Genomic DNA, 112,120 nt, shown 5'->3' on the forward strand with positions numbered 1-112,120 from the left:
GCCTGCCACCTCCGACGGACTTCAAGAAAAGTGTCGCGCACCTTAGCCGCACCCGTTCCCCCGAGCAAGAGCGCCCGGATGATCATCCGACATGCCACCCGTTCCGCCATTGCCGCCGCCCTGCTGGGGTTGATCGTGCTGGCCCAGCCCGCCGGGGCGGCCAGCCTGACGGCGCAGGACCTCGCCGTCTACCGGCAGGCCTTCAAGGCCGCCGACAACGACCGGCACGACGAGGCGCTGCGCATTGCCGGCCAGGCGTCCAACAAGCTGCCGGCCAAGGTGATCCGCTGGATGGCCCTGGCGGCTCCCGGCGGCGGCAGTTTCGACGAGATCGCCGCCTTCATCCGCGAGAACGGCGATTGGCCGAACCAGGCGCAGCTTCGCCGGCAGGCGGAGAAGGCGATGCCCATCGACCTGGACGAGGACCGGGTGCTCGCCTGGTTCAAGCAGTACCCTCCCCTGTCCAACGAAGGCTTCATGCGCCACGCCGACACGCTTCTGGCGACCGGCAACGCCGAGCGGGCCGTGCGGATGGTGCGCGACCGCTGGGTGGAGGCGAACTTCACCGCGGCGGACGAGGAGCAGTTCCTGGCCCGCTACCGCTCCCACCTGCGCCAGCAGGAGCACAAGGCGCGCATCGACCGGCTGCTGTGGGAACGGCAGGAAGCCGCGGTGCGCCGCATGCTGCCCTTCTTCGACGAGGCTTACGACCTGCTGATCGAGGCGCGGATCGCGCTGGACGGCGATGCCAAGAACGCCGACGCCGCCTTGGCCCGCGTTCCCGCCTCCTTGCGCAACGACCCCGGCCTGCTGTTCGACCGCGCCCGCTACCGCCGCCGCAAGGGGGACGACGCGGGCGCGCTGGAGATCATCGCACAGGCGCCCAAGGACATGGGCCGCCCGCAGGCCTGGTGGACGGAGCGCCACATCCTGGCCCGCCGCGCCATGGTGAACGGCGACCACAACCTGGCCTACCGGCTGGTGACAGCGCACGGCCAGACCGAGGGCAGCGGTGCGGCGGAGGCGGAGTTCCTGGCCGGTTTCCTGGCGCTGCGCTTCCTCGACGATCCGTCGAGCGCCTTCAACCATTTCCACAAGCTCTACCGCTCCGTCGGCGCGCCGATCAGCAAGGCGCGCGGCGCCTATTGGTGCGGGCGCGCGGCGGAGGCTCTGGGCCAGACGGCGCAGGCCAAGGATTGGTACGCCAAGGCCGCCCAGTACGGCACGACCTTCTACGGACAGCTCGCCGCTCGCCACGCCGGGAACGGGCGCATCGCCCTGCCCGTCGAGCCGCGCGTGTCCAACGCCGATGCCACCGCCTTCGAGCGGCGGGAGGTGGTGCGCGTGACGAAGCTGCTCGCGGAGATCGAGGGCAACACGGACGAGCGGGTCACCGCCTTCCTCCGCCGCCTCAGCCTGGACGCGAAGGAGCCGGCGGACTATGTGCTGGCCGCCAAGCTGGCGCGGGAGCTTGGGCGCCGCGACCTCGCCGTGGCCGCCGCGAAGGACGCCGCGCAGAACGACGTTTTCCTGGTCGAAGCCGGCTATCCGATGATCGAAAGCCGTCCCGCCACTCCGGAAATCGCCCTGGTGCACGCCATCATCCGGCAGGAGAGCACCTTCAACACCCGCGTCGTGTCCTCGGCCGGCGCGCGCGGCCTGATGCAGCTCATGCCCGGAACGGCGCAGCTCGTCGCCAACAAGCTCGGCGTCAAGCACGACAACGCGAAGCTGATCAGCGACCCGGATTACAATGTGCGGCTCGGCTCGACCTATCTGGCGGACATGATCGACCGGTTCAACGGCTCCTACATCATGGCCATCGCCGCCTACAACGCCGGCCCCACCCGCGTGCGGCAATGGATCGACACCTACGGCGACCCGCGCGGCGAGGCGATCGACGCGGTGGATTGGCTGGAGTTGATCCCGATCTACGAGACGCGCAATTACGTGCAGCGCGTCATGGAGGCCATGCTGGTCTACCGGGCGCGCATCCAGGGGGCCAAGGCCGAACTCAACCTGGACAAGGAAATCCGGCGATAAATGCTGAACGGCTCCCTCTTCCACCGCGGGAGAGGGAGCAAAGCGCATCTTTCAATGATGAATATTCGAAAGTCTCAAAAGCCGACTCATCTCCGTCACAACTCGCAATCAAAAACGTCCCAATTTCGCTCATTTCGTCTGAAGTGGTAACTCTTCTTCCTTCCGGGATGATGAATTGCATTTAATGCTCTATTAACCACAAGCCGAGAGAATTCCCACGCACGGACGGACCGTGTTTCTCTTTATTCCGTGATTGGGAGCCTACCATGCCAGCACCGATGGTCGCCGATGAAGTCCGCCAGGCGTGCCGCATCCACGCGCGCCTTCTGGACGCCTTCATCGCTTTGACGGAACAGGAACTGGCGCAGCTCGCCCCTGGCTTCGCCGAGGAAAGCCTGATGGAATCGCTGGAGAAGATGCGCGCCGCCCGCAAGAGCTATGGCGCGCTCGGCGGGGTCGTGGCGCTGGAGCTGATGACGTCGAACGCCGCTTGACCGCCGTCTGATCGCCGTGCCTTCCGACCGGGAACAGGGGACCGCTCACTCCTGCGGCGTGTCCCCGTTGCCCGTTTGCCGGCGCTGCACCTCGCGCCACTTGGCGACGTTCCGGTTGTGATCGGGCAAGGTCTTCGCAAAGACATGCCCGCCCCCGCCATCGGCGACGAAGTACAGGAAGTCGTGCTTCTCCGGATGCAAGGCCGCCTGGATGGAGGCTCGCCCCGGATTGGCGATCGGTCCCGGCGGTAGCCCCGCCGCGACATAGGTGTTGTAGGGCGATTCGAACTTCCAGTCGTTCCGGGTCAAGGCCCGCCCAAGTTCCCCACTGCCATCCGTCAAGGCGTAGATGACCGTCGGGTCGGACTGGAGCTTCATGCCGGATTCCAGCCGATTCACGAAGACGCCGGCCACCTTGGCGCGCTCCGCCGCGACTCCGGTTTCCTTCTCCACGATGGACGCCATGGTCAGCGCCTGCTGCGGATTTTCGTAAGGAAGATCCGGACCGCGGTTCTTCCAGGCGTCGTTCAGCGCCTGGGTCATGGCGTGCTGCATGCGCTCGACCAGAGCGGAGCGCGAATCGCCGTAGGAATAGTGATAGGTTTCCGGCAGCAGGCTTCCGTTCTTCGGAACCGCCTTCAACTCGCCGGTCAGCGCCGACTCGGCGTCGAGCAAGGCCACGACCTGGGCGGAGGTCAGCCCCTCCGGCACCGTGAAGCGGCGGACCACGGTCTTGCCCTGGTGCAGCATGTCCAGGACACCGTCGATGCTGATCCCCGCCGGGAACGCATATTCACCCGCCTTCAGCGGGCCTTCCAGCTTCGCGGCGACCAGGAAGAGGATCGGAGACTCGACGACCCCCGCATCCCCCAAGGTCAGCGCGATGGCTTCAAGCCCGCTGCCGCGCGGGATCACGACCGTTTCAGCATGCTCCAGTGGTCCGGGGGCCATCACGCGGAGGGCACCCCAGAACACCAAAGCGCTGCCCGCGGTGAGGACGGACAACGCCCCCGCCGCGATTCGGAGGCCCCAGCCCATCGGCGGTCTCCGCTATGCTTCGCCGCTCAGGCGAATTCCTTGAAGACCAGGGAGGCGTTGGTGCCGCCGAAGCCGAACGAGTTCGACAGAGCGGCCCGCACGCGGCGCTCCTGCGCAACCTTCGGAACGAGGTTGACGCCGAGGCAGCTTTCCGACGGGTTCTCAAGGTTCAGCGTTGGCGGGACGATGCCGTGGTTGATCGCCTTGATCGAGTAGATGGCCTCGACCGCGCCGGCAGCACCCAGCAGGTGACCGATGGCCGACTTGGTGGAGGACATGGCGACGTTGTCCATCGCGCTCCCGAACAGACGCTTCACAGCGCCCAGTTCGATCTCGTCGCCAAGGGGCGTCGAGGTGCCGTGGGCGTTGACGTAGTCGATGGCCGCCGGCTCCATCCCGGCCCGCTTCAGCGCGTTGCGCATGGAGCGGAAACCGCCGTTGCCGTCTTCCGCCGGAGCGGAGATGTGGTAGGCGTCGCCCGACATGCCGTAGCCAACCACCTCGGCGTAGATGTGGGCGCCGCGCTTCTTCGCGTGCTCCAGCTCTTCCAGGACGACGACACCCGACCCTTCACCGATGACGAAGCCGTCGCGGTCCTTGTCGTAGGGACGCGACGCCTTTTCCGGCGTGTCGTTGAAGGCGGTGGACAGGGCGCGCATGGCGGCGAAACCACCGACGCCAAGGCGGCTGACCGCCGCTTCCGTGCCGCCGGCGACCATCACGTCCGCGTCACCCAGCATGATCAGGCGCGAGGCATCGCCGATGGCGTGCGCGCCGGTCGAGCAGGCCGTCACCACCGCGTGGTTCGGACCCTTGAAGCCGTGCTGGATGGAGATGTGGCCGGACGCCAGATTGATCAGGCAGGCCGGAATGAAGAAGGGGGAGATGCGGCGCGGACCCTTTTCATGCAAGGTCACCGCACCTTCGGCGATTCCCGGCAGCCCGCCGATGCCCGAGCCCACCATGACGCCGGTGAGTTCGCGCTCCTCGTCGGTCTGGGGGACCCAGCCGGAATCCTTGATGGCTTCGTGGGCGGCGGCGATGGCGAAGATGATGAAATCATCCATCTTCCGCTGGTCCTTCGGCGGAATGAAGGCGTCGGGGTTGAACAACCCATCGCCATCCCCGCGCGGAACCTGCCCGGCAACCTTCGAGGCCAGATCGGAGGCGTCAAAACCCGTGATGGCGCGGATGCCCGATTGGCCGGCGATCAGACGCTCCCAGTTGAGCTTGTGGCCGACACCGAGCGGCGTGACCAGACCGAGGCCGGTAACGACGACACGTCTCATGGGGTATTCCTTGACCTTTCCTCGGAAAACTCAGCGACGGCCAGGCCACTTGGTAAAGCTGCCTGGCCCTCTCGCACCATCGCCTTATCAGGCGGCGGCGTTCGCCTTGATGAAGTCGATGGCGTCCTTCACCGTCAGGATCTTCTCGGCGGCGTCGTCCGGAATCTCGCAGCCGAACTCTTCCTCGAAAGCCATGACCAGCTCGACCGTGTCGAGGCTGTCGGCGCCGAGATCGTCGATGAAGGAGGCGTTCTCCGTCACCTTACCTTCCTCGACGCCCAGGTGGTCCACCACGATCTTCTTAACGCGCTCGGCGACATCGCTCATTTTTTCAGACCTTCCAATCCTTGAGACCGCTCGGGCGAATTCGGCCGGTTCAACACGCGGCTGCGTGCCTTCCTGCCACAAAAAGCCCCGTCCGATAACACATTTTAACAGCCTTGACCAGCGCCCGCGGGAGCCGGTCCGAACCTGTGGTTCAGGCAGCGAATCCGCCTCAGATCATGGCCATGCCGCCGTTGATGTGCAGCGTCTGGCCGGTGACATAGGCGGCCTCATCGCTCGCCAGGTACACGACTCCGGCGGCGATTTCCCCCGGCTCGCCCATGCGGCCGGAAGGAATGGCGGTGAGCAGCTTGTCCTTCTGCTCCGAATTTAGGGCGTCGGTCATCGCCGTGGTGATGAAACCCGGCGCGACGCAGTTCACGGTGATGCCGCGCGACGCGACCTCCGCGGCCAGCGACTTCGACATGCCGATCATGCCGGCCTTGGAGGCGGCGTAGTTGGCCTGACCGGGGTTGCCGGTGACGCCGACGATCGAGGTGATGCCGATGATGCGGCCCCAGCGGCGCTTCATCATGCCGCGCAGAACGGCGCGCGACAGACGGAATGCGGCCGTCAGGTTGACGTCCAGCACCGACTGCCAGTCGTCGTCCTTCATGCGCATGGCAAGCTGGTCGCGGGTCAAACCGGCGTTGTTGACCAGGATGTCGATCTGGCCGAGCGCGGCCTCCGCATCCTTGGCAAGCTGCTCGGTTCCGGCGGCGTCGGCCAGATTGCCGGGCACCACGACGGCGCGCTCGCCCAGCTCGGCGGCCAAGGCCTCCAGCGGGGCGACGCGGGTGCCGGACAGGGCGACGGTGGCGCCCTGCGCGTGCAGCGCGCGGGCGATCTGCGCCCCGATGCCACCCGACGCGCCGGTGACCAGCGCCTTCTTTCCGGTCAGGTCGAACATGGAATGCCTCACAGGGTCTTCAGGAACGATTCGACGTCGGCGGGCCCCTGGACGGAGGTGCCGGCCAATTCCTTGTCGATGCGCTTGGCGAGACCCGACAGCACCTTGCCAGAACCGAGCTCCACCAGCGTGTCGACGCCCTGCTCCTTCATATAGAGCACGCTCTCGCGCCAGCGGACCATCCCGGTCACCTGCTCCACCAGAAGGCGGCGGATCTCGTTGGGGTCCGAGACGGCAAAGGCCGTCACGTTGGCGACCACCGGAACCTCCGGGGCGCCGATCGTCACGGCGGCGAGCGCCTCGGCCATGGCGTCGGCGGCCGGCTGCATCAGCGGGCAATGGAAGGGCGCGCTGACCGGCAGACGCACGGTGCGCTTCAGCCCGCGTTCCGCCGCGATCAGTATCGCCCGGTCGATGGCCTCGGCGTGGCCGGAGATCACCACCTGACCCGACGAGTTGTCGTTGGCGACGGTGCAGACCTCGTTCTGGCCCGCAGGGTTTTGAGCGGCATCGGCCGCGATGGCCTGGGCCTGCTCCAGCTCGGCGCCCAGAAGGGCGGCCATGGCGCCCTGCCCGACCGGAACCGCCTTCTGCATGGCCTGACCGCGCAGCTTCAGCAGGCGCGCGGTGTCGGCCACGGTGAAGGCGCCGGCGGCGCAGAGGGCCGAATATTCGCCGAGCGAGTGGCCGGCGACGAAGGCGGCGTGCTTGGAGAGGTCGAGCCCGCCCTGGTCCTTCAGCACCCGCAGAACCGCGATGCTCACGGCCATCAGGGCCGGCTGGGCGTTCTCGGTCAGGGTCAGGTCGGCCTCGGGGCCTTCGAACATCAGGCGGGACAGGCGCTGGTTCAACGCGTCGTCCACCTCTTCGAAGGTGTGCCGCGCGACCTCGAACGCCTCGGCCAGCTCGCGGCCCATGCCGACGGCTTGGCTGCCCTGGCCCGGAAAGACGAACGCCCTGGTCATGCTGTCTGGAAACCCTAATAAATAGGCACGCCACCAGCGGCGCTGCCGTTGAATTCGGCGACAGTCATACCCTGCCGTTCGGGCAAGTCAAGCGATGCTCAACGTTGAAGGGCTGGAATTGGTGCCTTTCTGTTGCATTTCCGGCGCTTTTTCATTGCTGCGATGCAGCGGCGACAGGAAGGAAGGGGCACTCCGGGCCGCGGAAAGCGGAATCGCCGGGCGGCTCATGTTTCCGCTTGTCCGGGTAGGGCTTTTGTGCATACTGCGCCGCTTCATAACTCCTTGCCGGCGGCCCGCGTGCCACCGGCTAGGCCCGGGCGGCTGATCCTGTCCATAGGGGATGGGGCGCAGCGCCGGACCATGAACAGCCATGGGGAGTAAGATGGCTCTTTACGAGTGCGTGCTGATCGCGCGCCAGGACATCTCGGCCGCCCAGGCCGAGCAGCTCGGCGAGCAGTTCGCCCAGATCATCCGCGACAACGGCGGTCAGGTCGTCAAGACCGAATACTGGGGTCTGAAGACGCTCACCTACAAGATCAAGAAGAACCGCAAGGGTCACTACACCCTGTTCAACCTTGACGCCCCCGCCGCCGCCGTCCTGGAGATGGAGCGGAACATGGGCATCAACGAGGACGTGCTGCGCTTCATGACCGTCCGCGTCGACGCGCTGGACGCCAACCCGTCGGTGATGATGCAGAGCCGCGGCGAGCGTGGCGACCGCGGTGATCGCGGCGACCGCGGCCCGCGCCGCTTCGAGGATCGTGGCCCGCGCCCGCCGCGCCGCCAGGAACCCACCGTTGCCGAAGGGGAGAACGCTTAAATGTCCGACAAGCAGACCTCGGGCGCTCCGGCCCGTTCCGGTGGCGGTCCCCGCCGTCCGTTCTTCCGCCGCCGCAAGACCTGCCCGTTCTCGGGCGCGAACGCTCCGGCGATCGACTACAAGGACGTCAAGCTCCTGTCCCGCTTCATCTCCGAGCGTGGCAAGATCGTGCCGAGCCGCATCACCGCGGTTTCCGCGAAGAAGCAGCGCGAACTCGCCCGCGCCATCAAGCGCGCCCGTTTCCTGGCCCTGCTTCCCTACGTGGTGAAGTAAGGACCCGAAGCGGACACTAGGCAAAGGTGTTCCCATGGCCTCGCCCCTGGCCGCCCCTCTGGCGGCTGCCATCGGTGTCGGCGTGGTCAGCGCGTTCTTCTACCTCGCCGTCCTGTTCGGCGGGTTCGGGGCGCTGATCCTGGGCTATCTGGCGCCGCTGCCATTGTTCCTCGCGGGACTGTGGCTCGGCTCCACCGCCTCCCTTCTCGCCGGTGCGGCGGGGACGGTGGCGGTCCTGGCGGTGTCGTCCAGCCTTCTGGTGTCTCTCGCCTATCTGGTGACCGCGGCTGTCCCGGTCATGCTGGTGGTGCGGCAGGCGCTTCTGGCGCGGACGGCTTCCGACGGGAGTGTGGAATGGTATCCTCCGGGCCGGCTCCTGATGGCGCTGACCGGAATGGGACTGGCGGGCCTTCTGGGTGCCGCGGTTCTGACGCTCGATCAGCCCGGCGGGCTGGAGGGCGCGGTGCGGGAAACGCTGGGCCGCATGGCGGACCAGATGTTCTCCGCACAGGGCCAGCCGGCCCCGGACCCGCAGGACATCTGGATGGCCGAGGTGTTGCCGGGCTTCGCGGTGATCTCATGGCTCGTCATGACGATCGTCAACGGAGCCCTGGCGCAGGGCGCCCTGATGCGGTTCGGCCGCAACCGGCGCCCCGCCATGCGGCTGGACGACCTGGAACTGCCCCGGTGGCTCGCCACCGCGTTCCTGGCGGCCATGCTGGCGGCCTCCCTGGCGCCGGACCCGGTCGGGTTCCTCGCGGTCAACGCCGCGCTGATCCTGGCCCTGCCATTCGCCTTTGCCGGGCTTTCGGTGGTGCATGCATTCGCCCGAAGCCGGTCGGCCAAGCTGCCGATCCTCGTCGGGTTTTACATGTTCCTGTTTCTTTTCGGTTGGCCGATCGTGCTGATGGTCGGTCTGGGCATGATCGAGCAATGGATTGGGCTGCGTCGCCGTCTCCGGCCCGCCGGCCCCGATCAGGAGGACGAGTGATGGAAGTTATTCTGCTGGAGCGGGTCGAGAAGCTCGGCCAGATGGGCCAGGTCGTGAAGGTGCGCCCCGGCTTCGCCCGCAACTATCTGCTGCCGCAGAAGAAGGCCCTGCGCGCCACCAAGGCGAACATGGCGTTCTTCGAGAAGCAGAAGGCCCACCTGGAGGCCGTCAACCTGGAGCGCCGCAAGGACGCCGAGCAGGTTGCCGCCAAGATGAACGACGTGTCGGTCGTCGTGATCCGTCAGGCCGGTGAGACCGGTGTGCTGTACGGTTCGGTGACCCCGCGCGACGTCGCGGACGCCCTGGACGCCGCCGGCTACAAGGTCGACCGCAAGCAGGTGTCGATCGAGAACCCGATCAAGACGCTGGGCCTGTTCAAGCTGCGCGTCGTCCTGCACCCCGAGGTGAGCATCACCGTCACGGTGAACGTCGCCCGCTCGCAGGAAGAGGCCGAGTTGCAGCGCTCCCGCGGCGGCATGGTCACCGCGGCCGACCTGCGCGACGACGAGGAAGACGAGATCGAGGAGGCCCCCGAGGCCGCCGAGGCCGAGGTTTCCGAGGAGGGCTGACCGCCCGCTCAACGAGACCAGTCCGCTCGTCCGGAAGCCGCCCGCCCCTGAAAGGGGCGAGGCGGCTTTTCCGCGTTTGCACCCCCTTTTCCGTCCCGCTCCTCCTTCCGGCTCCCCCGGACGCCCCGCCCCCCTGCCCCGACCGGTGGGTTGCCCTCTCCCACCCCACCCTCCGACTCTCGTTCCGGGTGATTGGTGCGGCGATAATCCAGACCGAATCGTGGTCGACGGATGAGGAGATGCGCGATGCTGCTTGCCCGACTGCTCGGTCCGGCGATGACCGCAGGCGCGTTGGACATCGTGGGCGCCGATGGACGAAGGCACCGTTTGGGAGCCGGCACTCCGTCCCTGACGCTTCGCCTGCACGACAAGGCTTTGCACCGTGACCTCGTCGTGAACCCACGGCTGCGCTTCGGGGAAGCCTACATGGATGGCCGCCTGTCCATCGAGGGCGGGACGGTCTACGACTTCCTGGCGTTGTTGTGCGCCGGACCGGAGAATGTCCAGGGCGTGTTGGGCAACGTGCGGGAGGCCCTCGCACCGGCCCTTCGGCTCCTCCAGCAGAGCAATCCCCTGCGGCGGTCACGGCAGAACGTCGCCCACCATTACGACCTGTCGCGGGCTTTCTTCGAGCTGTTCCTCGACCGCGATCTCCAATATTCCTGCGCATACTTCGCTACGCCGGGCACTGGGTTGGACGAGGCTCAGGAGGCCAAAAAGCGGCATATCGCGGCGAAGCTGCTGCTTCAGCCGGGAATGCGGGTGCTCGACATCGGCTGCGGCTGGGGCGGCATGGCGCTGTACCTTGCCCGGACCACCGGCGCCCATGTCACTGGAATCACCCTGTCGGCCGAACAGCTCGCCGTCGCACGGAAACGGGCGGAGCAGGAGGGACTCGGCGACCGGGTGCGGTTCGAACTGCGCGATTACCGCCAGATGGATGGGTGTTTCGACCGCATCGTCTCGGTCGGTATGTTCGAGCATGTCGGGGTGCCGCACTACGGCACCTTCTTCGCCACGCTGCGCGACCGGCTGGCCAGAGATGGGGTGGCGCTGCTGCACGCCATCGGACGATCGGATGGTCCTGGCACGACGAATCCCTGGCTGCGCAAATACATCTTCCCCGGCGGCTATTCGCCGGCCCTGTCGGAGGTGATTCCGGCGGTGGAGAAGGCCGGTTTGTGGAGCACCGATGTGGAAATCCTGCGCCTCCATTACGCCGAGACGCTGCATCATTGGCGGGAACGCTTCCTGGCCCGGAGGGAGGAAGCTCGCGCCATGTATGACGAGCGCTTTTGCCGGATGTGGGAGTTCTATCTGGCTGGAGCAGAGATCAGCTTCCGCTACCAGGGGCACATGGTCTTTCAGATCCAGCTCGCCAGGTCGCTTGGCGCGGTTCCGCTGGTCCGCGATTACATGGTCCATACCGAAGCGGCGCTGAAAGACGCCGCTCCGGCGGTCATCCACAGGCAAGGTTCCTCTAGATAGCGTTGAAATATATTGCTTTTTCCCGTTTACCCCCAGAACTCATCAATTGTGGAAAAAAGTTATTCACAGGAATGTGGGTGGCCTTACCCCGATCGCACAGCTTTGCGCCCCGCCCTTTGCTAAAGTGCCGCCATGGATGACAAGACCACCCAGCTTTTCGAGCCGCGCCCCCTCGACGGCGGGCTGTCCCGTGCCGGTGCCGCGAAGCCCGCGGCGGAATACCGCACGCCGCCTCACAACGAGGAGGCGGAGCAGGCGCTGCTCGGCGCCATCCTGGTCAACAACAAGGCGTACGAGAAGGTCGGCGAGTTCCTGCGCGCCGAGCACTTCTACGACCCGGCGCACCAGCGCATCTTCTCGGCCATCGCCAAGATGGTGGAGCGCGGCCAGATCGCCAACCCGGTGACGCTGAAGGCCTATTTCGACAACGATCCGGAACTGGCGCCGGACGGCGGCGCCAGTTACCTGGCGCAGCTCGCGGCCAACGTCGTGACGGTCGTCAACGCGGGCGATTACGGCAAGACGATCCACGACCTGTTCCTGCGCCGTCAGTTGATCGAGGTCGGCACGGACATGGTGAACGAGGCGTACCAGCACGACCTCGACATCGACGCCATGGACCAGATCGAGACGGCGGAGAAGCAGCTTTTCGACCTCGCTTCCACGGGCGACGTGCGGGGAGGCTTCATCGCCTTCTCCGAGTCGCTGAAGGCGGCGATCGCCACGGCGGAGACGGCCTTCCGGCGGTCCAGCCACGTCACCGGCGTGACCACCGGCCTGCGCGACCTCGACCGCAAGCTGGGCGGCCTGCACCCGTCGGACCTCGTCATCCTGGCCGGGCGCCCCTCCATGGGCAAGACGGCGCTGGCCACCAACATCGCCTTCAACGCCGCCAAGGCGCACATGCGCACCAACGGTGGCGAGGGCGCGCCGGTCGGCTTCTTCTCGCTGGAAATGTCGGCGGAACAGCTCGCCACCCGTATCCTGGCCGGCGAGGCCGAGGTGTCGGGCGACAAGATCCGCCGCGGCGAGATCAAGGACAGCGACTTTCCCAAATTCGTGGCGGCCAGCCAGGAACTCAGCCGCGTCCCCTTCTTCGTCGACGACACGCCGGCCCTGACCATCGCCGCGGTGCGCACCCGCTGCCGCCGGCTGAAGCGCACGCACGGTCTGGGCATGGTGGTGGTGGACTATCTCCAGCTTCTGCGCGGCAGCTCCACCAAGGGCAACGAGAACCGCGTGCAGGAGATCTCGGAGATCACCCGCGGCCTGAAGGCCATCGCCAAGGAGCTGGAGGTGCCGGTGCTGGCCCTGTCGCAGCTCAGCCGCGCCGTGGAAATGCGCGAGGACAAGCGGCCCCAGCTTGCCGACCTGCGCGAATCGGGCTCCATCGAGCAGGACGCCGACGTCGTGATGTTCGTTTACCGCGAACAGTACTATCTTGAGCGCGCCGAGCCGGCCCGCCGGCCGGAGGAGACGGAGGACAAGTACAACGACCGCTACGCCAACTGGCAGAAGCGCTACGCCGAGGTGCACAACACCGCGGAGGCGATCATCGCCAAGCAGCGCCACGGCCCGATCGGCAATGTCCGCATGTTCTTCGATGGACAGTTCACGAAATTCGGCGACCTCGACACGACCCATGACTTCGGCCCTACTGAGTGATCCGCTGGCCCGCGCCGGCGCCGTTCTGACCATCGACCTTGGCGCCGTGGTCGCCAACTGGACGCAGCTCCGCGACCGGGTGGCGCCCGCGGAATGCGCCGCCGTGGTCAAGGCGAACGCCTACGGCCTGGGGGTGGAGCGCGTCGTCCCGGCTCTGGCCGCCGCCGGCTGCCGCACCTTCGTCGTCGCGCAGTTCGAGGAGGCACTGGCCGTCCGCGCCGTGGCGCCGCCCGACGCCCGCGTGCTGTCGCTGGGCGGCCTGCCCGCCGGCACCGCGCCGGACTTCACGGCGCACCGCATCCTGCCCGTGCTGAACCATCTGGGCGACATCGCCGCGTGGCAGGCCCACGCCAAGGCGCAAGACACACCCCTGCCCGCCGTCGTCCACATCGACACGGGCATGAACCGACTCGGGCTGGGTCCGGACGAGCTGGACACGCTCGTCGGCGACCTTTCCCGGATCGACGGGGTGGAAGTTCAGGTCTGGATGACCCACCTCGCTTGCGCCGACGAGGATTCGGCGATGAACAGCCAACAGCTCGGTCGTTTCCGCTCGGCGGTCGGGCGTCTTCCGGCGGCCAAGGCGAGTTTCGCCAATTCCTCCGGGATCTTCCACGGACCGGCCTTCCATTTCGACCTCGTGCGGCCCGGCTGCGCGCTCTACGGCGTCAACCCGACGCCGGGTTTCGCGAACCCGATGCGGGCCACCATCCGGCTGGACGCCCGGCTGCTTCAGGTGCGCAACGTTGACAGCCCTATGACCGTTGGCTACGGTGCCACGCACCGCGTTGCGGCGAGAGGCAAAATCGCAACCATCGCAGTGGGTTATGCCGACGGATATCTGCGCTCGCTCAGCGGGCGCGGCCATGTCTTCGTCAACGGCGTGGCCGCTCCGGTGGTTGGGCGTGTTTCGATGGATCTGGTCACGGTGGACGTCAGCCACCTTCCCGACGAGGCGGTGACGCCCGGCGGGCTGGTGGAGCTGATCGGCCCGAACCGCCCGGTGGACACCGTGGCGGACGAGGGCGGAACCATCGGCTACGAGATCCTGACCTCGCTGGGCGCGCGCTATCACAGGGTCTACCGCGACCCGCCGCCGCCTGAGGTCGCTTGATGGGTTTCCTTGCCGCCACCGGACGGGCCTTCCTGATCTTTCTGGAAGCCACCGGAAAGCTCGCGATGTTCACCGCCACCGCCCTGTCGCACTGCGTGCGTCCGCCGCTGTACCCGCGGCAGATCCTGCGCCAGATGATCGACATCGGCTACTACTCCCTGCCGGTGGTCGGGCTGACCGCGCTGTTCACCGGCATGGTGCTGGCGCTGCAAAGCTATTCCGGCTTCTCCCGCTTCCAGGCGGAGGGCGCCATCGCCACGGTGGTCGCCCTTTCGGTAACGCGGGAACTGGGGCCGGTGCTGGGCGGCCTTATGGTCGCTGGGCGCATCGGCGCCGCCATGGCCGCCGAGATCGGCACCATGCGCGTGACCGAGCAGATCGACGCCCTGTCCACCCTGTCCACCAACCCCTTCAAGTATCTGGTGGCGCCGCGCCTGATCGCCGGGCTGACCATGCTGCCGCTGCTTGTGCTGGTGGCCGACATCATCGGCGTGTTCGGCGGCTTTCTGGTCGGCGTCTACCGGCTGGACTTCAACCCGGCCTCCTACATCGGCCGCACCTGGGAGTTCCTGGAGCCGATCGACGTGATTTCCGGCCTCGTGAAGGCGGCGGTGTTCGGATTCATGGTGTCGCTGATGGGCTGCTACCACGGCTACCATTCCCGCGGCGGCGCCCAGGGCGTGGGTGCGGCGACGACGAACGCGGTGGTTTCGGCCTCCATCCTGATCCTGGTGTGGAACTACCTCATCACCGGCATCTTCTTCTCGACGAAATGAGCGCAGACCAATGAGCCGAGTCATGTCGCAGGTCCCCCCCGCTCATCCGCCGAAGATTTCGCTGAAGAACGTGCATAAGGCGTTCGGGCCGAAGGTCGTGCTGAACGGCATCGACCTGGAGGTCGGGCGCGGCGAATCGCTGGTCGTCATCGGCGGGTCGGGCACCGGCAAGTCGGTCATGCTGAAGTGCGTCCTCGGCCTGCTGTCGCCGGACAGCGGCTCCATCCGCGTGGACGGCGAGGAGACGACCAGGCTCCGCCCGCGTGAGCGGGAGAAGCTGCTGCACAAGTTCGGCATGCTGTTCCAGGGCGCGGCCCTGTTCGACAGCCTGAAGGTTTGGGAGAACGTCGCCTTCGGCCTGATCCAGGGCGAGCACATGCCGCGCGCCAAGGCGAAGGAGATCGCCATCGCCAAGATGGGCGCCGTCGGTCTCGGTCCGGAGGTGGGAGAGCTGTTCCCGTCGGAGTTGTCGGGCGGCATGCAGAAGCGCGTCGGCCTCGCCCGCGCCATCGCCGACGAGCCGGAGATCATCTTCTTCGACGAACCGACCACCGGCCTCGACCCGATCATGGCCGACGTGATCAACGAACTGATCGTGAAGTGCGTGAAGGATCTGGGCGCCACCGCCGTGACCATCACCCACGACATGGCCTCGGCCCGCAAGATCGCCGACCGGGTGGCGATGATCTATCAGGGCCGAATCGTCTGGACCGGCCACGCCAACGACATCGACAACTCCGGCAATCCCTATGTGGACCAGTTCGTCCATGGCCGGGGGGAAGGCCCGATCAAGATGCAGGTGCGGGCGCTGTAACGCCCCCTTCACTGCGGGTTCGTGCAAAATTAACCTGTCGCCCGGTAGGGTCGGCCACGAAGATCACCGGCTTCCTTCATGCCGGTTTCCCATCGGAGAGACGAGTATGGCGGACATCACCACGAACGGCCTGGCCTTCGCGAGCTTCATGCTGAGCGCCAAGATCCTGGAGACGCTCCAGGCCAAGGGTCTGCTGACCAACGAAGAGACGGTGCAGACGATCAAGAACGCCCACGAGCAGCTCATCAAGAACGACAATCCGCTGTCGCTCGAAGCCGCCGACGCGCTCGCCCACTTCTTCGCAGGCCCGACCGAAGCGAAGTGACGCTCACCCGCCGGCGCGCGCCGTCCCCTTGGCAAGGGTGTCGCGCAGTTCCGGCAGCAGGACGGCGCCGAGCATGGCGATGACGGGCAGCAGGGCGTAATCGCCCTCTGCCGCCGCCGCGATCAGCTCCTCGCGGGTCAGAAGCTCAAGCCGCATCTCCTCCAGGTCCCCCGAATCCGCCTCCGCCACCTTGCGGGCGGCGCGGGCGTGGAACATGTGGCAGACGCAGCCGCGCTGGTTGCCCTGCACCACGTAGGAACCGAGCGGCGTCCAGTCCTCGGCGGCGTAGCCCGTCTCCTCCAGCAACTCCCGCTTCGCCGCGGTCAGGGGTTCCTCTCCGGGGTCCAGCGCCCCGGCGGGAAAGGTCAGGCTGACGCGGCGCGGGCCGTGCTTGTAGGTGCGGAGCATCAGCGCCCGCCCGCCTTCGTCCTCCACGAACATGAGAACGAAGTCCGTCTGTTCGACCTGATGGAAATTCTCCACCCGCCGGCCGTCCGGCGTTTCGATGGTCTCGGCGTGCACCTGCAGGAACGGACCGGCGTCGAGCAGGGTCCGCCGCTCCAGCACCGTCCAGGGCTTCAATGCTTCGCTCATGCCGCGGCGGCCCCGGCGGCGCTCTCATAGGGCGGCTGGGTGAAGCCCGCCGGAGACAGGGTGAAGATTTCGCAGCCCGTCTCGGTGATGCCGACCTGATGCTCGAACTGGGCGGACAGGGAGCGGTCGCGGGTTACCGTGGTCCAGCCGTCCGACAGGATCTTCACATCCGGCTTTCCGGCGTTCAGCATCGGCTCGATGGTGAAGACCATGCCCGGCACCAGAAGCACGCCCGTGCCGCGCTTGCCGAAATGGTCCACATGGGGCGCGTCGTGGAAGACCCGCCCGATGCCGTGGCCGCCGAAGTCGCGGACGACGCCGTAGCGGTGGGATTCGGCCAGCGTCTGGATGGCGTGGCCGATGTCTCCCAGATGGTTGCCGGGCTTGGCCTGCGCGATTCCGGCCATCATCGCCTTGTAGGTGATGTCCACCAGCTTGCGCGCCTTCACCCCGATCTTCTCGCCGACGAAGAACATGCGGCTGGTGTCGCCATACCAGCCATCCAGGATCACCGTGACGTCGATGTTCACGATGTCGCCGTCCACAAGCTTCTTGTCGTCGGAGGGAATGCCGTGGTTCACCACATGGTTCGGCGAAATGCAGCTCGCCGCCGGGTAGCCGTTGTAGCCGATGGTCGCGGGGATCGCGCCGTTGTCCCGCATGTAGGCCTCGATCAGCCGGTCCAGTTGGCCCGTGCTGACCCCCGGCACCACATGGGGCGTGATGTAGTCCAGGGTCGCCGCGGCCAGCCGCCCGGCCTTGCGCATCGCCTCGAACTCCTCCGCCCCGTGCAGCGGGATCTTCCGCGCGTCCTTGTCCGCCACCGTGTCACCTCGTATCGGTCGTCATGATTCCGATGCAGAACCTACCACCGGAACGGCCCAAGAAAAGCCCCAGCTTTTTATCGCCTCGGCCATAGGATTTAGGACGTCCGCTTGCTATATGTGGGGCGCTTCCGCCCCAACCCATCGCTAGACCTTTGGCCAAGCCGACCTCCCGCTACGTCTGCCAATCCTGCGGCGCATCCTTCCCGAAATGGGCGGGTCGCTGCGACGCCTGCGGGGAATGGAACACCCTCGTCGAGGAAGCCGCTCCGGAGGCCGCGCCCAAGGGGTTGGGCGTGGCGCGCGGGCGCCGGCTGGACTTCGTCGGCCTCGCCGGCTCCAGCGAGGCGCCGCCCCGCCGCATGACCCGCATCGAGGAGTTCGACCGCGTCTGCGGCGGCGGCCTCGTTCCCGGATCGGCGATTCTGATCGGCGGCGATCCCGGCATCGGCAAATCCACCCTTCTCCTCCAGGCGATGGCCCGGCTGTCGCAGGAGCACCGTTGCGCCTACGTCTCCGGCGAGGAGGCGGTGGATCAGGTGCGGTTGCGCGCCCTGCGGCTCGGCTGCGCGGCGGCCCCGGTCCAGCTCGCCTCCGCGACCAGCGTGCGCGACATCGTGGCCTCGCTGGACGGAACCGACGGGCCGGAGGTGGTCGTCATCGACTCGATCCAGACCATGTATGTGGACAATCTGGACAGCGCCCCCGGCACCGTCGCCCAGGTCCGGGCGAGCGCGCAGGAGCTGATCCGCGTCGCCAAGCGGCGCGGCTGCGTCCTGCTTCTGGTCGGCCACGTCACCAAGGAAGGCACCATCGCCGGTCCCCGCGTGCTGGAGCACATGGTGGACACGGTTCTCTATTTCGAGGGCGAGCGCGGCCACCAGTTCCGCATCCTGCGCGCGGTGAAGAACCGCTTCGGCGCGACGGACGAGATCGGCGTGTTCGAGATGACCGACGGCGGTCTGGGCGAGGTCCACAACCCCTCGGCCCTGTTCCTGGCGGAGCGGCGCGGCGACGTGTCGGGCGCCGCGGTCTTCGCCGGGATGGAGGGCACCCGCCCGGTTCTGGTGGAGGTCCAGGCTCTGGTCGCCCCCTCCCCGCTCGGCACGCCGCGTCGCGCGGTGGTCGGCTGGGATTCGGCGCGGCTCGCCATGGTCCTGGCGGTGCTGGAGGCGCGCTGCGGCGTGCAGATCGGCGCCAACGACGTCTATCTGAACGTGGCCGGCGGTTTGCGGATCACCGAGCCGGCGGCGGACCTTGCGGTCGCCGCGGCGCTCGTCTCCTCGCTGACCGGGGAGCCGGTGCCCGCCGACGCCGTGGTCTTCGGCGAGATCGGCCTGTCGGGCGAGGTGCGCGCCGTGGGCCAAAGCGACGCCCGGCTGAAGGAAGCCGCAAAGCTGGGGTTTTCAACGGCGATCTTTCCGGCTAGACGGAACGGCAAGAAGCCGGGGCGCGGCGACAACGGCCTGAAGACGGTCGAGTTGCAGCAGCTCGGCGAGTTGCTGCCGTTGTTCCAAGCCGGATCGGGACCCCGTCCGCCGCGCGGCCGGGATTGACACAAGCGCTTTCAGGCGAGAGCACACGAGGCGAAGCGGAGTTATGGACACCTTCCCGATCAACCCGGCGGACCTGGCCGTCATCGTGGTGCTTCTGCTCTCGGCCCTGCTGGCCTTCACCCGCGGCATGGTGGCCGAGGTGCTGTCGGTCGCCGCCTGGGTGGGTGCCGCGCTGATCACGCTGAACGCCCTGCCCCACGTGCTGCCCATCGCGCAGAACTACATTCATGTCGAAATGGCCGCCTACGCCGCGTCGGCGGTGGCGCTGTTCGTCGTCAGCCTTGTGTTTCTCACAATCCTGGGCCGCGTCATCTCGCGCGGCGTACAGAATTCCGGCCTTTCGGCGCTCGACCGGTCGCTGGGTTTCGTCTTCGGCCTGCTGAAGGGTGCAATCCTCGCCTCGGTCGCCTATCTGTTCTTCGCCTGGCTGGTGCCGAACCCGGCGGAGCATCCGGCTTGGCTGCAAGGTGCCAAGACCCGCCCGATGCTGGTCTCCGGCGCCGCCATGATCTACGAGGTGATGCCGGAATCGCTGCGCAAGGACGGTCTGGGCCAGATGGACATGGCGCGGGAGCGCGCGCGGCAGGCGGTGGAAGCGAAGGAAGCGCTGGACCGGCTGTCCACGCCGGTGCCCGGCGCGCCCAAGACCGGTGGTGCTTCGCCGTCCGATACGGGCTATAAGGACCGGGACCGCGGCGACCTTGAGCGCCTGATCCAGAACGCACGTTGAGCGCCGCGCGGTGCAGAGTGCCTGTGTGTAACGCCCCGCTGGCAAGAGGCCGCCGGGGCAATGCCCTTTGGTGATGCTGTGTATGACGAGGATCTTCCGATGCTGACGACGCATCCGTTCGACGACGACAAGCTGCGCGAGGAGTGCGGCGTGTTCGGCATCCACAGCCATCCGCAGGCGGGGGCCATCACCGCGCTCGGCCTGCATGCGCTCCAGCATCGCGGCCAGGAAGCCTGCGGCATCGTCAGCCACGACGGCAACCGCTTCCATCTGGAGCATGCCCTGGGCCTCGTCGGCGATCACTTCTCGTCCGAAGCGATCATCGGCAAGCTGAAAGGCCCGCAGGCCATCGGCCATGTCCGCTACGCCACCACCGGCGACACGACGATCCGCAACGTCCAGCCGCTCTACGCCGACTTCGAGTTCGGCGGCTTCGCGCTGGCCCACAACGGCAACCTGACCAACGCGCACACGCTGCGCCGCCAGCTCGTCCGCCGCGGCTGCCTGTTCCAGTCCACCACCGACACCGAGACCATCGTCCATCTGATGGCCATCGCGCGGGGCGGTTCGCCGGTGGACCGGCTGATCGAGGCGGTGCGGCAGGTCGAAGGCGCCTTCTCCCTGGTGGCGCTGACCCCGAACGAGGTGATCGGCGTGCGCGACCCGCTGGGCGTGCGCCCGCTGGTCCTGGGCAAGCTGGGCGACACCCACATCGTGACCAGCGAGACCTGCGCGCTGGACATCGTCGGCGCCGAATATGTGCGCGACGTGGAGCCGGGCGAGATGGTCGTTCTGAACGACCAGGGCGTGCAGAGCCTGCGCCCCTTCCAGCCGCAGGGCCGCCGCTTCTGCATCTTCGAATACATCTACTTCGCGCGGCCCGACAGCGTGATGGAGGGCTCCTCCGTCTACAACGCGCGCCAGCGGATCGGGGCGGAGCTTGCCCGCGAATCGGGGATCGACGCTGACGTGGTGGTTCCGGTGCCGGACAGCGGCGTGCCCGCGGCCCTCGGCTACGCCATGCAAAGCGGCGTTCCGTTCGAACTGGGCATCATCCGCAACCACTATGTGGGCCGCACCTTCATCGAGCCGACCGACCAGATCCGGCATCTGGGGGTGAAGCTGAAGCACAATGCCAACCGCGCCATGATCGAGGGCAAGCGGGTGGTGCTGGTGGACGACAGCATCGTGCGCGGCACGACCTCCAAGAAGATCGTGGAGATGGTGCGCGCCGCCGGGGCGAAGGAGGTGCACATGCGCATCTCCAGCCCGCCGACCTCGCACCCCTGCTTCTACGGCATCGACACGCCGGAGCAGAGCAAGCTGCTCGCCCACCGCATGTCGGTGGAGGAGATGCGCGACTTCATCCAGGCCGACAGCCTCGCCTTCATCTCCCTGGACGGCCTCTACCGCGCCATGGGCGCGGAGCGGCGCGATCCGCAGAATCTGACCTTCTGCGACGCCTGCTTCACCGGCGACTACCCCATCGCGTTGACCGATGCGCTGGACCATCCGCCGGTCGAGGCGAACGTCCGCATCCGCGCGTAAGCGCCTGACCACCGCCGCGACGGGCCGGCCGCAACCCAGCGGACCGGCCCGTTTGCCGATCCCCCTCCCGAATCCCCCCTCTCAAATCACCGTCGAGTCGCCGCCATGTCCCGTCTTTCCGGCCGCACCGCCCTCATCACCGGCGCCTCGCGCGGCATCGGCGCCGCCGTCGCCAAACGCTTCGCCGCTGAAAGCGCCCACGTCATCCTGGCCGCCCGCACCGTCGGCGGGCTTGAGGAGACCGACGACGCGATCTTCCAGGCCACGGGCCGGAACGCCACGCTGGTCCCGCTGGACCTGCGGCAATTCGACAAGATCGACCAGCTCGGCTACTCGATCTTCGAGCGGTTCGGAAAGCTGGACATCCTGGTCAGCAACGCCGGCGTTCTGGAGGCGCTGGGGCCGGTTGCCCATTACGATCCGAAGCTGTGGCAGCGCGTGATGGACGTGAACGTCACGGCCAACTTCCGCCTGATCCGCTCCTTCGACCGCCTGCTGCGCACCTCCGATTCGGGGCGCGCCATCTTCGTGACGTCCGGGGCCGCGACCGCGCCCTACCCCTACTGGAGCCCGTACGGCGCCAGCAAGGCGGCGCTTGAGATGATGGTGAAGACCTACGCGATGGAGATCGCCGCGTCGAACCTGCGCGTCAATCTGATCGACCCCGGCATCGTGGCGACCAAGCTGCGCATGCAAGCCTTCCCCGGCGAGGACCAGACCAAGCTGGCCCAGCCTGACGACGTGACCGAAGCCTTCGTGGAACTGGCGGAAGCGTCCTGCACCCGCCATGGCGAGGTGGTGTCGGCGCAGGGGTGAAATGGCAGCCTTGCCCGCCAAAGCAAAAAGGCCGCGCAATTCGCGCGGCCTTTTGCTTTTCACCCCGAAACGCCGATCAATCGTCCGCGAACGGGTTCTTCTGCTTGCGCAGCAGCAACCGCACCGGCACGCCCGGCAGCTCGAACGTCTCGCGCAAGTGGGCGATCAGGTAGCGCTGGTAGCTCTCCGGCAGGTCGAGCGGCTTGTTCACGAACAGCGCCACGGTCGGCGGGCGGGTCTTCACCTGCGTCGCGTAGCGGATCTTGATGCGCCGGCCCTCGACCAGGGGCGGCGGGTGGTGATCCAGCACGCCTTCGATCCAGCGGTTGAGCTGGGCGGTCGGGATGCGCCGGTTCCACTGCCCGTAGGTCGACAGGATCGAGTCCAGCAGCGTGTCCAGCTTCCTGCCCTGAAGGGCGGAGATGGTCACGACCTCCACGCCCTTGATCTGGGCAAGAGCGGCCTGGAGTTTGTCCTCCACCTGACGCAGGGCCATGGCGCGGTCGTCCACCGCGTCCCACTTGTTCAGCGCGATGACCAGCGCACGGCCTTCCTCAACCACCATGCGGGCGATGGTCAGGTCCTGCTTGTCCAGGATTTGGTTGGCATCGACCACCAGAAGGACGACCTGGGCCATGCGGACGACGCGCAGGGCGTCGGCGACGGCCAACTTCTCCACCTTGGCATCGACGCGGGCGCGCCTGCGCATGCCGGCGGTGTCCACCAGACGAAACTTGCGGCCGCGCCATTCCCAATCGACGCTGATGGCGTCGCGCGTCATGCCGGCCTCGGGGCCGGTCAGCACGCGCTCCTCGCCGATCAGGGCGTTCAGCAGGGTGGACTTGCCGACGTTCGGGCGCCCGACGATGGCGATCTGGATGGGCCGGGCGCGCTCCTCGTCGGTTTCCGGCTGGTCGCCGACGGGAAGCTCCTCCCCGTCCTCTCCCTTCAAGGCGGAGGTGACGGTCCTCTCGACCTCTTCCGGTTCCGGCGGGGCGTAGGGCAGCAGGGCCTGGACCAGATCGGCCATGCCCTCCCCATGCTCCGCCGACAGCGGGATCGGCTCGCCGAGGCCAAGTTCGAAGGCTTCGTAAAGACCGGGCATGCCGGCTTTGCCCTCCGCCTTGTTGGCGACGAGGACGACCGGGGTCTTGCCCTTGCGCAGCAGGGCCGCGAAGTGACGGTCGAGCGGCGTGATGCCGGCGCGGGCGTCCACGATGAACAGCGCCACGTCGGCGCGTTCCAGGGCGCGTTCGGTCTGGCGGCGCATGCGCGCCTCCAGGCTGTCGTCGGTGACGTCCTCCAGGCCCGCGGTATCGACCACGGTGAAGGACAGACCGCCCACGCGGGCGGGTGCCGAGCGCCAGTCGCGCGTCACGCCGGGCGTGTCGTCGACCAACGCCAGCTTCTTGCCGGCCAAACGGTTGAACAGAGTCGATTTGCCGACATTCGGCCGACCGACGAGAGCGACGGTGAAAGACATCTGGCCGGGGGCCTCACAAAAGAACCAGGACCGGCGATCAGCGGTACGCCACCAGCGTACCGTTCTCGCCAAGAACATATAGGGTGTTGTTCGCCACCACCGGCGGCAAATAGGTGGGAGCCGGCAACGAATAACGGGTCAGCACCTGCCCGTCGCCGGGCGACAGGGCCAGCATCTGCCCGTTGGACCCGGTGACGTAGAGCTTGCCGCCCGCCAGGACCGGGCCGGACCAGGTGATCGGCCCCTTCTTGTCCTCCGGATCGGTGAAGCGCGCGAGCGGGGTGACCCAGCGGACATGGCCGGCCTGACGGGTCAGGGCGACGACTTCCGAGTCGTTGGTGACGACGAAGAGGTGGTCGCCGGCCAGCCAAGGGGTCTGGGTCCCGCCGATCTCCGTCTCCCAAAGGCGGATGCCGATGCGCTCGTCGATGGCGACCATGCGGCCCGAATGACCGATGGCGTAGACGACGCCGCGGTCGATCACCGGCAGGCCGCGGATGTCGGCAAGGCTGCTCAGGGCGCCGCTGCGGCGGATCGCCGCCAGGCTTTCCTGCCACGCCAGACGCCCGTTCTCCGGACGCAGGCCGTACAGTTCGCCCGAGGAATAGGGAGCGACGACCAGAGTCGGCGACGCCGCCGGGCTGACGGCGCCTAGAAGGCCCGCGGTTTCCAGGATGCCCTGGTGCGACCATTGGACCTCACCGTCGGACGCCGACAGGGCGGTCAACTGGTTGTCCAGAGTCAGGACCAGGACGCGCCCGCCCTCGACGGTCGGAGCGCCACGGACGGGACCCGGCACGCGCTTGCGCCAGACGATGGAACCGTTGGCGGGATCGAGCGCCACGACCTCGCCGAAACCGGTGGCCGCGAAGACCCGCCCGTCGGCGTAGGCGACGCCGCCGCCGCTGGCGCCGCCGCGCTCCCGCTCCGGCTTGGTGTCCACGCGCCAGATCTGGCGGCCGGTGCGCTCGTCCAGGGCGGCGACGTGGGAGTCGGCGTCCATGGCGAAGATGCGCCCGTCGGCGATCACCGGCGTGGACAACAGCGAGCGGGAGCTGCTGGCCCCGGCGCCGATGTCGCCCCGCCACGCCTCGCCGGGCGTGGCCGACAGGGCAAGATTGCCGCCGCCATGCTCCGGCGTGCCGCCGGCCTGCGCCCAAGCCGCGTTGACGGTGGCGGGCGGCAGTGCGACCGGCGTGCCGGCCAGCCGCTGATCGACTTCCACCTTGCGCTCGCGCGTCAGCACGGCGACGCGCTCGCCCGGCAGGGGCGGATCGGGGGTTTTGCCGAACCATCCGCTGACGGTGTCGCAGCCGCCGAGCAGGAGGGCCAGCAGCGGGGCGGAAATCAGCGCGGTGCGCGACAGGGAGCGGCGCTTCGCGGGTGTGTGCGCGGTCGGGACGGCGGCCATGGGAATGCGGGTCATCAGCTCTTGCCGTAGAGGGTGGCGAGATCGGCGGCGCGCGACCGGACGCCGGCCGGAGCCTGCGAGTCGTCGGCCAGTTGCTGGAACAGGCTGCGCGCCCGCTCCTTGTCTCCGGCGCGGGCGGCGAGCACCGCGGTCATTTCACGGGCGGAGAAGCGCCAGGGGTTGGCGTCCGCCGTCAGCGGCTGAAGCCGCGCCTGGAGTTGCGCCGCATCGCCGGTTTCGAGCTGGTGCATCACCGACAGCAGGGCCGCCAGCTCGCGGTAGACCGGAGCAGCGCCCGCATCGCCGGACAGCTTGTCGTAGACGGCCACCGACTCAGCCGTCTTGCCCTCGCGGGCCAACAGGGCGGCGGCGTTCAACTGGGCCAGAGCGGCCATGCCGGGGTCGGCCTTGGCGGCGAAGGCGGCCAGCGCCTCCACGCCCTTCTCCGGACCCTGGACGGCTTGGGACAAGGCGGCGGCCAACGCCGTCGTCTCGTGTTCCTTCTGCGACTGCTGCCAGTTGCGCCAAGCGACCGTGCCGCCCGTCGCAGCCACGACGGCCAGCGCAGCCGCCAGCATGATGCCGCCGTAGCGCTTGAAAACGCGCTCCATGCGGTCGCGGCGCAGATCCTCGTCGACTTCGCGGAAAATATCGCTCATGGCCCTACAGCGGCATCCTACGGCCCGCACCCTAAGGCCCGGCGACCGTTAAAGCGGGGATTGCGCCCGCGCGCGGCTGCGGCGGGCGGTTCTGATGGTTCAAAAGGCCGGATAGCATTGGGCGCCGCACGCGGTCAAGGCGCAACGGCGCCCTTACGGACATTAAAGCCACGCTTCGGACGGAATCAGGCGGGATTGCGCCATTTGATGGAGCAGCCCATGCTGGGGATCTGGTCGGTCGGCCCCTGCCCCGTCTGGGCGATGCGGACCATGGCGTGGAACAGTTCGCGCGGGGCGTCCGGGATCGCCTCGCGCTTGGAGGCGTCCAACCGCCCTCGGTACTGCAGGCACAGATCGGCGTTGAAACCGAAGAAGTCGGGCGTGCAGACCGCGCCGTAGGCCCGCGCGACCTCCTGCGTCTCGTCGATCAGATAGGGGAAGGTGAAGCCGTGCTCCGCCGCGAAGCGCTTCATGTTGTCGAAGCCGTCGTCGGGGTAGGCGTCGGTGTCGTTCGACATGATGGCGACGGCGCCGATGCCGTGGGGCTTCAGGGCGTTCACCTCTTCGACGATTCGCCCGATCACCGCCTTCACGTAAGGGCAATGATTGCAGATGAACATGACCAGCGTGCCGCTCGGCCCTTGGACGTCGGCCAGGCTGTAGGTCTTTCCATCGGTGCCCTTCAGGCTGAAATCCTCCGCCTTCCGGCCGAAGTCGCACACCGGGGTTTCCGCCGCCATCGCTTTCCTCCTTCTTCCGGGGTCCCATGGACACGCCGCGAACAGGCGGCGCGGGCTTGGGCGTGCCTATACCGAGCGTGACTCTATGAGGTGAGGCGAAACCTGGAATCGAAAAGGCCGCGGCGGCACCTTGTTCGTGCCCTCTCGCGGCCTTGTCGGTCTCCGACCCTACTCCCAGGTCCCTTGCGCCCCTAGGGCTCTCCTCACGAGGCCATCGCGGCGGCGGCGATCACCGCCTGGGTGCGGTTCTTGACGCCCAGCGACTTGAAGATCGCCGTGACGTGGATCTTCACCGTGCCCTCGGACAGGCCAAGTTCATAGGCGATCTGCTTGTTCGACTTGCCGGCGCGCAGGCAGTCCAGAACCTCGCGCTGGCGCTGGGTCAGGCCGTAGGCGCTGCGGTCGGCGCCGTCCAGGCCACGGCGGCGGCGGTGAGCGCGCCGGGGGGCACGTAGATGCCGCCGGAGAAGACGAGATTCAGCGCGCCCATCATCACCTTGACGCTGCTGGACTTCGGAATGTAGCCGGTGGCCCCGTGGTCGAGCGCGCCGCGGATGTCGCTGAGCGCTTCGGATGCGGAGATGACCACCACCGGCACGCCCGGCTGAAGGCTCTGCACCTCCCGAAGCCCGTCGAAGCCCGGCCAGTTCGGCATGTGGAGATCCATCAGCACCACGTCGTACGGCCCCCCGACCCGGCATTGCTGAAGAACCTCATCGAACGTTCCCGCCTCGACGAAAACCGCATCACCGTGAAGCTGCTCCAGAAGACGGCGCAGGCCTTCACGAAAAAGGAGATGGTCGTCACCGATCAGTATTTTCATCGCCCCGTCCGCCTTCGTTTACCCGTTGCTTCGGACCAGCCCCTTTCGGACTGACCGGGCCACCCCATTGGCGATCCACCCACCCTTTCGCCGCGTGACCTGAACGACTGCTACCACATTCGGAAGAGGGCCAATATCCGGACAAGCGCCATAGGTCATTTGCGGACGGAAGAAGCCCTTCGATACGGCGAAGGCCGACTGAACGAAACAAGAACTATTACTTTTTATCTAAGCATCCACCCGAAAGAAAGAAACATCGGGATTTCTGCGCTGTTTGGTTGTTTACAAAAAGGAAGGCGGACGCCACCGATCGCGCACAGCCTGTGCGCGAAAAGGAGCGCCAACGATGCCGGGAAACGTGAAAACCTACTCCAACGATGCAGCGCCCTGTGCGGAAGGCCGGTGTTTATCCGGGGCGAATGCCACACTCCGACGCACACGCCTATACTGTCCTTTCAGCGCATCCGGTCACGAAAGAGTTATCGCTTGGAGCGACCCAGTCGCCATTCAGATGCGCTTGACGATCTTGAGTGATCATCTATCGTTTGATTTACGTGTTACACGCCTAATTTATAAACTGTTTATCACAGTGTCAAGTTTTTTTCCAGGTTTGATGGATATATGACAGAAATTCGATGCAGTCTTTCGACGAAGCGACTTCAGCAAAGAGACAAAGCGCCAACGGATAGAGAGCACGAGACAAGCCTATCACACAGGCGGCGACAATGCCCGACAAGGGCCTGCCGTGGATGCCTCCTCCAAACAGAGCTGACCCATGCACATGAACCATGAGTACGCCCAAGAGAAAGCATCGCACTCGACCCGCAACGCGGTGACCCCCATGCACGTCTGCCTGATCCTCGACAACAATTCCCTGACCGACACCGTGGTGCAGGCGCTCGACCGGGCCGGCCGCCATCGTGTGACCGTCTTCCACGACATATCGGAACTGACGCAGAGCACGCTGACGCCCGATGCGATCCTGATCGGTCTTCAGCAGTTCACCGCACTGCGCGAGAACGAACCGATGGTGTATCTGCGGCTGTCGCGCCGGTCGCGGATCGTCGTGGTGCTGTCGTCGCGGGAGTTGCTGGACGCCGCACACATCCTGGCTTTCGCCGATGCGTGGGTGTTCGAGGACATCAACGTGGATCGCATCAACGAACTGCTGGATCTCGGGCTGGAGGGGCATTGTCTGATGCCCAAGCAGTTCCTGTCCCGTCTGGGCGTCGACGAGATCCGGCTGACTCTGCTGCCGCGGCTGTCGGAACCGGAGTTCGAGACCCTGCGCCTGCTCGGCCAGGGGCTGAACAACAGGACGATCGCCAACCAGCTCGACCTGTCCGAAGCGGTGATCAAGTCGATGGTGCGCAGCGTCCTGTCCAAGCTGCACTTCCGCAACAGAACGGAAGCCGGCGTCTTCGCCGCGCGTCAGCAAGGTGCGCTTCAGTCCGCCCGAGAGGGAATGGTCCCGCCGCACATGCACGCGGCCCCGGCCCATCGGACCGGCACATCCTGACGGTTCGACGGACGTCCTTCACCCGTCGAACGCAAGAATCCCGGCCTTTGCGCCGGGATATTTTTGTTTCGGGTTTCCGTCTCGCGGATTTCCGCACTCTGACCAAACGGCTCCAGCCCCGAACGGAAACGCCGGACCGGACGGCCACTCCCGTGGGAATGACCGTCCTGTCCGGCGCACGCATCGATGGTGGCGCTGATCGCGGGTGACTGCCTACTGGTGGGCCACCGCGGCGGTCACCGCTCCGGCACCGGCAAGCTCGCCGCCGATCCCGTTGTTCAACGCCCAAATGGCCGCCTGGGTGCGGTTGGAGGCGTTGATCTTGCGCAGCAGGCTCTTCAGGTGAACCTTCACCGTCGCTTCGGTGATGTTCAGATGATTGGCGATCATCTTGTTGCTGTCGCCGTTCAGAAGGCAGCGCAGGATCTGGACCTCGCGCTGGGACAGGCCCTTGCGGGACACCGGCATGTCGGTGCCGTTCCCGTTCACCCGTCCGGAGATCAGAAGGGCGGCGAGATGGGTGGGGAAAACCTTCTCGCCCATCATCACGAGGCGCAGCGACTGGGCCAGCGCGTCGGAGGACAGGTCCTTCATCAGATAGCCGTCCGCCCCCGCCTCCAGAGCGTTGGCGAGGCGGCGGGTGCACAGGTCGCTGGTCAGGATGACCATGCGCGCGTCGGGAAGCTGGGCGCGCAGGCGCCGCATGCCGTCGGCCTCCTCCTCGCCCCCGTTCACCAGATCGAGCAGGATGAGCTGCGGGCGCAGGCCGTTTTCGACGGAGTTCAGCGCCTCGCGCAGATTGCCGGCCTCGGCAACGATCTGAAAGGGTGAATCGTCGAGAAGCCTTTTCAGGCCTTCGCGGAACAGCTTATTGGAGTCGATCAGAAAAGCACGCACTGGTTCCATTGGTCAGCTCCCGCGATTTTCGGAAAATTGCTCTGACTCCCTGGGCAATCTTGTAGGTTACCAATCACCCGAGGTTTCCCCCACCCGTGCCCCACCGATGGCATTGACGTGCCGATATTTTGGATGACCTTACCCCTGTGTCGTGCATTACGGTACCACTCTGTGGGATTAAAAGAAGAACGCATTGGGCATATGCGCAAAGCTACTTTTAATCATGGGTTATTGCGTCCCTTTTAAAGTACTCGCACTCTCCAATCGAAAGTATATTTCTGGAGTTGTCTAACTCCTTTTTGCGAAACGCCGCACGTTTTGGATGCGCATGGGAGGGAGCCGGTTCATCGGAGTTGCCAAAAGTTCCGAACCCAAACGGAGAGGAGGCACTCATGCCAAGGAAGCGCACCCGCGCCCGGCGTTGTGCGTCCTATGATCGCTTCCGACCCACGGCCATAGGTCATAAAACCACATGGCGGAAACATGGCCTCTACGGATGCGGTGCGTGGTGCGATGGGAACGGTGATCGGCGTCGCGGCGATGGCCTACCTGCTTCTGCTGGCCCGCAGCGCCTGGAAGCAGGGGGAAATGCGCCAATTCCTGCGCAGCCTTGCCATCGTGGCCGCCCTGTGCACGCTGGTTGCCGGGGCGGTGCTCGTCGCCATGCTGCTCGACTCGCGCTGACGCGCCGAAAGCACGAAGGCCCCTTCCCGCCCGGAAGCGGAAAGGGGCCTCCCCGGACCAGTCTGCCGCGGATGGACCGTCAGATCTGGCCGCGCTCGTGGGCCTGCCGCATCAGCACATACTGGCGCATCATCTGGTTGCGGAAGCGGTAGCGGGTCCAACCCGGCTCGACCACCGGCGCCAGCACGCCGCCATACTCCTCCCGGCAGAGCCGTTCCAGGATGTCCAGAGCCTCCCTGGTCGGCGGGACGCCGCCCGGTCCGGCCAATTCCTTCGGGTCGAAGGTACCGTAGGAGTCCGCCGGGCACAGGGCGCAGGCGAGCAGCACGTCCTCCAGCTCGGCGCGGCGTTCGGCGGCCAGGGCGCGGGCGTAGGAGTCCACGATGCCGCGCTCCGCCTCCTGAAGGCAGCGGGTGACGGCGTAGGCGAGGTCTTCCCGCTCCACCACGGTCGAGCCGCGGCTGACCGCGCTGCGGGCCGCGTGCAGGCCGAGAAGCTGCGCGTAATAGGGAAGCCCGCGGACGAACTCGCCGATGCGGTCCACCGCTTCCGGCGCGAAGGCGATGCCGGCGTTCTCGGCGCCCGCGTTGATGAGGCGTCCGATCTCCACGTCGGTCATCAGCGGCAGATGCACCGGCACCAGCGAGCGCTGGATCGACGGGTGCTTGCCCAGAAGCTGGTCGAGGTTCTCCGCCACGCCGACGACCAGCAGGGTCACGGGGATCGAGCTGTCCGTCAGGTTCTTGAACAGCTCCGCCAGCTTGTTGCGGAAATCCTCATCGGTGATGCGGTCGTACTCGTCGAGGATCAGCAGCACATGCGTGGCGTGGATGCCCGCCAGCACCTCGTTCAGCTCCGTCACGCTGAAACCGCCTTCCGGCAGAAGCTCGTTGAAGCTGGTGAAGCTGCGGCGCGAGGCGAAGGGATTGTCGACCCCCGAGCGGTAATAGGTCGACGGGATCTTCTTCAGGAAATGACGGAAGATGTCCTCGAAGCTCAGCTCCGCGCTGCAGGTCAGCTTCAGCGAAAGGTAACCGGCCTGACCGGCGATCTTCTCGATGGCGTTGGCGACGGAGGTCTTGCCGCGACCCCGGTCGCCGAACAGGATGACGTGCGCCCGCTCCTCCTCGATGGCGGAGATGATGCGCTTCAGCGTGTCGGTCCGCCCGATGAACAGGGAGTTCAACTGCTGCTTCGGCCGCGTCGGCGTGAAGGCCTCGCGCAGGAGACCGTTCAACTCCGGCGTCAGCCCCTTCAGCATGGCCGGCGCGCCCACCGCCCCCGGCCCGCGCAGCCCGCCGTTCACCGTCATGGTGAAGCGGGGAAGCTCCGTGTCGGCGGACGGTTGGCCGCGCTGGGCGCCGAGACCGCCGCCCGGACCGCCACCAAGAGGGCTGTTCAGCGGGTCGTGCCGCAGGCCCGACGGGCCGCGCATGGTCTCGCCCAGACCGCCGCCCAGACCACCGCCGCCCAGACCACCTCCACCCAGACCACCTCCACCAAGCCCGCCTCCGATGGGACCGCCGACCGGCCGCAGGTGCGGTGCCGGACGGCCCGCGAGGGGGCTCTGGGATTGAGTCGGTGGGTGACCGTGAGCCGTGTTGCCGGTGGCAGAGCCCGGTCCGGCCGCTCCACCACCCGTGATGCCGCCGCCCATGGACATCCGGTCATCCGCATCGGCGGTCGCCCGCCGCTTCCGAAAGAAGTTTCGCATCCGTCCCGATCCCAGCAATCCGCGTTGTCGCCGCCCGCCGGCTTCGACCGGCGGGTTTCTCATCGTCGCGCCCCTGCCCTGCCCCGGCTGGAGGCGCCGGAGCGGTACGGGGAACGCTTTCCGGATGTAAGCGATGGAACGCCAAGGGTTGCCTGGGATTTCGGATGATCATCCAGAGGAGGATCATCCCTTATGGCGACTCCTTTCGGAGAACCCGCCCCATCAAAGTCCGGCGGCGTGGCCGAGCAACGTCCAGACGAACAGGGTGCCGAACAGGGCCGCCAGACCGGCGAGTTCACGCAGGAAAACCAGGATCGACATGGCAATCTCCTTCATCGATGGGCAGCGCCGCGACGGGCAAGCTGCGAAGGATGGCGACGGCTTCGATGAGGAGAGTCATACCAGAACGAAAAATGAACGCAAGCCTCGAAGTTCTTAATTTGTTCCATTCCGTTCCGGCCCCTCCCTCTTGGTGTGAAGCCTTCCACGCCCTGGCTGGCGGCGTTGCGGAACCGGAACCATATGGTGTTGTGGGGAAGGGTTGATGTAAGGAGAGGAATCGCGGCCGGGGCATTCCACCCGCAAGGCGGAATCACCGACACCGGACCGCGATCCGAACGAACGGACCATCATGGACAGCGGCAACCAGCAAACCGGTGACGGACCGAACGGCGCCGCTCCGGTCTCCGCCCCCGGTTCGGCCCCCACGGGCCATTCTTCTCAGTCCAACCGCATGCCGGCCCTCGTCCTGGGGGCGCTGGGCGTCGTCTACGGCGACATCGGGACCAGCCCGCTCTACACCATGCGGGAGTCCTTCACCCACACCGGCCTTCCCTTGGATGAGCCGACCATTCTCGGCATCCTGTCGCTGGCGACCTGGGCGCTGATCATCGTCGTCACCCTGAAATACGTGCTGCTGGTCATGCGGGCGGACAACCGCGGCGAAGGCGGCGTGCTGGCCCTGGGCACGCTGGCGCACCGGGGGCTGAGTTCCACCTTCGGCAACCGTGCCATCATGGCGCTGGCGATCCTGGGCATGGCGCTGTTCTACGGCGACAGCCTGATCACCCCGGCCATCTCCGTGCTGAGCGCGGTGGAAGGGCTGAAGGTCGTCACCCCCGCCCTGTCCCCCTACATCGTCCCGATCACGGTTGCGGTTCTGACCCTTCTGTTCCTCTTCCAGCGGCAGGGAACGGGCCGGGTGGGCATCTTCTTCGGGCCGATCATGGGCGTTTGGTTCACCACGCTGGCGGTGCTGGGCCTGATGCAGGTGATGCACTGGCCGGACGTGCTGCGCGCGTTCAACCCGCTCTACGGGGTGGCGCTGTTCTTCGACCATGGCTGGGTCGCGTTCCTGACGCTGGGCGCGGTCGTCCTGGCCGTCACGGGGGCGGAGGCGCTCTACGCCGACATGGGCCATTTCGGACGCGCGCCGATCCGTTTGGCGTGGCTCTACCTCGTTCTGCCGGCGCTGCTGCTGAACTATTTCGGGCAGGGCGCCATGCTGCTGCACGAACCGGCGACGCTGGAGAACCCCTTCTTCCATCTGGCGCCGGACTGGGCGCAGCTTCCGCTGGTGATCCTGTCCACGGCGGCGACGGTCATCGCCAGCCAGGCGGTGATCTCCGGCGCCTTTTCGCTGACCCGGCAGGCGGTGCAGCTCGGCTACCTGCCGCGGCGCGAGATCCGCCACACCTCGGAGCATGAGGTCGGGCAGGTCTACATCCCGCGCAACAACTGGCTGCTGCTGATCGGCGTGGTGATCCTGGTGATCGGCTTCGGGTCGAGCAGCAATCTGGCCGCCGCCTACGGCGTGTCGGTGACGGGCGCCATGGCCATCGACACGATCCTGGCCGCGGTGGTGGCGTGGCGGCTGTGGCGCTGGAACCCGCTGCTGGTCGTGGCCGCCTTCTCCATCCTGCTGGTGATCGACCTCGCGCTGTTCGGGGCGACCTTGCTGAAGGTGCCGGACGGCGGCTGGTTTCCGCTTCTGATCGCCGCGGCGGTCTACACGCTGATGACGACGTGGCGCCGGGGCCGCCGCATCCTGGCCGAACGGCTCTACGCCGACGCCCTGCCGATGGACCTGTTCCTTCAGCGCGTCTCGCCGCAATCGCCGCAGCGCGTCGCCGGGACGGCCATCTTCATGACCGGCAACCCCGACGTCGTTCCCCACGCCCTTCTGCACAACATCAAGCACAACCGGGTGCTGCACGAGCGGGTGGTGGTCATGACCGTCATCATCGAGGAGGTGCCCCGCGTCACCCCGGACCGCGCCGTGATGGTGGAGAAGCTTGGCAAGGGCTTCTTCCGCGTCGTCCTGCGCTTCGGCTATCTGGAGCAGCCGCACATTCCCCGCGCGCTGGAGCGGTGCCGCCGCTTCGGCCTGCATCTGGACATGATGGAGACGTCCTTCTTCCTGGGCCGCGAGACCCTGATCTCGTCCCGCTCCACCGGCCTGCCCGGCTGGCGCGAGCCCGCTTTCATCCTTCTGTCGAAGACGGCCCTGTCGGCGACGGAGTTCTTCTGCATCCCGCCGGGGCGGGTGGTCGAGCTGGGCACCCAGGTGGAAATCTGACGGGGGTCGAAATCTGAGGGGGTGAAATCTAATCCCGCGACACGATGGGGGTCAGGCGGAAGCGGGCGGCGGCGGCCTCCAGCCTCCCGTCGCCCTTGACCGCCTCGACGAACCGGTTCACCCGATCCAGCCAAGCGGGGTCCCCGGGCGCCACCGCATAGGCATAGGGCGTGGTCTGCACCGGGCGATCCGGCGCGATCAGATGCGCCCATTGGTGAAAGGCCAGCATCCGCTGCCCATAGGGATAATCGGTCAGAAAGGCGTCGGCGCGTCCGGACTGGACCTCCTCCTCCCGCTCCTGCGGTCCCGACACGATGTGGACGCTGGCCTTGCGAAAGGTCCGGTGCGCGAAATCGTCCATGAAGGTGCCCTTCTGGACGGCCACCACCATGCCCTCCTGGTCCAGATCGTCCCACCGCAGGATGCGCGGATGCGTCTGGGAGGACACGGCATAGATGCCGCTGCGCAGGTAGGGCCGGCTGAAGGCCACCTTCTCCGCACGGGCCGCGGTCACGCCGATCCCGAACATGCCGATGTCGCACCGGTCGCCCAGCAGGTCGGCGATGAAGCTCGGGAAACCGCTTTCCATGAAGCTCACCCGCGCGCCCAGATCCTGGGCGAAGGCCCGCGCCATGTCGATGTCCAGCCCCTGAAGCTCCCCGCTGTAAGGGTTGCGGTAGGAGATGGCGTAATAGTCCGGCCACATGCAGACGCGAAGCAGCCCGGTGCGCTGCACCCGGTCCAGCCGGCTCTCCGCCTGGGCCGGCGCCGTGCCGGCGACCAGAAACGACGTCTGGAGCGCCGTATGAAGCGCCAATGCCGTCAGTGCGATGAACAGACGCCGCACGCCCTTGCGCCCCCGGATTGCGGCCCCGAAATCGGCCTCTCAGACCGCGGCAGGATAGCACCGCCCCCCCTTGCTGCACAGCGGATGCTTGCGATTCGCCAGCCCCCTGTTAAGATTCTCGCGACGTCAGCACACCCCCATGGAGCCGCGCGTGATGGCCGGATCTGGCCTGTTCCAGCATCGGGGTGCCCTCCTCGCGCTGGCCTTCCTGTCGGTGATGGCCCTTCTGTTCGCAGTCGCCTACGACGTCCATGTCGACCGGCAATTGACGCTGAAGAACGCGGCGGAGAACGTCGACAATCTGGCGAGCGCTTTGGAAGCGTCGATCAGCCGCACGGTCCAGACGGTGGACGTCACGCTGGCCTCCGTCGGCGATGCCGTGCATTTCAGTGGCCTGCTGCGCGGTTCGGCAGCTCAAGGCGGCGAAGACGCCGCGCTGTCGCTCCTGCTTCAGGAGCGGCTCCGCCGCTCGCCGCACATCCGCGGCCTGTCCGTGCTCGACCGGTACGGCGTTCTGGCGGCAACCACGGAGGACCCGCGGCTGGTCGGCTCCTCCTTCGCCGAGTTGGACCTGTTCCGCTCCCACCTGTCCGGGAGGAGCAGCGGGCTCCATGTCGGCAATCCGGTGCGGGGGCGCTTCCTGGCGCCGGGTGGCGTGGCGGGCGACCGATCCGGAAAATGGGTCCTGCCGATGAGCCGGGCCATCCGCGGATCGGATGGGGAGCTTCTGGGAGTGGCGGTCGCCTCGGTCAATCCCGAATATCTGCAAAGCGTCTTCCGGGCGGTGCGCAACGGCCTGCGTGGCACGGTGTCTCTCTACCGCCAGGACGGGGTGCTTCTGACCCGGCTTCCGCAGGACGGGGCGGAGGGCATCGGCGCGCTGATGGCGGGGACCGATCTGTTTCGGCTTCATGTTCCCGCTGCCGAAGGCGGCGTGTTCCGGGAAACCGCGCCGGACGGGAGCGCGCGCATCACCGCCTATCGTGTGACGCCGATCTGGCCGCTGGTTCTGGCGATCAGCCGCAGCGAGGACGAGGAACTGGCGGGCTGGTGGACCAACCAGATGGAACTCGCCGCCATCGCGCTGGGCTCCGGGCTGGTCATCCTGCTGTTCGCCACCGTGCTGACCGTGCTGCGCCGCAAGGACGCCGAGTTGGAGGACGGCAACGCCCGTTTCAACGCGCTTCTGGAAACCGCCGTGGAGGGCATTCTGACGGCGCGGGCCGACGGCGTCATCGAGTCCGCGAACACCGCGGCCCACCGCATCTTCGGCTATCCGCCCGGCAGCCTGATCGGACGCCATCTGCGGGATTTGATGGAGCAGCGGCACCACGCCGCCCACAGCCGCATCATGGACGCCATCGCGGCGGGTTCCCGCCGGATCGGCCCGAACTTCTCCCGCGAGGTGGACGGGTTGCGGATGAATGGGGAGGTGTTTCCCCTGGACCTGTCCCTGGCCGAGGTGCGGACGCAGCAGGGCATCCTCTTCGCCGCCTTCTTCCGCGACCTGTCGGAACGCAAACGCGTGGAGCGGGCACTCACAGACGCCAAGGAGAAGGCCGAGGCCGGGCAGCGCAGCAAGATGGAATTCCTGGCGACCATGAGCCACGAGATCCGGACGCCCATGAACGGGGTGATCGGCATGGCCGGCCTGCTTCAGGAAACCGACCTCGACGACGAGCAGCGCGGCTATGCCGACACCATCCGCGATTCCGCGGAATCGCTGCTGACCATCATCAACGACATCCTGGACTTCTCGAAGATCGACGCCGGGCGCCTCACGCTGGAGATTTCCGACTTCGAAGCCGTGCCGCTGGTGGAAAGCGTCGTCGAACTGCTGGCCCCGCGCGCCGCCGCGAAGGGGTTGGAACTGGCCTTCCACGTTCCTCCGGCTCTGCACGCGCCGCTGCGTGGCGATCCCGGGCGGTTGCGCCAGATCCTCATCAACCTTGCGGGAAACGCGATCAAGTTCACCGACCACGGCAGCGTGACCGTCGTGCTGTCGGTGGAGCAGGAGACCGCCACCGAAGAGGACGGCGGGCCGGAACCGCAAGGCGCGGAGAACCGCGCCCCGCAGGAAACACCCGTGACCGTCCGGTTCGAGGTGCGCGACACCGGCATCGGCATCGCCACGGCGGACCGCAAGCGGCTGTTCACCATGTTCAGCCAAGTGGACGGGTCGTCGGCCCGCCGTCACGGCGGGACGGGGCTGGGCCTGGCCATCTGCAAGCGCCTGACGGAGCTGATGGGCGGACGCATCGGCGTGCACAGCATGCCCGGCGAAGGCAGCGTCTTCTGGGTCACCATCCCGTTGTGGCGCGGCACCCGGATGGAAGCCGCGCCCGCGCCGCGGCAGCCGGGCTCCTGGGCCGGGCGGCGGATTCTGCTGGTGGACGATGTGACGGTGAACCGCGAATTGCTCGCCCGTCAGCTCGCCGCGATTGGGCTGGAGACCGAGTCCATCGCCACGGGAGAGGATGCCCTGCGCCGGCTTCTGGCCGCTCGGGCGGAGGGCCGGCCCTTCGACGCCGCCATCCTCGATCTCTGCATGCCGGGGCTGACCGGGCCGGAACTGGCCGCCCGCATCCGTGCCGAGCCCGCCCTGGCCGACCTTCCTCTGGCGCTGGCCTCGTCCCACCGGATGGACGAGCTGGACGGGAACGCCGCCGGTGTCGACGAGGTGCGGATCGTCAAGCCCATCCGCTCCGCGGCGCTCCGCGCGGCCCTGTCGCGCCTGTTCCACCGCCATGAGCCAGGGGACCCGTCGCAGGGCGCACCCCCGGCACGGCAAGGCACGCCCGACATGGAATCGCCAGGGGAATCGCCAGGGGAGGCGCCCGGAACGGCCCGCCGCCGCGTTCTGGTGGCCGAGGACAACCCGGTGAATCTCCAGGTGACTCTGGCCCTGCTGCGGCGGGCCGGCCATATGGTCGATTCCGTGTCGAACGGGCTGGAGGCGGTCAACGCCGTCGCCGCCCTGCCCTACGATCTCGTCCTGATGGATGTGCAGATGCCGGAGATGGACGGACTCGCGGCCAGCCGCGCCATCCGCGAACTCGACGGCCCCGCCGCCCAGGTTCCCATCGTCGCCATGACCGCCAACGCCATGATGGGGGATCAGGCCGCGTGTCTGGCCGCCGGAATGGACGATTACCTGCCCAAGCCCATCGCGGCGGAGCAGCTTCTTCGAGTCGTCAATCGTTGGGGCGGTTCCGGGATGGGCGGCGGTGCCGTCAAACCGACATCGCATTCGGAGGCCAAGGCGGCCCCGCCGCGGATCGACCACGCCAAGCGCAAGGACCTGCGCGCCGCGATCGGGGACGAAGGCTTTGCCCTGCTGATGAAAACCTTCCTCCGCGAAACGGCCATCCACCTCGACCGGCTGGGGCGGGGCGCGCAGGACGGCGATTTCGCCGTGGTGGAGCGCGAGGCCCATATCCTCAAGGGAGCAGCGGGCAACGTCGGCTTCGCCGAAGCCGCCGCGCTGGCCGACGGACTTTTGGCGGCGGCCCGTCGGAAGGACGCCGCCAGCATCGCCGGGGACCGCATCCAGGCCCTGGAAGCCGCCCTGAGGGAGGCCGAGCGGGCTTGCGCCCCCCGGGACGATGTGCCGAGCGGGCGGGAGATGGTGGCACCGGGGAAGGGACTTGTGTAAAATTGCAAGACCGGTGAGGCATTTCCCGCATTCCGACGTGAGTTCGCCGCCATGGCCGATCCCATCACCGCCCTCGTCGTGGACGACGAGGAGATGAGCCGTGCCATCGCGTCCGGTTATCTGGCGCGCATGGGTTACCGGACACTGGAGGTTCCGACCGGAAAGGCGGCCTGGGAGCTTCTGTCCGGGCGGCGGCAGCCGGTGCATATGGTGCTGCTGGACCGGCACCTGCCCGACATGGACGGCGTGGCCCTGCTGGCCCGGATGAAGGCCGATGCGGAGCTGGCCTCCATTCCCGTGGTCATGCAGACCACCTCCGACAGCAGCGCGGACATCGCGCAGGCGATCCAGGCCGGCGTCTTCTACTATCTCATCAAGCCCTATCATGGGGATCTGCTGCGCTCCGTCGCGGCGGCGGCCATCGACGACCACACGCGGCTGAAGCGGTTGGAGGGCGACGTGCGCTCCCACGCCGGGGCCATGGCCCTGCTTCAGGAGGGCGTCTTCCACTTCCGTACCCCGCAGGAGGCCCACAATCTCGCCGTCGCGGTGTCCTCCGCGCTGCCGAAGACCCGCAAGCTCGCCTTCGGGCTGGTGGAGTTGCTTCTCAACGCGGTGGAGCACGGCAATCTCGGCATCGGCTACGAGACGAAAAGCGCGCTGAAGCAGGGCAACCGCCTGACACGGGAGATCGAGGAGCGGCTCGCCCGCCCGGAGAACCACGCCAAGTTCGCCACCCTGCGAATCGAACGTGCCCCCGGGTCCGTCGCCTTCACCGTATCGGACATGGGCGAAGGCTTCGACTGGACCCGTTACCTCTCCATGGATGCCAACCGGCTGAGCGCCTCGCATGGCCGCGGCATCGCGCTGGCCCGCATGATCGCCTTCGACGAGCTGACCTACCTCGGCAGCGGCAGCACCGTGGTCGGCACCGTGCGGCTGGCCGATCCCTGACGGTCGGCTCCGTTACATCGCGCGGGTCATCCAGAGCGCCGTCAGGTCGTCGGCGAGCGGGCGCGGCATCACCGTGAAGTAGCGCTCCAGCAGGGCCGGCAGCTTTCCCTCTCCGCTGCACCGGCGCACGAGGTCGAGCACTCCGTCATAGCCGAAGGGCCGCCCCTCCCAATCGCGCGCTTCGAACAGGGCGTCGCTGAACAGGAACAGGAAGGCGCCGGGCGGGAAGTCGAGGCAACGGTTGCGGTAGCGGGCCTCCGCCGAAACCCCGAGCGGCAGGCCGACGCTCTCCCCCACCCGCAGGGTCCGGCCGGGAACGCCGATGATCGGCTTCGGCGCGCCGGCGGTGGCATAGGTCAGCCGGTGTTCCGCGGTGTCCACCACCGCGTAGAGCATCGCCGCGAACTGCGTCTCCGGCAACAGCCCGACCAGCAAGCGGTTGATCGCCCCCAGCATCGCCGCCGGATCGTCGCCGGGCAGGTCGATCTTGGCGAGCAGGGCGTGCAGGCGGAAGGTGTTCAGCGCCGCCGCCACCCCATGGCCGGTGAAGTCGCAGAGGAACACGGCGAAGCGCGTCGCGTCGATGGCCCGCGCGCCCCAGATGTCGCCGCCCAATTCGGAGCTGGATTCGAAATGGCTGTCCAGCCGGACGGCGTAGCGCTTCTCCAGATCCCGCACCTCGGCGGCGTCCGGCAACAGGCCGAGTTGCATGTCGCGGGCGATCGCCATGCGCTGGACGGCGCCGGTGTGGAACGCCTGAAGACTGCGTATGACCTCCTGCAAGGAACGGTTGAGCGAGCGGTTTTCGAGATGGAGGCGCAGCCGGGCGTTCAGTTCGGTCCGCAGGACCGGGCGCGCGATGATGTCCGTGGCGCCGAGCGCCAGCGCCCGCCCGCGCTCCGCCGCCGACGCGAAACGCCCGATCACCACGACCGGCAGGTCCCGAACGCCGCAGCCGGCGCGCAGCCCGTCGATCAATTCCGGCGTTCCCCGAACCAGCGACCAGTCCAGCAGCGCAAGGTCGGGCCGCGTCGCCTCGGCCAATGCCAATGTCTCTTCCGGGTCGAAGGCCAGATCGACGGTGCGGACGCCGATGGCCCCGAAGCTGTCGCGCAACGCCGACGCCACGCCGACCCGCGGCTGACCCAGCAGCACCCTTTGGCCGCCGGAGGCTGGGCGCGCGGCGGTCGGCCCGGCAGGCGCGTTCGTCGCCACCGAGGATCAGAAATCGCAGGTGATGATGGTGTGGAACTCCGAAATCTCGATCATCTCCCGCACCTGCCCGCGCGGCCGCCGCAGCCGAAGCTTCACCCGCGAGCGGTTTGCCGTGTTGTTGGCGAGCACGAGAAGGCCGAGTCCCGCCGAATCGATGAAGTCGAGGCTTTCCAGGTTCAGCACGCAGTCGGTGAAGGCGCCGCCTTCCATGCCTTCGATGATCTTGCGGAAATCGTCGTTGGATTCGAAGGTCAGTTGCCCCCGCAGGTCGATTTCCCGGACGGCGCCCTGGTTGCGGACGGTGTAGTTCATATCGCACCCATCATTGAACGGTCTTGCGGCTGCATCCGGCACGGTCAGGCGTTTCGCACGCCGGCCAGCAGCACGTCCACTTCATTGCGCAGCGCTTCCGCCGGCTCCCGCAGATCCTTGGCCGCCCACAGCACCTGGAAGGCGGACCCGTAGGACGCCGCGCTCGCCTGGGTCAGGGCCACGACGCTGCGCGCCGCCGTGGTGGTGTCGTCGCTGACCGACAGGGCGTTGCGGGAAATCTCCTCCGTCGCGCCGCGCTGCTGCTCCACCGCCGTGGCGATGGTGGAGGAGACCTCGCGCATGCGCTCGATGATGCCGCTGATCGACCCGATGGCGCCGACCGCCGCGCCGGTGGCCTCCTGCACGGCGCCGATCTGTTCCACGATGTCCTCGGTCGCCTTGGCGGTCTGGTTGGCGAGGTTCTTCACCTCGCTCGCCACCACCGCGAATCCCTTGCCGGCCTCCCCCGCCCGCGCCGCCTCGATGGTGGCGTTCAGGGCCAGCAGGTTCGTCTGGCTGGCTATGGCGGTGATGAGTTGGACGACCTCGCCGATCCGCTCTGCCGCCTGGGCGAGGCTCTGCACCATGACGTTGGCGCGCTGCGCCTCCTCCACCGCCTCCGTCGCGATGACGGAGGAGCCGACCACCTGGCTGCCGATTTCCCGGATCGAGGCGGAGAGCTGCTGCGCCGCGCTGGCCACCTGCTGGATGTTGCTGCGCGACCGCTCGGCGGAGCGGGCGACCTCCAGCGTGCGCCGCGACGTGCGGTTGACGCCGCTGCCCATGTCCTCCGCCGTGGCGCGGATCTTGTCGGCGCCCGCGTTCACCGCGGACAGACGCTCCTCCGCCTTGCCTTCGAAGTCGCGCAGAAGCAGCTCGATGCGCTGGGCGCGCTCGATCCGGGTCCGGCTCTCCGCTTCCTGCTGCGCCTTCAGGGCCGCGGCCTGCCGCAGGCTGTCCTTGAAGGCGACGATGGCGCGCGCGATGGCGCCGATCTCGTCCGACCGGTCCGTCGCGGGAACGGTCACGTCGTAATCGTTGGCCGACAGACGCCCCAGCACCGCGTTCAGCCGGCCGACCGGCGACAGCAGCCGGCGCACCAGAAGGATCGACATCAGACAGGCGAGAAGCGCCACCCCGCCGGCCGTCAGCGCGATGGCTCCGATCAATGGATTCACCATGGCGAAGAAGTCGCTCTTCTTCAGCCCGACCACCAGCACCCCGATCACCGCCCCCTTGGCATCGCGGATCGGTTCATAGGCGGTGAAGTAGGTTTCGCCCAGAACCTCGTTCACACCGTAGTAGGGCTTGCCGTCGCGCAGGACCGCGTCGGAGACCGGCCCCGGCCCCAGCCGCGTGCCGATGGCCCGGCTGCCGTCCGGCTTGATGACGTTGGTGGCCACGCGCGTGTCACCCATCATCACCGACGCGACCCCGCCGCCGCCGATGCGGGCGATGCGGTCGACCACCTCGTTGTTGTCGTTCAGCACCGTGTTGCCGGCGTACAGCTTGCCGTCCTGGACGCGGAATTCCGATCCCAGATGGCGCAGCACCTCCCACGCGATGGCGACGTTGGATTCCTGGCGGCGGGCCGCCTGCTCGGCCATCTCGGCACGGATCAGGTGCAGCGACACCGCGACCGTGCAGGCCGCCAGCAGCAGAAGCCCGCCGAGGCTCAAGGCCACCACCTTGGCCGTGATGGACAGACGGGCGAACAGACGACACATACGGGCACTCCAGCAAATCACCGGAGGCAGTCTATCAGTTCGGATGAAAATCGATCAATCATACCACCCCAAGGACATAAAGCCGCAGGGATGGCGTCATATCCGGTCATGCATAGGGAAAGAAAACGCCCCAGACGCGGAGCCCCGTCCTTTCTCAGCGCTGCCCGCCGCAGACCCGTGCCACGAAACTGTCGATGTCGCCGTTCAGCGTCACGGCGCGGCGCGCCAGCTCCCCGGCGGACGACAGCACCTGACTGGCGGCGGCGCTGGCGTCCTGCGCGCCGGATGACACGCTGGTCACCGCGTCGGCGACGGTGCGCACGCCCGCCGATGCCTCGCGGATGGAGCGGCTGATCTCGTCGATGGCCGCGCTCTGCTGCTCGGCGGCGCCGGCGATGCCCACGGCGATCTCGTCGATGTCGTGGATCATGCCGCCCACATGCTGGATCACCGCCGCCGTGTCGCGGGTCACCGACTGGACCTGGGCAATCTGGGCGGTGATGTCCTCCGTCGCCTTGGCCGTCTGGTTGGCGAGGTTCTTCACCTCGGTCGCCACGACCGCGAATCCCTTTCCGGCCTCGCCGGCCCGCGCCGCCTCGATGGTCGCGTTCAGCGCCAGCAGGTTCGTCTGGCTGGCAATGTCGTTGATGAGCTGGACGACCGCGCCGATCTGGTCGGAGGCGGCCAGAAGCGATTGGATGGTGGAGTCCGCCTCCCGCACCTTCTGCACCGAACTGCGGGCGAGGTCGGCGGTGCGGGACACGCCGCGGGCCACCTCGCCGATGGCGCCCGACACCTCGCCGGTCGCCGCGGCCACCCCGTCCACGTTGGACGACACCTGCTCCGCCGCGGAGGCCGCGGAAAAGGACTGCTCGCTGGTCGTGGCGGCGGTCGCCGTCATGGCGGTGGAGGAGGCTTCGAGCTGGGCCGCGCTCGCCGACAGGCTCTGCGCCACCTCCTTGATGTTGGCGCCGATGCGGGTGGCGCTCTCCACGAATTCGCGGCTCTTGCCGTCCATGGCGGCGAGGCCGTCGTTGATCTGGCGGGCGTAGGCGCCGAACTCCCCGACCATGCCGGTCATCACGATACGGCGGTAATATTGGCCTTCCGCCGCGTGCTGCATGGCCGCGTTGGCCTCCTTGCCGAAGGATTCCACGCGGTCCAGAAGGCGGTTGATGGTCCGCAGCATGTCCGCGATGGGGCTGTTTCCCCGGATGTTCAGGATGCGCGGCTGAAGATCCCCCTTCTCCGCCGCTGCGATCACCTCCATCGCCTTCCGGATGGTCCGGTTGGTCAGGGACAGCCAGCGGATGGCGGCAAGGCAGGGCACGACCGCCAGAAGGCCCAGCGCGGCGGCGGCGATGTCCCCGCTGGCGAGACCATACACCACTTGCGCCGCCGACAGCAGGGCGACCAGAACGGCGGCGGCGAGCGATTTAGAGACTGAAGACAAACTCGTCATAGCTCGTGCCCTTGTCGCGCAGGAGTTTTTCCAGCATGGCCCCGGAGGCCGCCATGGCCGCGTTCCGGTCGGCGTGCCGCGCCTCTTCCGCCCGCAGCGCGGCGTAAAGGCCGGCCGCGGCCTCCACCGCCGGCCCCGCCGGCACGCGCCGGCTCGAATGGTATCCGGTGATGGACCGCCCGTTCCCGTTGTCCGGATTGCCGAAGACCGGGGTGACATGGGCGAACACCCAATAATGGTCGCCACCCTTCGCCCGGTTGATGACATAGGCGAAGATTTCGTTCCCGGCCTCGATCCGGCTCCACAACAGCTTGTAGACGCAGCGCGGCATGTCCGGATGGCGGACGATGTTGTGCGGCTGCCCCAGAAGCTCCGCTTCGCTGTACCCGCTGATGCGCAGGAACACGTCGTTGGCGTAGGTGATGCGTCCCTTGAGATCGGTCTTCGAGACGATGATCTCGTCGCGGTGGAAGGTCCGCTCCCGCCCGGTCAGGGTACCATCTGCGCCGCCTGTGCCGACCGCCATGACCGTCCGCCTCTCAAACGCCCGGAGAGCTTCGAATACCCGGCGAACGGTCCAGCCCTTCGCCCGATGGTATTACCTTTCGTTAATCAACTCATAGCGTACGTAATAACCGGATTGCTTTAAAAACGGACGGCTCAGGAGTGCGGCAAATTGTACCACATGCGTCACGCGCATGAAGGGTTGAACCACGCCGCGCGGTTCGGAGTCCCGGACGGGAAGGCAGCCACTTCCATGACTGAAATTTTATGAAAATTCGCCGAAAGATGGCGGTGTCACATGCCCTGTTCGTAGACGACCACCCGGTTGCGCCCCTCGCGCTTGGCCCGGTAGAGCGCAAGGTCGGCGCGGTGAATGGCCTTTTCCAGCGTGTCGTAGGCGCCGTCCAGGGCGGAGATACCGATGCTGCTCGTCAGATGGAACCGGCCCTCGGGCCCCGGGATCGCCATGCGGGACAGATGCCGGCGCACCCGTTCCGCCACCACGCGGGATTCCTCCGCCGTGGCGCCGGGAAGGACCACAACGAACTCCTCCCCGCCCAGACGGCCCAGGATGTCGTATTCGCGCAGGATCGCCTGACAGCCGCCCGCCACCATGCGCAGGGCGTCGTCGCCGGTGGCGTGGCCGTAGCTGTCGTTGATGCGCTTGAAATGGTCCACGTCGAGCACGAAGACCGACATCGGCTCGCTGAAGCGGTGGGCGCGGGCCAGTTGGGAGCGCGCCAGCTCCATGAAGGAGCGCCGGTTGTAGATGCCGGTCAGCGGATCGCGGGAGGCCATGTCCCGCAACGCCTCCTCCATGTTCCGGCGGTCGGTGTAGTCGTAGATCCAGGCGAGATTCACCTGCACGCCCTGAATCACGGCCTGGTTGACCGTGAACAGCGTCCAGAAGGACGATCCGTCGGCCCGGCGGAACTGCACCTCCATGTTGGTCACCGACCCGTAGGAGCGCAGCCGCTCGATCACCCGTTCCCGCTGGTTGCGGTCCAGATAGTAGTCGCGGGCCTGCCGGCCGATCAGATCCTCGCGCTTCAGCCCGATCAGCTCCGCGAAGCGGGTGTTGACGAAGACGATCTTGCCGTCTTCGCGGCGCGACACCGAAACGCCGATGGGGCTCTGCTCCAGAATGGCCTGAAGCCGCTCCTCGCTGGGCAGCCCCTCGGTCAGGTCGTGGATCACGCCGACGATGCCGCCCAGATTTCCGGCGTTGTCGCAGAACACCGCCTTGGTCAGGCTGGTCAGCCGGGTCGAGCCGCCGGCGAAGGGCACCGCCTCCTCGTAGCTGCGCTGGCCCCAGTTGACGATCAGTTCGCGGTCCTGGTCGGTGTGCAGCTTGGCGATCTGCGGGTCCATCACCGCGAAGGCGGTCTTGGCGACGATGCTCCGGCGCTCCAGCCCGGTGTAGCGCTCGAAGGCGTCGTTGCAGTCGGTGTACTCACCCGCCGCGTTCTTCACGAAGACCGGGACCGGAAGCGTCTCGAACAGAACCTCCTTCATCAGGAGCTGGTCGCGCAGAGCGGCCTGCGCCTGCCGGTGGTGGGTGACGTCGGTGAGAATGCGCAAGGACAGCCGTTCGCCCTGAGGGTCCGCGATGGGGCCGACCGACTCCGCCACCCAGACGATACCGCCGTCCAGGCGCCGCAATCGTCGTTCGCCGGAGGCATCCGCCGGCGCCGGGAGGAAGACGTCCTCCAGTTCGAGCGCAGCGAGACCGAGGCCGGTCAGGGCGCCGGGGGCGTAGTGAAGCAGGCTGTGCAAGGCCGGGTTGGCGTAGAGGATGATCCCGTCGTCCCTGGTGACGCAGACCCCCGTCGGCAGCGTGTCGAACACGCGCCACAGCGCCACCCGGGTTTCCTCCGCGTCCCCTGAAGGGTTCATCGATCCGACCGAATCAAGCATGGCCCCCACAGCGTCATGGAAGATTCTTGCGCCACGAAGGGGCAAACCAAGAGTACGTTAGCCGATGCGCCTTTTGGCCTCTGTGTGCCATCTTGTCGCGCTATGGTGGTGATCGCCCAAAACGAAACCAAAATCTATCGAATTTTGAACATTTCGCATGCAGCGGCCAAGCGATCCTCTGCCGCTCCGTCCACCGGCAGCCCCAGCCGCAGCCAGTCCGACCGATAGTCGAACCGGCGCACCAGCACCCCGGCACGCCCCAACTCATTGTAAAGCGCAACCGCCCCGGGTTCGCAAATAAGACGAAAGAGCGACGTCCCTCCGACGATCGTCAGGCCGGCCTCCGCCAGCCGGGCGTCGAGCCGTGCCGCGGCGGCGTCCAGACGGCGGCGGGTGGCGGCGATCCAGGCCGAATCGGACAGCGCCGCGGTGGCGACGGACAGCGCCGGACCCGACACCGCCCAAGGCCCCACGGCGGCGCGCAGCGCCCGGACCAGCGCCGGTTCGCCGAGCAGGAAGCCGAGCCGGAGACCGGCCAACCCGAAGAACTTGCCGAAGGAACGCAGGATCACCAGCCCTGGCCGCCCCGCCTCCGCCGCCACGCTGCTCTCCGGGGTGACCTCGGCGAAAGCCTCGTCCACCACCAGCCAGCCCCCCCGCGCCGCCTGCCGCTCCGCCAGCGCCAGCAGGATTTCCGGTGGGACGATGCGGCCATCCGGATTGTTCGGGTTGACGACGACGATCACGTCGGCATCGCATCCCGCCAGCGACGCAGCCGCGACGACGCGATGGCCGGCGCCGGCCCATCCCGCCGCGTGCTCCGCATAGGTCGGCGCCAGCACGGCGACCGTTCCCGGCGCCCGCAGCCGCGGCAGGATCTGGATCAGCGCCTGCGAACCGGGGGCCGCCGCGACCCTGTCCGGCGACGGCGCGCCGTAGCAGACCGCCGCGGCCTCGCGCAGCGCCGATTCGGCCGAGCGGCCCGGCAGGCGCGCCCAGGCGTCCACCGGGATGGGTGGCAGCGGATAGGGCCAGGGGTTGATGCCGGTGGACAGGTCCACCCAGGGTTCCGGCGCACCGGGAAAGGCCGCCCGCGCGCCGTCGAGGTCGCCGCCATGGACGATCCCCTTGGACCCCGCCACCGTTTCCGCCATCATCCCGCCCCTTCCCTTCCCCAAAGGATTCCGTCCCGTGGAGTTTCATCCGTCCGTGCTCGCCGCCGCTCTCCTCATCGAGGCCGCCGCCGGCTATCCGGACGCACTCTACGCCCAAATCCGTCACCCGGTGGTGTGGATCGGTGCGCTTATCGCCCGGCTCGATCCTGCACTCAACCGGGAGAGCGATTCTTTCGCGGTGCGGAAGGCGGCAGGGGTGCTCGCCCTGCTCGTCCTGCTGCTGGTGGTCGGCGGGGCGGCATCGGCGGTGGCGGCCCTGTGCCGGCACTTTCCTCTGGGCGGCCTGCTGGAGGCCGCGCTGGCCTCCACCCTGCTGGCGCAGCGCAGCCTGCACGACCATGTGGCCGCGGTTGCCGCCGCCTTCCGCAGCGGCGGGCTGGACGCGGCACGCGAGGCCGTGTCGCGCATCGTGGGCCGCAACCCGGCTTCCCTGGACGAGCACGGCGTCAGCCGCGCCGCCATCGAGAGCCTGTCGGAGAACTTCTCGGACGGAGTCGTGGCGCCCGCCTTCTGGCTGCTGGTCGGCGGGCTGCCGGGCATCGCGCTCTACAAGGCGATCAACACCGCGGACAGCATGATCGGCCACCGCACGCCCCGGCACGAGGCCTTCGGCTGGGCGGCGGCGCGGCTGGACGATCTGGTCAACCTGCCCGGCTCCCGCCTGTCGGCGCTTCTGATCTGGGTGGCCGCCCGTTTCACCGAGGGTGCCGACGCGGACGAATCCTGGCGGTCGGTGCGGCGCGACGCCCACCGTCACCGCTCCCCCAACGCCGGCTGGCCGGAGGCGGCGATGGCCGGCGCCCTGGACCTTCGGCTCGGCGGGCCGCGGGTCTATGGCGATTCGCGGATCGAGGACGCCTGGATGGGGCCGGGCCGCACCGCGGCGACCGCGCAGGACATCACCCGCGCCCTGCATCTCTACCGGCGCGCCTGCATCGCCCTGGTGGCCGGCGCGCTTCTGCTGGCGCTGACGCTCTGAAAACCGCAAAGGAAAAGGGGCTCCGCAGAGCCCCTTTCTTATGTCAGACGACTCGGAAGTTCTTGAACTGCCAGGGATCGTCCTGGTCCACATCCTCCGGGAACAGGCGCCCGCGGTCCTGCAGCGGGGTCCAGTCGCCGTACGCGCCGACCAACTCTCCAAGGTAGGGCGAGGCGACCTCCAGAATGCGCTGGAAGTCGATCTCGTCCGGCTCGACGATGCCCCGGTTCGGGTTCTCCAGCGCCCACACAATGCCGGCCAGGACCGCCACCGTGACCTGGAGCGAGGTCGCGTTGTTGTAGGGCACCAGCCCGCGCGCCTCGTCGATCCCCAGACGGGAACCGAACCAGTAGATGCCCTTCTTGTGACCCATCAGCAGCACGCCCAACTCGTCCATGCCGCTGACGATCTCCTGCATCATCAGGCGCTGGCTCGGCTGCATGTACCAGTTCTTGCCGGCCAGCTCGTGCACCGACTTCACCGCGTCGTCGCAGGGGTGATAGGCGTAATGCACGGTCGGGCGGTAGGTGACGTGGTTGCCGTCGCGCAGGGTGTAGTAGTCGGCAATCGAGATCGCTTCGCTGTGGGTGATGAGGAAGCCGTGGAACGGCCCCTCCAGCGGAGTCCAGGTGCGCACGCGGGTGGAGGCGCCGGGGCGCATCAGGTAGATGGCGGCGTCGCAGCCGAACTCGTGCCGGCGGCCATCGGCGGGGAAATGCTTCTCGTGGCTGCCCCAGCCGAGTTCGGTGGGCTGGCAGCCCTCGCCCACGAAGCCGTCGATGGACCAGGTGTTGACGAACTCGCCCACCTTCTTCGGCTCGTTGGACACCTGGGTGTCGCGCTCCGCGATGTGGATCACCTTGACGCCCAGCCGGGCGGCCAGAGCGGCCCAGCCCGCGCGGTCCTTCGGGATCTCCGTGGATTCGCCCGTGTCCGCGGCGACGTTCAGCAGCGCCTGCTTCACGAAATGCGAGACAAGGCCGGGGTTGGCGCCGTGGGTCAGAACGGCGGTCGGCCCACCCTCGAAGGCGGCGCGGTGCGACAGCGCCGTCTCGCGCAGGGCGTAGTTGGAGCGCAGCGACGGCGACAGGGACGGGTCGGTGTAGCCGCCGGCCCACGGCTCGACGCAGGTGTCGATGTAGAGCGCGCCGACCTTGTGGCAGAACTCGAACAGGGCGACGGACGACACGTCCACCGACAGGTTGACCAGGAAATCGCCCTTGCCCACCATGGGCTCCAGCACCTGGACGTAGTTCTCCCTCGTCAGCGGCAGGTTGATGAATTTGACGCCAAGCTCATCCGCCTCGGCATGACCGCGCTCCTCGGCGGTGACGATGGTGATCTGGTCCTTCGTGATTCCGATGTGGCGCAAAATCAGGGGCAACACTCCCTGGCCAATCGATCCGAAGCCGACAATGACCATGCGGCCGGTGAAGGTGATGTGCTTGGTGTCCAGGGTCATCTAAGACGGTCCCCCGTGGTTGGCGTGACAAAAATACAGCCCGTCACCCTCGCGCCTCTTGCAAAGGCGGAGGGTGGCGGACCAACGATGGTTTACGGTGATTTTTTAGGGATATCCACCGCTTTCCCGCGATGCGGGACTTACGCGACGCAGCTCTTCAGGTCGTAGCCGGGCGTTTCCAGAAGCGGCGCGTCCGAAACCTCGACCACGCGGGCCTGGTCGAACCCGTTGAAGGCGGTGCGCAGGCAGGAGCCGTAGGCCCCCAACTGGCCCAGCTCGATCCAGTCGCCGACGCGGATGTCCGCGGGCAGGTGGAACGGGCCGTTCATGCGGTCCGCGCTGTCGCAGGTCGGGCCGTAGAAGGCGAAGGCCGCTATCGGCTCGTCGCCCATCGGCGCGAAGGGACGGATCATGCGGGCCGGGAAGCGGAAACCGGGAACCCCGGCGTCCGACAGGGCGCCGTAGACGCCGTCGTTGATGAACAGCTCGTTGCCGCGGCGCTTCACCACCTGCACCACCAGCGACACGCCCGGCGCCACCAGCGCGCGGCCCGGCTCGCACCAGACGCGGCAATGGGCCGGCAGGTCGAGCTTGGCCACGCCGCGGGCGATCGCGGCCATGAAGTCGCCGAGCGGCGGCGGGGTGACGCCCGGATAGGAGACGGGGAATCCGCCGCCCACATCCAGAACGTCGATCACGACGCCCGACTCCGCGACGATGCGGCCGGCCAGTTCCAGTGCCCGCTCGTAGGCGGACGGGTCGAGCATCTGCGAGCCGACATGGAAGGACACGCCGACCTTCGGGGCCACCATGCGCACGGCCTGGAGGAGTTCCACGGCTTCCGCCGCCGGGGCGCCGAACTTGCCGGACAGGTCGTAGACCGCGTTGCCCTTCGGCAGGGCCAGACGCACGACGAGGCCGAGATCCTGCGCGTCGCCGGTCTCCTCCAGAATCTTCTGAAGCTCCTCCATGCTGTCCAGCACGAAGTCGCGCACGCCGTACTGCTGGTAGGCGGTGCGGATCGCCTCGCGGCCCTTCACCGGATGCATGTAGTGCAGCACGGCGTCCGGAAACATCTGGCGGATCAGGCGGATTTCGCCGGGCGAGGCCACGTCGAAATGGCGCACGCCGCCGGCCCACAGGGCGCGCAGCACCGCCGGCTCCGGGTTGCACTTCACGGCGTAGAGCACGTCGCCGGACACGGCGGCGTCGAAGGCGGCCACGAAGCTGGCCGCGGTGTCGGACAGCACGCCCGGACGGATGCAATGCATCGGCTCTTCCGGGCGGGCCATCGCCACCGCCTGATGGACGGAGGTGCGGCGGCCCGACACGGCCCCCGAAACGGCCCCCGACATGGCCGAAGAACCGGCAAAGGACGGGGTGGAGACGGAAACGCCGCGTCGCAGCGGGGCGACGGCGGAACGCGAGCGGATGAAGCCCATGGCGCACTCCTTACCCTGGGCCACCCGGCGTGGGGCGGTCCAGCGAACAGACGGGAATCCGGCACGGCTTCAAGGGCCGCGGATCGGAATTCGGGTTGTGGTGAAAGGCGACGGAGAAAAGCCGGGTCAAACGCTCACGAGCGGGCTAACAGCTCCGCAGGTTCAAAGCGTCGATGTCCGGCTATGGGCTACCGTCTGAGAGCCCTGCCGTGGAGAGCCAACATGCCTACCTCCCTCTCGGGACCGGCCCACTGATGACCGGTTCTGCCAAAAAGGACGCGGTACGTCGTTGCATAACCACAGAGGGCCATTGGCACGTGCGAGTGCGTCGTGCCCGATGAATTACGCTTTTTCCCCGGCGATTCAAGTGATTTTTTGATGACAGGCCGGGATCGGCCCGGGATCGGCCCGGGATCGGAACGACTGCGGCGCTCAGCGGCCCGCTTCCGCGAAGGTCGGGCGGTCGGAGCCGAGCACATGGTCCATCAGCCAGAAGCGCAGGAATCCGCGCACCGCCACGCCGGTGTCGAGCCGCCCCTCCTCCACCTGCTGCCGGATTCGGGCGAATTGGCTCTCCAGCATCCGGTGATGGTTGCGGTGGGACACGAAGCGGCTGGGCGCCATGCGGCGCAACACCCCCTCTTCCATGGCGAAATGGGCGTGCACATGGTCGTGCAGCATCCCCAGCAGGTCCAACGACTCGCGCGCCCGGGCGCCTTGGCGGCTCATCGCGTCCAGTTCGTTCATCAATTCGGCGATCTGGCGGTGCTGCGCGTCGAGCGGCCCCACCCCGACATCGAAAGCGTCGTCCCAGACGATCAGCGCCGCACCCTCCGGCGCCGTGGAAGCGTCGCGCACCAGCGCGGCGTAGTCTCCGTCATGCCGGATTTCATGGCGGCTCAGGGCGGCGTCCAGCGTCTCCGCCACCGTGCACAGGAAGTCGGTGGTGACCTCGCAACCGCACACATAGTCGATCAGGCGCCCGAACTGCTGGTCCAGCATCGCGTGGTGGCTGGCATGCTCCTCCCACCGGGCGAATCCGGCGGCGCGGATGATGACCTCCTCATGGTCGAAATGCATCCGCATCTCGTCCACGAAGCGGTTGAAATGGGGCACCATGACGTCACGGGTGGCACCGGCCGCGCATTCGCGGCGGATGGAATCGACGCGCCCCATCAGCGAACGATGGCTCGCGTCGATGAAGCCGTTGCCCGTGCTCGGGACGGTAGGGCCGTCCGTGGTCATGGAGCCTCCGAAGCGTGGACGCGGCGCTGCCGGTCGGGTACCGGTGCCGCAAGGCTTGTAACAGCGCAGGTTTCCCCCCGCAATCGGCTGCGGCGAAAGGGGTCAGGACGATGGGCGGATCATCCGGCGGGGCGCTCATCCGGGTGGTATTTCGGATAGCGGTCCGCGATCGCGTCGCCGGTGAAGGCCGCCACCCAGCCGTCCGGGCGCGTGAAGAATCGGATGGCGGTGAATTCCGGGTCCGCCCCCATGTCGAACCAGTGTTTCGTCCGCGCGGGAATGCTCAGCAGGTCTCCAGCCCCGCAGACGATCCGGTACACCGTCTCGTTCAAGTGCAGATAGAAGGCGCCGCTGCCCTGCACGAAGAACCGGGCCTCGTCCTCGTCATGGGTGTGTTCCGCCAGGAAGGCCGCGCGGCGGGCCGCCGCGTCCGGCAGGCCACGCGGCATCCGCACCACGTCGGCGGATTGGAAGCCGCGCGCCTTCATCAGGGCCGCGACGGGCTCGGCGTAGGCGTCCAGCACCGACCGCGGGTCGGCGGAATCGGGAACGGTCCGTGGCTCCTCCCAGCGCTCGAACAGCACGCCGGCCAGCGCCAGATGGGCGGTGACCAGGGCCGGATCGGCGGACGAAAGCTCCGCGACGGATGGGTCGGTGTCGCTGTAGACGGTCAAACGCGCCATGGCCGCCTCGTTGTGCAGATGCACCCAGAATGAGATGGGCCGTCGGAGAACGCAACCCGCAAGAGGAGCCACACATCCCGGTATGCACGCGCCTGGGGTGTCAGCGGCGGATCGCCAGTCCCAGCGACACCGCAAGCCCGACCGCCAGAAGAAGGCCGACGAAGGCGCCAACCCCGGCCCAGCCCAGCCCGTGCCAGAAAACGCCGCCCAGCGTCCCGGCAATGGTGGAGCCCATGTAGTAGCAGAACAGATAGATCGCCGACGCCTGCCCGCGGTTGACCGGCGCCCGCTGCCCGATCCAGCCGGAGGCGATGGTGTGGACCCCGAAGAAGGCGAAGGTGAACAGCGCGATCCCGGGCGTCAGCGTCCACAGATTGTCCGGCGTCATCAGCGCCAGCCCGCCGGTCATCATCGCCGCGGCGGCGGCCAGCACCCTGCCCCGCCCCAGCCGGACGGCCAGCCCGCCGAACAGCGGCGAACTGACGACTCCGCAGAGATAGACCATGAAGACGGCTCCGACCGCCGCCGGACGCAACTCGAAGGGAGGCGCCAGGAGCCGGAAGCCGATGTAGTTGAAGACCGTGACGAAGGCCCCCATGGACAGGAATCCCATGGCGAACAGGGACAGCAGCCCGCGGTCCATCAGGTGCCCGCGCCACGCCGCCGTCAGTTCCCGCATGCCCGCCGGACGGCGCTGGAAGTTGCGCGAGGCGGGCAGCGCGAACCACACCGCCACTGCGGCGGCGAGCCCCAGCGTCCCGACCACCCCCATCGCCATGCGCCAGGACGCGAGGTCGGCGACCAACGCCGTCAGCGCCCGGCCCGACATGCCCCCCAACGCCGTTCCGCCGATGTACAGCCCCATGGTGACCCCGGCGGAGCGCGGGTCCACCTCCTCCGACACGTAGGCCATGGCGACGGCGGGAAGGCCGCTCAGCGCGATGCCCTCCAAGGCCCGCACGGCCAGCAGCGAACCCCAGTCCGGCGCCACCGCCCCGCTGAGCCCCAGCGTGCCGGAGGCGAGCAGCGACAGCGCCATGATGGCCTTGCGTCCGAACCGGTCGGACACCGCCCCGGCGATCAGCAGCGCGAAGGCCAGCACGCCGGTGGACACCGACAGGGCAAGGCTCGATTGGGCGGGGGTGACACCGAACTCCCGCGTGAATTCCGGCATCAGCGGCTGCACGCAATAGAGCGCCGCGAAGGTGGAGAAACCGGCCACGAAGAGGATTCGGCTTGCCCGCTTGTAGGCCGGCGTGCCGGCGACGAGATACTCCGCCGCCGCGTTCCCCTGTCCCGCCGCTTCGATCGCCACCCTGCCGAAATCGCCGTCCGCCACGTCGCCCGCCTCTGCTGCGTTGCAGCATAATCAATCCGTGGCGACTGTGCTCCCGCGGCGGCGCGCTGTCCAATAGATCAAACGCAGTCCTGCAATATGATTCCGCTATGACAGGCCAGGATCAGGGAATCAGGGCGCGCAGATCGAAGTCCTTGGCGAAGGCCAGCATGGCGCCGCAGGCGCTGGCGGAGGACACGCGCAGCACACCGTTGCCGACCACGGTCGGGAACTTGCTCTTCTGAAGGGCCTGCTGGGCGCGCTCCAGGTCGGCCACCCGCACCACCACGCCGGCCAGGAAGGGGCGCAGCACCGTCAGGGCGGGGTCGCCCGTCCATCCCCAATTCAGCGCGGCGGGATCGGCCACCACGATGGGCGCGCTGCCGGTCGGCACGACGCGCGCCGGTCCCTGTGCCTCCACCGCCGTGCCGAACAGGCGCGCGTAGGAGGCGGCGGTGGCGTCGGGATCGTCGGCGGCGACCACAAGGGCGGCAAGGCCCGTCGCCGTGTTGTCGTGCCGGACAAGTTCCGGGCGCCAGACCACGTCCGGGGTGTGGTGCTGGCACAGGAAGACCCGCCCGCCCCATTCCGGAACGCCGTCGATCGGTGTCGTGGTGAATCGCGCCTGCTGCGCCCCGCCCGGCAGGTCCACCGGACGCCCGAACTCCACCGGCTCGCCCGCCGGATAGCCGGCTTCGGCCAGCAGGCGCCGCGCCGCGCGGGCATCGCCGGTCTTCAGCGCGGCGGCGGCGATGCCTTCGCGGGTCTTCAGGACGTCGCTGTAGAAGGCGGTGAAGGGGTGCGGCTGTTCGATGGCGAGCAGTTCGAGATAGTCGCCCGCCCCGAACATAATCGTGTGGTTGGCCGATTTCAGTTCGCCGTGCCGGCCCGTCGGCGAGACGGTGAAGCCCATGCGGCGGTAGGCATCCTGCGCCTTCTCCAGATCGCGGACCACGATGACGAGATGGTCGATGCCGTCGATTCCGTGCGCGCCCATGACCGTTGCCTTTCCGCCTTGTCTGGTTTCGTCCAGCCATAGAGCAGCCGGACGGCGTGGCGCAAGCGTCAGGGCGCCATATCAGATCGCCATATCAGATCCCCAGGGGGCGTTCGCGCCACGCGGCCACGAAATCGGGCATGGGCGGCGATTCCCGATGCTCGCCGTGAACGGCCAGGATATCCGCCGGGGGAACGACGGCGCCGCGGACGACGAAGGCCCCCTGAACCACCGCCAGCGCCGCCGTGCCCCCGGCGGTTTCCACCCGGTGTTCGATGAAGAAATACTTGTCGTCCCAGCACAGCACGCGGGTCGCCAGTTCGAATCGCTGGAAGGGCGCCAGCGGGCGGCGGAAACGCACGTTGGCCGCACCGATCACCGGCTGCCAGCGGTGCCGCAGGATCGACCGACCCATGCGGGAGCGCAGCATCAGATCGACCCGCCCCAGGTCCATGACGCTGAAGTAGCGGGCGTTGGTCATGTGCATGTTGAGGTCGAGATCGGTGGGCCAGACCCGGAAGCGCAGCCGCGCCGGTTCCAGGAACCCCACCGCCCGCCCCGCCAGGGCAGCCGCGACGACGGCGATCAGGCGAAACAGCAAATTCATGCCCCATCCCCTCCGGGTTCCGGCCCGGCGGGGCGGATGGGACCGCACCGGCTCAGGCGCTCTTCGACGTCACCCCGCGCTCGTCCAGCGCGGCTTGCACCTGGGCCTCGATTTCCCGCAGTTCGCCCACGGTCGCCTCCAGGTCCTGGCGCTGCTGCTCCAGGTCCTTCAGCCGCGCGTCGATGCGCTTCTGCAGAACCTTCAACTGTTCCACCCCGCCGTCCACGTTGTAGAGGTCCAGATATTCCCGGATCTCCGCCAGCGAGAAGCCCAGCCGCTTGCCGCGCAGGATCAGCTTCAGCCGGGCGCGGTCGCGCTTGGTGTAGACGCGGTTGTTGCCCAGGCGGTTGGGCGACAGCAGCCCCTTGACTTCGTAGAAGCGGAGGGCGCGGGGGGTGATGCCCAGTTCCTCCGCCAACTGATTGACCGTGTAGAGCTGTTCCATGGTGGGGGGCACGCCTTCCGTCACGTCGCGCCGCGACGGCGTGGATGGCGAAAGCCGTTCGCTCCACGCCGCCGGACAGCGTCACCCGTTCCTACCACACCCGCCGCGGCGAGACAAAGCCGCGCGCCCCTCCATGTCACGTCTCAGGCTTCTGCAAACTCTCGGCGATCAGTTCCTTCTTCGACAGTTTGCCAACCGCCGTCTTCGGCAGTTCGGCGCGGAATTCGATGAGCTTCGGCATTTCGATCCGCGAGATCTTGTCGCGCAGGAAGTCCTTCAATTGCTCCGCCGTCAGGCTGGCGCCGGGCCTGATCTGGACGAAGGCCTTGGGACTCTGGCCGCGGTAGTCATCGGGAATGCCGATGACGCAGACCGCGACCACGTCCGGGTGCTGGTAGATGGCCTCCTCGATCACGCGCGGATAAACGTTGTAGCCGCCGCAGATGATCAGCTCCTTCAGCCGGTCCAGCAGGAAGACGTAGCCGTCCCCGTCCATCATCCCGACGTCCCCGGTGAACAGCCAGCCGCCAACGACGGTGCGCCGGCTCTCCTCGTCCTTGTTCCAGTAACCCGCCATGACGTTGGGACCGGACAGCACGAGCTGCCCCTTCTCGCCCGCCGGCAAGACGCGGTCGGGATCGTCCAGCGCGCGGATCTGCACCATGATGCCCGGCAGCGGAAGGCCGATGGAGCCTTCCTTGTTCACGCCGGTCAGCGGGTTGCAGGCGCAGACCGGCGACGCCTCGCTGAGGCCGTAGCCCTCCACCAGGACGCAGCCGGTCGCTTCCTCGAACTGGCGCTTCAGCTCCATCGGCAGCGGCGCCCCGCCGGAGATGCAGTAGCGGACCGACCGCATCGGATAGCGCGCCACGTCCGGATGGCTCAGCAGCGCCTTGTACATGGTCGGCACACCGGGCAGCAGAGTCGGCTTGCGCCGCGCGATGGTCTTCAGCACCTGCAGCGTGTCGAAGCGCGGCAGCATGACCAGCTCCGCCCCCGCCGCCAGCCCCATGTTGAGGATCACCGTCATGGCGAAGACATGGAAGAAGGGCAGGACGGCGAGCATCCGCTCCTCCCCCAGCGCCATGCCGGGAAACCAGGCCTTCACCTGCCTTGCGTTCGCCACGAGGTTGGCGTGGGTCAGCATCGCCCCCTTGGGCACGCCGGTGGTCCCGCCCGTGTATTGCAGCACCGCCACGTCGCGCCGCGGGTCCACCCGCACCGGCTGGAAAGCGCCGTCGTTGGCCAGCAGCGCGTCGAAATCCACATGCCGCCCGTCCTGCGGGATGCTGGCAAGCTCGCTGCGCTTCAACACGCGGAACAGCACGCTCTTCACCGGGGACAGGATGGACGCCATGCGGCAGACGACGACCGTCTTCAGCCGCGTGCGGTCCAGCATCGCCTCGATCCGCGGGTAGATCTGCTTCAGATCGAGCGTGACCATGATCTCGGTCCCCGAATCCTCGATCTGGTGCTCCAGCTCCCGCTCCACATAGAGCGGGTTGTAGTTCACGACCGTGCCGCCGGCCTTCAGAATCCCGAAATAGGCGATCACGTAGGTCGGGGTGTTCGGCAGGCACAGCCCCACCCGCACCCCCGGCTTCACCCCCATCGCGGCGAATCCCTTGGCCGCCCGGTTCACCAGCCCCAGCACCTCCGCGTAGCTGTAGCGGCGGCCCAGGAAGTCCAGGCACGGGCGGTTGGCGTAGCGGCGGGCGGCCTCCTCGAACAGATCGGCCAGCGGGCTCACGGCGATGGGCTGGTCCCAGGCAATGCCCTCGGGATAATGGGCCAGCCAGGGATGGTCCGGCGTGTCGTTCCCCGTGCGGCCCTTACGCGCAAGATTCTCGGTCATCTCCGATCCTCCCGGCTGCGCGGCGGGTCAGGACAAGGGACGGCGCTGGACGGTGCGGGGCAGCGGGATTCCGGGCGCGGCGGCGTTCTGCATGGTTTCACTCCCCTTGGATGATTTGATGTTCCCTGGATCGTTCGGGCGCCGGGAACGTTTTGGTTATGACGTTGACGTAAACGTAATGTCCGCATACTGTCAAGACCGACAAACATGAATCCAAGGGGAGAGAGACCGATCCATGGTTGAGGACATCCTGCGCGAATTGCAGTCCCGCTCCACCAGCTTCCGCAGCCTGAAGGCCGACGTCCGCTTCGCTCTGGAGGACGGCGAGGCGGTGCGGGTGAACGCCCGCGAGACGCCCGTCGCCATCGCGCGGGAGGATGCCGGGGCCACCGATCCCGATTGCACCATCCGCATCTCCGCCGAGAACCTGAAGAAGCTGATGGACGGGCGCCTGAACCCGATGCTGGCCTTCACCATGGGCAAGCTGAAGGTGGACGGCTCCATGGGAGTCGCCATGAAGCTGGCTCAGCTTCTGGACGATTGAGCGAAGCAAACGGACGGCTCAAACGGACGGCGGCACCATAAGCCGCCGCCATCATTTCAGGGGGGAACGAACCATGACGCACGCCCTGCGCGCGGCGCTGGCGGCTGGCGGCCTGCTGCTGTCCATGGCCACGGCGCACGCCGCCGACCCGCGCACGCTGACTTACCGCATTCTGATGGACGACGATCCGGTCGGCACGGAAACCGTCCGGCTGGAACACCAGGGTGAGGTGACGAAGGTCGCCGTCACCGCCACGACCCGCGTGAAGGTGCTGTTCCTGAATTTCCGCTACGACCACAAGCGGGATGAGGTCTGGAAGGGCCGGACCCTGGAGTCCATGAGCGCCCGGACGGACGACGACGGCACGCCCCACGCCGTGGCGATGGTCCGCCGCGGCTCCGGCTACGCCGTGACCGCGGACGGCAAGGCGGCAGAGGCCGGCGGCGACGCCCTGCCCCTGACGCTGTGGACTCCGGAGGTGCTGACGCGCCCCACCCTGCTGTCGGTCATCGACGGCAAGCCCTATGCGGTGCGCACCGACCTCGTGGGCAATGAGACGCTGAGCATCGGCGGGCGGGCCGTCCCGGCGCAGCATCACCGCATCTCCGGCGACGTGGAGCGCGACCTGTGGTTCGACGCGCAGGGCACGTTGCTGAAGACCCGCTTCAAGCGCAGCGGCTACGATGTTACCTACATCCTGGACTGAGATGTGTTCTGCGTGAGGGTGCGATGCCGCTGTTCGTGTTCCCCGACGACCCGTCCTGGAACGAGGAGGCCGATGCCGTGGAGTTCGCGGTGGAGGTCGGGGAGTATCACGGGCGGGTCTTCGTCCCGCGCCGCGCCCTGCAAAGCCTCGCCGGCCATCTGCCGAAGCCGGACGAGGCGTTGCAGTATGTCTGCCTGAACCGCCCGGTCTTCGACAAGGCCGTGGAGGCCCGCATCATGGACCGCAAGCTGGACCCAGATGCGAACATCCACCTGACGGCACGGGATGTGCGGCGGGTGGCGTCGTAGGGGGCCCGGTTCAACAGCGTCAAATGCTGTAATTGTCCGCGATCCCCGACCGCAACTGCTCCACTTGCTCGCGGAAGCCGCCGCTGTCGCGGCCCGGCTCGTTGCGCACGTCCTGCACGATGCGGGCCGGGCTGCCGCCCAGAACGATGATGCGGTCGGCGAGGTGCACGGCCTCTTCCAGATCGTGCGTGACGAACAGCACCGTTTTGCCCGTCTCGCGGTGGATGCGCAGCAGTTCGTCCTGGAGGCCATGCCGCGTGATGGCGTCGAGCGCTCCGAACGGCTCGTCCATCAGCAGGATGTCGGGATCGACGGCCAATGCGCGGGCAATGCCGACGCGCTGGCGCTGGCCGCCCGACAGTTCGTAGGGCCAGCGCCGCCCGTAATCGTCCAGCCGGACGAGGCGCAGCGCGGCGGCCACCCGCTCCTCCCGCTCGGCGGTGCCGATGGGCAGACCTTCCAGACCGAAGCGGACGTTCTTGGCGACCCGCCGCCAGGGCAGCAGGCGGGCGTCCTGGAAAACGAGGCTGACCGGACGGTGGCCCGGCTTCTTCGTCTCGTGAATGGTGACGGCACCGGCGCGCGCCGTGTGCAGCCCGGCGACGACGCGCAGCAGGGTGGACTTGCCGACGCCGGAAGGACCGACGATGGCGACGAAGCTGCCGCGCTCGATGGACAGATCCACGTCCACCAGAACCGGCGGAGCCTCGGCGCCATAGCCGATGGCGACGCCCTTCAGGTCGATTACGGCAGACCCGTTCATGTTCGCGCCGTTTACTTTTGCCATGCCAGCACCCGCTGCTGAACCTGCATGAACAGGAAGTCGCACACGCCGTAGAGCGCCGCGATGGTCACCATGTAGAGCACGACGATGTGCGTGGCGAGCAGGCCGGAGGCATCCGACATGCGCGCGCCCAGGCCGGTGATGCCGAACAGTTCCGCCGCCACCACGGTCATCCAGCCCTGCCCAAGCCCGGCGCGCACGCCGGACAGGATTCCCGGCAGCGCGCCGGGCAGGACGATCTTGAACAGGCGCGGGATCAGACCGCCCTGCCCGAAGGCGTGGCCCAGCTCGATCAGGTCCTTGTCCACCCCGCGCACCGCGCTGTAGGTGGCGTAATAGTTGATCCAGAAGACCGTCAGCGCGATCAGGAAGGTCGCCGCCGCCTCGCTGACGCCGAACCAGATGATCGCGAAGGGAATCCAGGCGATGGACGGGATGGGGCGCAACATGCGCACCACCCAGGCCTGGAAGGCGTCCCACACCCCCCAGGTCGCCGCCGCCGTGCCGAAGGTGATGCCCAGAACGGTGCCGAGCACCAGCCCCGACAGATAGTGCGACAGGCTGGCGAGGACCATCGCCTGCCAGGTGCCGGACCGGAACTCCGCCAGGAAGGCGCCGGGCACCGCGCTGGGCGACGGCAGCAGGCCGGCGGGCACGACGCCGCTGCGGGCCAGCGCTTCCCAGGCGAGCAGGAAAGCGCCGACGCCGAGCGCCGACAGGGCGATGGAGGTGTGGAACTTCAGCGGCTGACGCATCGCGCTTACTTCGCGGCGGCCGCGTCGTAGAAGCGGAAGTCGAACGCCTCGGCCACCGGAACGGTGCCTTCGGCGGAGCCGATCTCCTTGGCGAAGGCCATCATCTGCTCGACCGCCGGAACCACGCCATGCGGGTCGGCGACGAACTTGGAGCCCGGCGAGCGGAAGGCGGCCTCCAGCGTGGCCGGTTCCATCAGACCCTTGCCCAGATACTCGTTGGCGACCTTGGCGGAGCGGGCCGGGTCCTTGGCGATCAGATCGACGGCGCGGATGTGCGCCTTCAGAAGGCGGGTCAACGCCTCGCCATGCTCCTTCACGACCGCGCCGCGGGCGGAAACGACCGTGCCGGGCTGGTTCGGGAACATCTCCGCACCGGTCGCCAGCAGGCCGACGTTCGGGTCGACCTTCTGGGTGACGGTCACCGTCGGCTCGCGGATCGTCGCGGCGTCGAGCGCGCCGGCCAGCAGGGCCTGCTGCGTCTTCTCGATGCCCATGGAGATGATCTCCACATTGGCCGGGTCGGCCTTCACCACCTTGAACAGCCAGTGGCGCAGCACCGTGTCCGGAACCGAGCCCGGCGGCTGTGTGCCGATCTTCACCTTGCGGCCCGTGTCGGCGACGAACTTGGCGAAGGACTCGGCGGTCGCCTTGCCGCCCAGAGCCTTGGCGAACTCGCCGCGGCTGGCGACGACCATCTCTTCCACCGCCGAATTGGCGATGACCGACACGTCCGCCCCCTTGGAACGGGCGACCAGAACCGGCGCCACGCCCGCATAGAGCAGGTCGATCTTGCCGGCGGCCATCGCCTGGATCGCGTGCGGGCCGGATTCGAACTTGGTCAGCTTCAGGTCGATGCCCGCCTCGCGCGCCCAGCCTTCCCCTTCCAGGATGAAGAGCGGAGCGGCGGCGAGGATGGGGATGTAGCCGACCTCCAGCTTCACCGGATCGGCGGCGCGGGCCATGCCAGGGGTGAAGGCGGCCAGGGAGGCGACGGCGGCCACGGCCAGCATCGCGGAGCGTCGGGTCAGGGCGGTCATTGATCCATCCTCGCAGGAAATACGCCGTCTATTTAGCACATCTCCTATCGGAAGGAAGAGTGAATTGCACATGTCGCAATGATGAAATGAGCCATTTAACAGAATAAAATGGCTAATAATCCCCTCTCCCGCCCCGGGAGAGGGTGGCGCCGAAGGCGCCAGGTGAGGGTAAGATCAAGGATCAGGCGCTGATCCGTAGCCGGCACCCTCACCCTTCCCGCGCTTTGCGCGGGCCCCTTCCCTCTCCCGGGACGGGAGAGGGAAATCAAGGCCCCTTACACCCGGTCGCGCTTCAGGGCGTTCCGGCCGAACGCGCCGTCCACATAGTCGAGCAGTTCGCCCAGCGCCTCCACGGGGCTGACCTTGCCGGTGTCGATGGTCAGTTCCGGCGATTCCGGTGCCTCGTAGGGGGCGGAGACGCCGGTGAACTCCGGGATCTCCCCGGCCCGCGCCCGGCGGTACAGGCCCTTGGGGTCGCGCGATTCGCAGGTGGCGAGGTCGGCGGCCACGTAGACCTCGTGGAAGCGCTCGCCGCCGATGGCCCGCGCCCGCGCGCGGTCGGCCTGGAGCGGCGAGATCAGCGAGGCGATGACCAGCACGCCCGCGTCCGCGAACAGCTTGGCCGTCTCGGCGACGCGCCGGATGTTCTCCGCCCGGTCCTCCGCCGAGAAGCCCAGCCCGGCGTTCAGCCCGTTGCGGACGTTGTCGCCGTCCAGCACGAAGACCTGCCAGCCGCGGTCGAACAGCGCCCGTTCCAGCGCCATCGCCAGCGTGGACTTGCCCGCCCCGGACAGGCCGGTCAGCCAGAGCACGCCGCCCTTGTGCCCGTTGGCGGCGGAGCGCTCCTCCGCCGTGACGGTGTGCGACACCTCGGTGGTGTTGGCTGACGCGGCGGGACCCTCGTCCACCTCGACGACGATGCAGCCGCCGACCACGTCGTGGCCGTCGATCAGCACGCCGCGCCCGGTGCGCGACATCTCCGACGCGAGATCGATGGCGATCGGCGAGCGGGAGCGCAGGACGACCTCGGCCACCTCGTTGCGGTGGACGGCCTTGGCCGGCGTGCTGGACAGGTCCTCGATGTCGATGACGGCGGTGATGCTCTCCACCGTCACGCGGTGTTCCGACGTCGTGATCTTCAGCGTGTAGGTCTTGCCGACCGTCAACGGCTCCGACGTCAGCCAGAAGGCCCGGACGCCCAGCCGGTGGGTGACGTGCGGCGCCCCTTCCTCATGGTGCGCGATGTGGCCGCGCTCGGCGAAGATGCGCTTGTCCAGCGTGATGCCGACGCTCTGCCCGGCCTGGGCGGCGACGATGGGCTGGCTGTGGTTCCACCCCTCGATGCTGACCACCGTGGCGGTGGCGCCGGTGGGCGAGAAGCGCAGCGTGTCGCCGACGCGCAGGCGCCCGCTCTCGATGCGGCCGGCCAGGATGCGGCGGTCGTCGGGCTTGTAGACGTCCTGGAGCGGAAAGCGCAGCGGAAGCTCGGTCGGGGCCTGCTGCGGGCGGAAGGCGTCCAGCGCCTCCACCACGGTCGGGCCATCGTACCAGGGCGCCTTGTCGGAGCGGGTGACGATGTTGTCGCCGTGGCGCGCCGCGATGGGGATCACCGTGGAGGTGTGCAGGCCGAGTTCCGCCAGATAGGCGCGGATCTCCTGCGACACCGCCTCGAACCGGTACTGGTCGAAATCGACCCGGTCCATCTTGTTCACGGCGACCGCCACCTGACGCACGCCCAGCAGATGCAGCAGGAAGGCGTGGCGCCGCGACTGCTCCAGAGCGCCCTCGGCGGCGTCGATCACCAGCAGGGCGGCGTCGGCCTGCGAGGCGCCGGTCACCATGTTCTTCAGGAACTCGGTGTGGCCCGGCGCGTCGATGATGACGTAGGGGCGCTGCTCCGTCTTGAAGTGGATCTGGGTGGTGTCGATGGTGATGCCCTGGTCGCGCTCGGCCTGGAGCGCGTCCATCACGAAGGCCCATTCGAAGGGCATGCCGCGCTTGCGGCTCATTTCGTGGACCTGCTCCACCTTGCCGTCGGGCAGGCTGCCGGTGTCGTTCAGCAGGCGCCCGATCAGCGTGGACTTGCCGTGGTCGACATGGCCGACGATGACGATGCGGAGCTGGCCGTTCAATTCGTTCCGGATATCCATGGTCCCAATCCCCGCTTCTTACATATAGCCCGAGCTGCGCAGGCGCTCGAAGCTGTCCTCGGCCTCGTTGTCCATGGCGCGGCCGGCGCGCTCCGGAATGCGGGTCACGACCAGTTCGGCGATGATCTCGTCGATGGTGCCGGCGGTGCTGTCCACCGGGAAGGTGATGTTCTTCTCGCCCAGCGAGCGGTAGCGCTTGCCGTCCTTGGCGAAGTACAGCGGGACGATGGGAATCCCCTCGCGCTTGGAATAGCGCCAGATGTCCAGTTCGGTCCAATGCAGCAGCGGGTGGATGCGAACGTGGGTGCCTTCGTCGAAGCGGGTCTTGTAGTGGTCCCAGAACTCCGCCGGCTGGTCCTTCACGTCCCAGTCGCCTTCCAGCGAGCGGGGGGAGAAGACGCGCTCCTTGGCGCGGGTCGCCTGCTCGTCGCGGCGGATGCCGACCATGATGCCCTGGTACTTGCCGGTGCGCAGAAGGTTCTTCAGCCCCTCCGTCTTGCGGGCGGCGGCGCGGGTCAGCGGCGGCAGGGTCTGGTCCATCTGCTCTTCCGGCGGGCACTGCTCCACCCGCAGGTCGAGGTCCCATTCCCCGGCGATGCGGTCGCGGAAGTCGTAGACCTCCTGAAGCTCCATCGCGGTGTCGAGCTGGACGACCGGGAACGGCACGCGCCCGAAGAACGCCTTGCGGCACAGCCAGAGCAGGACGTTGCTGTCCTTTCCGATCGACCACAGCAGAGCCAGCTTGTCGATGCGGTTGTAGGCCTCGCGGAGGATGTAGATGCTCTGGCTCTCAAGATAGTCGAGATCGGCGGTCATGGTGCGGTTCCGGTCTTCGTGAAGGTGTGAATGCCGCATTCGGTCTTGGCGGTGCCGGCCCATCGGCCCGACCGCGGGTCCGCACCGGGAGCGACACGCTCGGTGCAGGTGAAGCAGCCGATGGACAGGAAGCCGTCGGCCTCAAGCGGGTGGCGCGGCAGGTTGCGCCGCGCGAATTCCTGGTCGATCCGCTCGCGGTCCCACAGGGCGAGCGGGTTGATCTTGATGCGGCCCGTGCCCTCTTCCGCCTCGAACAGGGGAAGAGCGGCGCGCGTGGCGGCCTGGAACCGCTTGCGCCCGGTCACCCAGGCGTCGAAGCCCTCCAGCGCGCGGTCCAGCGGGACCGTCTTGCGCAGATGGCAACAGGCGTCGTGCGAGCGGGTGAACAGCAGGCCGTCGGCGTCCTCCGCCTCCAGATCCGCGTCGGTCGGGCCGATGGTGCGCACCCCGGTCAGGCCGAGCGCGGACACCAGCTTGTCGCGGTAGCGCAGCGTCTCGCCGAACAGCTTTCCCGTGTTGACGAAGAGCACGGGGAAGGACGGGTCGGCCTCCGCCGCCATGGCGAGCAGAACCGCGGATTCCGTTCCGAAGGACGACACCACGGCGACGCGGCCGTCGAATTCGTCGCGCAGCAGCGCGTTCAGAAGCACCGCCCCTTCCAGCCGCCCATAGCGTTCGGCCAGACCCGCCACGCGGTCGGCAGCGCAATCAGATGTCACGGCCTGAGCAAATCCATCGAGCATGGCCTGTTTGCCTATCCACACAGTGGAGTATTTGTTCTGAATTGCACATTAACACCGGTTTTACGGCATTGCAATGCATATACATTGTCTAGTTGTATTATAGGTTTACGTGAGTTTGTGAAATCTGTTGATTATACCCCGGCATCGCGCTTAAATGCGCCCATGACGCCTATTAACGATATCCTTCGTGTGCTTTTTGGGGGGCTCCGGTGATCCCGGTTGCCCTTGATCCTGCGCATGTGCGGATGGCGCTCGTCGGCCAAGGACCGCTGGCGAAACGCCGCCTCGCCCAGCTTCTGGAAGGCGGCGCGGCCCCCGCGGTCTATTCACCGGAAGCGGATGCGGAATTGGCGGGCTTGGCCGGTGATGGCCTGCGCCGCGCCCTGCCCTCGCCCGGCGAATTGGACGACGTGCGGGTGTTGTTCGTCGTCGGGATCGAGGACGAGGCCGCGGCGGCACTCGCCCGTCAGGCGCGGGAGCGGGGCATCCTGGTGAATGTCGAGGATGTGATTCCCCTCTGTGATTTCCACTCCCCGTCTGTGATACGGCGCGGCGACCTTCTCCTGACCGTCTCCACCGGCGGCAAGAGCCCGGCTCTGGCCCAGGTTCTCCGCGAGAGGCTGGAGACTCTGTTCCCCGCCGTCTGGGCAGACCGGCTGGTGGAGCTTGCCGCTCTCCGCGACCGGCTGCGCGGCGCGGGCGCCAAGGGACCCGAGGTTCTGCGCGCCTGCCGGGACCTGATCGCCGCCAAAGGATGGCTGCCATGATTGCTGCGTCTCTTCTGTCCCGCCTGCCCGTCTTCGAGCCGGGAAGCGTCTGGCTGGCCGGGGCCGGTCCCGGCGATCCGGGCCTGCTGACCCTGCTGGCCGCCAAGGCGCTGGGCGAGGCCGACGCCATCGTCCACGACGCGCTGGTCGGCGGCGGCATCCTGGAGGCCGCCAACCCCGACGCCCTTCTGGTGGACATGGGCAAGCGCGCCGGCCACCCCTCCCCCAAGCAGGAGGCGATCAACGCGCGGCTGGTGGAGCTGGCGCGGGAAGGCCGGCGGGTGCTGCGGCTGAAGGGCGGCGACCCCTTCGTCTTCGGGCGTGGCGGCGAGGAGTGCCTGGCGCTGGCCGAGGCGGAGATCCCCTTCCGCGTGGTTCCGGGCGTGACCGCGGGCATCGGAGGGCTGGCCTACGCCGGCATCCCGGTGACGCACCGCGGCTTCGGCACCACGGCGACCTTCGTCACCGGGCATGACAAGGCCGGCGGCCTGCCCGCCGATCTGGACTGGGACGTTCTGGCGCGGATGCCCGGCGCGCTGGTCTTCTACATGGCGCTTGGCACCATCGGCACCATCGCGGACCGGCTGGTGGCCTCCGGCAAGCCGCCGATGACCCCGGTCGCCATCGTGTCGAGCGCCAGCACCGAGGCGCAGAGCGTCGTCGAAACCAATCTTGTCCATTGCGCGCGGGACGTCGTGCGGCTACAGGCCAAGCGCCCCGCCATCGTCGTGGTCGGCGAGGTCGTGCGGCTGCGCGCCCTGATCGGCGCGTGGCAGCAGACCACCGGCCGGAACCCGTTTCCCATCGCCGTGTCGGCGTGAGCGTTCGTGTTAGGAGTTGAAGGCATGGCGTTGAACGATAAGTCCAGGAACGAGGCGGTGCTGAAGGCCATCACCGCGAACCGCCTGCGCGACGGCGAGGTGGTCTTCCTCGCCCCCGATGCCAGTTGGGCGGAGCGGCTGACGGACGCCGCCCTGTTCGAGGACGCAGCCACCGCCGATACCGCCCTTGCCGCCGCCAAGGCGCAGGCCGAGGGCGAGCAGTTCGCCGTGGACGTCTACGCTTTCGACCTGCGCATCACCGACGGGCTGCGCGTGCCGGTCAAGACGCGGGAACGCATCCGGGCGCTGGGTCCCACCGTGCGCATCGATCTCGGCAAGCAGGCCGCGGCCTGATCCGGGCGGCCAACATTCTGACAAGGGCGAGTTCCATGAACCACATCGCGCCCGGCCGCAACGCCGGGGTCTACGGCTACGACGAGATCGACCGCCGCTTCGTCGCGGAGCGCGTCGAGCAGTTCCGCGCCCAGGTCGCCCGCCGCCTGTCCGGCGAACTGACGGAGGAGGAGTTCAAGCCCCTGCGGCTGATGAACGGCCTCTACCTCCAGCTTCACGCCTACATGCTGCGCATCGCCGTTCCCTACGGCGTGATGACCTCGCGCCAGATGCGCAAGCTGGCGGAGATCGGGCGGAAGTACGACAAGGGCTACGGCCACTTCACCACCCGCCAGAACCTCCAGTTCAACTGGATCAAGCTGGAGGACACCCCGGCCATCCTGCACGAGCTGGCCGAGGTGGACATGCACGCTCTGCAGACCAGCGGCAACTGCGTGCGCAACGTCACCACCGACCAGTTCGTCGGCGCGGCGCGGGACGAGGTGGTGGACGGGCGCGTCTACGCCGAAATCCTGCGGCAGTGGACCACCCTGCATCCCGAATTCACCTATCTGCCTCGCAAGTTCAAGATCGCCATCATGGGGTCCGACGCCGACCGCGCGGCCATCCGCATCCATGACGTGGGCGTCTATGCCAAGCGCAACGCGCGGGGCGAGGTCGGCTTCGCCTTCTACGCCGGCGGCGGTCTGGGCCGGTCGCCCTTCGTGGGCAAGCTGATCCGCGACTGGGTGCCGGAGGAGGACTTCGTCGCCTACCTCGAAGCCATCCTGCGCGTCTACAACCAGTATGGCCGGCGCGACAACATCTACAAGGCGCGCATCAAGATCCTCGTCCACGAGCTGGGCCAGGAGACCTTCACCCGGGAGGTGGAGGAGGAGTTCGCCCGGCTGCGCGGTCCGAAATACCGCCTCGCGCCGGAGATCGTGGCCGAAATCCGCCGCCGCTTCGGCGGTCCGGCCTTCGAGACGCTGACCGACGAGCCGGAGTCCTTCCGGGCCGCCAAGGCCGCGAACCCGGATTTCGCCCGCTGGGTGGCGGTCAACGTCACCGCGCACAAGGTCCCCGGCTACGCTGCCGCCACCATCTCCCTGAAGCCGGCCGGCGGCATCCCCGGCGACGCCACGTCGGAGCAGATGGAACTGGTCGCCGATCTGGCCGACGCGCACAGCTTCGGCGAGATTCGCGTCAGCCACGCGCAGAACCTCGTCCTGGCCCATGTCCGTCAGGACGCGCTGTTCGCCCTGTGGACGGCGCTGGAGGCCAACGGGCTGGGCACGCCGAACGCCGGCCTGATCGGCGACATCATCGCCTGCCCCGGCCTGGATTACTGCGCGCTGGCCAACGCCCGCTCGATCCCGCTGGCCCAGGCCATCTCGGCCCGCTTCGCCGACCCGGCGCGGCAGCAGGCCATCGGCGAGCTTGGCATCAAGATCAGCGGCTGCATCAACGCCTGCGGCCACCACCATGTCGGCGCCATCGGCATTCTCGGCGTGGATAAGAAGGGCGAGGAGTTCTACCAGATCACCGTGGGCGGCGACCCGACCCTGACCACGGCGATCGGCGACATCCTCGGCCCGGCGGTGACCGCCGACGAGACGGTGGATGCCATCGAAGCCATCGTCGAGGTCTATCTGTCCAACCGCCACGACGGGGAACGCTTCATCGACACGCTGAAGCGCGTCGGCCACGGCCCGTTCAAGGAGAGAGTCTATGCCGCTCATTAAGGACGGCTGCATCGTCGAGGACGAGTGGGTGCAGGTCGCGGACGGCGAGCCGGTTCCCGCCGACCGCCCCGCCATCGTCACCTTCGAGCGCTGGCAGGCGGAACGCGCGGGCTTCGACGGGCGCAACGCGGCGCTGGGCCTGCGGGTGAAGAGCGGGACCCTGGCCCCGGCCATCGCCGCGGATCTGGACCGCTTCGCCCTGGTGGCGATCGAGTTCCCGAAGTTCCGCGACGGGCGCGGCTTCTCCACCGCGCGCGAATTGCGGGAGCGCTACGGCTTCCAGGGCGAGATCCGGGCGGTCGGGCACGTTATCCCCGACCAGTACCAGTTCCTGGTCCGCACCGGCTTCACCTCCGCCGAGGCGCCGGAGAACACCAACCCGGAAAGCTGGGCGCACGCCCTGACGGAGATCACCGTCGGCTTCCAGCCGTCGCTGGACGATCCGCAGCCGCTGTCGCTCCTGCGCCGCCGCCTGGGCGCCTGACGAGCATCGCCGCGCCCGTTTCCCGGCAGGGGGCGGGCGCGGCATCCCTCACATCCCGGTGAAGAGCCAGAACAGGCCAGCCGCCGCGGCCACGACGACCGCCACCAGCACTCCGGCCATAGTACGCCGTAACCGTGCCTCGCGCCGTTCGACCTCCCGGCGCTTCCTCAGCAGATATTGTTGCTCGGGTCCGAGAAAGGCCCCCGAATCGCTGTCCAGCGCGATGGCGCGCTTTGCCGCGTTCCGGTTGCGGGCGACCGGAGGCGTCCGAACCGGGAGCCGCGCCGCCCGCCCCTCCAGCACCATCGTTTCCCCCGCCAGCGGGCGCCCTGCCCCCGACCGGCCACGGCCCGTCTTCCTGGATGCCTTGCGTCTCTTGCTCGCCATGCCCCTCACCTCACCATCGGCCAGCGGAGCATAGCGGCCCCGGCCCGCTTATCCAGTCCCGGATGACGGTGGGCCAGCAAGGTCACATCGACCATCCCGCCGCCCTTGCCGAAGCGACGGGCAATTGAGGCGAATTGTCCGGGGCTGCGCTCCAGTCCGCGCCGGCGCGGGCGATGGATCTGAAAAAATCCGGTCAAGATCGCCCACGGCGGCCATCGGAATCCGTACTATGCGGCATCGCGCCGACGCAGCCAGGATTCCCGCATGCCTCATGACGTTCCGCTCATTTCCATGATCGCCATCGCCTTCGGGTTGGCTTTCGTCTTCGGATACATCGCCGACCGCATCCGCCTGCCTCCCCTCGTCGGTTATCTGGTCGCCGGCGTCGTCGTCGGCCCCTTCACGCCGGGCTTCGTCGCCGACGGCGCTCTGGCCGCGCAGTTGGCCGAGATCGGCGTGATTCTCCTGATGTTCGGCGTCGGGCTTCACTTCTCGCCTTCGGACCTGCTGGCGGTCCGAAAGATCGCCATTCCCGGTGCGGTCGGCCAGATCGGCCTCGCCACGCTCCTGGGCGTCGGGCTGGCGTGGCTCTGGGGTTGGAGCCTCGGCGCCGGCCTTGTGCTGGGCCTCAGCCTCTCGGTGGCGAGCACGGTCGTTCTGCTGAAAGCCCTGGAAGAGCGCGACATGCTGAACACCGCCGAAGGGCGCGTGGCGGTGGGCTGGCTGATCGTCGAGGATCTCGCGATGGTCCTGGCGCTCGTCCTGCTGCCGGCCCTGGCGGAGGTTCTGGGAGGCCATGCGCCGGGCGTTGCGGGCGACCACCACGGCGCCGGGGCGGACGGGCCGGTGTGGCTGACGCTGGCCCTCACGCTGGGCAAGGTGGCCGCCTTCGCCATGTTGGCGATCATGCTCGGCCCGCGGGTCGTTCCGGTGATCCTGACCAGCGTCGCCCGCACCGGCTCGCGCGAGTTGTTCACCCTGTCCGTTCTCGCCATCGCGCTCGGCGTCGCCTACGGCTCGGCGGTGCTGTTCGGCGTGTCCTTCGCCCTGGGCGCTTTCTTCGCGGGCGTCGTGCTGAACGAATCGCGCTTCAGCCACAAGGCGGCCACCGATTCGATGCCGTTGCAGGACGCCTTCGCCGTTCTGTTCTTCGTGTCGGTCGGCATGCTGTTCGACCCGTCGATCCTGCTGCGCGATCCGCTGGCGGTCGTCGCCGTCGTGGCCCTGATCGTGGTGGGCAAGTCGCTGATCGCGTTCGGCATCGTGATCCTGCTGCGATTCCCGGTGGGCATGGGTCTGGCGGTTTCGGCCAGCCTCGCGCAGATCGGCGAATTCTCCTTCATCCTCATCGGTTTGGGGATGTCGCTCGGCCTGCTGCCGGAGGAAGGGCGCGACCTCGTGCTGGCGGGTGCGCTGCTGTCGATCACGCTGAACCCGGCTGTCTTCGCGGCGGTCGGCGTCCTGCGCAAGCATCTCCAGGCCAAGCGGCCTGCGGGAATCCCCCCCTATGGTTGGGAGCAGTTCGAGCGGCTCCAGAGCAGCCTCGCCGACGCCCGCCACCAGGCGGAGGAGCGCGAGAAGGAGCACAGCCTGCAAATCCAGGCGCTGGCAAAGACCTTCCCGGTGCTGTCGATGCTGGATGCGCACGAGCAGGAACGGCTGATGATGCTCTTCCGGTCGAAGTCGGTGGTTCCCGGCGAACGGATCATCCGCAAGGGCGACCGTGCCAACGCCATGTACTTCATCTCCTCCGGCGCCGTGGAGGTGCTGACGGAAGACCAGACCATCCGCCTTGACGCCGGCACCATGTTCGGCGAGATGGCTCTGCTGAGCGGCGAACGTCGGAACGCCGACGTCGCCGCGGTCGATTACTGCCAGCTCCAGGTTCTCGACCGGCGCGACTTCAACCAGTTCACCGCCCGGCATCCGGCGTTGCGCACGGCTTTGATCGACATGGCGGCGCAGCGGCGCAAGATGAACCAGCAGGACACCGCCGTTCCGGACGCGACGGCGACATCGGAAAACGCCGCCTGAGCTTGCCGGCGGCCCCGTTTCAACGGAACAACCGCCGGCAGTTCAACGAGGACACCAAAAGAAAAGGCCTCGGAGCTGATAAGCTCCGAGGCCTTTTCATCTTCCGGAACATTGGTCGGAGCGACAGGATTTGAACCTGCGACCCCCAGACCCCCAGTCTGATGCGCTACCAGGCTGCGCTACGCTCCGTTCGACGGACCGCCCTTCGTTCCGGAAGGGAGCGGGACTATAGCCGGGACCTTGGTCCAACGCAAGCGCTACAGTTCACTTTTTTTCACACTTCCCGAAATTCTTTCACCTCTCTATTTGCGAGCGCAAGCCTTGCCTCTTTCAACTCCTCAAGAGCTTCGGCGATGGCTCGCCGGACGGCGTCCGGCATCACCTCGGCGGCAAGGACCGGGGCGTGCCCGATGTCGTCCCGATCGGCATCCGGGATGTCCAGCCCCTCGTCCGGAGGCGCTTCGGCGGCGTCCGGCTCATCCGGACCGGCATCCGCCCGCCGGGATTCCGGATCGTCGTCGACCTGTCCGTCCTTCAGAAGGCGCTGGACGCCCTTGATCGTGTAGCCTTCGCCATACAGCAGGTTCTGGATCTGCCGCAGCAAGTCCACGTCTTCCGGGCGGTAATAGCGCCGCCCTCCGCCGCGCTTGAGCGGACGGAGCTGTGGGAACTTGCTTTCCCAGAATCGCAGCACATGCTGCGGCACGTCCAACTCGGAAGAAACCTCGCTGATCGTGCGGAACGCCGTGGCGGACTTCGCGATGCCGCGCGCCTTCATATCCGGGGAAACCTTTGTTGACAGCCGCGCAGGGCGGCGAATCAGGACACCGCCTTCACGCGCTGAGCCTGGGCCTCTTCCGCTTCCACGACCTCGTTGATGCGGTTCTTCAGGACATGGCTCGCCCGGAAGACCAGAACGCGCCTGGGCAGGATCGGCACCTCTTCGCCGGTCTTCGGGTTGCGGCCCACCCGCTGCCCCTTCTGACGGATCTGGAAACTGCCGAAGGACGAAATCTTGACCATCTCGCCGCGGGCCAATGCGTCGGAAATCTCTTCCAGGACGCATTCGACCAGATCGGCGGATTCGTTGCGCGACAGGCCGACCTCCTGGTAGACCGCCTCGCTGAGTTGCGCGCGTGTAACGGTGTTTTGTGACATGGTTCGCTTCCCCCCCGAAACCATAGGGGAAAAACCGTAATCCGGGGAAAGAACCCGGTCAATTCAAAAGCTTGTATCGCCACATTGTGAGAGGGGCCGCAAACGCAGCCATCCAGCGAACGGAACCGGCAGCCCCGCTTACCAGCGCACCATGGCGGCGCCCCAGGTCAGGCCACCGCCGATGGCCTCCATGAGGATCAGGTCGCCGCGCTTCACGCGGCCGTCATGCACCGCCTCGCACAGGGCCAGCGGGATCGAGGCGGCGGACGTGTTGCCGTGACGGTCCACCGTCAGCACGACCTTTTCGGTCGGCAACTTCAACTTTCGGGCGATGCCGTCGATGATCCGCTGGTTGGCCTGATGCGGGACCAGCCAATCCACCGCCGAAGGCTCCAAACCGTTGGCGGCCAGAGCCTCCTCGACGACCGACGACAGCTTGCTGACGGCATGACGGAACACGTCCTGGCCGTTCATCCGCACATGCCCCGCCGTGCCGGTGGTGGACGGGCCGCCATCGACGTAGAGCAGCCCGTACTGGGCACCGTCCGAATGCAGATGCGTGGACAGGACGCCACGGTCCGCCGCGGTGCCGGCGGCGTCGTAGCCTTCCATCACCACCGCACCGGCGCCGTCCCCGAACAGCACGCAGGTCGTGCGGTCTTTCCAGTCGAGCAGGCGGGAAAAGGTCTCCGCACCGATGACCAGGGCGCGGGTGGCCTGCCCGATGCGGATGAAATTGTCGGCGATGGACATCGCATAAACGAATCCGGCGCACACCGCCTGGATATCCAGCGCGAAGCCCTTCGTCCCCAACGCCGCCTGCACCTTTGTCGCAGTCGCGGGAAAGGTGTTGTCAGGCGTCGTCGTCGCCAGCACGATGCAGTCGATACTGGCGGCGTCCACCCCGGCATGCTCCAGCGCGCGGGTCGCCGCCGCGATGGCAAGGTCGGAGGTCAGTTCCCCGTCGGCGGCGATGTGCCGCGACTTGATGCCGGTGCGCTGGACGATCCACTCGTCCGACGTCTCCACACGGGCCTCAAGATCGCGATTCGTCACGACATTGGCCGGGAGATAGGAACCGCAGCCGAGAATCCGGGAACGCTTGACCATGATGTTAGACCGCCGCCGCCTTCGTGTCGGGAAGAGGCTTGGCATCGCTCAGACGCTGCATCTCTTCCTTGATTCGGTCGTTGAAACCGTTTGCCGCCAGATTGTAGGCCACACCGATGGCGTTGGCGAACCCGATGGCGTCGGTGCCCCCGTGGCTCTTCACGCAGACGCCGCGCAGGCCCAGGAACATGGCGCCGTTGTAGCGGCGCGGATCGGTGCGCTGCTTCAACCGCTTGAAGGCCCCGCGGGCCAGCAGATAGCCCAGACGCGCCGTCCAGGAGGACTGGAACGTCCGGCGCAGGAACTCCGTGAAGAGCTTCGCCGTGCCTTCGGCGGTCTTCAGGGCGACGTTGCCGGTGAAACCGTCGGTGACGATCACGTCCACCGTGCCGGTGGCGATGTCGTTGCCCTCGACGAACCCGTGGAAACGCCCCGGCAGCGGCATCTCGCGCAGGCGGGTCGCGGCGGCACGGACCACCTCGTTCCCCTTCACCTCTTCCGAACCGATGTTCAGCACGCCGATGGTCGGCTCGGACAGGTTCAACGCGGTGCGCGCGAAAACCGCGCCCATCACGGCGAACTGCACGAGATTCTCCGGCTGGCATTCGGTGTTGGCGCCGAGGTCGAGCATGACGCTCTCCCCCCGCAGAGTCGGGAAGAAGGACGCGATGGCCGGACGGTCGATGCCCGGAATCGTCTTCAGCACGAACTTCGCCATGGCCATGAGCGCGCCGGTGTTGCCGGCGGACACCACGCAGCCGGCCTGTCCACCCGCCACCGAATCGATGGCGAGCCGCATGCTCGACTGGCGCCCGGCGCGCAATGCGACCGATGGCTTGGCGTCGCCGGCCACGGCGTCCGGTGTGTGGCGCACCTCGGCCACCGCTCTCAGGGCGGGCCGCTGCGCGAGCAGCGGCTCGATGCGGGCGGCGTCCCCGAACAACAGGTAATGCACCTGCGGGTGACGCTCGCGGGCGATATCCGCCCCGGCGATCACCATATCGGGTCCCTTGTCGCCGCCCATGGCATCAAGGGCAATGGTCAGGCGCTGGCTCACCGCGGACAGGCTCCCTGGCTAGGACGTAGGGCGTCCAACCAATTCGCCATCAGGCCGCCGGAGCGCTCTGAACCACTTCGCGCTGGTCGTAATGACCGCAAGAGCCGCAGACATGGTGCGGGCGCTTCAGCTCGCCGCAGTTCGAGCACTCGGCGTAGGACGAGGTCGGCAGAGCGTGGTGCGAGCGACGCATGTTGCGGCGCGACTTGGAGGTCTTCTTCTTCGGAACAGCCATGGCCGTAAACTCTCTTCATTGTAAAAGGCGGCCCGAAGAGGGGCCGCCTGACGCGAGCGGCATTCAATACGGCAATTGCCCTCGAAGGGCAAGCCCGTTCCATCCTCAATTCTGCCGTTTCAGACGTTCCAGAACGGCGAACGGGTTCGGCTTCTCCGGATCGGCGCCGGCATCATCATCGGTGGAGGGAACGCCCTCCTCCTCGTCTTCGCCTTCGCTGTAGCCGGCGAACTCGATGCCTTCGGCGTGCGGATAGGGGTCGAGCGCAAGGGACAGGTGCTGGGCGGTCAGTTCACCGATGTCGACGCGCCCGTTCGTCATGGCCTCCGGAATGTCCTCCTCGGCGATGTTCGGGTCGATCTCGACATCGTCGTCGTCGTCGGGGACCATCGACTCCGGCGCGAACAGGGCGCCGAAGCGCTCGGACACGCGGGCGGGCACCGGCTCCAGAGTGACGACGCAGGTCTGAACCACGTCGGCGTTCAGTTCCCCTTCCACGCGCACCATCTGTCCGCCCCGCACGGAGCGCAGCCGGACCGTGGCGGTCAGCCGCCCGATTCCCTCCAGCTCGAACCGGTCGGCCAGGGCCTTGCGCTCGGCCTCCGTCGCCTCGATGGTCTCGACCATCTCGCCGTCGCGGTGAACGGCGTCGGCGCGGACGATGCGCGAGAATTCCGGGGCGGGGCCGGAGGAAAGCGGTGGCGTGTTGCGCATGTGAGGCAGTTCCTTGTCACAGCGCCCGTTCTGATGCGGGCGCCTCCTCTGTTCTGAGATGAATCCGTACGCCGGGAAAGGCAAGCCCGATCGAACGAAGCCCGATCAGTCCGAGTCCCCCGAGGGCGGCGGGCCGAAGCGGATCTCCCCGGCGAGGAGCGACTCCAGCGGCTGCGACTCCAGCCCGGCGGCCTCGCGCCGGACATAGGCCGCCATGGCGGCCAGCCGCTCCGGCGGCACGTCGGGCGCGGTGCCATAGATGTTGTTGTCGAGCGCCACTTCCAACCCTCGCCCGCCGTCCTCGGCCAGGGCGCGGTCGTAGACCTCGATCCGTCCGGCGATGCCGCGGGCCATGGTCTTGATTCGCCGCCCGACTCCGCTGTCGCCCACCCCCTGCTCCATCAGCGACTTCTCGAAATGGTCGATCATCGCCTCGAACAGCAGGCGCGAGCGGTCCGCCGCGGCGGGTCCCTGCCCTTTCAGGCGCCGCATCACCAGGAAGACATGAAGCACCACCATGTCGAAGCGCCCGTCGAGCGTGTCGGGAACGCCGAGGTCACGGTAAAAGTCCGGCAGCCGGGCCTGCGCGGCGATCTTGAGATAGAATTCGGAGGCGGCGCGGGCTTCACGCCGGCGCCGGAACAGGCGGTCGAGCACGGTTTCTCTCTCGCTCGGAGTTTCGTTGACAGAACAAACCGCGCGGTGCGATTGTCCCGGCATTGGGGGCGGAGTCCGGCCTGCCGCAAGGGTCCGACGGGCCGCCCGCGCCATCATAGCCTGAGCACCATGACGAGATCGATTCCTTCGGCGCTGTGCGCCTTCGCCTTTCTGGGTCTCGCCGTCTCCGCGTGCTCGCCCACCGTGGCGACCCGCGGCAACATGGCGGACCCCGACCGCATCGCCGAGATCAAGGCCGGCCAGTCGCGGCGGGAGGATGTGGCGGACATCCTCGGCACGCCGACGTCCGTGGGAACCTTCGACCAGAATGTCTGGTACTACATCGGCCAGAAGACGGAGAAGGTCGCCTTCTTCCAGCCGAGCGTGATGGAACGCCGGGTGGTGGTCGTCCACTTCGACGACTCCGGCGTGGTGAAGGAGATGAAGCAGCTCGACGCCAGCGACGGCCAGCAGGTCGACATCGTGGACCGCAGCACCCCTACCGCCGGGCGGGAGCTGAGCTTCCTGGAACAGATGCTCGGCAACGTCGGGCGCTTCTCCGCCAAGGACTCGCGCAACCGCGGACCGGGCCGCTGACGCGACCGCCCGTCCGTCCGTCTGGAAACACCGAAAAGCCCCGCTTTCGCGGGGCTTTTCTTTTGTCGCCGCTCGGTGCGGGATCAGCCGATCTGCGCCAGGATCGCCAGAAGCAGGATCGCCACGATGTTGGTGATCTTGATCATCGGGTTGACCGCCGGGCCGGCGGTGTCCTTGTACGGGTCGCCGACGGTGTCGCCGGTCACCGCCGCCTTGTGCGCGTCGGACCCCTTGCCGCCGTGATTCCCCTCCTCGATGTACTTCTTGGCGTTGTCCCAGGCGCCGCCGCCCGAGGTCATCGAGATGGCGACGAAGATGCCCGTCACGATGGTGCCCAGCAGCATGGCGCCCAGCGCGGCGAAGGCCTGGGCCTGACCGGCAATGGCGGCGATGACGACATACAGAACCACCGGGGCGAGCACCGGCAGCAGGGACGGGATCACCATCTCCTTGATCGCGGCGCGGGTCAGCATGTCCACGGCGCGCCCATAGTCGGGCTTCGCGGTGCCCTCCATGATGCCGCTGATCTCGCGGAACTGGCGGCGCACCTCCACCACCACCGAACCGGCGGCGCGCCCGACCGCGGTCATGCCCATCGCCCCGAACAGGTAGGGCAGCAGGCCGCCGATCAGCAGCCCGACGACCACATAGGGATCGTCCAGCCGGAACTCGACCTTCACGTTCGGGAAATAGTGTTTCAGGTCCTGCACATAGGCGGCGAACAGCACCAGCGCGGCCAGACCGGCGGAACCGATGGCGTAGCCCTTGGTCACCGCCTTCGTGGTGTTGCCGACGGCGTCCAGCGCGTCGGTCGTCACGCGGATGTCCTTGGGCATGTCCGCCATCTCCGCGATGCCGCCCGCGTTGTCGGTCACCGGGCCGTAAGCGTCGAGGGCCACCACCATGCCGGCCAGCGCGAGCATCGTGGTCGCGGCGATGCCGATCCCGAAGATGCCGGCCTGCCCATAGGCGATGATGATGCCGACGCAGATGACCAGGACGGGAAGCGCCGTCGCCTCCATCGACACGGCCAGCCCCTGGATCACGTTGGTGCCGTGCCCCGTCTCCGACGAGCGGGCAACGCTGCGCACCGGGCGGAAGGCGGTGGAGGTGTAATATTCGGTGATCCACACCAGCAGACCGGTAACGCCCAGTCCGACCAAGGACGAGACGAACAGGTTGCCGCCGGTCACATAACCGCCGTCATTCAGGGGGATGGGACGGGTGAAGCCGAACATGATCGCGGTCACGATCAGGATCAGGATCAGCGAGATGCCGGCGGTCGCCGCCAAGCCCTTGTAAAGGGCGGCCATGATGTTGTTGTTGCTGCCCAGCTTCACGAAGAAGGTGCCGGCGACGGAGGCGGCGATGCAGACCGCGCCGATGACCAGCGGATAGACGAGCAGCAGGCGAATCACCTCGCCCGAAAAGAAAATCGCCGCCAACAGCATGGTGGCGACGATGGTGACGGCGTAGGTCTCGAACAGGTCGGCGGCCATTCCGGCGCAGTCGCCGACATTGTCGCCCACATTGTCGGCGATGACCGCGGGGTTGCGGGGATCGTCCTCCGGAATGCCGGCCTCCACCTTGCCCACCAGATCGGCGCCGACGTCGGCGCCCTTGGTGAAGATGCCGCCGCCCAGACGCGCGAAGATGGAGATCAACGAGGCGCCGAAGCTCAGCGCCACCAGCGCCTCCAGCACGGCGCGGACCTCCACCGGGTCGGTCACGCGGTAGATCATCGTCAGGATGCCGTAATAGACGCCCACCCCGAGCAGGCCCAGCCCGACCACCAGCATGCCGGTGATCGCCCCCGCCTTGAAGGCGATGTCCAGCGCCGGGGCAAGCCCCTGAGTCGCGGCCTGAGCGGTGCGCACGTTGGCGCGCACCGACACGTTCATCCCTATGTAGCCGGCGGCCCCCGACAGGACCGCGCCGATCAGGAAGCCGATGGCCACATGCAGGCCGAGGAACGCGCCGAGGATGATGAGAAGCACCACGCCCGCGATGGCGATGGTCGTGTACTGGCGATTCAGATAGGCGCGGGCGCCCTCCTGCACGGCCGCAGCGATCTCCTGCATGCGCTCGGAACCGGCGGAGGCCGCCATGACTTGTCTGCCCGCGTAATACCCATACGCCAGGGCCAACAGGCCGCTGGCGATGATGATGACGAACGCTGCTGCCATCGGTTCCCCCAAATTATTATGGTATCGGGCCCGATTACCGCCTTGTCGTGAGAACGACCCGTGCAAACGAAGGTGGATGACGGGCGAGTTGTTCCGAAAAAGGATGCCGAAGCGGGAGACGCAATGCAACAGCCGCCATGCCCGAATTGGCGCGGCGATTTGGCCGAGGTGATACTGACTTTCGGATAGGTTCTTTTCGGAAAGGTTACAAATTGCGCTGCGTAACCACCTGAACAAGAACATTTTGCACCACGCCCTCCCCTACGACTTTGGCGGCGGCGGCGGCGAGTTTTTCTTTTACGGCAATAATGTTGACCAGATTACCACTCATGATCGACCGGTCGTCGACTCCGGCGTAGAGAGCCGTCAGACAGCGGTCGAAGACCAGAGGCTGGCGGGCCTGCACATAGGGAACCTTGTCGAGCACGACCTCCAGCGTGACCACCACGGTCACGAACTGCTCCACCTTCTGCGCGCCGATGGCCGGGACGACCAGGGGGTGCATACGGACGAATCCGGTGGGTGGCTTGGGCGGTGGCTCCTCCTTCTTGGGGACCGCCTCCTCATGCTCGACGAAATACTTGTTGTAGATCATCCAGCCGCCAAAGCCCGCGCCGCCCAGCAGCAGCAGGCCCAATACCAGCAATATGACGGCCTTGACCACGCCCACCCTTTCCCGGAAACGGAACGGATCGAGCCTAGCGCCGCCCTGCTTTCGATTGCGTTAAGCCGAGTCGGAAGGCGGTCCCCCTCGGGGAAGGCACCCTCAGAAATGGTCCCAGCCGCGAGTCGGCAGGTCCAGCGCCCGCCCTTGCGGATCGGTCACTACAACGCTGCCCGCCGGCCCTTCCACCAGCCGGCCTATGGCGGTCACCGGCACGCCCGTCTCCACCGACAGGGCGGCGAGCGCCGGGGCAGCCTCCGCCGGGGCCGCAAAGAGCAGTTCGTAATCGTCGCCACCGGTCAAAGCCAGGGCGAATCGCGCCGGATCGCTTCCGACCACCGCCCGCGCGGCGTCCGACAGAGGCACGCGGGCCGACTCCAGGATCGCGGCACAGCCCGATTCCTCGCAGAGATGGCCAAGATCCGCGACCAGTCCGTCCGACACGTCCAGGCAACCGGTCGCCAGCCCGACCAGACGCGGCCCCAGCGTGGTCCGCGGATCGGGGTACCGCAGCCGCCGCAGCAGCACAGCACGCGCCGAGTCGTCGGTCACCTCCAGCTTTCCGAAGGCGATCTGAAGGCCGAGCGCGGCGTCCCCGATGGTGCCGGTGACGAACAGCCGGTCACCGGGACGCCCGCCCCAGCGCGGCACCGCCTTGCCCTTCGGCACCAGACCGAAGGCGGTCACCGACAGGGTTACGGGGCCGGAGGTCGACACCGAGTCGCCCCCGGCCAGCGCGATGCCGAAGCGGGCCTGATCCTCGCCCAGACCGGCGGCGAACGCGCCCAGCCAGTCCTCCCCCACCGTTTTCGGCAGGGCGGTGACCAGCGTGTAGGCGTAGGGGACCGCCCCCATGGCGGCAAGGTCCGACAGGTTGGTGCGCAGCAGCTTGGCGGCGATGTCGCCGGGCGAGTCGTCTGGAAAGAAATGGACGCCGGCAACCATGGCGTCCGTGGTGACGACCAGTTCCTGGTCCGGCGGGATGCCGAACACGGCCGCGTCGTCGGCAAGCCCGCGGGCGCCCGGGAAACCGGACGCCAGCGGCTTGAAGAAGCGGTCGATTCGCCCGAACTCGCCGAGCGGCTTGCCGGACTTCGGATTACCGGTCTTTGGATTGATCACGGCTGGGGTCCGGCTGGGCCAGTTCGTCCGGCCGCAGCGCGCGGGCCACATGGTCGAGCACGCCGTTCACCATCCCCGGCTCCCGCGCCGCGAAGAAGGCGTGGGCCACATCCACATATTCGCTGATGAGGATGCGCGGGTGCGTGTCGTTGTGGACGAACAGCTCGTAAGCGCCGGCCCGCAGGATGGCGCGCATCAGCAGTTCCATCCGGTCCAGCGCGTAGCGGGGCTCCAGGGCGGAAGCCAGCATGCCGTCCACCTCCGCCCGGCGGTGCGCGGCGCCGCGCACGATGTCGGCGAAGAGCTGCGGGTCGGCGGAGACGAACTTCGCCCCGTCGATCTCCTCGCCCAGCCGGTGGTTGATGAACTCGCCGATCACGGATTCCACGGCGATGCCGGTCGGTTCGATCTGGTTCAGGTCGATCTGGTACAGGGCCTGAACGGCGGCAAGGCGCGCGGCCTTGCGCCGGGCCTTGGCCGATCCGCCACCCGTCCGGTTCCGGGAGCCGCGCTTCTGTTTCGCGCGGCCAGCCGCGTCGTCGTTGCTCATGATGCTCATACTGTCAGGAATTGATCCGCGGGGTCACCGCGGATAGAGGCGGAATTGGCGCTTGAGTTCGATCATGTCAAGGCAGGCGCGCGCCGCGAAGCCACCCTTGTTCTTGGCCGCGACGGAAGCCCGCGCCCAGGCCTGCTCGCGGTTCTCCACCGTCAGCACGCCGTTGCCGATGGCCAGCGCGTAGCGCAGCGCGAGGTCCTGAAGACCGCGGGCGCTCTCGTTGCAGACGATGTCGTAATGGGTGGTCTCGCCGCGGATCACGCAGCCCAGCCCGACATAGCCGTCGAAGCGCTTGCGCGCCGTGAAGAAGTCCATGGAACGCAGGGCGTACAGGATCGCCGCCGGGATTTCCAGGCACCCCGGAACCGAGACGCGCTGGTAGGTGGCGCCGTCCTTCTCGATCTCGGCGATGGCGCCTTTCACCAGCTCGTCGGCGATGTCCTCGTAGAAGCGGGCTTCCACGATCATCAGATGGGGCTTTTCGGTCATCTCGGGTCGCTCGGCTGACGGTTACTGGTCTTGCAGGGGAATCGGGCGGTGGCCGAGGACGGACAGGCCGTACCCCTCCAGCCCGATGATGGACTTCTTGCGGTTCGACAGCAGAACCATGTCGCGCACGCCCAGGTCCAGCAGGATTTGCGCGCCCACGCCATAATCCCGCAGCGCGGGGGTGGGGTTGTCATGGCCTTCCAGCCGCGCCAGAACCGAGGCCGTCAGGCCGTTCGCCATCGGCTCGCGCAGCAGGACGACGACGCCGCGGCCCTCGCGCGCGATCATCTCCATGGACGCCTGAAGCTCGCCGTCGCGGGCGGCGCTCTTGTCGCCCAGCACGTCGTCCAGCATCGACAGGGCGTGCATGCGCACCAGCACCGGCTCGTCGCCGGAGATGTCGCCGCGCACCAGCGCGATGTGCTCCGCGTAGGCGACCTTGTTGACGTAGACGTACATTTGGAAACGCCCGCCGAAGCGGCTGTCCAGGGTCGCCGCCAGCTTCTGCTCGACGATCGTCTCGGTGCGGCGGCGGTAGGCGATCAGGTCGGCGATGGTGCCCACCTTCAGCCCGTGGAACTGCGCGAACTTCACCAGATCCGGCAGGCGGGCCATGGTGCCGTCGTCGTTCATGATCTCGCAGATCACGCCCGCCGCGGTCATGCCGGCCATGCGGGCGATGTCAACCGAGGCTTCCGTGTGGCCGGCGCGGACCAGCACGCCACCGTCGCGGGCCAGCAGCGGAAAGACGTGGCCCGGCGTCACGATGTCGTCCGGCCCGGCCTTCGGGTCGATGGCGGCCTGGATGGTGCGGGCGCGGTCGGCGGCGGAGATGCCGGTCGTCACGCCCTCGCGCGCCTCGATGGAGACGGTGAAGGCGGTCTGGTGGCGGGTGCCGTTCTGCTGCGCCATCAGCGGCAGGCGCAGCCGCTCGATGTGGTTGTGGTCCATGGCGAGGCAGATGAGGCCGCGCCCGTACTTGGCCATGAAATTCACGGCCTCGGGGGTCGCGCACTGGGCCGGGATGACCAGATCGCCTTCGTTCTCGCGGTCCTCGTCGTCGACGAGGATGAACATCTTGCCCTGGCGCGCCTCCTCGATGATTTCCTCGGGACGCGACAGATATTCGTGAAACTCGGACGTCATTCCTGCCCTGCCAGCCGCGCCACGTACCGCGCGAGCATATCGATTTCCAGGTTCACCCGATCCCCGGCCTTCAACGCACCAAAGGTGGTCGCATCCTGGGTGTGGGGGATGATGTTCACGCCGAAGCGCGCGCCATCGACCTCGTTCACCGTTAGCGACACGCCGTCCAGCGCCACCGAGCCCTTGGAGGCGACGTATTTCGCCAGATTGGCCGGCGCCTCAAAGGTGAAGCGCTTCGACTCGCCGTCGGGGCGGACGTCCAGGACGGAGGCGACGCCGTCCACATGGCCGGACACGATGTGCCCGCCCAACTCGTCACCGACCTTCAGCGCGCGCTCCAGATTGACGCGCGTGCCTTCCTGCCAGCCGCCCAGGGTCGTCTTCGACAGGGTTTCGGCGGAGGCCTGCACGGCGAACCAGCCCGGCCCCTTCTCGACGACGGTCAGGCAGACGCCGTTGTTGGCGATGGACGCGCCGATGGGAACCGTCTCCATATCGAAGGCGGTCTCGACGGTGAACCGGGTGTCGCCCTGCCGTTCCACGGCCCGAACGCGCCCAACATCGGTGATGATTCCGGTGAACATGGGCCGGCAATTTAGCAGGTTTTCAATCGTGTGAAAGATTCATCCGCACGGCGCGGCACGCAACGGACTGTTGCGCCCGGCACGGTGCCGGGAGCGGCGGGCGCCCTGCCCGCCTCAACCGCGGCGGACGTAGCTTTCCACCACGTCCTCCCCCGCCTGCCGAAGATCGGTCCGGCGGAACAGAGCCATCCGCTCCAGCCCGTCCACCCCGTAGGCATGGACCGCCGGCAGGCCGTCGCCGCCCATGACGGAGGCGGCGCGGAACCACTCCAGCCGGTCCACCAGATCGGCCCGCAGCAGCGAGGCCGCCAGCGTGGCCCCGCCCTCCACCAACACGCGGGTCAGCCCACGGCGGGCCAGAACGGCGCTCGCCTCGACCAGATCCGGCAGACCGGCGGCATCGGCGGAAACGCGGATCACATCGACCCCGCAGTCCTCGAATACGGCCAGACGGTCGGCGTCCGCATCCTCCCGCGTGACGATCCAGGTCGGCACGGTCCGCGCCCCGGCGACCAGCTTCCCGGTCAACGGCAGGCGCAAACGGCTGTCCACCACGATGCGCACGGGCGAGCGGTGGCCCAGCCCCGGCAGACGGCAGGTGAGTTCCGGGTCGTCGGCCAGCGCGGTGCGGATGCCGACCATGATCGCGTCGTGGGTGGCGCGCAGCCGGTGCCCCCACGCCCGCGCCGTCGGCCCGGTGATCCATTGCGACTGGCCAGTGTGGGTGGCGATGCGCCCGTCCAGCGTGGTGGCGGCCTTCAAAGTATAGAGTGGGCGCCGGTCCTGGATGCGCCGGAAAAAGCCCTCGTTGAGCGTCCAGGCTTCATCCTCGCAGACGCCCGTTTCGACCGCGATCCCCGTGGCGCGCAGACGTTCCAGCCCGCCGCCGGCCACCCGCGGGTCGGGATCGCCGCAGGCCACCACCACCCGCGCCACCCCGGCCTCGACCAGGGCCAGCGCGCAGGGCGGCGTCTTTCCATAGTGATTGCAGGGCTCCAGCGTCACATAGGCGGTTGCCCCGCGCGCGGCACCGCCGGCACGGGCCAGGGCTTCCGTCTCAGCGTGGGGGCGCCCGCCCGGCTGGGTCCAGCCACGCCCGACCACCAGCCCGTCGCGCACGATGACGCAACCCACCGCCGGGTTCGGCCATGTGTTGCCGAGTCCCCGCGCCGCCAGCGCCAGCGCGGCCCGCATGTGGCGCAGGTCGTCGGGATGGGTGGCTTGGTTCGCCATGGGCGCCGCCCGCCCTCCTCACCCGTTCTGGGGTTCGGGGGCGAGCTGCTCGACGAACTCGTTGAAGTCCGACGCCTCGCGGAAGTCCTTGTAGACCGAGGCGTAGCGGATGTAGGCGACCTGATCGAGCGTCTGGAGCGCCACCATGATCATCTCGCCGATCTGCTTCGACGGGATCTCGCTCTCGCCGGAGGACTCCAACTGGCGCACCAGGCTGTTCACCACCCGGTCGATGCGGTCGGCGTCGATCGGGCGCTTGCGCAGAGCGATGCGCATGGAGCGCAGGAGCTTTTCACGGTCGAAAGGCTCCCGCTGGCCGCTGCTCTTCACCACCGTCAGCTCACGGAGCTGGACGCGCTCGAAGGTGGTGAAGCGCGCGCTGCAACTGGGGCAGAAGCGCCGCCTGCGGATCGCCGAGTTGTCCTCGGTCGGTCGCGAGTCCTTGACCTGGGTATCCTCGTGTCCGCAGAACGGGCAGCGCATGTCCGGCTTTTCCCCTTTAGTCGGTCTTGATGATTACAGAGTCGGGTAGATGGGGAAGCGGCGGCACAGCTCGCGCACCTCTTCCCGCACCTTCGCCTCGACCGCCGCGTTGTCGCCGGAGTTGCTGGCGGCCAGACCGTCCAGGGTCTCCACGATCAGTCGGCCCACCTGCTCGAACTCGGCCACGCCGAAGCCGCGGGTGGTGGCCGCCGGGCTGCCCAGACGGACGCCGGAGGTGACCATCGGCTTCTGCGGATCGAAGGGAACGCCGTTCTTGTTGCAGGTCATGCCGGCGTGCTCCAGGCTCGCCTCGGCGGCCTTGCCGGTCAGGTTCTTCGGGCGAAGGTCCACCAGCACGATGTGGCTGTCGGTGCCGCCGGACACGATGTCCAGGCCGCCGTCGATCAGCACCTTCGACAGGGCGCGGGCGTTGTCCAGAACGCTCTTGGCGTAGGTCTTGAACTCCGGACGCAGCGCCTCGGCGAAGGCCACCGCCTTGGCGGCGATGACGTGCATCAGCGGGCCGCCCTGCAGGCCGGGGAAGACCGCCGAGTTGATCTTCTTGGCGATCTCCTCGCTGTTGGTCAGCACCATGCCGCCGCGCGGGCCGCGCAGAGTCTTGTGGGTGGTGGTGGTGACCACGTCGGCGTAGGGGAACGGGTTCGGATAGACGCCGCCGGCGATCAGGCCGGCGTAGTGGGCGATGTCCACCATGAACCAGGCGCCGACCTCGTCCGCGATGGCGCGGAAGCGCTGGTAATCCAGGACACGCGGATAGGCGGAGCCGCCGGCGATGATCAGCTTCGGCTTGTGCTCGCGGGCCAGACGCTCGACCTCGTCGAAGTCGATCAGGTGGTCGTCGCGGCGCACGCCGTACTGCACGGCCTTGAACCACTTGCCCGACAGGTTCGGGGCGGCGCCATGGGTCAGGTGGCCGCCCGCCGCCAACGACATGCCGAGGATGCAGTCGCCCGGCTGGAGGAGGGCCAGATTAACCGCCTGGTTGGCCTGCGAACCGGAGTTCGGCTGGACGTTGGCGAAACTGCAGCCGAACAGCTTGCAGGCGCGCTCGATCGCCAGCGTCTCGGCCACGTCCACATATTCACAACCGCCGTAGTAACGCTTCCCCGGATAGCCCTCGGCATACTTGTTGGTCATGACCGAGCCCTGCGCCTCCAGCACCGCCTGGGAGACGATGTTCTCGGACGCGATCAGCTCGATCTGCTCCTGCTGGCGGACCAGCTCGTCGCGCACCGCGCGGGCCAGTTCGGGATCGGTCTCGGCGAGCGAGGCGGCGAAGAAGCGGCCGATCTCGGCGCGGGGGTCGGCGTTGGTGACGGTCATGGCGGGCAGGTCCTTGGTTCAAAAATCAGTCGCAGGCCGGGTGAAGGGCCGTCTCATCCCATCTTGGCGATTCGCCGGCTGTGCCGCTCACCGCCCTCGAAACCGGTCGTCAGGAAGGCGTCCACGCAATCCTTCGCGATCTCCGCGCCGATGATGCGGGCGCCCAAGGCCACCACGTTCGCGTCGTTGTGCTGGCGCGCGAGGCGGGCCGTCGTCACGTCGTGCACCAGGGCCGCACGGATGCCCGGATGCCGGTTCGCGGCGATGCTGATGCCGATGCCGCTGCCGCAGATCAGAACACCGCGCTCCGCCCGCCCATCGCCGATGGCGGCGGCCAGGGCCGCGGCGAAGTCCGGATAGTCCACCGATTCCGGGCCGTTGCAGCCGAGATCCAGCACCTCGTGGCCGTTGCCGGCCAGCCAGGAGGCGATCTGGGCCTTCATTTTGTAGCCCGCGTGGTCGGACGCGATCGCGATGGTGGTCATGAAAGAAAAACTCCGTGCACGAATACGAACGGCGCCGGCCCGAGGGGGACACCCGGCGGAGACGGCGGCACGGCGCGCACGCTACCAGATATCGCCCCGAACCGCCAGAAGGACACAACGCACGGGGGCTCTGCACCAAACACAGGATCTCACGCCATGGCGTGGGCGACGAAATCGGCCTGCGGGTCGCGCCCGGGATCGCTATGGGGAACAAATGTTCCGCTATTTCCCGCCGTCGTTGACGGCAAGGGGCAGTAAGCAGGCCGTCCGATTCGGTGTCGCACCACGAATCGGTCAGTTGCGATGCCCGATTCCCATGGTCTCGCCTAGCTCCCCTGCACTAGACGGTGCCTAAAGCTGGGGCAGTGCAGCCGCAGCGTGGCCTTTTCCTGGGGCATCTGATTTGCTGCAACTTGTAACGTCATGCAATTTCCAAATAACTTAATTCCATTCCACTCGAAATTATATTGACACTCAAATCACGCTGTGCAACTTGGTTGCTAGGGACAAAATGAAAAATCAGGACTTAAGGCAATGAGTGACCAGCTTCGCGCCGATGTGCCCGACAACGAGCTTCTGCGGATGACCGCTGACATCGTCTCCGCATATGTCAGCAAGAACGTTCTGCCGGCGCAGCAGATTCCTGAGGTGATCAACACGGTCTACTCGTCGCTGACGGGGTTGAACACACAACCCCGCGAAGTTCCTTCGGAACCGCTGAAGCCCGCCGTACCGATCCGCAAGTCGGTGACGCCCGAATACATCGTCTGCCTGGAAGACGGCAAGAAGCTGAAGATGCTGAAGCGCCATCTGCGCTCCACCTACAACATGTCGCCGGACGAATACCGGGCGCGCTGGGGCCTGCCGCCCGATTACCCGATGGTCGCGCCGAACTACGCCGCGCAGCGGTCCGAGTTCGCGAAGCGAATCGGCCTCGGCCGCAGCTCTGGCCGCCAGACCCGCCGCAAGGCCGGCTGAGCGCCTGCACCGTCCTGAATAAGTCAGGGCCGGCCTCCCGCAAGGAAGGCCGGCCCTGATTCATTTCACGGTGCCTTTTCGGGCAAGCCCGCGCCGGGCATCAACCACAGTTGCGGCCGGACAGGCGGCAATTGAATCGCTCCACATTACGGGTGAGTTCCTGCCCGGTGCTGGTGTTCTCCTCGTTCAGGCAGCGCAGATAGTCCATCGTCTTATCCACATACTCCTTCACCTCGAACTGGCAGGAGGCCATCTTGTCCGCGCTGACGAAGGTTGTGGTGTCGCTCATGCAGAGCGGAACGCCCGGCTTCGTGCAGATGATGGTAGTCTCCGCCCGCACCGCCGGGCTTTGCAGCGCCGCGGCCAGCACCAGCAGCGTGGCTGCCGGCTTCAGGGTCCTTCTCAACAGCACGGGCATTCTCCGCAAGACCGTCGCGCAACGCATGCGATCGTCTCCCTCCGCATTCGGTCAGGACCGCCGCTCCCGGAGAGCGTTGCGGTCCGTTCGTTCGTGGATCGGGTTCTACAGGCGTTACATCCGATGCACCAGTGCCCATGGCGTGGCATAGGTCTAGAGTCGGAAGGGAGCAGTTCGCTCCGGGACCGGTCCCGCAGGCCCGGCACCGGGATGTCAGTGCTCACCATCAGCAGAAGCCAAGACTAGCCGCGCCCCCCGCCCCGCCGGGAGGGCGCGCTTCTTGGCGTCCGTTCCCGCGGGGGCGCCTCAGCGCTTGCCCGCGTCGCGCTTCATAACGAACTGAAGCTTGCTGATCGCGGTCCGTTTCAGCAATTCCAGGCTGCCGGTGGCCGGCCCGACGACCGAAACCTCCGTCGCGGTGACGGGGTCGATGGCCATCACCTTCAAATAACTGCCGACCCGCTGAAACTCGAACAGCACCTCGCCGCCACCACCACCGCCGCCATTGCCGGCCGGCTGCCCTCTTCCGGGTGCCCGATTGCCCACCATCGCATTATCTCCATCGCCGGCCTTCGCCGGACCAGTCACCACCTTAGCACAGCACGACCGTACCGGAACCCCGCCTGCCGCGTCCTGTTGTTGGCGGACCAAGAACTCAGCAAGGGAGTACAGGAACCATGGCTGCCAAGACCATGCAGGATTTGCTGATCGAAGAACTCCGCGACATCTACCACGCCGAGAAGCAGCTCACCAAGGCCTTGCCGAAGCTGGCCAAGGCGGCCCATTCCGAAAAGCTCCGCACCGCCTTCGAGACCCATCTGGAGGAGACCCGCGGCCAGATCGAACGGCTGGAGCAGGTGTTCGAGGAGCTGGACACCCGCACCCGCGGCAAGCATTGCGACGCGATGGAAGGGCTGATCAGCGAGGCGCGCGAGATCATGGAGATGGGCCTCGCCCCCGAGGTGCAGGATGCGGCCCTGATCGCCGCCGCCCAGAAGGTGGAGCATTACGAGATCGCCAGCTATGGCACCGTCCACGCCTACGCCAGCGCCTGCGGCCTGACAAAGGTGGCTGAGTTGCTGGAGCAGACCCTGAACGAGGAGAAGGAGACCGACAAGAAGCTGAACATGCTCGCCATCAACGACGTGAACAAGAAGGCAATGCAGGCCGGCGGACAAAAGGCCGCCTGAGTCCGCCGAAGCGGATCATAGGCCGGGTCTCTTGTTACAGCGGGCGCCGTTGAACGCGGACGGGTGATCCCCTACAATCGGCATCATCCAATCGATTTTTCCGGTGCCCGCCTATGCGCAGGGTCGCAAGCATCCTCGGTGCCCTTCTGATCGCCGCCACCGCCGCCCTCTCCGGCACGGTGGCGTGGGCGGCGGAGGGGCCGACCGCTCTGCCGCCCTCGGTCCGCATCAAGCCGGTGATGGTCCCGATCGTCACCCGCGGGCAGGTGGAACGCTACACGCAGATCGAAGTGATGCTGGAGGTGGCGAACGCCACCCGGCTGGGCGAGGTCCAGGTCGCCATCCCGCGCCTGCACGACGCCACTCTGCGCGCGGTCTATCTGGGCATCCAGGAGGGGTGGATCGTTCGCGGCAACATCGCCAACATGCCCGCCCTGCGCCGCAAGATCGACGAGGAAAGCGTGAAGCTGTTCGGCAAGGACGTCGTCAGCCGCATCCTCATCACCCCCCTGTCCCGCCAGTCCTCCTTTCCCTGACCTCCTTATCCCTGGCGCTCCCACCTTCCGACGGTTGCCTCCCCGCGCGCTTCGCGGCAGCATGGCCGTGTGACCGGTGAGGAAGATCGAGAATGGCCGTGGTCTATGTGGCGCGCAGTGCCGCGCTGACGAAATGGGCGTCCGACGTCGGACAGGGAAAGCACATCTTCAAGCTGGGCGTGGCCGCGGACAAGGACGCCGCGAAGGCCGCGATCGAGGCCGGATGGGCGGGCGAAGGCGACTGGCGCCTGATCCACAGCCAGGACGTGCCGGACCTTGAGGAGGAGGCGGTGATCGAGCGGCTGATGCGCAAGGAAAAAGTGATCGACCCCACCTACTACCCGAAGCTGAAGGGAGCCTCCGGCGTTTTCCGCGTGACGCTGACCAATGTGCAGAACAGCCTGCTGGTCGCCCAGGCGATGTCCGCCGACGAGCCACTGACCGATATCAAGGTGAAGCCGAAGGACATCGGGGAATACATGATCCGCAACGCCCTTCCCTCCGCGTCATGAGCGACGCTCCGCCTCTCTTCACCATCGGTTACGAAGGCGCGTCCTTCGATTCCGTTCTCGGCGCGCTGAAGGTGCGGGGCGTCGGCGTGCTGCTGGACGTGCGCGAGTTGCCGCTGTCCCGCCGCGCCGGCTTTTCCAAGAGGCCGCTGTCCGCCGGGCTGGAAGAGGCGGGGATCGGCTACGTCCATCTGAAGGGACTTGGCACGCCCAAGGAAGGCCGCGTCGCCGCCCACCAAGGCGACCTGGACCGCTTCTGGTCCATCGTCGAGGACAAGATGCGGACCCCGGAGGCGGAGCACGACCTGAACCGCGCCGCCGCTCTGGCGCGGGAACGCCCGGCCTGCCTGCTCTGCTTCGAGGCGTCGCCGCACGTCTGCCACCGGCTCCGCGTCGGCGAGCTTCTCCACGACCGCTTCGGCTTCACGGTGGAGCATCTGACTCCCGCCGACCTCTCCTTCTAAGGTTTCCCATGCAATCCCGCTGGTACCGCTTCGCCGACCTGTCCGCCGGCACGCTCCACGACATGCTCCTCCTTCGCCAGAGCGTGCTGGTGGTGGAGCAGGCGTCCCCCTTCCCCGACCTGGACGGGCGCGACCCGGTGGCGCTGCATCTGGCGCTCCATGACGGTGATGCCCCAACGCCTGTCGGTTACGCCCGCGTCTTCGGGGCCGACACGGAGACCGGGGCCACGTCCTTCGGGCGGCTGGCCGTCGCCCCGGCGTGGCGCGGCAAGGCGCTGGGCCGCCGGCTGGTCGCCGAATGCCTGGACCGGCTGGCCCGGGACTGGCCGGACCACGACGTGCAGATCAGCGCACAGCTTTATCTGGAAACCTTCTACGGCAGCTTCGGCTTCCGGCGCGTCAGCGACGTCTATGACGATGTCGGAATCGACCACATCGACATGCGGCTGAGCCGATAGACTGGTAGCGATTCACCACGGAGACACGGAGACACAGAGTAAACCTCTCTCTGTGTCTCCGTGTCTCTGTGGTGAATATATTTACTTTCTTGCCGCAGCCAGAATGTCTCCGGCTTCCTTGCGGATGATGTTCAGGTGCTTCAGCAGGATCGCCAGCGACTGATCGTAGTTGAACGCCTCCTCCGACTCGTCGGGGATGTCGGTGTCGTCGGCGGCGACCGACACCTTGGCCTTCTTCTTCACCGTCGCGAAATACTCGCTGCCGGTCTTCTCGAAGGCCTTGATCGCCTTCTGCAAGGCGTCCGCATCGTTGGCCCGCGTGGCCGCGTCCAGCGCCTTCGTCGCCTTTTCCAGTCCACTCGACGCCCGGAAGGCAAGCAGGAAGCCTTCGGCGGGCTTCTTCTTGCCGGTCAGGGCCTCGAACATCTTCTTGGCCGCCGTCCAGTCGGCGAAGAAGGTGGTCGCGGGCATCTCCTTGCCTGCGCTGGCCTTCTCCAATTTCTTCAGGGCGGTTTGGCTTTCCAATTGGGCCATCTGCTCGACGTTCATCGCACCGCCCAGCATGTCCGCCGCCACCTCGACGGCGCCCTCGTTCTTCGCCTTCTGCGCCTTCACGATCACCGCGCTGAGCTTCGCGCGGAAGATCTTGGTCGCCTGGAGCAGGTCGGCCAGCGCCTCGCGCAGCGCCTTGGCGTCCCCGGCCTTGTAGGCCTTGTCCCAGGCCGCGGCGGCTTTCTCCACGTCACCGGACTTCTTCACGACCGCGACGGCCTCGGCGGAGTTCGGAATCTTCTTCGCCTCGGCTTCGCATTTCGCCTTGTGTTTCTTGAACTCGGCGGCGGCGACGAACGGCATGATGGGGTCTCCGGGATGGCTTCTGCAACCGCTTGGCTGCATCAAGCGGTTGCGGAAGACTAGGCGCTGTCGCGCATCCGTCAACGCGGACCCGGTTCAAAATGGAAGATGCGGCCCCGCCCTACCCAGCAACCATCGCCTGAAGAGTTTCCAGCCGGTCGGCTTCCGCCGCCGGCTTGTCCCAGCGGATGCGGTGGACGCGCGGAAAGCGCATCGCCAGACCGCTCTTGTGTCGGTTCGATGGGTGCACACTGTCGAAGGCGACCTCCAGCACGAGCCCCGGTTCGACCTCCCGCACCGGGCCGTAGCGGCGGGTGGTGCGGTTGCGCACCCAGCGGTCGAGTTCCACAAGCTCCGCGTCGGTGAAGCCGAAATAGGCCTTGCCGACCGGCACCAGTTCCTCCCCGCGCCAGACGCCGAAGGTGAAGTCCGAATAATAGCTGGACCGCTTGCCGTGCCCGCGTTGGGCGTACATCAGCACGGTGTCGAGCGTCAGCGCGCCCCGCTTCCACTTGAACCACGGCCCCTTGGGACGCCCGGCGACATAGGTGCTGTCGCGCCGCTTCAGCATCAGCCCTTCGATGCTGTTCTCCCGGCTGCCCTCGCGCAGCGCTTTCAGCGAGTCCCAGCCGTCGAACGACACCAGCGGCGACAAATCCATCCGGCGGGGCCGCACCGCGTCGTACCAGCGCTCCAGCCGGGCGCGGCGTTCGGTGAAGGGCAGACCGCGCAAGTCTTCCTCCCCGTCGAACAGGATGTCGTAGAGCCGCACCCAGGCGGGAAATTCCTTGAGCATCGCCGCCGTGACCGTCTTGCGGTTCAGCCGCTGCTGAAGGTCGTTGAAGGGTGCCACCGCCCCCTCGTCGCGGGCGACCAGCAATTCCCCGTCCAAAACGGCATCGAACGTCATGTGATCGGCGATGTCCGGAAAGGCACCGGACACGTCGTCGCCGGTGCGGCTGTAGATCCGCCGCTCGCCGCCGCGGGCCGCCAACTGCACGCGGATGCCGTCCCACTTCCATTCCGCGCTGTAATCGGCGGGGGACAGGGCGGCCATGTCCTCCTCTTCCAGCGGGTGGGAGAGCATCAGCGGGCGGAAGCCGGCGCCCTTCCCCGCCGCCGGCCGGTCGGACTTCCCTTCCAGCCAGGCGAACAGATCCGCGTAAGGCGGGGTCAGCCCGTGCCAGCACTCCTCCAGATCGCCGAGATCGACCTTCCCCCACTCCGCCAGCGCCGTCTTGGCGAGCCGCGCCGACACACCCACCCGCAGACTGCCGGTGATGAGCTTCAGCAGCGCGAAACGGCCCGAGGAGTCCAGCGTGTCCAGCCAGCCTTCCACCAGCCCCATCACCTGCCCGCGCCTGGCCGCGCGCAGCGTCTCCACCACCTCGGTCATGGAGGGCGGCAGGCTGTTCGACCGCTCCGGACGCTCCGGCCAGATCAGGGCCACCGTTTCGGCGAGGTCCCCCACATAATCATAGGACAGGGCGAACAGCTCCGGATCGACGCGGGTGGCGACCAGTTGCCGGATCGCCGCCGGCTTGGCCTCGTGGAAGACCAGCGTCTCCGTCAGGGCCGCCAGCGCCCAGCCACGGTCAGGGTCCGGCGTGGTGGCGAAGAAATCGGCCAGCAGGCGAATCTTTCCGTTGCGCGCGGGCATGAAGACCAGCCCGTCGATCAGCGAGGAAAAGTTCTTCACGCCCCCTCCTCGTCCTCGAAGCCGACCAGGGCCAGGGCGCGGGCACGGATGCCGCGTTGGGTCGCGTGGTGGACCAGCGCCTCCTCCCGGCCATGGGTCACCCAGACCTCCGGCGCGGCGACCTCCTCCAGCGTTTGCGTCAGCTCGTCCCAGTCCGCGTGGTCGGAGATCACCAGGGGGAGTTCCACATCGCGCTGGCGCGCCCGCTGCCGCACCCGCATCCAGCCGGAGGCCATCGCCACCACCGGGTCGGTCAGACGCCGCGCCCAGCGGTCGGCCACGGCGCCCGGCGGGGCCAGCACCAGGGCGCCCTTCAACTCCTCCTTCGCCGCGACGGTGGCCGGGCGAAGCTCACCCAGGGGAACGCCGAACCCCTCGTACAGTTTGCAGATCGGTTCCAGCGCGCCGTGCAGATAGATCGGGCGGTCGTAACCGGCGGCGCGCAGCAGGGAGATCACCCGCTGGCATTTCCCCAGCGCGTAGGCCCCGACCACATGGCTGCGCTCCGGAAAGATCGCCATGGAGTGCAGCAGCTTGTCGATCTCCCCCAGGTCCGGCGGGTGACGGAAGACCGGCAAACCGAAGGTGGCCTCGGTGATGAAGACGTCGCAGGGCACGGGCTCGAACGGGGTGCAGGTGCGGTCGAAACGTCGCTTGTAGTCGCCGGACACCACCACCCGCGTTCCGGCATGCTCCAGAATCACCTGGGCGCTGCCCAGCACATGGCCGGCGGGAGCCAGCCGCACCGTCACATCACCGATGCGGATCGCCTCGCCGTAGTCGAGCGCCTGCGTCGCGCCGCCCGCCCCTTCGCCCAGCCTCTGCCGCATGATGGCCAGCGTTCCGGCGGTGGCGAGCACATGGGAATGTCCGGGCCGGGCGTGGTCGGAGTGGCCGTGGGTGACGACCGCCCGCTCCACCGGACGCAGCGGATCGACGTGGAAGCCGCCGGGCTCCACGTATAGTCCTTCCGGGCACACCTTGATCCAACGTTCGGCGGGGGTTCGTGAGGCGGTCGATGCGGGCATGCCCTGCAATATAGGTCGTCCTCGCGAAAGGACAAAATTCCGATTCCTCCGGTTGCGCTCGCAGGCACCACGGCGCAGGATGCGGGCGAACGAGGGAGAAACCGACCATGCACGACCGCCTGTCCCCGACGCCCGAGGTCGCCGCCGCCCTGGCCGAGGGCCGGCCCGTCGTCGCCCTGGAATCCACCGTCATCTCCCACGGCATGCCCTATCCGAAGAACCTGGAGACGGCGAAGGCTCTTGAGGACGCGGTGCGGGCCGAAGGGGCGATCCCCGCCACCGTCGCGGTTCTGGACGGGCGCATCCGCGTCGGGCTGGACGGCGATGGGCTGGAGCGGCTCGCCAAGGGCGGCACGAGCGTCATGAAGCTGAGCCGCCGCGACCTGCCCGTCGCGCTGGCGACCGGGATTCCGGGAGCGACCACCGTCGCCGCCACGATGATCGCCGCGAGGCTGGCCGGGATCGCCGTCTTCGCCACCGGAGGCCTGGGCGGGGTGCATCGCGGCGCGGAAACCAGTTTCGATGTTTCGGCGGATCTGGACGAACTGGCCCGCACCAGCGTTTGCGTCGTCTGTGCAGGTGCGAAGTCGATTCTCGACCTGCCCAAGACGCTGGAGGTGTTGGAGACCCGCGGCGTTCCCGTTTTGGGCCTGGGCACGGACTCGTTTCCGGCCTTCTACAGCCGCAACTCTGGTCTGCCCGTCTCTCATCGCTGTGACAACGTGCACGAGGTCGCGGCCATTCTGCGGGCCAAATGGGACCTTGGGCTGGAGGGGGGCGTGGTCCTCGCCAACCCCATTCCGGAGGCCGACGCGCTGGACGGCGCGGCCATGGAACAGGCCATCGCGCAGGCGCTAAAGGATGCGGAAGAGCATGGAATCACGGGGAAATCCGTCACGCCTTTTCTGCTGGCGGCGCTGGAGCGGATCACCGGCGGGCGCAGTCTGGCGGCGAACATGGCGCTGATCCGCAACAACGCCGTGACTGCGGCGCGGCTGGCCGTGGCCTACGCCGCGTTGACGGCGTAGGTTGGTCATAGGCCGATAAGCATAAGTGGTAAGCCATTCGTGACATCTGGGTTTAAGACGCCGTTAACCGACGCCGGGTGAATCTGCCCTCGTTCTTCAGCGGAGGTTTCTATGCGTGCGCCCAGCCCGTCGAACCTGGTTTCCCGGATGATCGCCATGGCCGCCCAGCCCGACGAGGGCATCGGCGAACCCGACAACCGCCCGGCTGCGCGGGTGAAGAAGATCGTCTGGGCCTCCCAGGCGGCGAAACTGCGCGGGTCCCTCTCCTCCCGCCTCGTTCATGAGATCGAATGCGCGGTGTCCGCCGATCTGGACAGCATGGAGCTGCCGGAAGTGTTCTTCACCTCCGTCGAGTTCGCCGGCCGGGTCATCACCTGCGATCTGGACGCCTCGGGCACCGCGTCGATCTTCGGCCTGATCGACGTCGGCGATTATGACGAGCTGGTGGAAGAGGCGGGCGACGACGCCCTGTTCGGGGTCGATTGGGACGGCGTCTACGTCACCCCGGCGCGCACCCGCCACTGATCCTTTTCAGTTTTTCTCGAACAAACGCGGGGACCGGACGCACGCCGGTCCCCGCTTTGTTTTGACTGTTACCCTCAGCCCAGCGTACGGGCGAGGATGACATCCAGCTTCTTCAGCATCTCCGGATCGCGCTTGTCCGGCGCGGTCATGATCGCGTTGTCGAGCGCGGTGTGGCAGCCCTGGCCGCACAGCCCGTCACGAACCTGAATCTTCGGGGCGAGCGCCTTGACCAGCGACCGGGCCTTGCCGGCGTTGGCGATCACCACCCGGATCACGGCGTCCACGGTGACGTGGTCATGCTCCGGGTGCCAGCAGTCGAAATCGGTGACCATGGCGACGGTCGCGTAGCACATCTCCGCCTCGCGGGCGAGCTTGGCCTCCGGCATGTTGGTCATGCCGATCACGTCGCAGCCCCAGCTCCGGTACAGCTCGGATTCGGCCTTGGTCGAGAATTGCGGGCCTTCCATGACCATGTAGGTGCCGCGGCGCTGGTGCGGGATGTCGAGTTCCGCCAGCGATTCCTCGATCAGGTCGCCCAACCGCCCGCAGACCGGATGACCCAGCGCCACATGCGCCACCAGACCGGTTCCGAAGAAGCTCTTGGCACGGGCGAAGGTGCGGTCGATGAACTGGTCGATCACCACGAAGGTGCCCGGCGGCAGATGCTCCTTCAGGGAGCCGACGGCGGACACCGACAGGATCTCGGTCACGCCCAGCGCCTTCAGGGCGAAGATGTTGGCGCGGAAATTCAGTTCGGACGGCGGGATGCGGTGGCCGCGGCCGTGGCGCGGCAGGAAGACCAGCTTCTGCCCGTTCAACTCTCCGGTCAGCAACTCGTCCGACGGGTCGCCGAAGGGGGTTTCCACCTTCACCCAGCGCTGGTTCTCCAGACCGTCGATGTCGTAGACGCCGCTGCCCCCGATCACGCCGAGCACCGGCGCGGACCCGGTTTCCGCCATAGTCATATGCCTCCGTCAATGGGTGGGCGCAGTATTCCGCCCCAGCCCCGCAAAGGCAACGATGACGGCGGCAACGCCTACAGCGTGCGGAGAAGCACCACGACCAGCGTCAGGTAGACGGCGGCCTTCGCCGCGGTGCTGAGGCGGGCGACGCTCCACAACGCGACGCCGGGGCGGCGGAACAGCGCGACCAGCGCCATTCCCGCCGCGAAGCCCCCCAGATGAGCGGCCCAAGCCACGTCCGCCAACCCGGACTCCGGTCCCGGCGGCATCAGCGTCATCGCGACGTTGACCGCCAGAAAGCTGCCCACCACGAAGGAGGCCGGAACGCGCGGCCCCGGTGACACGCCCAGCGTCGCCTGCGGGTGCAGCAGCAGATAGGCCCCCATCACCCCGCAGATCGCGCCGCTCGCCCCGACCAGCGGCGCCATGGGATCGATGGCGAGCGCGCCCTCGACCACCGCCCCCACCGCCGCGCACAGCAGGAAGAACAGCAGGTAGCGCAGGCTGCCCATCGACAGTTCGACCGCACCGCCGAATGCCCAGAGCGCCAGCATGTTGCTGACAAGATGAACGATGTCGCTGTGGATCAGCACATGGCCGAACAGCCCGCGCCACACCGCCCAGGTCGGCAGCGGCCCGGCCGTCTCCACCGTTCCGAAGAAATAGGCGGGGACGAAGGCGAAGGGCTCTGGCGGCAGGCCCAGCACGAAGGCGAGCGTGCAGACCATGACGATGCCCTGGTTGACGTAGGGTATCCCTCTGGCGGGTATCCCTCTGGCCGCGCGCACCATGCCCCCTCACCGCCTGCCGGGGCGCCGTGCCCGGCCTTCATCCTCTTTCGATATGGGGGCTTTCCCTCCGATGACCAGCGCCCGAAAGCGGCGCCGGATGCGCCCGCGGCGCAGCGGTCCTACACCCCCCGGCCCGGTTGGTCGCGCAGCCGGACGGCTGGCACAGTTTTCCCCACGGAACGGCACACCGCAACGACGCAGGGGAGAAACGCTGATGCCCGAACAAACGGATACCGAACGGCCCGAATTCGCTTCACTGGAGGTCGCGCGGCAGGGCCGCGTCCTGTTGCTGACGATGAACGACCCGGCAACCCGCAACGCGCTCGGCAACGGCATGATGGCCCGCGGGCGGGAAGCGCTGGAGGAGGCCGCTCACGACACCGGCATCGGCGCCGTCGTGCTGACCGGCGCCGGGGGCGCCTTCAGTTCGGGCGGACACCTGACGCAACTCTACGACCATGCCGGCAAGTCCCGGTCGGAAAACCGCGAATCCATCGAGCGCTTCCACGGCTGGGTGCGCATCATGCGGGAATGCCCGAAGCCCATCGTCGCCGCGGTCGAAGGCCCGGCGGCGGGGGCCGGCTTCTCCCTGGCACTGGCCTGCGACCTGATCGTCGCGGCGGCGGACGCGCGGTTCCTGACCGCCTATGTCCGGGTCGGGCTGAACGCGGACGGCGGCGCCTCAATCTCCCTCGCCCGCGCCCTGCCCCCGCAGCTCTGCGCCGAACTGATGCTCGACGGCGGGCCGGTGGACCCGCAACGCCTGCAGCAGTTCGGCGTCGTCAATCGCATCGCCGAACCTGGTCGCGCACTGGACGACGCATTGCGCTGGGCGGCGACGCTGGCGGAAGGTCCGGCGGCGGCGATGGGACGCGCCAAGCGACTGATGGAACTGGCCTACGGCAACTTCGCCACCCAACTCGCCCGCGAAAGCGACCTGTTCGTGGAAGCCCTTCACCACCCGGAGGCCAGGGAAGGCATCACCGCTTTCTTCGAGAAGCGCCCGCCGGTCTTCCCGCGATGACGGCTCGGTTGAACAGGAGCGATTCCAATCAACTTTCCGGTTGACGCCGGAGCCGCATTCCTATGGATGTCACGCGCCGGTGGAGATTCTTCCATCCGGCAACCCGAGAGGAGGTGACGCGCTTGCGAGGTTTCCTGAAGTGGTTCAGACGCTTCTGGTTCCGGTTGAAGATCGAGTTCGAAGCCGGCTTCAACTGCAACCCGGATAGCTGAGAACCCAAAGGGGCGGGGCTGGGAAACCGGCCTCGCCACTCAGGAACCGGAAGGCGCGTCACCTCCTTGCCGGCCACGATAGCACACCGCCGCTCCCCGTCAAAGCGGGGCGGTGGAGCCGGTCAGTAATTCCACTCCCACTTGACGCCGACGCGGGTTTCGGAATCGGCGCCGACATCCGCCTGGGCCTTGATGTTCTTGGTGATGTCCACCTCGACCGTGGCTCGGCTCTGGTTCGCGCCGATGCCCTGCTCCACCCCGACATAGACCCGGTCGCTGACGTAGCGCCCGGCTTCCACCGCCCCGCCACGGCCATCCGCCCCGCTGGTGAATTCCAGCCGGTCGATCCCGAGACCGCGGCGCAAGTTGCCGATCAGGCCGGGGCCGCCGCCGCCGAAGCCGGCCAGGGTCGCCGCCGACTGGGCGAGCTGAACCGCTTCCACCGCCGACAGGTTGGCGACCGACTTTCCGAACAGAACGGCGGACAGGACCTCGTCCTGCGGCAGCCCTTGGGGAGAGGTCAGTTCCAGCTTCGGCTGGCTGGCCGTGCCGGTCACCAGAACCTGCGCGGTGACGTCGTTGGCCGTGGCTTCGGCCAGGAAATCCAGCCGCGGGTCGATGGTCGGACCGCCGTCGAACTCGACGATGCCGCGCTTGAAGGTGAAGGTCCTGGCGAGAAGGTCCAGTTCGCCCTTCAGCATGGACACCCGCCCGTTGACAAGAGGCTGGCTGGAGGTGCCGGTGACGGCGAGCTGCGCCGCGAACTCCGCCTCCAGCCCGCGCCCCCGGACGAAGATCTGGTTCTGCGCGCTCACCGTCAGGTCCAGGATCATCGCGAAAGCCGGTTCCGGTGCGGCGGGCTGCCCATTCGCGCCTTGACCGTCCTTCAGGCTGACCGGCTGCGCCTTGCGCCCCTTCCCGACCTCGACGACCTTCAAATCCACCACGTTCGGCGGGGTCTGGTTGGGGATCTGGATCTCCGCCCGTTCGATCCGCACGGGACCGGCCAGCCGCGGATTCAGGAAGCTGCCGGTCAGGGTCAGGTTGGTGCCGATGGTGACCGCCGCCAGATCGTTCTGCACCAGCCGCGCCCGGTCGGCCTGGATGGCGAGGTCGAGCTGCTGCTGCGGGTCCGCCGCGGCGGGGCGGATCACGCCGCGCGCGCTGATCTCGCCGCCGTTCGCGGTCCGCCCACGGAAGGTCTGGATGGTGAAGACGTCGCCGTCGCCGACGATGCGGGCGTCGATGTTGCTGATGATGGCGCCGCTCGCCCGGTTCTCGTAGCGTCCGTTGGCCAGAGTCACCGTGCCGCCCAGCCGGGGGGCGGCCACGGTTCCGTCGACGCTCACGTCCAGCCGCAGCGTGCCCCGCGCCCGGTCCCCGCTGGCCGCCAGCAGGTCGTTGGCGAGCGAGGCGTCGATGGCCCCCCGCAACGCCGCCTCCAGCCGCCCGCGCTCCGGCACGGAGAAGGCCAGCGTGTCGGGGTCCATCGCCAGCGGCGCGGCGGCGTTCAGCGTCAGCCGGCCCGTGTTGTTGCCGGTGGCCGCATCGCCGTCCACCGTCAGCCGGGCCTCCCGCCAGCGGGCGTTCACGGTGGCGTTCAGCCCCGGTATGCCGGCCTGGGTGGTCTGCTGCGCCTTCAGGTTGGCGACGCGGACGGTGGCATCCGCCTGCGGGCGCCGGACGGTGCCGCCGAGCGTCGCCTGCGCGTTCAGCGTGCCGTCGAGCCGAAGGGTCGGGTCGGCCAGCCGGGCCAGCGCCATCGGCACCCGGTCGAGCCGCAGTTCCCCCGACAGCCGCTCCCCGTTCAAACCGAGGTCGGCGGCGAGTTGGGCGTTGCCGCTGACCAGCCGCAGGCCGGACACCTCGTAACGCCGGTCCCCCAGCGCGATGGCCGCGGGCTGGGTCAGCCGGAAGGACTCGCCGCCGTAGCGCCCCTGGAGCCGGTCCAGCCGGATGCGGTTCAGCGTGCCGTTCCGCGTGAACTCCCCGGCCAGTTCCAGCCCCAGCGGGTCGCGCCCCGCCCCCGCGGCCTCCGCCCGGAAGGCGGCCTTGGCGAGCGAGCCGTCCACGTTGGCCGTCACGCGCGACAGGTCGTTGCCGGCGGCGGCCCCGTCCTGAAGTTCCAGCCGCGCCTTGCCGCTGGCGTTGCCCAGCGCATCGGTCACGTCCGCGTTGGCGGTCAGGCGGCGCGCGGCGAAGACCGGGCCGCCCTCGCCGTCCACGCGCAGGTTGCTGGCGTTGGCGGTCAGGCTGGCCGCCTGCTTGCCGTTCGGCGCGTCGAGCGCGACGGTGAAGCCCGCCGCCCCGTTCAGCGGCACACCCGCCAGCTCCGACAGGGCCTGGAGTTGCGGCAGGTTTCCATCCAGCTTGCCGGTCGCGGTCATCGCGTCCAGCGCCACGCGCACCGCCCCGGTGATCCGGTTGGGGCCGTTCGCCAGCGCGAGGTCGCTGATCCGCAGCGCCTGCCCCTCCAGCGCATAGGCGGCATCCGCCGTCAGACCGGCGCCGGCCAGTTCCGTGCGGGCCGAGAACCGGCCTTGCGGGGCGCCCGGCAGGTTCTGCGCCGTGGCGTTGAGCCGCGTCTCGCCGAAGCGGCGACCCTGCACGGCGAGGTTCCGGGCCTGCAACGCCGCCTCCGCCACCAGCGCGTCGAGCGGCCCCTTCGCCGTCGCGTCGAGCGTCAGGGCGCCGGCCATCTCCGTCCCGGCGGCGGTGCCCACGGGGGCGAGGTCTGCGATCTCCAGCCGGGTCCTGGCGTCCACGGCCCCGTCCACCAGGGCCGCCGCGCCGGTCAGCCGCCCGTTGCGCCCGTCCACCGTCAGGTCGGTGACCCGCATGGCACCGCCCGGCTCCATCACCGCCTGCGCGGCGAGGGTAACATCGCGGCCCAGCACGCCGTCGGCGGGGGTTCCGGTCTCCAGACCGCGCAGCGCGCCGCTGAGGCCCGCGGTCAGGGTGCCGTCCTCCTGCCGCCGCACCGGTCCGGCCAAGGCCAGCGACCCGGCCAGAGACTGACCGGCGAGACCGGACAGGCGCGACAGGTCGTCGGCGTTCAGTGAAACCGCCACATCGGCGGTCCGGCCCCAGCCACTCACGCCGCCCTGCGCCCCGGCGCTGGCCGCCGCGGTGGTCAGCGTCACTCCTTCGATGCCCACGTCGCCTGTGTCGGCGTTGAGCAGCGCGCGCCCGTCCAGCCGCACCTCGGGTCCGACGATGGGAACCAGGGCGGCAGCCAGGGCCGGATCGTCGGCGGCGAGGTCGCGGATCAGCCCCTCCACTGCCACCGTCAGCGCGTCCAGCGTGCCCCGGGCGGTGCCGGACACGATGCCCTCCCTCCAGGAGATGCCTGGGGCGAGGCCGCGCAGCGTGGAGTCCGGCCCCGCCTGCACCTCGTAGCGCAGGTCCAGGCTTCGGCGGTCGGCCCCGACGCGCCCGGACAGGCTGGCGGTCGCGGCGGCGGTCTCGACGGCCACCGGCTGCAAGGTCAGGGCGCCGTCCGGTGCCACGACCACGGTCCCCTTCAGCGCCGGCTGCGGCCCGGCCAGCGGCGCGACGTCGGGAGCGAGCAGCGCCGCGACGTCGCCGGTCGCCGCGATGGTGACGGCATGGCCTTCCGGCACCGCTTGCACGGTGGCGTCGGCGGACAGGCGCGCGGCGTTCTCCGCCGCGGCGGTGAAGGTGCCCTTCCAGTCGTCCAGCGATCCCTGCCCGTCCAGCGAAGCGCTGACCGGCGGCAAGCCGGGAATGTTCAGCGTCGTGGCGATCAGCCCGCCCGCCGGCTCCGACGCCTTCAGGTTCAGATCGAGCCGCTTGTCGTCGGGGTTGAAGACGACGTCGAGCGCCACCGTTCCCGGCTGCTCGCCCAGACGATCCACGTTCAGATGCGCTTCGAGCGAGGAGCCGCCGGAGGCGAGGTCCAGCGACCCGTCGATCTTCAGCCGTGCCTCCTGCCCGAGAAGCGGTTCCGCCAAGCGCAACTCACCGATGGCCAGCTTGTCCACGGCGACCCCGACCGGCAGGCTGGGCAGCAGGGAGGCCGGCCCCTGGTCGGGCGGCGGCGAATGCGGCTCCGCCGCGGGCAGAGGCGCGCGCTCCACGATGACCCGCTGCGCCTCGATCGCGTCGGCCTTGGCCCGACCGGTCAGCAGCGCGGTCGGGGCGAGGTTGACGCGCAATTCCTCAAGCCGAAGCCAGACGCCCTCGCGGTCGGCGACCGTGACGTCCGAGATCGTGAAGTTGACGGGGACCGCACCGCCGATGGTGCCGATCCTCACCTGAAGATCGGGGCCGCTGACCGCCTTCTCGATGGTCTGGGCGATCCAGCGCCGGACCGCGTTGGCCGGTCCCCAGCCGCCCCCCTCGGTGTCCGCCGCGCGGGCGGCCTCCGTCAGGACCGCCCCGGTCAGGGTGGCGATAGCCAGTAGAACGACGATCAGACGACGCAGAGCCGACACCATGCACCCCGTTGCGGCACTCCCCGAATGGTATAACGGGAAGGAGCAAGGGCGATCCCGGTTCAAGCGGCAAAAATGCGACCTGGAACGGAGTCACCGGTTGAGAGGACGGATCAGAAGGCCTGACCCAGACTCAGATAGAGCTGCCACTTCGCGTCTCCAGAGTCCGCGTTCAGCGGGAAGGCGACGTCCGCCCGCAGCGGCCCGAAATCGGTGTAGTAGCGCGCCCCGATTCCCGCCCCGACCTTCAGCGGCTCCTTGAAGTCCGGAAAGGCGCTGTCGAAGACGGTGCCGGCATCGACGAAAGGCACGATGCCGATGGTCTCCGTCACCTTGATGCGCAGTTCCAGCCCCGCTTCGAACAGCGACCGCCCGCCGGTCGGATCGCCGTAGATGTCGCGCGGCCCCGCCTTCTGGAAGCCATAGCCGCGAACCGACCCGCCGCCGCCCGCGTAGAAGCGGTGGTCCGGCGGGATCTGGTCCAGCGACGCCCCCACGGTACTGCCGACGCCGATGCGCGCCGCCGCGACGTAGCGTCCGTCGTCCGCCAGATCACGATAAGCGGACGCGTTGATCTGGAAGCTCGTGAAGATCGAATCGGTGTCCCCGGTGTAGGGAAACCAGGGGGTGGCGAGCAGAGAGGCCCGATAGCCCCTGGACGGGTTCAGCAGATTGTCCGACCCGTCCCAGGCGATGCCCAGCGGGACGCCGATGAAGCCGGTCTGATACTCCCGCAGGTTGGAGCGGACCCGCCCGCGCTCCCCCGACACGCCGTAGGAGATCTTGAGCTGGTCGGTCACCTGCCGCTCCAGCGAGGCGGACAGCAGGGTGGCGACCCGGTCGTAGGCCGGCGGCTGTTCCGACGCGACCTGGAAATCCAGGATCAGCGACTGGCGCGGCGCCAGGAAGTCCGGCTTGCGGAAATTGGCGGACAGGCGGATGTCCGGCAGGTCCAGACTGCCGCGCGGTCCCTGCGCGGCGCCGTTGTCGCCGCCGATTCGCCCGATCTCCGCCCCCAGCCGCAACCGCTCCGCTCCGCCGAACAGGTTCCGGTGCCCCCAATAGGCCGACCCGCCCACCCCGTCCTCCGACGAGTAGAAGGCGCTGGCCCCGATGAAGCGGTGCAGCCGCTCGGCCAGCGTGACGTCCACCGGCGTGACGCCGCCCGGCCCCGGTTCCTGGGCCAGCCGCACCCGCACGGTGTCGAACACTTCGAGCTGGGCGATCTGCTGCCGCGCCCGGTCGATCTTGGCCGGGCTGTAGATGTCCCCCTGCTTCCAGGGCAGCCGCCCCCGGATCAGCCCCTCGTCCACGCTCGCCAGCCCGTCGATCCGGGTGTCGCCAAAAAACACCAGCGGGCCGGGATCGACCGTGTAGGTCACGTCCATGCCGCGGTCGTCATGGTCCACCACGACGCGCCGCTCGGCGACGGTGGCGAAGGGATGGCCGCGCTCGGTCATCCGGCGCAGCAGGGCGGACTGGGCGTCCACCACCTGCGGCGCCCGCGCCCGCTCCCCCACCGGCAGGCCGATGTCGCCGGGGGTCACATCCCCGCCCGGCAGGGGAGCGCCGTCGGTGGAGGCGATGGTGACGGTCCGGAAGCGGTAGGGGGGACCGGGCGTCACCGCCACCGTCACCCTGGCCGGCGTCTGGCTGGCGTCCACCCGGATGTCCAGCACCGCGTCGTAGTAACCGGCGGAGCGCAGAGCGGTCTGCAAACGGTCCCGGTCGTTGCCGGCCCGGCGTTCGAGTCCCAGCACCGACGGCGGCGGGTCGTCCTTCAGGCTGACCAGGGACGAACTGTCGCGCAGCAGGTCGCGCAGGCCGTCATCCTCCAGACCGGTGAACTCCACCTCGTAAGGGATCTGCGGGCCGGGAGCGTCAGGGGTCGGATCGTCCGGCGCGGCGTCTTCCACGGCGCCGTCCGGAACGGCATCCTGCGCGCGCGGCGGATCGCCCGGCGTGGCGGCGAGCACGCTGGAGAGGAGAATGACGGCGAGGCGGGAAGCGGAAGCGCGGCGGGTCATCACCGGACCATGTGGGATTCGTTGTTCCAGACGCCAATGATTCGGTCGCCGTGACGCAAGGAAATTCCGCATAGGCGCTTTGGGCGAGTTTCCACCACCTCACCGCTTGCGTTATGGAGCCGGATCATTATATTGCGTCGCAACAGTTTCCCCGGCAGAGCCCCCGATCCATCTCGGTGGGCCTTTTGTTGTGCGTGGCCTTGAGCCGCGGTGTCGGGGCGGCATTGCGCAACGGAAGCCCCAAAGCGGATTTAAGAGCCCCCGACACATGAATCTTCGTAACGTCGCCATCATCGCGCACGTTGACCACGGCAAGACGACCCTGGTCGATCAACTTCTCAAGCAAGCCGGTTCCTTTCGCGAGAACCAGCAGGTCGCCGAACGCGCCATGGACTCCAACGATCTGGAGCGCGAGCGCGGCATCACCATCCTCGCCAAGTGCACGTCGGTTCTGTGGAACGACCTGCGCATCAACATCGTGGACACCCCCGGCCACGCCGATTTCGGCGGCGAGGTCGAGCGCATCCTCACCATGGTGGACGGCGTCGTCCTGCTCTGCGACGCGGCGGAAGGCCCGCTGCCGCAGACCAAATTCGTGCTGGGCAAGGCGCTGAAGCTGGGCCTGCGCCCGATCGTGGTCATCAACAAGGTGGACCGTCCCGACGGCCGTCCGCACGAGGTGCACGACGAGGTGTTCGACCTGTTCGCTTCGCTCGACGCCTCGAACGAGCAGCTCGACTTCCCGACCCTGTTCGCCTCGGGCCGCAACGGCTGGGCGACCACGGACCTGGAGAACGGCGCCCGCGAGACGCTGACCCCGCTGTTCGAGCTGATCCGCGACCACGTTCCGGCCCCGAAGGTGGAGGAGAATCTGCCCTTCACCATGCTGGCGACCACGCTGGAGGCGAACCCGTATCTGGGCCGCATCCTGACCGGCCGCATCCAGACCGGCAGCGTCAAGGTCAACATGCCCATCAAGGCTCTGAGCCGTGACGGCAAGCTGATCGAAAACGCCCGCGTCAGCAAGGTTCTGGCCTTCCGCGGCCTGGAGCGCGTTCCGGTGGACGAGGCGCACGCCGGCGACATCGTCGCTCTGGCCGGCCTGACCACCACCACCGTGGCCGACACCATCTGCGCGCCGGAAGTGGCCGAGCCGCTGGCCGCCCAGCCGATCGACCCGCCCACCCTGGCGATGACCTTCTCGGTCAACGACAGCCCGCTGGCCGGCCGCGAGGGCGACAAGGTCACCAGCCGCATGATCCGCGACCGCCTGATGCGCGAAGCCGAAGGCAACGTGGCCCTGCGCGTCAGCGACACCGAGGGCGGCGACGCTTTCGAGGTGGCGGGCCGCGGAGAACTCCAGCTCGGCATCCTGATCGAGACGATGCGCCGCGAGGGCTACGAGCTGGCCATCAGCCGCCCGCGCGTGCTGTTCAAGACCGACCCGCTGAACGGCCAGCGCCTGGAGCCGATCGAGGAAGTCGTCGTCGACGTGGACGAGGAGTTCTCCGGCACCGTCGTGCAGAAGATGGCGGAGCGCAAGGCCGACCTCATCGAGATGCGTCCGTCGGGCGGCAACAAGACCCGCATCGTCTTCCACGCCCCCTCGCGCGGCTTGATCGGCTACCAGGGCGAGTTCCTGACCGACACGCGCGGCACCGGCATCATGAACCGGCTGTTCCACGGCTACGCCCCCTACAAGGGCACCATCGCCGGCCGGCGCACCGGCGTGCTGATCTCCAACGCCGACGGCACCGCGGTGGCCTACGCGCTGTGGAACCTGGAGGATCGCGGCCCGATGCTGATCGATCCGGGCGTGCCGGTCTATCAGGGCATGATCATCGGCGAGCACACCCGCGGCAATGACCTCGAGGTCAACGTCATCAAGGGCAAGCAGCTCACCAACATCCGCACCACCAGCAAGGACGAGGCGGTCCGCCTGACCCCGCCGATCCAGATGACGCTGGAGCGCGCCCTGTCCTACATCGGTGACGACGAGCTGGTGGAGGTGACTCCGAAGTCCATCCGCCTGCGCAAGCGCTACCTCGACCCGAACGAGCGCAAGCGCCACGCCCGCGCAGCCGAAGCGAGCTGAGGCTTCGGCACGGAGCGTTCATGGACATGCGGGAGGGCTTCGGCTCTCCCGTTTTCTTTTCAGGACCGGCATTCGCGGTTACCCTTTGGGAAAAGCATGCGGAGGGGTCATGTCGGGACGCGAACACCAGTACGGCACGACGGTCATCTGGACGGGGAACCAGGGCACCGGAACCTCGGGCTACAAGACCTACAGCCGCGACCACGAGATCGCCGTGGCCGGCAAGCCGCCGATTCCCGGCTCCTCCGACCCGGCCTTCCGCGGCGATTCCGCCCGCTACAACCCCGAAGACATGCTCGTGGCTTCGCTCTCGGCCTGCCACATGCTGTGGTATCTGCATCTGTGCGCCACGAACGGCGTCACCGTGACCGCCTACAGCGACTCCGCATCCGGCACCATGGCGGAGGACTCCAGCGGCGGCGGACGCTTCACTGAAGTCGTCCTGCGCCCCCGGGTCACGCTGGCTCCCGGCAGCGACACTGCGAAGGCCGAGGCCCTGCACCATGAGGCGCACGAGAAGTGCTTCATCGCCAATTCGGTGAACTTCCCGGTGCGCGTCGAGTCGCGGATCGTCTTCTGAGTGTCCCGGCGGCGCCAGCCTATCGGCGGGTGGGGGCCCAACGCAAGGCCCCTCCCCCAAAGCAAGGCTCCTTACTCCCGCAAGCCCTTCTTCTTGATGTCGGGCTTCTCACCCAATTCGTCGAATTTCTCCTGAACGGGCTTGTCGGGATCGCCCGACGCCCGGCCGGTTTCCTCGACGAGCTTGTCCTCGATCCGCTGGGCGGCGTCGGACGGGGCATCGTCCTTGCGATGCCCCCGCTCCTCCGGTTCCATCACTTGTTGCCCCGAAGGACGTCCTTCACCTTGCCGACGACCTTGTCCAGCTTGCCTTCGGCCTTGTCGGCGCGGCCTTCGTTCTTCATGTCCTGATCGCCGGTCAGGTCGCCGGCCTGCTTCTTGACTTCGCCCTTCAGTTCCTTGCCGGCGCCGGTGATGCGGTCGGAGTTCATGGTTTCTCTCCCTCATTGAGTGACTGATTCAGCCACCCTAAACAGGGACAGACCACAAACGTCGCGCCCGCGCTTGACTGAAAAGGGAGCGGTGCGCGTCCCGACCGGTTCCGCCGGACCTCACTTCCGACTCAACGCCTCTCCAATCCTTCGGGTCAGGCTGTCCCGCTCCTCCGGGCCGTAGCGTTCCGCGAAGCCCGAGCCCCAGACCGGTCCCGGCCAGGCCGGGTCCGTCCGGGAACGGGCGACGACATGGATGTGCAATTGCGGAACCAGATTGCCCAACGCCCCGACGTTGATCTTGTCCGGAGCGAAGAGACCCTC

Annotated in this window: 113 protein-coding genes and 1 tRNA gene (1 of these 114 running past the window's edge); 43 read left to right on the forward strand and 71 right to left on the reverse strand. The window is 67.7% G+C overall.

Going from position 1 to position 112,120, the window contains the following annotated elements:
• The first annotated feature begins 78 nt into the window (after positions 1–78).
• Both DS843_RS10225 and DS843_RS10230 read left to right on the forward strand, forming a co-directional pair.
• Positions 79–2,043, forward strand: coding sequence for a lytic transglycosylase domain-containing protein (locus DS843_RS10225; protein ID WP_149468783.1), 1,965 nt, complete (start codon positions 79–81; stop codon positions 2,041–2,043).
• 266 nt (positions 2,044–2,309) lie between these two features.
• Positions 2,310–2,537: a hypothetical protein gene (locus DS843_RS10230; protein ID WP_149468784.1), complete on the forward strand. Its 228-nt coding sequence runs from the start codon at positions 2,310–2,312 to the stop codon at positions 2,535–2,537.
• Between the two features lie 45 nt (positions 2,538–2,582).
• Here DS843_RS10230 and mltG read toward each other — a convergent pair whose 3' ends face one another.
• The 6 genes from mltG to DS843_RS31140 form a co-directional block, all read right to left on the reverse strand.
• A complete protein-coding gene (gene mltG / locus DS843_RS10235) occupies positions 2,583–3,575 on the reverse strand; it encodes an endolytic transglycosylase MltG (RefSeq protein ID WP_149468785.1) in 993 nt (330 codons plus the stop codon).
• 26 nt (positions 3,576–3,601) lie between these two features.
• Positions 3,602–4,864: a beta-ketoacyl-ACP synthase II gene (gene fabF, locus DS843_RS10240; RefSeq protein ID WP_149468786.1), complete on the reverse strand. Its 1,263-nt coding sequence runs from the start codon at positions 4,862–4,864 to the stop codon at positions 3,602–3,604.
• An 87-nt stretch (positions 4,865–4,951) separates the two neighbouring features.
• Positions 4,952–5,191, reverse strand: coding sequence for an acyl carrier protein (locus DS843_RS10245; RefSeq protein WP_149468787.1), 240 nt, complete (start codon positions 5,189–5,191; stop codon positions 4,952–4,954).
• Positions 5,192–5,360: 169 nt separating this feature from the next.
• Positions 5,361–6,098: a 3-oxoacyl-[acyl-carrier-protein] reductase gene (fabG, locus tag DS843_RS10250; protein WP_149468788.1), complete on the reverse strand. Its 738-nt coding sequence runs from the start codon at positions 6,096–6,098 to the stop codon at positions 5,361–5,363.
• A gap of 8 nt (positions 6,099–6,106) precedes the next feature.
• On the reverse strand, positions 6,107–7,063 hold the full coding sequence (fabD, locus tag DS843_RS10255) for an ACP S-malonyltransferase (protein ID WP_149468789.1): 957 nt from the start codon (positions 7,061–7,063) through the stop codon (positions 6,107–6,109).
• An 87-nt stretch (positions 7,064–7,150) separates the two neighbouring features.
• On the reverse strand, positions 7,151–7,291 hold the full coding sequence (locus DS843_RS31140; RefSeq protein WP_167525257.1) for a hypothetical protein: 141 nt from the start codon (positions 7,289–7,291) through the stop codon (positions 7,151–7,153).
• Between the two features lie 154 nt (positions 7,292–7,445).
• Here DS843_RS31140 and rpsF point away from each other — a divergent pair, with 154 nt between their 5' ends.
• From rpsF to DS843_RS10305, 10 genes are all read left to right on the forward strand, one after another.
• Complete coding sequence (rpsF, locus tag DS843_RS10260) at positions 7,446–7,883, forward strand: 30S ribosomal protein S6 (RefSeq protein ID WP_149468790.1); 438 nt, start codon at positions 7,446–7,448, stop codon at positions 7,881–7,883.
• Positions 7,884–8,156, forward strand: a complete 273-nt coding sequence (gene rpsR, locus DS843_RS10265) for a 30S ribosomal protein S18 (protein WP_145626607.1) — start codon at positions 7,884–7,886, stop codon at positions 8,154–8,156.
• Between the two features lie 34 nt (positions 8,157–8,190).
• Complete coding sequence (locus DS843_RS10270) at positions 8,191–9,147, forward strand: DUF2232 domain-containing protein (protein ID WP_149468791.1); 957 nt, start codon at positions 8,191–8,193, stop codon at positions 9,145–9,147.
• Complete coding sequence (gene rplI / locus DS843_RS10275; protein WP_149468792.1) at positions 9,147–9,716, forward strand: 50S ribosomal protein L9; 570 nt, start codon at positions 9,147–9,149, stop codon at positions 9,714–9,716. Before DS843_RS10270 ends, rplI begins: the two co-directional genes overlap by 1 nt.
• A gap of 246 nt (positions 9,717–9,962) precedes the next feature.
• The gene (locus tag DS843_RS10280) at positions 9,963–11,204 is read left to right on the forward strand and encodes an SAM-dependent methyltransferase (protein WP_149468793.1); all 1,242 of its coding nucleotides are present in this window, start codon (positions 9,963–9,965) and stop codon (positions 11,202–11,204) included.
• Between the two features lie 132 nt (positions 11,205–11,336).
• Positions 11,337–12,869 (forward strand): replicative DNA helicase, encoded by a 1,533-nt coding sequence (locus DS843_RS10285; RefSeq protein ID WP_149468794.1) that lies wholly within the window; start codon positions 11,337–11,339, stop codon positions 12,867–12,869.
• Entirely contained in the window at positions 12,847–13,983 is a 1,137-nt protein-coding gene (gene alr / locus DS843_RS10290) for an alanine racemase (RefSeq protein WP_149468795.1), read from the forward strand. Before DS843_RS10285 ends, alr begins: the two co-directional genes overlap by 23 nt.
• On the forward strand, positions 13,983–14,759 hold the full coding sequence (locus DS843_RS10295) for an MlaE family ABC transporter permease (RefSeq protein ID WP_149468796.1): 777 nt from the start codon (positions 13,983–13,985) through the stop codon (positions 14,757–14,759). The genes alr and DS843_RS10295 overlap by 1 nt, the downstream gene beginning before the upstream one ends.
• Positions 14,760–14,781: 22 nt before the next feature.
• Positions 14,782–15,573 (forward strand): ABC transporter ATP-binding protein, encoded by a 792-nt coding sequence (locus DS843_RS10300; protein WP_286192031.1) that lies wholly within the window; start codon positions 14,782–14,784, stop codon positions 15,571–15,573.
• 106 nt (positions 15,574–15,679) lie between these two features.
• Positions 15,680–15,898 (forward strand): hypothetical protein, encoded by a 219-nt coding sequence (locus DS843_RS10305; RefSeq protein WP_149468798.1) that lies wholly within the window; start codon positions 15,680–15,682, stop codon positions 15,896–15,898.
• A gap of 3 nt (positions 15,899–15,901) precedes the next feature.
• On the opposite strand, the gene DS843_RS10310 is transcribed toward DS843_RS10305, so the two are convergent.
• Together DS843_RS10310 and map are read right to left on the reverse strand one after the other, a co-directional pair.
• Positions 15,902–16,492: an NUDIX hydrolase gene (locus DS843_RS10310; protein WP_149468799.1), complete on the reverse strand. Its 591-nt coding sequence runs from the start codon at positions 16,490–16,492 to the stop codon at positions 15,902–15,904.
• Positions 16,489–17,316 carry a type I methionyl aminopeptidase gene (map, locus tag DS843_RS10315; RefSeq protein WP_149468800.1) on the reverse strand — a complete coding sequence of 276 codons (828 nt, stop codon included), beginning with the start codon at positions 17,314–17,316 and terminating at the stop codon, positions 16,489–16,491. The genes DS843_RS10310 and map overlap by 4 nt, the downstream gene beginning before the upstream one ends.
• A gap of 155 nt (positions 17,317–17,471) precedes the next feature.
• On the opposite strand from map, the gene radA reads away from it, so the two are divergent.
• The 4 genes from radA to DS843_RS10335 all read left to right on the forward strand — a co-directional run bounded on the left by radA (position 17,472) and on the right by DS843_RS10335 (position 21,966).
• Positions 17,472–18,872 carry a DNA repair protein RadA gene (radA, locus tag DS843_RS10320; RefSeq protein WP_149468801.1) on the forward strand — a complete coding sequence of 467 codons (1,401 nt, stop codon included), beginning with the start codon at positions 17,472–17,474 and terminating at the stop codon, positions 18,870–18,872.
• A gap of 43 nt (positions 18,873–18,915) precedes the next feature.
• The gene (locus DS843_RS10325) at positions 18,916–19,602 is read left to right on the forward strand and encodes a CvpA family protein (RefSeq protein WP_149468802.1); all 687 of its coding nucleotides are present in this window, start codon (positions 18,916–18,918) and stop codon (positions 19,600–19,602) included.
• Between the two features lie 99 nt (positions 19,603–19,701).
• Positions 19,702–21,150 (forward strand): amidophosphoribosyltransferase, encoded by a 1,449-nt coding sequence (gene purF / locus DS843_RS10330; RefSeq protein ID WP_149468803.1) that lies wholly within the window; start codon positions 19,702–19,704, stop codon positions 21,148–21,150.
• Between the two features lie 105 nt (positions 21,151–21,255).
• A complete protein-coding gene (locus DS843_RS10335) occupies positions 21,256–21,966 on the forward strand; it encodes an SDR family NAD(P)-dependent oxidoreductase (protein WP_149468804.1) in 711 nt (236 codons plus the stop codon).
• A gap of 76 nt (positions 21,967–22,042) precedes the next feature.
• On the opposite strand, the gene der is transcribed toward DS843_RS10335, so the two are convergent.
• The 6 genes from der to DS843_RS10360 all read right to left on the reverse strand — a co-directional run bounded on the left by der (position 22,043) and on the right by DS843_RS10360 (position 27,082).
• Entirely contained in the window at positions 22,043–23,449 is a 1,407-nt protein-coding gene (gene der, locus DS843_RS10340; RefSeq protein ID WP_149468805.1) for a ribosome biogenesis GTPase Der, read from the reverse strand.
• Between the two features lie 37 nt (positions 23,450–23,486).
• The gene (locus DS843_RS10345) at positions 23,487–24,875 is read right to left on the reverse strand and encodes an outer membrane protein assembly factor BamB family protein (protein ID WP_286192032.1); all 1,389 of its coding nucleotides are present in this window, start codon (positions 24,873–24,875) and stop codon (positions 23,487–23,489) included.
• Positions 24,875–25,519 (reverse strand): hypothetical protein, encoded by a 645-nt coding sequence (locus tag DS843_RS10350; protein ID WP_149468806.1) that lies wholly within the window; start codon positions 25,517–25,519, stop codon positions 24,875–24,877. The genes DS843_RS10345 and DS843_RS10350 overlap by 1 nt, the downstream gene beginning before the upstream one ends.
• 185 nt (positions 25,520–25,704) lie before the next feature.
• Positions 25,705–26,259, reverse strand: a complete 555-nt coding sequence (locus DS843_RS10355; RefSeq protein WP_149468807.1) for a thioredoxin family protein — start codon at positions 26,257–26,259, stop codon at positions 25,705–25,707.
• A gap of 203 nt (positions 26,260–26,462) precedes the next feature.
• Entirely contained in the window at positions 26,463–26,675 is a 213-nt protein-coding gene (locus DS843_RS32155) for a response regulator transcription factor (protein WP_353618348.1), read from the reverse strand.
• The gene (locus DS843_RS10360) at positions 26,642–27,082 is read right to left on the reverse strand and encodes a response regulator (RefSeq protein WP_353618346.1); all 441 of its coding nucleotides are present in this window, start codon (positions 27,080–27,082) and stop codon (positions 26,642–26,644) included. The genes DS843_RS32155 and DS843_RS10360 overlap by 34 nt, the downstream gene beginning before the upstream one ends.
• 775 nt (positions 27,083–27,857) lie before the next feature.
• Here DS843_RS10360 and DS843_RS10365 point away from each other — a divergent pair.
• Entirely contained in the window at positions 27,858–28,601 is a 744-nt protein-coding gene (locus DS843_RS10365) for a response regulator transcription factor (RefSeq protein WP_247874139.1), read from the forward strand.
• A 213-nt stretch (positions 28,602–28,814) separates the two neighbouring features.
• Here the strand turns inward: DS843_RS10365 and DS843_RS10370 are convergent, their stop codons facing one another.
• Complete coding sequence (locus tag DS843_RS10370) at positions 28,815–29,507, reverse strand: LuxR C-terminal-related transcriptional regulator (RefSeq protein ID WP_149468808.1); 693 nt, start codon at positions 29,505–29,507, stop codon at positions 28,815–28,817.
• Positions 29,508–29,981: 474 nt separating this feature from the next.
• Here DS843_RS10370 and DS843_RS10375 point away from each other — a divergent pair, with 474 nt between their 5' ends.
• Positions 29,982–30,182, forward strand: coding sequence for a hypothetical protein (locus DS843_RS10375; RefSeq protein WP_149468809.1), 201 nt, complete (start codon positions 29,982–29,984; stop codon positions 30,180–30,182).
• 79 nt (positions 30,183–30,261) lie between these two features.
• Here DS843_RS10375 and DS843_RS10380 read toward each other — a convergent pair whose 3' ends face one another.
• Positions 30,262–31,617, reverse strand: coding sequence for an ATP-binding protein (locus DS843_RS10380; RefSeq protein ID WP_286192033.1), 1,356 nt, complete (start codon positions 31,615–31,617; stop codon positions 30,262–30,264).
• 1,012 nt (positions 31,618–32,629) lie between these two features.
• On the opposite strand from DS843_RS10380, the gene DS843_RS10385 reads away from it, so the two are divergent.
• Positions 32,630–34,474, forward strand: a complete 1,845-nt coding sequence (locus tag DS843_RS10385) for a potassium transporter Kup (protein ID WP_149468922.1) — start codon at positions 32,630–32,632, stop codon at positions 34,472–34,474.
• Positions 34,475–34,502: 28 nt separating this feature from the next.
• Here the strand turns inward: DS843_RS10385 and DS843_RS10390 are convergent, their stop codons facing one another.
• On the reverse strand, positions 34,503–35,321 hold the full coding sequence (locus DS843_RS10390; protein WP_286192035.1) for an ABC transporter substrate-binding protein: 819 nt from the start codon (positions 35,319–35,321) through the stop codon (positions 34,503–34,505).
• Between the two features lie 154 nt (positions 35,322–35,475).
• Here DS843_RS10390 and DS843_RS10395 point away from each other — a divergent pair, with 154 nt between their 5' ends.
• Together DS843_RS10395 and DS843_RS10400 are read left to right on the forward strand one after the other, a co-directional pair.
• Positions 35,476–38,976, forward strand: coding sequence for a response regulator (locus DS843_RS10395; RefSeq protein ID WP_286192036.1), 3,501 nt, complete (start codon positions 35,476–35,478; stop codon positions 38,974–38,976).
• A gap of 51 nt (positions 38,977–39,027) precedes the next feature.
• On the forward strand, positions 39,028–39,930 hold the full coding sequence (locus DS843_RS10400) for a response regulator (RefSeq protein ID WP_149468811.1): 903 nt from the start codon (positions 39,028–39,030) through the stop codon (positions 39,928–39,930).
• 12 nt (positions 39,931–39,942) lie between these two features.
• Here the strand turns inward: DS843_RS10400 and DS843_RS10405 are convergent, their stop codons facing one another.
• From DS843_RS10405 to cobD, 7 genes are all read right to left on the reverse strand, one after another.
• Positions 39,943–41,085 (reverse strand): PP2C family protein-serine/threonine phosphatase, encoded by a 1,143-nt coding sequence (locus DS843_RS10405; protein ID WP_167525258.1) that lies wholly within the window; start codon positions 41,083–41,085, stop codon positions 39,943–39,945.
• 66 nt (positions 41,086–41,151) lie between these two features.
• Positions 41,152–41,457: an STAS domain-containing protein gene (locus DS843_RS10410; protein ID WP_149468813.1), complete on the reverse strand. Its 306-nt coding sequence runs from the start codon at positions 41,455–41,457 to the stop codon at positions 41,152–41,154.
• Positions 41,458–41,501: 44 nt separating this feature from the next.
• The gene (locus DS843_RS10415; RefSeq protein ID WP_149468814.1) at positions 41,502–43,184 is read right to left on the reverse strand and encodes a methyl-accepting chemotaxis protein; all 1,683 of its coding nucleotides are present in this window, start codon (positions 43,182–43,184) and stop codon (positions 41,502–41,504) included.
• 154 nt (positions 43,185–43,338) lie between these two features.
• Positions 43,339–44,646 (reverse strand): methyl-accepting chemotaxis protein, encoded by a 1,308-nt coding sequence (locus tag DS843_RS10420; protein WP_149468815.1) that lies wholly within the window; start codon positions 44,644–44,646, stop codon positions 43,339–43,341.
• Positions 44,621–45,172 carry a PAS domain-containing protein gene (locus tag DS843_RS10425; protein WP_149468816.1) on the reverse strand — a complete coding sequence of 184 codons (552 nt, stop codon included), beginning with the start codon at positions 45,170–45,172 and terminating at the stop codon, positions 44,621–44,623. The genes DS843_RS10420 and DS843_RS10425 overlap by 26 nt, the downstream gene beginning before the upstream one ends.
• A gap of 272 nt (positions 45,173–45,444) precedes the next feature.
• Complete coding sequence (locus tag DS843_RS10430; RefSeq protein WP_286192037.1) at positions 45,445–47,013, reverse strand: sensor domain-containing diguanylate cyclase; 1,569 nt, start codon at positions 47,011–47,013, stop codon at positions 45,445–45,447.
• 188 nt (positions 47,014–47,201) lie between these two features.
• On the reverse strand, positions 47,202–48,224 hold the full coding sequence (gene cobD / locus DS843_RS10435; RefSeq protein ID WP_149468818.1) for a threonine-phosphate decarboxylase CobD: 1,023 nt from the start codon (positions 48,222–48,224) through the stop codon (positions 47,202–47,204).
• A 34-nt stretch (positions 48,225–48,258) separates the two neighbouring features.
• On the opposite strand from cobD, the gene cbiB reads away from it, so the two are divergent.
• Positions 48,259–49,221, forward strand: a complete 963-nt coding sequence (gene cbiB, locus DS843_RS10440) for an adenosylcobinamide-phosphate synthase CbiB (protein WP_149468819.1) — start codon at positions 48,259–48,261, stop codon at positions 49,219–49,221.
• A gap of 43 nt (positions 49,222–49,264) precedes the next feature.
• On the opposite strand, the gene DS843_RS10445 is transcribed toward cbiB, so the two are convergent.
• The 9 genes from DS843_RS10445 to DS843_RS10485 form a co-directional block, all read right to left on the reverse strand.
• Positions 49,265–50,683 carry a homospermidine synthase gene (locus DS843_RS10445; protein WP_149468820.1) on the reverse strand — a complete coding sequence of 473 codons (1,419 nt, stop codon included), beginning with the start codon at positions 50,681–50,683 and terminating at the stop codon, positions 49,265–49,267.
• A gap of 140 nt (positions 50,684–50,823) precedes the next feature.
• On the reverse strand, positions 50,824–52,125 hold the full coding sequence (locus tag DS843_RS10450; RefSeq protein WP_149468821.1) for a type III PLP-dependent enzyme: 1,302 nt from the start codon (positions 52,123–52,125) through the stop codon (positions 50,824–50,826).
• A 432-nt stretch (positions 52,126–52,557) separates the two neighbouring features.
• Positions 52,558–53,370 (reverse strand): hemerythrin domain-containing protein, encoded by an 813-nt coding sequence (locus DS843_RS10455; protein ID WP_149468822.1) that lies wholly within the window; start codon positions 53,368–53,370, stop codon positions 52,558–52,560.
• A gap of 119 nt (positions 53,371–53,489) precedes the next feature.
• Positions 53,490–54,053: a 1,2-dihydroxy-3-keto-5-methylthiopentene dioxygenase gene (locus DS843_RS10460; RefSeq protein WP_149468823.1), complete on the reverse strand. Its 564-nt coding sequence runs from the start codon at positions 54,051–54,053 to the stop codon at positions 53,490–53,492.
• 100 nt (positions 54,054–54,153) lie between these two features.
• Positions 54,154–55,392, reverse strand: a complete 1,239-nt coding sequence (locus tag DS843_RS10465) for an MFS transporter (protein WP_149468824.1) — start codon at positions 55,390–55,392, stop codon at positions 54,154–54,156.
• A gap of 121 nt (positions 55,393–55,513) precedes the next feature.
• Positions 55,514–56,386: a VOC family protein gene (locus DS843_RS10470; protein WP_149468825.1), complete on the reverse strand. Its 873-nt coding sequence runs from the start codon at positions 56,384–56,386 to the stop codon at positions 55,514–55,516.
• Between the two features lie 94 nt (positions 56,387–56,480).
• Complete coding sequence (locus DS843_RS10475; RefSeq protein ID WP_149468826.1) at positions 56,481–56,993, reverse strand: thioesterase family protein; 513 nt, start codon at positions 56,991–56,993, stop codon at positions 56,481–56,483.
• Positions 56,994–57,045: 52 nt separating this feature from the next.
• A complete protein-coding gene (locus tag DS843_RS10480) occupies positions 57,046–57,450 on the reverse strand; it encodes a MerR family transcriptional regulator (protein ID WP_475849080.1) in 405 nt (134 codons plus the stop codon).
• Between the two features lie 124 nt (positions 57,451–57,574).
• Positions 57,575–59,293 carry a long-chain-fatty-acid--CoA ligase gene (locus DS843_RS10485; protein ID WP_149468827.1) on the reverse strand — a complete coding sequence of 573 codons (1,719 nt, stop codon included), beginning with the start codon at positions 59,291–59,293 and terminating at the stop codon, positions 57,575–57,577.
• A 235-nt stretch (positions 59,294–59,528) separates the two neighbouring features.
• Between DS843_RS10485 and DS843_RS10490 the strand changes: the two genes are divergently transcribed.
• The 3 genes from DS843_RS10490 (at position 59,529) to DS843_RS10500 (ending at position 60,851) form a co-directional block, all read left to right on the forward strand.
• Positions 59,529–59,837, forward strand: a complete 309-nt coding sequence (locus DS843_RS10490; RefSeq protein WP_149468828.1) for an SCP2 sterol-binding domain-containing protein — start codon at positions 59,529–59,531, stop codon at positions 59,835–59,837.
• A gap of 73 nt (positions 59,838–59,910) precedes the next feature.
• Positions 59,911–60,543 carry a DUF6134 family protein gene (locus DS843_RS10495; protein WP_149468829.1) on the forward strand — a complete coding sequence of 211 codons (633 nt, stop codon included), beginning with the start codon at positions 59,911–59,913 and terminating at the stop codon, positions 60,541–60,543.
• A 23-nt stretch (positions 60,544–60,566) separates the two neighbouring features.
• Positions 60,567–60,851, forward strand: a complete 285-nt coding sequence (locus tag DS843_RS10500) for a DUF1488 family protein (RefSeq protein ID WP_149468830.1) — start codon at positions 60,567–60,569, stop codon at positions 60,849–60,851.
• A gap of 19 nt (positions 60,852–60,870) precedes the next feature.
• On the opposite strand, the gene DS843_RS10505 is transcribed toward DS843_RS10500, so the two are convergent.
• From DS843_RS10505 to DS843_RS10530, 6 genes are all read right to left on the reverse strand, one after another.
• A complete protein-coding gene (locus tag DS843_RS10505; RefSeq protein WP_149468831.1) occupies positions 60,871–61,638 on the reverse strand; it encodes an ABC transporter ATP-binding protein in 768 nt (255 codons plus the stop codon).
• Positions 61,626–62,390, reverse strand: a complete 765-nt coding sequence (locus DS843_RS10510; RefSeq protein WP_208852215.1) for an ABC transporter permease — start codon at positions 62,388–62,390, stop codon at positions 61,626–61,628. The genes DS843_RS10505 and DS843_RS10510 overlap by 13 nt, the downstream gene beginning before the upstream one ends.
• A gap of 5 nt (positions 62,391–62,395) precedes the next feature.
• Complete coding sequence (locus DS843_RS10515) at positions 62,396–63,427, reverse strand: ABC transporter substrate-binding protein (RefSeq protein ID WP_149468832.1); 1,032 nt, start codon at positions 63,425–63,427, stop codon at positions 62,396–62,398.
• A gap of 275 nt (positions 63,428–63,702) precedes the next feature.
• On the reverse strand, positions 63,703–65,577 hold the full coding sequence (cysC, locus tag DS843_RS10520) for an adenylyl-sulfate kinase (protein ID WP_149468833.1): 1,875 nt from the start codon (positions 65,575–65,577) through the stop codon (positions 63,703–63,705).
• An 18-nt stretch (positions 65,578–65,595) separates the two neighbouring features.
• Complete coding sequence (cysD, locus tag DS843_RS10525; RefSeq protein WP_149468834.1) at positions 65,596–66,393, reverse strand: sulfate adenylyltransferase subunit CysD; 798 nt, start codon at positions 66,391–66,393, stop codon at positions 65,596–65,598.
• The gene (locus tag DS843_RS10530) at positions 66,390–67,112 is read right to left on the reverse strand and encodes a phosphoadenylyl-sulfate reductase (protein ID WP_475849081.1); all 723 of its coding nucleotides are present in this window, start codon (positions 67,110–67,112) and stop codon (positions 66,390–66,392) included. The genes cysD and DS843_RS10530 overlap by 4 nt, the downstream gene beginning before the upstream one ends.
• Positions 67,113–67,345: 233 nt before the next feature.
• Between DS843_RS10530 and DS843_RS10535 the strand changes: the two genes are divergently transcribed.
• The 5 genes from DS843_RS10535 to DS843_RS10555 are packed head-to-tail and all read left to right on the forward strand — an operon-like array spanning position 67,346 to position 71,286.
• Positions 67,346–67,903 (forward strand): precorrin-2 dehydrogenase/sirohydrochlorin ferrochelatase family protein, encoded by a 558-nt coding sequence (locus DS843_RS10535; protein ID WP_286192039.1) that lies wholly within the window; start codon positions 67,346–67,348, stop codon positions 67,901–67,903.
• Positions 67,900–68,724 (forward strand): uroporphyrinogen-III C-methyltransferase, encoded by an 825-nt coding sequence (cobA, locus tag DS843_RS10540; RefSeq protein ID WP_149468837.1) that lies wholly within the window; start codon positions 67,900–67,902, stop codon positions 68,722–68,724. The genes DS843_RS10535 and cobA overlap by 4 nt, the downstream gene beginning before the upstream one ends.
• A gap of 24 nt (positions 68,725–68,748) precedes the next feature.
• Positions 68,749–69,078, forward strand: a complete 330-nt coding sequence (locus tag DS843_RS10545; RefSeq protein ID WP_167525259.1) for a DUF2849 domain-containing protein — start codon at positions 68,749–68,751, stop codon at positions 69,076–69,078.
• A 35-nt stretch (positions 69,079–69,113) separates the two neighbouring features.
• Entirely contained in the window at positions 69,114–70,802 is a 1,689-nt protein-coding gene (locus DS843_RS10550) for a nitrite/sulfite reductase (RefSeq protein ID WP_149468838.1), read from the forward strand.
• A complete protein-coding gene (locus DS843_RS10555; protein WP_149468839.1) occupies positions 70,789–71,286 on the forward strand; it encodes a DUF934 domain-containing protein in 498 nt (165 codons plus the stop codon). Before DS843_RS10550 ends, DS843_RS10555 begins: the two co-directional genes overlap by 14 nt.
• Before the next feature lie 48 nt (positions 71,287–71,334).
• Here the strand turns inward: DS843_RS10555 and DS843_RS10560 are convergent, their stop codons facing one another.
• Entirely contained in the window at positions 71,335–71,673 is a 339-nt protein-coding gene (locus DS843_RS10560) for a hypothetical protein (RefSeq protein WP_149468840.1), read from the reverse strand.
• A 264-nt stretch (positions 71,674–71,937) separates the two neighbouring features.
• On the opposite strand from DS843_RS10560, the gene DS843_RS10565 reads away from it, so the two are divergent.
• On the forward strand, positions 71,938–73,707 hold the full coding sequence (locus DS843_RS10565; protein ID WP_149468841.1) for a cation:proton antiporter domain-containing protein: 1,770 nt from the start codon (positions 71,938–71,940) through the stop codon (positions 73,705–73,707).
• A 112-nt stretch (positions 73,708–73,819) separates the two neighbouring features.
• Here the strand turns inward: DS843_RS10565 and DS843_RS10570 are convergent.
• The 8 genes from DS843_RS10570 to DS843_RS10605 all read right to left on the reverse strand — a co-directional run bounded on the left by DS843_RS10570 (position 73,820) and on the right by DS843_RS10605 (position 78,638).
• Positions 73,820–73,896, reverse strand: a tRNA-Pro gene (locus DS843_RS10570).
• An 85-nt stretch (positions 73,897–73,981) separates the two neighbouring features.
• Positions 73,982–74,485 (reverse strand): MerR family transcriptional regulator, encoded by a 504-nt coding sequence (locus DS843_RS10575; protein WP_149468842.1) that lies wholly within the window; start codon positions 74,483–74,485, stop codon positions 73,982–73,984.
• A 41-nt stretch (positions 74,486–74,526) separates the two neighbouring features.
• Positions 74,527–74,865 carry an integration host factor subunit alpha gene (locus tag DS843_RS10580; protein ID WP_149468843.1) on the reverse strand — a complete coding sequence of 113 codons (339 nt, stop codon included), beginning with the start codon at positions 74,863–74,865 and terminating at the stop codon, positions 74,527–74,529.
• 138 nt (positions 74,866–75,003) lie between these two features.
• Complete coding sequence (locus DS843_RS10585) at positions 75,004–75,975, reverse strand: beta-ketoacyl-ACP synthase III (protein ID WP_149468844.1); 972 nt, start codon at positions 75,973–75,975, stop codon at positions 75,004–75,006.
• A gap of 4 nt (positions 75,976–75,979) precedes the next feature.
• Positions 75,980–77,032 (reverse strand): phosphate acyltransferase PlsX, encoded by a 1,053-nt coding sequence (gene plsX / locus DS843_RS10590; protein ID WP_149468845.1) that lies wholly within the window; start codon positions 77,030–77,032, stop codon positions 75,980–75,982.
• Between the two features lie 49 nt (positions 77,033–77,081).
• Positions 77,082–77,267: a 50S ribosomal protein L32 gene (gene rpmF, locus DS843_RS10595; RefSeq protein ID WP_014240744.1), complete on the reverse strand. Its 186-nt coding sequence runs from the start codon at positions 77,265–77,267 to the stop codon at positions 77,082–77,084.
• Positions 77,268–77,372: 105 nt separating this feature from the next.
• Entirely contained in the window at positions 77,373–77,981 is a 609-nt protein-coding gene (locus DS843_RS10600; protein WP_149468846.1) for a YceD family protein, read from the reverse strand.
• A 105-nt stretch (positions 77,982–78,086) separates the two neighbouring features.
• Complete coding sequence (locus tag DS843_RS10605; RefSeq protein WP_149468847.1) at positions 78,087–78,638, reverse strand: ubiquinol-cytochrome C chaperone family protein; 552 nt, start codon at positions 78,636–78,638, stop codon at positions 78,087–78,089.
• Between the two features lie 129 nt (positions 78,639–78,767).
• On the opposite strand from DS843_RS10605, the gene DS843_RS10610 reads away from it, so the two are divergent.
• Positions 78,768–79,235, forward strand: coding sequence for an outer membrane protein assembly factor BamE (locus tag DS843_RS10610; protein ID WP_149468848.1), 468 nt, complete (start codon positions 78,768–78,770; stop codon positions 79,233–79,235).
• Between the two features lie 83 nt (positions 79,236–79,318).
• Here DS843_RS10610 and DS843_RS10615 read toward each other — a convergent pair whose 3' ends face one another.
• The 11 genes from DS843_RS10615 to rpiB all read right to left on the reverse strand — a co-directional run bounded on the left by DS843_RS10615 (position 79,319) and on the right by rpiB (position 89,530).
• A complete protein-coding gene (locus DS843_RS10615) occupies positions 79,319–81,421 on the reverse strand; it encodes a sodium-translocating pyrophosphatase (protein ID WP_149468849.1) in 2,103 nt (700 codons plus the stop codon).
• A 205-nt stretch (positions 81,422–81,626) separates the two neighbouring features.
• Positions 81,627–82,085 carry a hypothetical protein gene (locus tag DS843_RS10620; RefSeq protein WP_286192040.1) on the reverse strand — a complete coding sequence of 153 codons (459 nt, stop codon included), beginning with the start codon at positions 82,083–82,085 and terminating at the stop codon, positions 81,627–81,629.
• A gap of 102 nt (positions 82,086–82,187) precedes the next feature.
• The gene (thiL, locus tag DS843_RS10625) at positions 82,188–83,207 is read right to left on the reverse strand and encodes a thiamine-phosphate kinase (protein ID WP_149468851.1); all 1,020 of its coding nucleotides are present in this window, start codon (positions 83,205–83,207) and stop codon (positions 82,188–82,190) included.
• Complete coding sequence (gene nusB / locus DS843_RS10630; RefSeq protein WP_149468852.1) at positions 83,185–83,757, reverse strand: transcription antitermination factor NusB; 573 nt, start codon at positions 83,755–83,757, stop codon at positions 83,185–83,187. Before nusB ends, thiL begins: the two co-directional genes overlap by 23 nt.
• A 33-nt stretch (positions 83,758–83,790) precedes the next feature.
• Entirely contained in the window at positions 83,791–84,255 is a 465-nt protein-coding gene (locus tag DS843_RS10635) for a 6,7-dimethyl-8-ribityllumazine synthase (protein WP_149468853.1), read from the reverse strand.
• 21 nt (positions 84,256–84,276) lie between these two features.
• Positions 84,277–85,401 (reverse strand): 3,4-dihydroxy-2-butanone-4-phosphate synthase, encoded by a 1,125-nt coding sequence (gene ribB, locus DS843_RS10640; RefSeq protein WP_149468854.1) that lies wholly within the window; start codon positions 85,399–85,401, stop codon positions 84,277–84,279.
• Positions 85,398–85,985, reverse strand: a complete 588-nt coding sequence (locus tag DS843_RS10645) for a riboflavin synthase (RefSeq protein WP_149468855.1) — start codon at positions 85,983–85,985, stop codon at positions 85,398–85,400. The genes ribB and DS843_RS10645 overlap by 4 nt, the downstream gene beginning before the upstream one ends.
• 114 nt (positions 85,986–86,099) lie before the next feature.
• Positions 86,100–87,218 (reverse strand): bifunctional diaminohydroxyphosphoribosylaminopyrimidine deaminase/5-amino-6-(5-phosphoribosylamino)uracil reductase RibD, encoded by a 1,119-nt coding sequence (gene ribD, locus DS843_RS10650; RefSeq protein WP_149468856.1) that lies wholly within the window; start codon positions 87,216–87,218, stop codon positions 86,100–86,102.
• Positions 87,219–87,236: 18 nt separating this feature from the next.
• On the reverse strand, positions 87,237–87,701 hold the full coding sequence (nrdR, locus tag DS843_RS10655; protein ID WP_149468857.1) for a transcriptional regulator NrdR: 465 nt from the start codon (positions 87,699–87,701) through the stop codon (positions 87,237–87,239).
• A 33-nt stretch (positions 87,702–87,734) separates the two neighbouring features.
• The gene (glyA, locus tag DS843_RS10660) at positions 87,735–89,045 is read right to left on the reverse strand and encodes a serine hydroxymethyltransferase (RefSeq protein WP_149468858.1); all 1,311 of its coding nucleotides are present in this window, start codon (positions 89,043–89,045) and stop codon (positions 87,735–87,737) included.
• Positions 89,046–89,098: 53 nt separating this feature from the next.
• Positions 89,099–89,530: a ribose 5-phosphate isomerase B gene (gene rpiB / locus DS843_RS10665; RefSeq protein ID WP_149468859.1), complete on the reverse strand. Its 432-nt coding sequence runs from the start codon at positions 89,528–89,530 to the stop codon at positions 89,099–89,101.
• Between the two features lie 534 nt (positions 89,531–90,064).
• Between rpiB and DS843_RS10670 the strand changes: the two genes are divergently transcribed.
• Positions 90,065–90,508, forward strand: coding sequence for a Ros/MucR family transcriptional regulator (locus DS843_RS10670; protein WP_149468860.1), 444 nt, complete (start codon positions 90,065–90,067; stop codon positions 90,506–90,508).
• A gap of 100 nt (positions 90,509–90,608) precedes the next feature.
• On the opposite strand, the gene DS843_RS10675 is transcribed toward DS843_RS10670, so the two are convergent.
• Positions 90,609–90,920, reverse strand: coding sequence for a hypothetical protein (locus DS843_RS10675; protein ID WP_286192041.1), 312 nt, complete (start codon positions 90,918–90,920; stop codon positions 90,609–90,611).
• A gap of 312 nt (positions 90,921–91,232) precedes the next feature.
• Entirely contained in the window at positions 91,233–91,475 is a 243-nt protein-coding gene (locus tag DS843_RS10680) for a DUF6898 family protein (RefSeq protein ID WP_149468861.1), read from the reverse strand.
• Between the two features lie 128 nt (positions 91,476–91,603).
• Here DS843_RS10680 and DS843_RS10685 point away from each other — a divergent pair, with 128 nt between their 5' ends.
• The 5 genes from DS843_RS10685 to DS843_RS10705 all read left to right on the forward strand — a co-directional run bounded on the left by DS843_RS10685 (position 91,604) and on the right by DS843_RS10705 (position 94,083).
• On the forward strand, positions 91,604–92,116 hold the full coding sequence (locus DS843_RS10685; protein WP_149468862.1) for a YciE/YciF ferroxidase family protein: 513 nt from the start codon (positions 91,604–91,606) through the stop codon (positions 92,114–92,116).
• 113 nt (positions 92,117–92,229) lie between these two features.
• On the forward strand, positions 92,230–92,652 hold the full coding sequence (locus DS843_RS10690; protein ID WP_149468863.1) for a hypothetical protein: 423 nt from the start codon (positions 92,230–92,232) through the stop codon (positions 92,650–92,652).
• 92 nt (positions 92,653–92,744) lie between these two features.
• Positions 92,745–93,164, forward strand: coding sequence for a hypothetical protein (locus DS843_RS10695; protein WP_149468864.1), 420 nt, complete (start codon positions 92,745–92,747; stop codon positions 93,162–93,164).
• Positions 93,161–93,625, forward strand: a complete 465-nt coding sequence (locus tag DS843_RS10700) for a DUF488 domain-containing protein (protein WP_149468865.1) — start codon at positions 93,161–93,163, stop codon at positions 93,623–93,625. Before DS843_RS10695 ends, DS843_RS10700 begins: the two co-directional genes overlap by 4 nt.
• An 8-nt stretch (positions 93,626–93,633) precedes the next feature.
• Positions 93,634–94,083 (forward strand): GNAT family N-acetyltransferase, encoded by a 450-nt coding sequence (locus DS843_RS10705; protein ID WP_149468866.1) that lies wholly within the window; start codon positions 93,634–93,636, stop codon positions 94,081–94,083.
• An 81-nt stretch (positions 94,084–94,164) separates the two neighbouring features.
• Here the strand turns inward: DS843_RS10705 and DS843_RS10710 are convergent, their stop codons facing one another.
• The 3 genes from DS843_RS10710 to DS843_RS10720 form a co-directional block, all read right to left on the reverse strand.
• Complete coding sequence (locus tag DS843_RS10710) at positions 94,165–94,938, reverse strand: hypothetical protein (protein ID WP_149468867.1); 774 nt, start codon at positions 94,936–94,938, stop codon at positions 94,165–94,167.
• A gap of 121 nt (positions 94,939–95,059) precedes the next feature.
• Entirely contained in the window at positions 95,060–96,637 is a 1,578-nt protein-coding gene (locus DS843_RS10715; RefSeq protein ID WP_149468868.1) for a cisplatin damage response ATP-dependent DNA ligase, read from the reverse strand.
• Positions 96,634–97,665, reverse strand: a complete 1,032-nt coding sequence (locus DS843_RS10720) for a ligase-associated DNA damage response exonuclease (protein ID WP_149468869.1) — start codon at positions 97,663–97,665, stop codon at positions 96,634–96,636. The genes DS843_RS10715 and DS843_RS10720 overlap by 4 nt, the downstream gene beginning before the upstream one ends.
• 107 nt (positions 97,666–97,772) lie before the next feature.
• Here DS843_RS10720 and DS843_RS10725 point away from each other — a divergent pair, with 107 nt between their 5' ends.
• Positions 97,773–98,693, forward strand: coding sequence for a pseudouridine-5'-phosphate glycosidase (locus tag DS843_RS10725; protein ID WP_149468870.1), 921 nt, complete (start codon positions 97,773–97,775; stop codon positions 98,691–98,693).
• A 111-nt stretch (positions 98,694–98,804) separates the two neighbouring features.
• Positions 98,805–99,218, forward strand: a complete 414-nt coding sequence (locus tag DS843_RS10730) for a hypothetical protein (protein ID WP_149468871.1) — start codon at positions 98,805–98,807, stop codon at positions 99,216–99,218.
• 74 nt (positions 99,219–99,292) lie between these two features.
• Here the strand turns inward: DS843_RS10730 and DS843_RS10735 are convergent, their stop codons facing one another.
• Together DS843_RS10735 and DS843_RS10740 are read right to left on the reverse strand one after the other, a co-directional pair.
• Positions 99,293–100,177, reverse strand: a complete 885-nt coding sequence (locus DS843_RS10735; protein WP_149468872.1) for an S-methyl-5'-thioadenosine phosphorylase — start codon at positions 100,175–100,177, stop codon at positions 99,293–99,295.
• A gap of 77 nt (positions 100,178–100,254) precedes the next feature.
• Complete coding sequence (locus tag DS843_RS10740) at positions 100,255–100,971, reverse strand: rhomboid family intramembrane serine protease (RefSeq protein ID WP_149468873.1); 717 nt, start codon at positions 100,969–100,971, stop codon at positions 100,255–100,257.
• 214 nt (positions 100,972–101,185) lie between these two features.
• On the opposite strand from DS843_RS10740, the gene DS843_RS10745 reads away from it, so the two are divergent.
• A complete protein-coding gene (locus tag DS843_RS10745; protein ID WP_149468874.1) occupies positions 101,186–101,995 on the forward strand; it encodes an oxepin-CoA hydrolase, alternative type in 810 nt (269 codons plus the stop codon).
• A 334-nt stretch (positions 101,996–102,329) separates the two neighbouring features.
• Here DS843_RS10745 and DS843_RS10750 read toward each other — a convergent pair whose 3' ends face one another.
• Together DS843_RS10750 and DS843_RS10755 are read right to left on the reverse strand one after the other, a co-directional pair.
• Positions 102,330–106,667 (reverse strand): translocation/assembly module TamB domain-containing protein, encoded by a 4,338-nt coding sequence (locus tag DS843_RS10750; RefSeq protein WP_286192042.1) that lies wholly within the window; start codon positions 106,665–106,667, stop codon positions 102,330–102,332.
• A 110-nt stretch (positions 106,668–106,777) separates the two neighbouring features.
• Positions 106,778–108,691, reverse strand: a complete 1,914-nt coding sequence (locus DS843_RS10755) for an autotransporter assembly complex protein TamA (RefSeq protein WP_286192043.1) — start codon at positions 108,689–108,691, stop codon at positions 106,778–106,780.
• 268 nt (positions 108,692–108,959) lie between these two features.
• Between DS843_RS10755 and typA the strand changes: the two genes are divergently transcribed.
• Together typA and DS843_RS10765 are read left to right on the forward strand one after the other, a co-directional pair.
• Positions 108,960–110,786 carry a translational GTPase TypA gene (gene typA / locus DS843_RS10760; RefSeq protein WP_149468875.1) on the forward strand — a complete coding sequence of 609 codons (1,827 nt, stop codon included), beginning with the start codon at positions 108,960–108,962 and terminating at the stop codon, positions 110,784–110,786.
• Between the two features lie 109 nt (positions 110,787–110,895).
• On the forward strand, positions 110,896–111,366 hold the full coding sequence (locus DS843_RS10765) for an OsmC family protein (protein WP_149468876.1): 471 nt from the start codon (positions 110,896–110,898) through the stop codon (positions 111,364–111,366).
• A 71-nt stretch (positions 111,367–111,437) separates the two neighbouring features.
• On the opposite strand, the gene DS843_RS10770 is transcribed toward DS843_RS10765, so the two are convergent.
• From DS843_RS10770 to DS843_RS10780, 3 genes are all read right to left on the reverse strand, one after another.
• Positions 111,438–111,623, reverse strand: coding sequence for a hypothetical protein (locus tag DS843_RS10770; RefSeq protein WP_475849084.1), 186 nt, complete (start codon positions 111,621–111,623; stop codon positions 111,438–111,440).
• Positions 111,620–111,796, reverse strand: coding sequence for a CsbD family protein (locus DS843_RS10775; RefSeq protein WP_149468877.1), 177 nt, complete (start codon positions 111,794–111,796; stop codon positions 111,620–111,622). The genes DS843_RS10770 and DS843_RS10775 overlap by 4 nt, the downstream gene beginning before the upstream one ends.
• Before the next feature lie 120 nt (positions 111,797–111,916).
• Positions 111,917–112,120, reverse strand: partial view of an HIT domain-containing protein gene (locus tag DS843_RS10780; RefSeq protein ID WP_149468878.1) — the final stretch only. It continues 210 nt past the right edge of the window; the window shows 204 of its 414 coding nt (coding positions 211–414); its start codon lies off the right edge, out of view; its stop codon occupies positions 111,917–111,919.

The organism is Roseomonas genomospecies 6, from assembly GCF_008365375.1.
Lineage (GTDB): Bacteria > Pseudomonadota > Alphaproteobacteria > Azospirillales > Azospirillaceae > Azospirillum.

Bases quoted from the DNA above. Each gene is read 5' to 3' on its own strand.
- DS843_RS10225 (WP_149468783.1), top strand. From the start codon at position 79: ATGATCATCCGACATGCCACCCGTTCCGCCATTGCCGCCGCCCTGCTG.
- DS843_RS10230 (WP_149468784.1), top strand. From the start codon at position 2,310: ATGCCAGCACCGATGGTCGCCGATGAAGTCCGCCAGGCGTGCCGCATC.
- mltG (WP_149468785.1), bottom strand. From the start codon at position 3,575: ATGGGCTGGGGCCTCCGAATCGCGGCGGGGGCGTTGTCCGTCCTCACC.
- fabF (WP_149468786.1), bottom strand. From the start codon at position 4,864: ATGAGACGTGTCGTCGTTACCGGCCTCGGTCTGGTCACGCCGCTCGGT.
- DS843_RS10245 (WP_149468787.1), bottom strand. From the start codon at position 5,191: ATGAGCGATGTCGCCGAGCGCGTTAAGAAGATCGTGGTGGACCACCTG.
- fabG (WP_149468788.1), bottom strand. From the start codon at position 6,098: ATGTTCGACCTGACCGGAAAGAAGGCGCTGGTCACCGGCGCGTCGGGT.
- fabD (WP_149468789.1), bottom strand. From the start codon at position 7,063: ATGACCAGGGCGTTCGTCTTTCCGGGCCAGGGCAGCCAAGCCGTCGGC.
- DS843_RS31140 (WP_167525257.1), bottom strand. From the start codon at position 7,291: ATGAGCCGCCCGGCGATTCCGCTTTCCGCGGCCCGGAGTGCCCCTTCC.
- rpsF (WP_149468790.1), top strand. From the start codon at position 7,446: ATGGCTCTTTACGAGTGCGTGCTGATCGCGCGCCAGGACATCTCGGCC.
- rpsR (WP_145626607.1), top strand. From the start codon at position 7,884: ATGTCCGACAAGCAGACCTCGGGCGCTCCGGCCCGTTCCGGTGGCGGT.
- DS843_RS10270 (WP_149468791.1), top strand. From the start codon at position 8,191: ATGGCCTCGCCCCTGGCCGCCCCTCTGGCGGCTGCCATCGGTGTCGGC.
- rplI (WP_149468792.1), top strand. From the start codon at position 9,147: ATGGAAGTTATTCTGCTGGAGCGGGTCGAGAAGCTCGGCCAGATGGGC.
- DS843_RS10280 (WP_149468793.1), top strand. From the start codon at position 9,963: ATGCTGCTTGCCCGACTGCTCGGTCCGGCGATGACCGCAGGCGCGTTG.
- DS843_RS10285 (WP_149468794.1), top strand. From the start codon at position 11,337: ATGGATGACAAGACCACCCAGCTTTTCGAGCCGCGCCCCCTCGACGGC.
- alr (WP_149468795.1), top strand. From the start codon at position 12,847: ATGACTTCGGCCCTACTGAGTGATCCGCTGGCCCGCGCCGGCGCCGTT.
- DS843_RS10295 (WP_149468796.1), top strand. From the start codon at position 13,983: ATGGGTTTCCTTGCCGCCACCGGACGGGCCTTCCTGATCTTTCTGGAA.
- DS843_RS10300 (WP_286192031.1), top strand. From the start codon at position 14,782: ATGTCGCAGGTCCCCCCCGCTCATCCGCCGAAGATTTCGCTGAAGAAC.
- DS843_RS10305 (WP_149468798.1), top strand. From the start codon at position 15,680: ATGGCGGACATCACCACGAACGGCCTGGCCTTCGCGAGCTTCATGCTG.
- DS843_RS10310 (WP_149468799.1), bottom strand. From the start codon at position 16,492: ATGAGCGAAGCATTGAAGCCCTGGACGGTGCTGGAGCGGCGGACCCTG.
- DS843_RS10325 (WP_149468802.1), top strand. From the start codon at position 18,916: ATGGACACCTTCCCGATCAACCCGGCGGACCTGGCCGTCATCGTGGTG.
- purF (WP_149468803.1), top strand. From the start codon at position 19,702: ATGCTGACGACGCATCCGTTCGACGACGACAAGCTGCGCGAGGAGTGC.
- DS843_RS10335 (WP_149468804.1), top strand. From the start codon at position 21,256: ATGTCCCGTCTTTCCGGCCGCACCGCCCTCATCACCGGCGCCTCGCGC.
- der (WP_149468805.1), bottom strand. From the start codon at position 23,449: ATGTCTTTCACCGTCGCTCTCGTCGGTCGGCCGAATGTCGGCAAATCG.
- DS843_RS10345 (WP_286192032.1), bottom strand. From the start codon at position 24,875: ATGACCCGCATTCCCATGGCCGCCGTCCCGACCGCGCACACACCCGCG.
- DS843_RS10350 (WP_149468806.1), bottom strand. From the start codon at position 25,519: ATGAGCGATATTTTCCGCGAAGTCGACGAGGATCTGCGCCGCGACCGC.
- DS843_RS10355 (WP_149468807.1), bottom strand. From the start codon at position 26,259: ATGGCGGCGGAAACCCCGGTGTGCGACTTCGGCCGGAAGGCGGAGGAT.
- DS843_RS10360 (WP_353618346.1), bottom strand. From the start codon at position 27,082: ATGAAAATACTGATCGGTGACGACCATCTCCTTTTTCGTGAAGGCCTG.
- DS843_RS10365 (WP_247874139.1), top strand. From the start codon at position 27,858: ATGCACATGAACCATGAGTACGCCCAAGAGAAAGCATCGCACTCGACC.
- DS843_RS10370 (WP_149468808.1), bottom strand. From the start codon at position 29,507: ATGGAACCAGTGCGTGCTTTTCTGATCGACTCCAATAAGCTGTTCCGC.
- DS843_RS10375 (WP_149468809.1), top strand. From the start codon at position 29,982: ATGGCCTCTACGGATGCGGTGCGTGGTGCGATGGGAACGGTGATCGGC.
- DS843_RS10380 (WP_286192033.1), bottom strand. From the start codon at position 31,617: ATGCGCGGCCCGTCGGGCCTGCGGCACGACCCGCTGAACAGCCCTCTT.
- DS843_RS10385 (WP_149468922.1), top strand. From the start codon at position 32,630: ATGCCGGCCCTCGTCCTGGGGGCGCTGGGCGTCGTCTACGGCGACATC.
- DS843_RS10395 (WP_286192036.1), top strand. From the start codon at position 35,476: ATGGCCGGATCTGGCCTGTTCCAGCATCGGGGTGCCCTCCTCGCGCTG.
- DS843_RS10400 (WP_149468811.1), top strand. From the start codon at position 39,028: ATGGCCGATCCCATCACCGCCCTCGTCGTGGACGACGAGGAGATGAGC.
- DS843_RS10410 (WP_149468813.1), bottom strand. From the start codon at position 41,457: ATGAACTACACCGTCCGCAACCAGGGCGCCGTCCGGGAAATCGACCTG.
- DS843_RS10415 (WP_149468814.1), bottom strand. From the start codon at position 43,184: ATGTGTCGTCTGTTCGCCCGTCTGTCCATCACGGCCAAGGTGGTGGCC.
- DS843_RS10420 (WP_149468815.1), bottom strand. From the start codon at position 44,646: ATGACGAGTTTGTCTTCAGTCTCTAAATCGCTCGCCGCCGCCGTTCTG.
- DS843_RS10425 (WP_149468816.1), bottom strand. From the start codon at position 45,172: ATGGCGGTCGGCACAGGCGGCGCAGATGGTACCCTGACCGGGCGGGAG.
- cobD (WP_149468818.1), bottom strand. From the start codon at position 48,224: ATGATGGCGGAAACGGTGGCGGGGTCCAAGGGGATCGTCCATGGCGGC.
- DS843_RS10445 (WP_149468820.1), bottom strand. From the start codon at position 50,683: ATGACCCTGGACACCAAGCACATCACCTTCACCGGCCGCATGGTCATT.
- DS843_RS10450 (WP_149468821.1), bottom strand. From the start codon at position 52,125: ATGGGCTTCATCCGCTCGCGTTCCGCCGTCGCCCCGCTGCGACGCGGC.
- DS843_RS10455 (WP_149468822.1), bottom strand. From the start codon at position 53,370: ATGACCACGGACGGCCCTACCGTCCCGAGCACGGGCAACGGCTTCATC.
- DS843_RS10460 (WP_149468823.1), bottom strand. From the start codon at position 54,053: ATGGCGCGTTTGACCGTCTACAGCGACACCGACCCATCCGTCGCGGAG.
- DS843_RS10470 (WP_149468825.1), bottom strand. From the start codon at position 56,386: ATGGGCGCGCACGGAATCGACGGCATCGACCATCTCGTCATCGTGGTC.
- DS843_RS10475 (WP_149468826.1), bottom strand. From the start codon at position 56,993: ATGAATTTGCTGTTTCGCCTGATCGCCGTCGTCGCGGCTGCCCTGGCG.
- DS843_RS10485 (WP_149468827.1), bottom strand. From the start codon at position 59,293: ATGACCGAGAATCTTGCGCGTAAGGGCCGCACGGGGAACGACACGCCG.
- DS843_RS10490 (WP_149468828.1), top strand. From the start codon at position 59,529: ATGGTTGAGGACATCCTGCGCGAATTGCAGTCCCGCTCCACCAGCTTC.
- DS843_RS10495 (WP_149468829.1), top strand. From the start codon at position 59,911: ATGACGCACGCCCTGCGCGCGGCGCTGGCGGCTGGCGGCCTGCTGCTG.
- DS843_RS10500 (WP_149468830.1), top strand. From the start codon at position 60,567: ATGCCGCTGTTCGTGTTCCCCGACGACCCGTCCTGGAACGAGGAGGCC.
- DS843_RS10505 (WP_149468831.1), bottom strand. From the start codon at position 61,638: ATGGCAAAAGTAAACGGCGCGAACATGAACGGGTCTGCCGTAATCGAC.
- DS843_RS10510 (WP_208852215.1), bottom strand. From the start codon at position 62,390: ATGCGTCAGCCGCTGAAGTTCCACACCTCCATCGCCCTGTCGGCGCTC.
- DS843_RS10515 (WP_149468832.1), bottom strand. From the start codon at position 63,427: ATGACCGCCCTGACCCGACGCTCCGCGATGCTGGCCGTGGCCGCCGTC.
- cysC (WP_149468833.1), bottom strand. From the start codon at position 65,577: ATGGATATCCGGAACGAATTGAACGGCCAGCTCCGCATCGTCATCGTC.
- cysD (WP_149468834.1), bottom strand. From the start codon at position 66,393: ATGACCGCCGATCTCGACTATCTTGAGAGCCAGAGCATCTACATCCTC.
- cobA (WP_149468837.1), top strand. From the start codon at position 67,900: ATGATTGCTGCGTCTCTTCTGTCCCGCCTGCCCGTCTTCGAGCCGGGA.
- DS843_RS10545 (WP_167525259.1), top strand. From the start codon at position 68,749: ATGGCGTTGAACGATAAGTCCAGGAACGAGGCGGTGCTGAAGGCCATC.
- DS843_RS10550 (WP_149468838.1), top strand. From the start codon at position 69,114: ATGAACCACATCGCGCCCGGCCGCAACGCCGGGGTCTACGGCTACGAC.
- DS843_RS10555 (WP_149468839.1), top strand. From the start codon at position 70,789: ATGCCGCTCATTAAGGACGGCTGCATCGTCGAGGACGAGTGGGTGCAG.
- DS843_RS10560 (WP_149468840.1), bottom strand. From the start codon at position 71,673: ATGGCGAGCAAGAGACGCAAGGCATCCAGGAAGACGGGCCGTGGCCGG.
- DS843_RS10565 (WP_149468841.1), top strand. From the start codon at position 71,938: ATGCCTCATGACGTTCCGCTCATTTCCATGATCGCCATCGCCTTCGGG.
- DS843_RS10575 (WP_149468842.1), bottom strand. From the start codon at position 74,485: ATGAAGGCGCGCGGCATCGCGAAGTCCGCCACGGCGTTCCGCACGATC.
- DS843_RS10580 (WP_149468843.1), bottom strand. From the start codon at position 74,865: ATGTCACAAAACACCGTTACACGCGCGCAACTCAGCGAGGCGGTCTAC.
- DS843_RS10585 (WP_149468844.1), bottom strand. From the start codon at position 75,975: ATGGTCAAGCGTTCCCGGATTCTCGGCTGCGGTTCCTATCTCCCGGCC.
- rpmF (WP_014240744.1), bottom strand. From the start codon at position 77,267: ATGGCTGTTCCGAAGAAGAAGACCTCCAAGTCGCGCCGCAACATGCGT.
- DS843_RS10600 (WP_149468846.1), bottom strand. From the start codon at position 77,981: ATGCGCAACACGCCACCGCTTTCCTCCGGCCCCGCCCCGGAATTCTCG.
- DS843_RS10610 (WP_149468848.1), top strand. From the start codon at position 78,768: ATGACGAGATCGATTCCTTCGGCGCTGTGCGCCTTCGCCTTTCTGGGT.
- DS843_RS10615 (WP_149468849.1), bottom strand. From the start codon at position 81,421: ATGGCAGCAGCGTTCGTCATCATCATCGCCAGCGGCCTGTTGGCCCTG.
- nusB (WP_149468852.1), bottom strand. From the start codon at position 83,757: ATGAGCAACGACGACGCGGCTGGCCGCGCGAAACAGAAGCGCGGCTCC.
- DS843_RS10635 (WP_149468853.1), bottom strand. From the start codon at position 84,255: ATGACCGAAAAGCCCCATCTGATGATCGTGGAAGCCCGCTTCTACGAG.
- ribB (WP_149468854.1), bottom strand. From the start codon at position 85,401: ATGACGTCCGAGTTTCACGAATATCTGTCGCGTCCCGAGGAAATCATC.
- DS843_RS10645 (WP_149468855.1), bottom strand. From the start codon at position 85,985: ATGTTCACCGGAATCATCACCGATGTTGGGCGCGTTCGGGCCGTGGAA.
- ribD (WP_149468856.1), bottom strand. From the start codon at position 87,218: ATGGCGAACCAAGCCACCCATCCCGACGACCTGCGCCACATGCGGGCC.
- nrdR (WP_149468857.1), bottom strand. From the start codon at position 87,701: ATGCGCTGCCCGTTCTGCGGACACGAGGATACCCAGGTCAAGGACTCG.
- glyA (WP_149468858.1), bottom strand. From the start codon at position 89,045: ATGACCGTCACCAACGCCGACCCCCGCGCCGAGATCGGCCGCTTCTTC.
- rpiB (WP_149468859.1), bottom strand. From the start codon at position 89,530: ATGACCACCATCGCGATCGCGTCCGACCACGCGGGCTACAAAATGAAG.
- DS843_RS10670 (WP_149468860.1), top strand. From the start codon at position 90,065: ATGAGTGACCAGCTTCGCGCCGATGTGCCCGACAACGAGCTTCTGCGG.
- DS843_RS10680 (WP_149468861.1), bottom strand. From the start codon at position 91,475: ATGGTGGGCAATCGGGCACCCGGAAGAGGGCAGCCGGCCGGCAATGGC.
- DS843_RS10685 (WP_149468862.1), top strand. From the start codon at position 91,604: ATGGCTGCCAAGACCATGCAGGATTTGCTGATCGAAGAACTCCGCGAC.
- DS843_RS10690 (WP_149468863.1), top strand. From the start codon at position 92,230: ATGCGCAGGGTCGCAAGCATCCTCGGTGCCCTTCTGATCGCCGCCACC.
- DS843_RS10695 (WP_149468864.1), top strand. From the start codon at position 92,745: ATGGCCGTGGTCTATGTGGCGCGCAGTGCCGCGCTGACGAAATGGGCG.
- DS843_RS10700 (WP_149468865.1), top strand. From the start codon at position 93,161: ATGAGCGACGCTCCGCCTCTCTTCACCATCGGTTACGAAGGCGCGTCC.
- DS843_RS10705 (WP_149468866.1), top strand. From the start codon at position 93,634: ATGCAATCCCGCTGGTACCGCTTCGCCGACCTGTCCGCCGGCACGCTC.
- DS843_RS10710 (WP_149468867.1), bottom strand. From the start codon at position 94,938: ATGCCGTTCGTCGCCGCCGCCGAGTTCAAGAAACACAAGGCGAAATGC.
- DS843_RS10720 (WP_149468869.1), bottom strand. From the start codon at position 97,665: ATGCCCGCATCGACCGCCTCACGAACCCCCGCCGAACGTTGGATCAAG.
- DS843_RS10725 (WP_149468870.1), top strand. From the start codon at position 97,773: ATGCACGACCGCCTGTCCCCGACGCCCGAGGTCGCCGCCGCCCTGGCC.
- DS843_RS10730 (WP_149468871.1), top strand. From the start codon at position 98,805: ATGCGTGCGCCCAGCCCGTCGAACCTGGTTTCCCGGATGATCGCCATG.
- DS843_RS10735 (WP_149468872.1), bottom strand. From the start codon at position 100,177: ATGGCGGAAACCGGGTCCGCGCCGGTGCTCGGCGTGATCGGGGGCAGC.
- DS843_RS10740 (WP_149468873.1), bottom strand. From the start codon at position 100,971: ATGGTGCGCGCGGCCAGAGGGATACCCGCCAGAGGGATACCCTACGTC.
- DS843_RS10745 (WP_149468874.1), top strand. From the start codon at position 101,186: ATGCCCGAACAAACGGATACCGAACGGCCCGAATTCGCTTCACTGGAG.
- DS843_RS10750 (WP_286192042.1), bottom strand. From the start codon at position 106,667: ATGGTGTCGGCTCTGCGTCGTCTGATCGTCGTTCTACTGGCTATCGCC.
- DS843_RS10755 (WP_286192043.1), bottom strand. From the start codon at position 108,691: ATGACCCGCCGCGCTTCCGCTTCCCGCCTCGCCGTCATTCTCCTCTCC.
- typA (WP_149468875.1), top strand. From the start codon at position 108,960: ATGAATCTTCGTAACGTCGCCATCATCGCGCACGTTGACCACGGCAAG.
- DS843_RS10765 (WP_149468876.1), top strand. From the start codon at position 110,896: ATGTCGGGACGCGAACACCAGTACGGCACGACGGTCATCTGGACGGGG.
- DS843_RS10775 (WP_149468877.1), bottom strand. From the start codon at position 111,796: ATGAACTCCGACCGCATCACCGGCGCCGGCAAGGAACTGAAGGGCGAA.